At 64.1% G+C, this 110,464-nt stretch carries 106 protein-coding genes, 1 tRNA gene, 1 other RNA gene and 2 pseudogenes (1 of these 110 running past the window's edge); 62 read left to right on the forward strand and 48 right to left on the reverse strand.

Translation table 11 applies throughout. The features are described from left to right. Both AC0L2U_RS00755 and AC0L2U_RS00760 read left to right on the forward strand, forming a co-directional pair. Positions 1 to 127 carry the final stretch of a transferase hexapeptide repeat family protein gene (locus AC0L2U_RS00755; RefSeq protein ID WP_127810003.1) on the forward strand. The gene continues 515 nt to the left of window position 1, outside the view, so 127 of the gene's 642 nt are visible here — the last part of the coding sequence; the start codon falls outside the window, past its left edge; its stop codon occupies positions 125 to 127. 302 nt (positions 128 to 429) lie between these two features. Further along, entirely contained in the window at positions 430 to 855 is a 426-nt protein-coding gene (locus tag AC0L2U_RS00760) for a low affinity iron permease family protein (protein WP_127269256.1), read from the forward strand. A 3-nt stretch (positions 856 to 858) separates the two neighbouring features. Here AC0L2U_RS00760 and AC0L2U_RS00765 read toward each other — a convergent pair whose 3' ends face one another. After that, on the reverse strand, positions 859 to 1,725 hold the full coding sequence (locus AC0L2U_RS00765; RefSeq protein ID WP_473601281.1) for an SDR family NAD(P)-dependent oxidoreductase: 867 nt from the start codon (positions 1,723 to 1,725) through the stop codon (positions 859 to 861). 188 nt (positions 1,726 to 1,913) lie between these two features. Here AC0L2U_RS00765 and AC0L2U_RS00770 point away from each other — a divergent pair, with 188 nt between their 5' ends. Further along, complete coding sequence (locus AC0L2U_RS00770; RefSeq protein WP_127320440.1) at positions 1,914 to 2,198, forward strand: hypothetical protein; 285 nt, start codon at positions 1,914 to 1,916, stop codon at positions 2,196 to 2,198. Between the two features lie 264 nt (positions 2,199 to 2,462). Next, positions 2,463 to 2,861, forward strand: coding sequence for an SH3 domain-containing protein (locus AC0L2U_RS00775; protein WP_473601282.1), 399 nt, complete (start codon positions 2,463 to 2,465; stop codon positions 2,859 to 2,861). Positions 2,862 to 2,946: 85 nt separating this feature from the next. On the opposite strand, the gene AC0L2U_RS00780 is transcribed toward AC0L2U_RS00775, so the two are convergent. Beyond that, positions 2,947 to 4,419 carry an MATE family efflux transporter gene (locus tag AC0L2U_RS00780; protein ID WP_128362645.1) on the reverse strand — a complete coding sequence of 491 codons (1,473 nt, stop codon included), beginning with the start codon at positions 4,417 to 4,419 and terminating at the stop codon, positions 2,947 to 2,949. 173 nt (positions 4,420 to 4,592) lie between these two features. Here AC0L2U_RS00780 and AC0L2U_RS00785 point away from each other — a divergent pair, with 173 nt between their 5' ends. Continuing rightward, positions 4,593 to 5,378 (forward strand): L,D-transpeptidase, encoded by a 786-nt coding sequence (locus tag AC0L2U_RS00785; protein ID WP_292696584.1) that lies wholly within the window; start codon positions 4,593 to 4,595, stop codon positions 5,376 to 5,378. An 84-nt stretch (positions 5,379 to 5,462) separates the two neighbouring features. Here the strand turns inward: AC0L2U_RS00785 and AC0L2U_RS00790 are convergent, their stop codons facing one another. Further along, positions 5,463 to 6,947, reverse strand: coding sequence for an esterase-like activity of phytase family protein (locus AC0L2U_RS00790; RefSeq protein ID WP_473601283.1), 1,485 nt, complete (start codon positions 6,945 to 6,947; stop codon positions 5,463 to 5,465). Between the two features lie 244 nt (positions 6,948 to 7,191). Between AC0L2U_RS00790 and AC0L2U_RS00795 the strand changes: the two genes are divergently transcribed. Both AC0L2U_RS00795 and AC0L2U_RS00800 read left to right on the forward strand, forming a co-directional pair. Continuing rightward, positions 7,192 to 9,600 (forward strand): GcvT family protein, encoded by a 2,409-nt coding sequence (locus AC0L2U_RS00795; protein ID WP_473601284.1) that lies wholly within the window; start codon positions 7,192 to 7,194, stop codon positions 9,598 to 9,600. A gap of 12 nt (positions 9,601 to 9,612) precedes the next feature. Continuing rightward, entirely contained in the window at positions 9,613 to 11,166 is a 1,554-nt protein-coding gene (locus AC0L2U_RS00800; RefSeq protein WP_473601285.1) for a trimethylamine methyltransferase family protein, read from the forward strand. Positions 11,167 to 11,308: 142 nt separating this feature from the next. On the opposite strand, the gene AC0L2U_RS00805 is transcribed toward AC0L2U_RS00800, so the two are convergent. After that, complete coding sequence (locus tag AC0L2U_RS00805; RefSeq protein ID WP_352582963.1) at positions 11,309 to 12,334, reverse strand: LacI family DNA-binding transcriptional regulator; 1,026 nt, start codon at positions 12,332 to 12,334, stop codon at positions 11,309 to 11,311. 197 nt (positions 12,335 to 12,531) lie between these two features. Between AC0L2U_RS00805 and AC0L2U_RS00810 the strand changes: the two genes are divergently transcribed. The 5 genes from AC0L2U_RS00810 (at position 12,532) to AC0L2U_RS00830 (ending at position 17,516) form a co-directional block, all read left to right on the forward strand. Next, positions 12,532 to 13,563, forward strand: a complete 1,032-nt coding sequence (locus AC0L2U_RS00810) for a Gfo/Idh/MocA family protein (RefSeq protein WP_473601286.1) — start codon at positions 12,532 to 12,534, stop codon at positions 13,561 to 13,563. Then, the gene (locus tag AC0L2U_RS00815; RefSeq protein WP_292656286.1) at positions 13,560 to 14,468 is read left to right on the forward strand and encodes a sugar phosphate isomerase/epimerase family protein; all 909 of its coding nucleotides are present in this window, start codon (positions 13,560 to 13,562) and stop codon (positions 14,466 to 14,468) included. Before AC0L2U_RS00810 ends, AC0L2U_RS00815 begins: the two co-directional genes overlap by 4 nt. Positions 14,469 to 14,570: 102 nt before the next feature. Further along, on the forward strand, positions 14,571 to 15,584 hold the full coding sequence (locus tag AC0L2U_RS00820; RefSeq protein ID WP_127328895.1) for a substrate-binding domain-containing protein: 1,014 nt from the start codon (positions 14,571 to 14,573) through the stop codon (positions 15,582 to 15,584). Between the two features lie 88 nt (positions 15,585 to 15,672). After that, entirely contained in the window at positions 15,673 to 16,470 is a 798-nt protein-coding gene (locus AC0L2U_RS00825) for an ATP-binding cassette domain-containing protein (protein ID WP_473601287.1), read from the forward strand. Further along, on the forward strand, positions 16,467 to 17,516 hold the full coding sequence (locus AC0L2U_RS00830) for an ABC transporter permease (RefSeq protein WP_473601288.1): 1,050 nt from the start codon (positions 16,467 to 16,469) through the stop codon (positions 17,514 to 17,516). The genes AC0L2U_RS00825 and AC0L2U_RS00830 overlap by 4 nt, the downstream gene beginning before the upstream one ends. Before the next feature lie 273 nt (positions 17,517 to 17,789). Here the strand turns inward: AC0L2U_RS00830 and AC0L2U_RS00835 are convergent, their stop codons facing one another. Then, on the reverse strand, positions 17,790 to 20,489 hold the full coding sequence (locus AC0L2U_RS00835; protein WP_128288503.1) for an ATP-dependent helicase: 2,700 nt from the start codon (positions 20,487 to 20,489) through the stop codon (positions 17,790 to 17,792). A gap of 251 nt (positions 20,490 to 20,740) precedes the next feature. Here AC0L2U_RS00835 and AC0L2U_RS00840 point away from each other — a divergent pair, with 251 nt between their 5' ends. After that, positions 20,741 to 23,056, forward strand: coding sequence for a glucose/quinate/shikimate family membrane-bound PQQ-dependent dehydrogenase (locus tag AC0L2U_RS00840; protein ID WP_127810016.1), 2,316 nt, complete (start codon positions 20,741 to 20,743; stop codon positions 23,054 to 23,056). Positions 23,057 to 23,194: 138 nt separating this feature from the next. On the opposite strand, the gene AC0L2U_RS00845 is transcribed toward AC0L2U_RS00840, so the two are convergent. Both AC0L2U_RS00845 and AC0L2U_RS00850 read right to left on the reverse strand, forming a co-directional pair. Further along, the gene (locus AC0L2U_RS00845) at positions 23,195 to 23,629 is read right to left on the reverse strand and encodes a hypothetical protein (protein WP_473601289.1); all 435 of its coding nucleotides are present in this window, start codon (positions 23,627 to 23,629) and stop codon (positions 23,195 to 23,197) included. Between the two features lie 8 nt (positions 23,630 to 23,637). Beyond that, a complete protein-coding gene (locus AC0L2U_RS00850) occupies positions 23,638 to 23,793 on the reverse strand; it encodes a hypothetical protein (RefSeq protein ID WP_164873690.1) in 156 nt (51 codons plus the stop codon). Between the two features lie 269 nt (positions 23,794 to 24,062). On the opposite strand from AC0L2U_RS00850, the gene AC0L2U_RS00855 reads away from it, so the two are divergent. Beyond that, the gene (locus tag AC0L2U_RS00855) at positions 24,063 to 24,950 is read left to right on the forward strand and encodes a dienelactone hydrolase family protein (protein ID WP_127810018.1); all 888 of its coding nucleotides are present in this window, start codon (positions 24,063 to 24,065) and stop codon (positions 24,948 to 24,950) included. Positions 24,951 to 24,959: 9 nt separating this feature from the next. Here the strand turns inward: AC0L2U_RS00855 and AC0L2U_RS00860 are convergent, their stop codons facing one another. After that, positions 24,960 to 25,868, reverse strand: coding sequence for an EamA family transporter (locus tag AC0L2U_RS00860; protein ID WP_127397813.1), 909 nt, complete (start codon positions 25,866 to 25,868; stop codon positions 24,960 to 24,962). Positions 25,869 to 25,957: 89 nt separating this feature from the next. Between AC0L2U_RS00860 and AC0L2U_RS00865 the strand changes: the two genes are divergently transcribed. Next, positions 25,958 to 26,437 carry an Lrp/AsnC family transcriptional regulator gene (locus AC0L2U_RS00865; protein WP_127810019.1) on the forward strand — a complete coding sequence of 160 codons (480 nt, stop codon included), beginning with the start codon at positions 25,958 to 25,960 and terminating at the stop codon, positions 26,435 to 26,437. A 16-nt stretch (positions 26,438 to 26,453) separates the two neighbouring features. On the opposite strand, the gene AC0L2U_RS00870 is transcribed toward AC0L2U_RS00865, so the two are convergent. Continuing rightward, positions 26,454 to 26,651, reverse strand: a complete 198-nt coding sequence (locus AC0L2U_RS00870; protein WP_013531006.1) for a hypothetical protein — start codon at positions 26,649 to 26,651, stop codon at positions 26,454 to 26,456. A gap of 236 nt (positions 26,652 to 26,887) precedes the next feature. Next, positions 26,888 to 27,367: a thioesterase family protein gene (locus tag AC0L2U_RS00875; RefSeq protein WP_127810020.1), complete on the reverse strand. Its 480-nt coding sequence runs from the start codon at positions 27,365 to 27,367 to the stop codon at positions 26,888 to 26,890. A 102-nt stretch (positions 27,368 to 27,469) separates the two neighbouring features. Between AC0L2U_RS00875 and AC0L2U_RS00880 the strand changes: the two genes are divergently transcribed. The 3 genes and pseudogenes from AC0L2U_RS00880 (at position 27,470) to AC0L2U_RS00890 (ending at position 30,073) form a co-directional block, all read left to right on the forward strand. Continuing rightward, a complete protein-coding gene (locus tag AC0L2U_RS00880) occupies positions 27,470 to 28,888 on the forward strand; it encodes an FAD-binding oxidoreductase (RefSeq protein WP_473601290.1) in 1,419 nt (472 codons plus the stop codon). A 4-nt stretch (positions 28,889 to 28,892) separates the two neighbouring features. After that, on the forward strand, positions 28,893 to 29,450 hold the full coding sequence (locus tag AC0L2U_RS00885; protein WP_127810022.1) for a hypothetical protein: 558 nt from the start codon (positions 28,893 to 28,895) through the stop codon (positions 29,448 to 29,450). Positions 29,451 to 29,552: 102 nt separating this feature from the next. Beyond that, positions 29,553 to 30,073, forward strand: a pseudogene (locus AC0L2U_RS00890) (hypothetical protein). 65 nt (positions 30,074 to 30,138) lie between these two features. On the opposite strand, the gene AC0L2U_RS00895 reads toward AC0L2U_RS00890, so the two are convergent. Next, on the reverse strand, positions 30,139 to 31,101 hold the full coding sequence (locus AC0L2U_RS00895) for a Dyp-type peroxidase (protein WP_127810024.1): 963 nt from the start codon (positions 31,099 to 31,101) through the stop codon (positions 30,139 to 30,141). 131 nt (positions 31,102 to 31,232) lie between these two features. Here AC0L2U_RS00895 and AC0L2U_RS00900 point away from each other — a divergent pair, with 131 nt between their 5' ends. Further along, entirely contained in the window at positions 31,233 to 35,201 is a 3,969-nt protein-coding gene (locus tag AC0L2U_RS00900; protein WP_127810025.1) for an AsmA family protein, read from the forward strand. 33 nt (positions 35,202 to 35,234) lie between these two features. On the opposite strand, the gene AC0L2U_RS00905 is transcribed toward AC0L2U_RS00900, so the two are convergent. The 3 genes from AC0L2U_RS00905 to AC0L2U_RS00915 form a co-directional block, all read right to left on the reverse strand. Then, complete coding sequence (locus tag AC0L2U_RS00905) at positions 35,235 to 36,116, reverse strand: sigma-70 family RNA polymerase sigma factor (protein ID WP_473601291.1); 882 nt, start codon at positions 36,114 to 36,116, stop codon at positions 35,235 to 35,237. Between the two features lie 16 nt (positions 36,117 to 36,132). Further along, positions 36,133 to 36,438: a hypothetical protein gene (locus AC0L2U_RS00910; RefSeq protein WP_128288505.1), complete on the reverse strand. Its 306-nt coding sequence runs from the start codon at positions 36,436 to 36,438 to the stop codon at positions 36,133 to 36,135. A 121-nt stretch (positions 36,439 to 36,559) separates the two neighbouring features. Next, entirely contained in the window at positions 36,560 to 36,991 is a 432-nt protein-coding gene (locus AC0L2U_RS00915) for a MarR family winged helix-turn-helix transcriptional regulator (RefSeq protein ID WP_128288506.1), read from the reverse strand. 157 nt (positions 36,992 to 37,148) lie between these two features. On the opposite strand from AC0L2U_RS00915, the gene AC0L2U_RS00920 reads away from it, so the two are divergent. Continuing rightward, the gene (locus tag AC0L2U_RS00920) at positions 37,149 to 38,951 is read left to right on the forward strand and encodes a chloride channel protein (RefSeq protein ID WP_127810027.1); all 1,803 of its coding nucleotides are present in this window, start codon (positions 37,149 to 37,151) and stop codon (positions 38,949 to 38,951) included. Here the strand turns inward: AC0L2U_RS00920 and AC0L2U_RS00925 are convergent. The 4 genes from AC0L2U_RS00925 to AC0L2U_RS00940 all read right to left on the reverse strand — a co-directional run bounded on the left by AC0L2U_RS00925 (position 38,948) and on the right by AC0L2U_RS00940 (position 40,720). After that, complete coding sequence (locus tag AC0L2U_RS00925) at positions 38,948 to 39,172, reverse strand: ribbon-helix-helix domain-containing protein (RefSeq protein ID WP_127328907.1); 225 nt, start codon at positions 39,170 to 39,172, stop codon at positions 38,948 to 38,950. The genes AC0L2U_RS00920 and AC0L2U_RS00925 overlap by 4 nt on opposite strands. Continuing rightward, entirely contained in the window at positions 39,169 to 39,366 is a 198-nt protein-coding gene (locus tag AC0L2U_RS00930) for a DUF4169 family protein (protein ID WP_127396239.1), read from the reverse strand. The genes AC0L2U_RS00925 and AC0L2U_RS00930 overlap by 4 nt, the downstream gene beginning before the upstream one ends. Before the next feature lie 9 nt (positions 39,367 to 39,375). Further along, entirely contained in the window at positions 39,376 to 39,912 is a 537-nt protein-coding gene (locus tag AC0L2U_RS00935) for an SspB family protein (RefSeq protein WP_027160604.1), read from the reverse strand. 118 nt (positions 39,913 to 40,030) lie between these two features. Beyond that, positions 40,031 to 40,720 carry a TetR/AcrR family transcriptional regulator gene (locus tag AC0L2U_RS00940; RefSeq protein ID WP_127396238.1) on the reverse strand — a complete coding sequence of 230 codons (690 nt, stop codon included), beginning with the start codon at positions 40,718 to 40,720 and terminating at the stop codon, positions 40,031 to 40,033. 187 nt (positions 40,721 to 40,907) lie between these two features. Between AC0L2U_RS00940 and AC0L2U_RS00945 the strand changes: the two genes are divergently transcribed. Continuing rightward, positions 40,908 to 42,113: a multidrug effflux MFS transporter gene (locus tag AC0L2U_RS00945; RefSeq protein ID WP_127396237.1), complete on the forward strand. Its 1,206-nt coding sequence runs from the start codon at positions 40,908 to 40,910 to the stop codon at positions 42,111 to 42,113. A gap of 61 nt (positions 42,114 to 42,174) precedes the next feature. Here the strand turns inward: AC0L2U_RS00945 and AC0L2U_RS00950 are convergent. Both AC0L2U_RS00950 and ssrA read right to left on the reverse strand, forming a co-directional pair. After that, positions 42,175 to 42,731 (reverse strand): annotated as a pseudogene (locus AC0L2U_RS00950) (AAA family ATPase). 114 nt (positions 42,732 to 42,845) lie between these two features. After that, positions 42,846 to 43,205: a transfer-messenger RNA gene (gene ssrA, locus AC0L2U_RS00955) on the reverse strand. A gap of 170 nt (positions 43,206 to 43,375) precedes the next feature. Here ssrA and AC0L2U_RS00960 point away from each other — a divergent pair. Next, on the forward strand, positions 43,376 to 43,687 hold the full coding sequence (locus tag AC0L2U_RS00960) for a DUF2853 family protein (protein WP_023813086.1): 312 nt from the start codon (positions 43,376 to 43,378) through the stop codon (positions 43,685 to 43,687). Positions 43,688 to 43,844: 157 nt separating this feature from the next. Then, positions 43,845 to 44,639, forward strand: coding sequence for a thymidylate synthase (locus AC0L2U_RS00965; RefSeq protein WP_027160597.1), 795 nt, complete (start codon positions 43,845 to 43,847; stop codon positions 44,637 to 44,639). Positions 44,640 to 44,650: 11 nt separating this feature from the next. Here AC0L2U_RS00965 and AC0L2U_RS00970 read toward each other — a convergent pair whose 3' ends face one another. After that, positions 44,651 to 44,860, reverse strand: a complete 210-nt coding sequence (locus AC0L2U_RS00970; RefSeq protein ID WP_473601292.1) for a TOBE domain-containing protein — start codon at positions 44,858 to 44,860, stop codon at positions 44,651 to 44,653. Positions 44,861 to 45,020: 160 nt separating this feature from the next. On the opposite strand from AC0L2U_RS00970, the gene modA reads away from it, so the two are divergent. The 4 genes from modA (at position 45,021) to AC0L2U_RS00990 (ending at position 48,066) form a co-directional block, all read left to right on the forward strand. Continuing rightward, positions 45,021 to 45,815 carry a molybdate ABC transporter substrate-binding protein gene (gene modA, locus AC0L2U_RS00975; RefSeq protein ID WP_292141368.1) on the forward strand — a complete coding sequence of 265 codons (795 nt, stop codon included), beginning with the start codon at positions 45,021 to 45,023 and terminating at the stop codon, positions 45,813 to 45,815. A 15-nt stretch (positions 45,816 to 45,830) separates the two neighbouring features. Then, the gene (gene modB, locus AC0L2U_RS00980) at positions 45,831 to 46,535 is read left to right on the forward strand and encodes a molybdate ABC transporter permease subunit (protein ID WP_127328916.1); all 705 of its coding nucleotides are present in this window, start codon (positions 45,831 to 45,833) and stop codon (positions 46,533 to 46,535) included. Beyond that, entirely contained in the window at positions 46,532 to 47,644 is a 1,113-nt protein-coding gene (gene modC, locus AC0L2U_RS00985) for a molybdenum ABC transporter ATP-binding protein (RefSeq protein WP_473601293.1), read from the forward strand. The genes modB and modC overlap by 4 nt, the downstream gene beginning before the upstream one ends. Before the next feature lie 80 nt (positions 47,645 to 47,724). Then, the gene (locus AC0L2U_RS00990) at positions 47,725 to 48,066 is read left to right on the forward strand and encodes a winged helix-turn-helix domain-containing protein (RefSeq protein WP_127271788.1); all 342 of its coding nucleotides are present in this window, start codon (positions 47,725 to 47,727) and stop codon (positions 48,064 to 48,066) included. Positions 48,067 to 48,149: 83 nt separating this feature from the next. On the opposite strand, the gene cobF is transcribed toward AC0L2U_RS00990, so the two are convergent. Beyond that, positions 48,150 to 48,935 carry a precorrin-6A synthase (deacetylating) gene (gene cobF, locus AC0L2U_RS00995; protein ID WP_473601294.1) on the reverse strand — a complete coding sequence of 262 codons (786 nt, stop codon included), beginning with the start codon at positions 48,933 to 48,935 and terminating at the stop codon, positions 48,150 to 48,152. Between the two features lie 129 nt (positions 48,936 to 49,064). On the opposite strand from cobF, the gene AC0L2U_RS01000 reads away from it, so the two are divergent. The 6 genes from AC0L2U_RS01000 to AC0L2U_RS01025 all read left to right on the forward strand — a co-directional run bounded on the left by AC0L2U_RS01000 (position 49,065) and on the right by AC0L2U_RS01025 (position 54,950). After that, a complete protein-coding gene (locus AC0L2U_RS01000) occupies positions 49,065 to 50,066 on the forward strand; it encodes a DUF4424 domain-containing protein (protein ID WP_473601295.1) in 1,002 nt (333 codons plus the stop codon). A gap of 141 nt (positions 50,067 to 50,207) precedes the next feature. Further along, the gene (locus tag AC0L2U_RS01005; protein WP_473601296.1) at positions 50,208 to 50,873 is read left to right on the forward strand and encodes a dihydrofolate reductase; all 666 of its coding nucleotides are present in this window, start codon (positions 50,208 to 50,210) and stop codon (positions 50,871 to 50,873) included. A 144-nt stretch (positions 50,874 to 51,017) separates the two neighbouring features. Continuing rightward, positions 51,018 to 52,142, forward strand: a complete 1,125-nt coding sequence (gene hflK, locus AC0L2U_RS01010) for an FtsH protease activity modulator HflK (protein ID WP_473601297.1) — start codon at positions 51,018 to 51,020, stop codon at positions 52,140 to 52,142. Continuing rightward, on the forward strand, positions 52,142 to 53,110 hold the full coding sequence (gene hflC, locus AC0L2U_RS01015) for a protease modulator HflC (protein ID WP_127322842.1): 969 nt from the start codon (positions 52,142 to 52,144) through the stop codon (positions 53,108 to 53,110). Before hflK ends, hflC begins: the two co-directional genes overlap by 1 nt. 6 nt (positions 53,111 to 53,116) lie before the next feature. Continuing rightward, entirely contained in the window at positions 53,117 to 53,305 is a 189-nt protein-coding gene (locus AC0L2U_RS01020) for a DUF2065 domain-containing protein (RefSeq protein ID WP_023813072.1), read from the forward strand. Positions 53,306 to 53,432: 127 nt separating this feature from the next. After that, positions 53,433 to 54,950: a DegQ family serine endoprotease gene (locus AC0L2U_RS01025; RefSeq protein ID WP_127271780.1), complete on the forward strand. Its 1,518-nt coding sequence runs from the start codon at positions 53,433 to 53,435 to the stop codon at positions 54,948 to 54,950. Positions 54,951 to 54,999: 49 nt separating this feature from the next. Here the strand turns inward: AC0L2U_RS01025 and AC0L2U_RS01030 are convergent, their stop codons facing one another. Continuing rightward, positions 55,000 to 55,572 (reverse strand): GNAT family N-acetyltransferase, encoded by a 573-nt coding sequence (locus AC0L2U_RS01030; RefSeq protein ID WP_128289207.1) that lies wholly within the window; start codon positions 55,570 to 55,572, stop codon positions 55,000 to 55,002. Further along, entirely contained in the window at positions 55,569 to 56,456 is an 888-nt protein-coding gene (gene serB, locus AC0L2U_RS01035; protein ID WP_127810037.1) for a phosphoserine phosphatase SerB, read from the reverse strand. The genes AC0L2U_RS01030 and serB overlap by 4 nt, the downstream gene beginning before the upstream one ends. Between serB and miaA the strand changes: the two genes are divergently transcribed. Then, positions 56,446 to 57,414 (forward strand): tRNA (adenosine(37)-N6)-dimethylallyltransferase MiaA, encoded by a 969-nt coding sequence (gene miaA, locus AC0L2U_RS01040; RefSeq protein ID WP_473564021.1) that lies wholly within the window; start codon positions 56,446 to 56,448, stop codon positions 57,412 to 57,414. The two genes, serB and miaA, sit on opposite strands and share 11 nt — an antisense overlap. Positions 57,415 to 57,519: 105 nt before the next feature. Beyond that, positions 57,520 to 58,311 carry a GGDEF domain-containing protein gene (locus AC0L2U_RS01045; RefSeq protein WP_473601298.1) on the forward strand — a complete coding sequence of 264 codons (792 nt, stop codon included), beginning with the start codon at positions 57,520 to 57,522 and terminating at the stop codon, positions 58,309 to 58,311. A gap of 219 nt (positions 58,312 to 58,530) precedes the next feature. On the opposite strand, the gene AC0L2U_RS01050 is transcribed toward AC0L2U_RS01045, so the two are convergent. Beyond that, on the reverse strand, positions 58,531 to 60,360 hold the full coding sequence (locus tag AC0L2U_RS01050; RefSeq protein ID WP_127328926.1) for an ATP-binding protein: 1,830 nt from the start codon (positions 60,358 to 60,360) through the stop codon (positions 58,531 to 58,533). Positions 60,361 to 60,514: 154 nt separating this feature from the next. Here AC0L2U_RS01050 and AC0L2U_RS01055 point away from each other — a divergent pair, with 154 nt between their 5' ends. From AC0L2U_RS01055 to AC0L2U_RS01065, 3 genes are read left to right on the forward strand one after another with little or no spacing between them, the layout of a single operon-like run. Beyond that, positions 60,515 to 61,078, forward strand: a complete 564-nt coding sequence (locus AC0L2U_RS01055) for a helix-turn-helix domain-containing protein (RefSeq protein ID WP_473601299.1) — start codon at positions 60,515 to 60,517, stop codon at positions 61,076 to 61,078. Between the two features lie 4 nt (positions 61,079 to 61,082). Further along, positions 61,083 to 61,391 carry a hypothetical protein gene (locus AC0L2U_RS01060; RefSeq protein WP_127268618.1) on the forward strand — a complete coding sequence of 103 codons (309 nt, stop codon included), beginning with the start codon at positions 61,083 to 61,085 and terminating at the stop codon, positions 61,389 to 61,391. 44 nt (positions 61,392 to 61,435) lie between these two features. After that, positions 61,436 to 61,963 carry a GNAT family N-acetyltransferase gene (locus AC0L2U_RS01065; RefSeq protein ID WP_127810040.1) on the forward strand — a complete coding sequence of 176 codons (528 nt, stop codon included), beginning with the start codon at positions 61,436 to 61,438 and terminating at the stop codon, positions 61,961 to 61,963. Positions 61,964 to 61,967: 4 nt separating this feature from the next. Here AC0L2U_RS01065 and AC0L2U_RS01070 read toward each other — a convergent pair whose 3' ends face one another. Continuing rightward, complete coding sequence (locus tag AC0L2U_RS01070; protein ID WP_127810041.1) at positions 61,968 to 62,846, reverse strand: LysR family transcriptional regulator; 879 nt, start codon at positions 62,844 to 62,846, stop codon at positions 61,968 to 61,970. 122 nt (positions 62,847 to 62,968) lie between these two features. Here AC0L2U_RS01070 and tmpA point away from each other — a divergent pair, with 122 nt between their 5' ends. Both tmpA and tmpB read left to right on the forward strand, forming a co-directional pair. Continuing rightward, positions 62,969 to 64,120, forward strand: a complete 1,152-nt coding sequence (tmpA, locus tag AC0L2U_RS01075) for a 2-trimethylaminoethylphosphonate dioxygenase (protein WP_128289203.1) — start codon at positions 62,969 to 62,971, stop codon at positions 64,118 to 64,120. Further along, positions 64,117 to 64,707 carry a (R)-1-hydroxy-2-trimethylaminoethylphosphonate oxygenase gene (gene tmpB, locus AC0L2U_RS01080; RefSeq protein WP_127395420.1) on the forward strand — a complete coding sequence of 197 codons (591 nt, stop codon included), beginning with the start codon at positions 64,117 to 64,119 and terminating at the stop codon, positions 64,705 to 64,707. Before tmpA ends, tmpB begins: the two co-directional genes overlap by 4 nt. Positions 64,708 to 64,779: 72 nt before the next feature. On the opposite strand, the gene AC0L2U_RS01085 is transcribed toward tmpB, so the two are convergent. Beyond that, a complete protein-coding gene (locus tag AC0L2U_RS01085) occupies positions 64,780 to 66,600 on the reverse strand; it encodes an NAD(P)/FAD-dependent oxidoreductase (RefSeq protein ID WP_127395421.1) in 1,821 nt (606 codons plus the stop codon). A 420-nt stretch (positions 66,601 to 67,020) separates the two neighbouring features. On the opposite strand from AC0L2U_RS01085, the gene AC0L2U_RS01090 reads away from it, so the two are divergent. The 10 genes from AC0L2U_RS01090 to AC0L2U_RS01135 all read left to right on the forward strand — a co-directional run bounded on the left by AC0L2U_RS01090 (position 67,021) and on the right by AC0L2U_RS01135 (position 79,194). Next, entirely contained in the window at positions 67,021 to 68,181 is a 1,161-nt protein-coding gene (locus AC0L2U_RS01090) for a DUF6600 domain-containing protein (protein WP_128289202.1), read from the forward strand. A gap of 256 nt (positions 68,182 to 68,437) precedes the next feature. Then, positions 68,438 to 70,219 carry an acetolactate synthase 3 large subunit gene (locus AC0L2U_RS01095; RefSeq protein ID WP_127272402.1) on the forward strand — a complete coding sequence of 594 codons (1,782 nt, stop codon included), beginning with the start codon at positions 68,438 to 68,440 and terminating at the stop codon, positions 70,217 to 70,219. Positions 70,220 to 70,304: 85 nt separating this feature from the next. After that, positions 70,305 to 70,877, forward strand: a complete 573-nt coding sequence (gene ilvN / locus AC0L2U_RS01100; protein WP_023757090.1) for an acetolactate synthase small subunit — start codon at positions 70,305 to 70,307, stop codon at positions 70,875 to 70,877. Between the two features lie 82 nt (positions 70,878 to 70,959). Continuing rightward, the gene (locus tag AC0L2U_RS01105) at positions 70,960 to 71,556 is read left to right on the forward strand and encodes a LysE family translocator (RefSeq protein WP_128309593.1); all 597 of its coding nucleotides are present in this window, start codon (positions 70,960 to 70,962) and stop codon (positions 71,554 to 71,556) included. Between the two features lie 245 nt (positions 71,557 to 71,801). Then, complete coding sequence (locus AC0L2U_RS01110; RefSeq protein ID WP_473601300.1) at positions 71,802 to 73,058, forward strand: efflux RND transporter periplasmic adaptor subunit; 1,257 nt, start codon at positions 71,802 to 71,804, stop codon at positions 73,056 to 73,058. Further along, complete coding sequence (locus AC0L2U_RS01115; protein ID WP_473601301.1) at positions 73,055 to 76,216, forward strand: efflux RND transporter permease subunit; 3,162 nt, start codon at positions 73,055 to 73,057, stop codon at positions 76,214 to 76,216. Before AC0L2U_RS01110 ends, AC0L2U_RS01115 begins: the two co-directional genes overlap by 4 nt. 80 nt (positions 76,217 to 76,296) lie before the next feature. Then, positions 76,297 to 76,920 carry a nitrile hydratase subunit alpha gene (gene nthA, locus AC0L2U_RS01120; protein WP_128289200.1) on the forward strand — a complete coding sequence of 208 codons (624 nt, stop codon included), beginning with the start codon at positions 76,297 to 76,299 and terminating at the stop codon, positions 76,918 to 76,920. Then, positions 76,917 to 77,576 carry a nitrile hydratase subunit beta gene (gene nthB / locus AC0L2U_RS01125; protein ID WP_473601302.1) on the forward strand — a complete coding sequence of 220 codons (660 nt, stop codon included), beginning with the start codon at positions 76,917 to 76,919 and terminating at the stop codon, positions 77,574 to 77,576. The genes nthA and nthB overlap by 4 nt, the downstream gene beginning before the upstream one ends. Then, positions 77,563 to 77,922 carry a nitrile hydratase accessory protein gene (locus AC0L2U_RS01130; RefSeq protein WP_128308251.1) on the forward strand — a complete coding sequence of 120 codons (360 nt, stop codon included), beginning with the start codon at positions 77,563 to 77,565 and terminating at the stop codon, positions 77,920 to 77,922. The genes nthB and AC0L2U_RS01130 overlap by 14 nt, the downstream gene beginning before the upstream one ends. 144 nt (positions 77,923 to 78,066) lie before the next feature. Continuing rightward, a complete protein-coding gene (locus AC0L2U_RS01135; RefSeq protein WP_027034850.1) occupies positions 78,067 to 79,194 on the forward strand; it encodes an ATP-dependent DNA helicase in 1,128 nt (375 codons plus the stop codon). Here AC0L2U_RS01135 and AC0L2U_RS01140 read toward each other — a convergent pair. After that, positions 79,187 to 79,609: a SpoIIAA family protein gene (locus AC0L2U_RS01140; protein ID WP_127271116.1), complete on the reverse strand. Its 423-nt coding sequence runs from the start codon at positions 79,607 to 79,609 to the stop codon at positions 79,187 to 79,189. The two genes, AC0L2U_RS01135 and AC0L2U_RS01140, sit on opposite strands and share 8 nt — an antisense overlap. Before the next feature lie 135 nt (positions 79,610 to 79,744). Here AC0L2U_RS01140 and AC0L2U_RS01145 point away from each other — a divergent pair, with 135 nt between their 5' ends. Together AC0L2U_RS01145 and AC0L2U_RS01150 are read left to right on the forward strand one after the other, a co-directional pair. Continuing rightward, entirely contained in the window at positions 79,745 to 80,485 is a 741-nt protein-coding gene (locus tag AC0L2U_RS01145; protein WP_473601365.1) for a pyridoxine 5'-phosphate synthase, read from the forward strand. Positions 80,486 to 80,589: 104 nt separating this feature from the next. Next, complete coding sequence (locus tag AC0L2U_RS01150; RefSeq protein WP_127272417.1) at positions 80,590 to 82,509, forward strand: potassium transporter Kup; 1,920 nt, start codon at positions 80,590 to 80,592, stop codon at positions 82,507 to 82,509. A gap of 58 nt (positions 82,510 to 82,567) precedes the next feature. Here the strand turns inward: AC0L2U_RS01150 and AC0L2U_RS01155 are convergent, their stop codons facing one another. After that, positions 82,568 to 83,461 (reverse strand): SDR family oxidoreductase, encoded by an 894-nt coding sequence (locus AC0L2U_RS01155; RefSeq protein WP_473601303.1) that lies wholly within the window; start codon positions 83,459 to 83,461, stop codon positions 82,568 to 82,570. 135 nt (positions 83,462 to 83,596) lie between these two features. Between AC0L2U_RS01155 and AC0L2U_RS01160 the strand changes: the two genes are divergently transcribed. Together AC0L2U_RS01160 and AC0L2U_RS01165 are read left to right on the forward strand one after the other, a co-directional pair. After that, positions 83,597 to 84,007: a winged helix-turn-helix transcriptional regulator gene (locus AC0L2U_RS01160; protein WP_127269397.1), complete on the forward strand. Its 411-nt coding sequence runs from the start codon at positions 83,597 to 83,599 to the stop codon at positions 84,005 to 84,007. Positions 84,008 to 84,142: 135 nt separating this feature from the next. Then, entirely contained in the window at positions 84,143 to 85,324 is a 1,182-nt protein-coding gene (locus AC0L2U_RS01165; RefSeq protein WP_292696535.1) for an FAD-dependent oxidoreductase, read from the forward strand. On the opposite strand, the gene AC0L2U_RS01170 is transcribed toward AC0L2U_RS01165, so the two are convergent. Next, positions 85,272 to 85,997 carry a glutathione S-transferase family protein gene (locus tag AC0L2U_RS01170; RefSeq protein WP_127810050.1) on the reverse strand — a complete coding sequence of 242 codons (726 nt, stop codon included), beginning with the start codon at positions 85,995 to 85,997 and terminating at the stop codon, positions 85,272 to 85,274. The genes AC0L2U_RS01165 and AC0L2U_RS01170 overlap by 53 nt on opposite strands. Positions 85,998 to 86,091: 94 nt before the next feature. On the opposite strand from AC0L2U_RS01170, the gene AC0L2U_RS01175 reads away from it, so the two are divergent. The 3 genes from AC0L2U_RS01175 (at position 86,092) to ilvC (ending at position 88,396) form a co-directional block, all read left to right on the forward strand. After that, positions 86,092 to 86,550 (forward strand): MarR family winged helix-turn-helix transcriptional regulator, encoded by a 459-nt coding sequence (locus AC0L2U_RS01175; protein WP_127398663.1) that lies wholly within the window; start codon positions 86,092 to 86,094, stop codon positions 86,548 to 86,550. Between the two features lie 147 nt (positions 86,551 to 86,697). Further along, a complete protein-coding gene (locus AC0L2U_RS01180; protein ID WP_127398661.1) occupies positions 86,698 to 87,351 on the forward strand; it encodes a TetR/AcrR family transcriptional regulator in 654 nt (217 codons plus the stop codon). A 25-nt stretch (positions 87,352 to 87,376) separates the two neighbouring features. Continuing rightward, the gene (gene ilvC / locus AC0L2U_RS01185) at positions 87,377 to 88,396 is read left to right on the forward strand and encodes a ketol-acid reductoisomerase (RefSeq protein ID WP_013531065.1); all 1,020 of its coding nucleotides are present in this window, start codon (positions 87,377 to 87,379) and stop codon (positions 88,394 to 88,396) included. 101 nt (positions 88,397 to 88,497) lie between these two features. Here the strand turns inward: ilvC and AC0L2U_RS01190 are convergent, their stop codons facing one another. Further along, on the reverse strand, positions 88,498 to 89,061 hold the full coding sequence (locus AC0L2U_RS01190) for a BA14K family protein (RefSeq protein ID WP_127810052.1): 564 nt from the start codon (positions 89,059 to 89,061) through the stop codon (positions 88,498 to 88,500). A 189-nt stretch (positions 89,062 to 89,250) separates the two neighbouring features. Between AC0L2U_RS01190 and AC0L2U_RS01195 the strand changes: the two genes are divergently transcribed. Continuing rightward, positions 89,251 to 90,363: an endonuclease/exonuclease/phosphatase family protein gene (locus AC0L2U_RS01195; RefSeq protein WP_127810053.1), complete on the forward strand. Its 1,113-nt coding sequence runs from the start codon at positions 89,251 to 89,253 to the stop codon at positions 90,361 to 90,363. A gap of 3 nt (positions 90,364 to 90,366) precedes the next feature. Continuing rightward, a complete protein-coding gene (locus AC0L2U_RS01200; RefSeq protein ID WP_128362810.1) occupies positions 90,367 to 91,083 on the forward strand; it encodes a hypothetical protein in 717 nt (238 codons plus the stop codon). On the opposite strand, the gene AC0L2U_RS01205 is transcribed toward AC0L2U_RS01200, so the two are convergent. From AC0L2U_RS01205 to AC0L2U_RS01220, 4 genes are all read right to left on the reverse strand, one after another. After that, the gene (locus tag AC0L2U_RS01205; RefSeq protein ID WP_127328948.1) at positions 91,080 to 91,322 is read right to left on the reverse strand and encodes a hypothetical protein; all 243 of its coding nucleotides are present in this window, start codon (positions 91,320 to 91,322) and stop codon (positions 91,080 to 91,082) included. The genes AC0L2U_RS01200 and AC0L2U_RS01205 overlap by 4 nt on opposite strands. A 128-nt stretch (positions 91,323 to 91,450) precedes the next feature. Beyond that, entirely contained in the window at positions 91,451 to 92,668 is a 1,218-nt protein-coding gene (locus tag AC0L2U_RS01210) for an ABC transporter permease (RefSeq protein ID WP_127322724.1), read from the reverse strand. Beyond that, positions 92,665 to 93,378: an ABC transporter ATP-binding protein gene (locus tag AC0L2U_RS01215; protein ID WP_292696532.1), complete on the reverse strand. Its 714-nt coding sequence runs from the start codon at positions 93,376 to 93,378 to the stop codon at positions 92,665 to 92,667. Before AC0L2U_RS01215 ends, AC0L2U_RS01210 begins: the two co-directional genes overlap by 4 nt. Before the next feature lie 4 nt (positions 93,379 to 93,382). Further along, positions 93,383 to 94,675, reverse strand: a complete 1,293-nt coding sequence (locus AC0L2U_RS01220; RefSeq protein WP_473601304.1) for an efflux RND transporter periplasmic adaptor subunit — start codon at positions 94,673 to 94,675, stop codon at positions 93,383 to 93,385. A 101-nt stretch (positions 94,676 to 94,776) separates the two neighbouring features. Between AC0L2U_RS01220 and AC0L2U_RS01225 the strand changes: the two genes are divergently transcribed. Together AC0L2U_RS01225 and AC0L2U_RS01230 are read left to right on the forward strand one after the other, a co-directional pair. Then, positions 94,777 to 95,685: a PhzF family phenazine biosynthesis protein gene (locus AC0L2U_RS01225; RefSeq protein WP_128289850.1), complete on the forward strand. Its 909-nt coding sequence runs from the start codon at positions 94,777 to 94,779 to the stop codon at positions 95,683 to 95,685. Positions 95,686 to 96,029: 344 nt separating this feature from the next. Continuing rightward, positions 96,030 to 96,105: transfer RNA gene (locus AC0L2U_RS01230), tRNA-Lys, on the forward strand. 112 nt (positions 96,106 to 96,217) lie between these two features. On the opposite strand, the gene AC0L2U_RS01235 is transcribed toward AC0L2U_RS01230, so the two are convergent. The 8 genes from AC0L2U_RS01235 to cbiE all read right to left on the reverse strand — a co-directional run bounded on the left by AC0L2U_RS01235 (position 96,218) and on the right by cbiE (position 102,921). Next, positions 96,218 to 96,475, reverse strand: coding sequence for a hypothetical protein (locus AC0L2U_RS01235; RefSeq protein WP_127328952.1), 258 nt, complete (start codon positions 96,473 to 96,475; stop codon positions 96,218 to 96,220). A 93-nt stretch (positions 96,476 to 96,568) separates the two neighbouring features. Next, the gene (gene cobT, locus AC0L2U_RS01240) at positions 96,569 to 97,579 is read right to left on the reverse strand and encodes a nicotinate-nucleotide--dimethylbenzimidazole phosphoribosyltransferase (RefSeq protein WP_128289851.1); all 1,011 of its coding nucleotides are present in this window, start codon (positions 97,577 to 97,579) and stop codon (positions 96,569 to 96,571) included. Between the two features lie 51 nt (positions 97,580 to 97,630). Further along, positions 97,631 to 98,407 (reverse strand): adenosylcobinamide-GDP ribazoletransferase, encoded by a 777-nt coding sequence (gene cobS / locus AC0L2U_RS01245; RefSeq protein ID WP_127399295.1) that lies wholly within the window; start codon positions 98,405 to 98,407, stop codon positions 97,631 to 97,633. Positions 98,408 to 98,410: 3 nt separating this feature from the next. Further along, positions 98,411 to 99,724 (reverse strand): cobyrinate a,c-diamide synthase, encoded by a 1,314-nt coding sequence (locus AC0L2U_RS01250; protein WP_128289852.1) that lies wholly within the window; start codon positions 99,722 to 99,724, stop codon positions 98,411 to 98,413. Further along, the gene (gene cobA, locus AC0L2U_RS01255; RefSeq protein WP_292338180.1) at positions 99,721 to 100,539 is read right to left on the reverse strand and encodes a uroporphyrinogen-III C-methyltransferase; all 819 of its coding nucleotides are present in this window, start codon (positions 100,537 to 100,539) and stop codon (positions 99,721 to 99,723) included. Before cobA ends, AC0L2U_RS01250 begins: the two co-directional genes overlap by 4 nt. Next, complete coding sequence (gene cobM, locus AC0L2U_RS01260; protein ID WP_128364180.1) at positions 100,536 to 101,300, reverse strand: precorrin-4 C(11)-methyltransferase; 765 nt, start codon at positions 101,298 to 101,300, stop codon at positions 100,536 to 100,538. Before cobM ends, cobA begins: the two co-directional genes overlap by 4 nt. Next, entirely contained in the window at positions 101,297 to 101,683 is a 387-nt protein-coding gene (locus AC0L2U_RS01265; protein WP_127399385.1) for a cobalamin biosynthesis protein, read from the reverse strand. Before AC0L2U_RS01265 ends, cobM begins: the two co-directional genes overlap by 4 nt. Beyond that, positions 101,680 to 102,921 carry a precorrin-6y C5,15-methyltransferase (decarboxylating) subunit CbiE gene (gene cbiE, locus AC0L2U_RS01270; RefSeq protein WP_292696530.1) on the reverse strand — a complete coding sequence of 414 codons (1,242 nt, stop codon included), beginning with the start codon at positions 102,919 to 102,921 and terminating at the stop codon, positions 101,680 to 101,682. The genes AC0L2U_RS01265 and cbiE overlap by 4 nt, the downstream gene beginning before the upstream one ends. Position 102,922: 1 nt before the next feature. Here cbiE and AC0L2U_RS01275 point away from each other — a divergent pair, with 1 nt between their 5' ends. Continuing rightward, positions 102,923 to 103,684: a cobalt-precorrin-6A reductase gene (locus AC0L2U_RS01275; RefSeq protein ID WP_128289857.1), complete on the forward strand. Its 762-nt coding sequence runs from the start codon at positions 102,923 to 102,925 to the stop codon at positions 103,682 to 103,684. On the opposite strand, the gene AC0L2U_RS01280 is transcribed toward AC0L2U_RS01275, so the two are convergent. From AC0L2U_RS01280 to AC0L2U_RS01300, 5 genes are read right to left on the reverse strand one after another with little or no spacing between them, the layout of a single operon-like run. Further along, entirely contained in the window at positions 103,648 to 104,412 is a 765-nt protein-coding gene (locus AC0L2U_RS01280) for a precorrin-3B C(17)-methyltransferase (RefSeq protein WP_127271898.1), read from the reverse strand. The genes AC0L2U_RS01275 and AC0L2U_RS01280 overlap by 37 nt on opposite strands. Beyond that, on the reverse strand, positions 104,409 to 105,167 hold the full coding sequence (locus AC0L2U_RS01285; protein ID WP_127810066.1) for a precorrin-2 C(20)-methyltransferase: 759 nt from the start codon (positions 105,165 to 105,167) through the stop codon (positions 104,409 to 104,411). Before AC0L2U_RS01285 ends, AC0L2U_RS01280 begins: the two co-directional genes overlap by 4 nt. Further along, a complete protein-coding gene (locus tag AC0L2U_RS01290) occupies positions 105,164 to 105,796 on the reverse strand; it encodes a precorrin-8X methylmutase (protein WP_128289855.1) in 633 nt (210 codons plus the stop codon). The genes AC0L2U_RS01285 and AC0L2U_RS01290 overlap by 4 nt, the downstream gene beginning before the upstream one ends. A gap of 2 nt (positions 105,797 to 105,798) precedes the next feature. After that, positions 105,799 to 107,322 carry a precorrin-3B synthase gene (gene cobG, locus AC0L2U_RS01295; protein WP_473601305.1) on the reverse strand — a complete coding sequence of 508 codons (1,524 nt, stop codon included), beginning with the start codon at positions 107,320 to 107,322 and terminating at the stop codon, positions 105,799 to 105,801. After that, on the reverse strand, positions 107,319 to 110,240 hold the full coding sequence (locus AC0L2U_RS01300; protein ID WP_365963225.1) for a cobaltochelatase subunit CobN: 2,922 nt from the start codon (positions 110,238 to 110,240) through the stop codon (positions 107,319 to 107,321). The genes cobG and AC0L2U_RS01300 overlap by 4 nt, the downstream gene beginning before the upstream one ends. Positions 110,241 to 110,464 lie beyond the last annotated feature (224 nt).

The raw sequence follows: 110,464 nt of genomic DNA on the forward strand, positions 1-110,464 counted from the left end.
CACGGCGCGGATCGAAGCTCTCGCCTGGTGGGACTGGCCGGTCGAAAAGCTGGCCAGAGCGGTTCCCGACATGCAGGCCATGCCGATCGAAACGTTCCTCGATCGCTGGGAAAACGACGCCGTCTGACCAGTTCAAGTGCGTAGCGTTGAGACGGAGTCGGGCGACGCGCTTCAAGGCCCGCCGGACTGAAACCCCTTCCGCCATGCGGGGGTGGCGCAGCGGAAGGGGTGGAGTTAAACCGCTGTGAAGCGGAAGGAACAGGCACTCTCGCCTGCAGGGTCATTGTGACATTGGACCCATAAGGTGTGTTTTCCAGGCTATTCTCCCTATGCGTGTAGGCAATTGCAGCTGGGTATTTGTCTGCCTCGGGAACCTGAAACGGTCGCTGGTTGTTTCTCATCGCGCCGCAGCGTCGAGGATTTCGATAGATGGAAAAACATTTCACCAAGGTCGCCAACTGGGTCGCCCGCATAGCCGGCCTGCCGCCGACATTCGCCGTCTGTTGCCTGATCGTCATCGTCTGGGGGGTGAGCGGCCCGTTCTTCGGCTTTTCGGACACCTGGCAGCTCGTCATCAACACGGGCACGACCATCATCACTTTCCTGATGGTCTTCCTGATCCAGAACACTCAGAACCGCGATGGCGCGGCAATCCAGGCCAAGCTCGACGAACTGATCCGGGTCGGCAAGGGCCACAACCACTTCATCGGCATCGAACATCTGACCGAATCCGAAGTCGAGGAAATCCGTGCCAAATGCGAGCGTGCGGCAAAGCGGCATGACGAACAGATCGCCGACACGGCGGCGAAGAAGGCTGTGGCGAGGAAGCGCGGGTCGAAAAAGCAGGCGGCCTGAAAATCAGCCTTTCATGAACGCCGCGAAACTGTCCTTGTGGTCCGGGTGCCAGCGCGACAGGGCTGGGCGGTTCTCGATGATGTCGCCGATCGCCCAGGCCATGCGCTTTTCATCCAGCGGGCGGGCCGCCTCATTGTCCGGGCACAGGATGTAGAAATCGCCTCTGGTCAGGGATTCCAGCATGAAATCTACAACCTGTTCGCCGGTCCAGGCGGCGGCCGGTTTTTCCGTCGCGCCCTCGGTCAGGCCGGTAAAGGTGAAGCCGGGGATCAGAAGATGGGCAGCGACATGGGCGCCGGGTTCGTTGCGCAACGCATGCGACAGGCCCTCGGTGAAGGTTTTCACCCCAGCCTTGGAGACATTGTAGGCAAGATTGCCGGGCGGCGTGGTGATGCCTTGCTTGGAGCCGGTGTTGACGATCAAACCCGGGCTGGCCGAGGCCAGCATGCGCGGCGCGAAGGCCTCCACGCCATGCACGACGCCCCAGAAATTGATGTCCAGCAGCCGTTTCCAGGCATCGCCGTTTTCCCATGGCTTTCCGGGATTGTCGCCGATACCGGCATTGTTCATCAGCAGCGACACCCCGTCGAAGGCGCCGAACGCCCTCTCGGCGAGGCGGTCCACCTCATCCGCTTTCGAAACGTCGGCGGCGACGGCAAGCACGGCGTCGTCGCCGGCAATCGCGGAAACGGCGCGGGAGGCGTCGTCTAGCCGCGCGCCGCCAATGTCGGCCAGCACGATCTTCATGCCCATCAGTGCAAGCCGCTTGGCGGCCGCCAGACCGATGCCGCTGGCGGCGCCGGTGATCACGGCGGCATTGCCTGGGGCAAGCGCGGGCAGGGCGGTCTGGATCTCGGCGTCGGTGATCATGGGCGATGGGTTCCTTGTTCGATGGCGCCGAACTTAGCGCCGGAACCGGCCGGCGCAAGCCTCTGCCCGCCTTGTCGGGTTGACCAGTTCGGTCGAGGCTGCGCATGTTGCCCTTTGCCTCCGCAAAAGAGATTTTGCCCTGGGGACAAAACAAACTTTAGCCTCGGGGACAAACGGAGATTTCCTGATTGACGGACTGGGTTGCAATCCTGAAAGAACAGACCGCCATTGGCGACCAGATGGGCCGCGAGGTGCCGCAGATGCTGGCCAACCCCGACATCAGCGAAACGCAGGTGAAGACGCTCTTTTCCGCCCTGGAGAAACAAGCCGAGTTCGTCGAGAAGCTGCGTATGGCGCTGGAAAAGTTCGGCCATGATTTCTCGATCATCAAGGCCGCGGAACGGCTGGAGGAGCGCTATGCCGACCTTGCTGCATCGGTGGCGGAAAAACTGAAAGCGATGCGCCGTCGGTGAATGCCTCGACCCTGCCTTTGCCCATGGATCCACCTTTGCCCGCGGTGAATTGTCGAAAGACAGTAAACGTCAGCGGTGTTGAAGAGCCAATAAGCGGCAACCGGGAAATTCCTCAACCATGTCCAAGAAAAATCCGGCATCAGTCCCGCTGGTCAGGACGGTTACGGCCGCTCACCTGTTGACTTTTCTTGGCTTGGCCGCTCCTCTTGCAGGGCAGTCTTGGCCGAAGCAGATGAACGGCCGGGATTCGAATGGAGGGGACTGATGAGATTTCGTTTTCTGCTTGTGTTCGCAACCATAATGGCTGCGGTCTTCGGGACATCCGCCGCAGCCTTCGCTTACAGCGCCCACACCACGACCAATCTCAATGTCCGTGGCGGGCCGGGAGCGGGATATGCCAGGGTCGGAACGCTGCCCGGCGGCTTCAGGGTCAATGTCACCGGCTGCCAGCCGGGCTGGTGCAGAATCCATGGTGGCGGCGTGAGCGGCTGGGCCAGCTCCGGTTATCTCGAACGCTCCCAAATCGTTCGCCCGCCAATCATCATCGTGCGTCCGCCGCATCGGCCGCCACACTGGCACAAGCCGCACCGTCCTCCGCACCATCGGCCGCACAGGCCACGTCCCGGCAAGTGCAAGATCGCGCCCGGCTTCTCCTGCAAATAGGTTCATTTGCGCCGGGTCTGGCGTGACGGGCAGGGCGGCAAATCAATTGCGGCCCTGCCGCCATGTCCATGGCCTGACGGGTACTTCAGCCGTTCGGTGTTTCAGGCGAAAGATGCGCGCGTCCGCGTGGCACGCCAAGACCGGTATCCGGCGGCTCGCCGGCTGCCGGTCTGTTCTCGATCATGTGCGCGGTGCGCCAGCGGCCGAAACGGTAGTAGGCCGCCGCCAGTACAAGCGAGCTGATCGAACCCACCGGGAAACTCCACCACAGCGCTTCCTCGCCGATCACGCCACGCATGAAATAGGCGAAGCCGGTGCGCACGACCAGCACCGAAATGACCAGGATGATCAGCGGCGGCATCACGGCACCCGTGGCTCGTACGGTGGCAAACAGCACGATGGTTATGCCGAACAGAATGAACGACCACGAGGCGACATTGTTGATGTGGACGGCGATGTCGATCGCCGCGCTGTCGCTGCTCAGGAACAGGCTCAGCACCGAACGGTCGAAAACCGACAGCACGGCAACCAGTGCGCCGGTCAGGACCAGGTTGAAGCCGACACCGGAGGCGGCGATGCGGCCGATCCGGTCCCAGCGCCCGGCGCCGACATTTTGCGCCGCCATCGAGGACACCGCGGCGCCGATGGCGAGCGCCGGCATCTGGATATAGGTCCACAGCTGGGCAGCGATGCCGTAGGCGGCGGCAACCTGTGAGCCGTAGGAATTGACGATGCCCATCACCGTCAGTGCCGCCGCCGAAATGACGATCATCTGCAGACCCATCGGCACGCCCTTGACGACGACGATGCGAAGCAAGGTGGGATCGGGCCGCAGCAGGGCGAGGTTGGCGCCGGCCAGCCGCAGCGGATGCTTGCGCACATAGAGCACGATCAGGATGGCGATCACGCTTACCGTCTGGCCGATCAGCGTGGACGTCGCGGAGCCCGCGATGCCGAGTTCGGGAAACGGTCCGATGCCGCGGATGAGCAATGGGTTGAGCACGATGTCGAGGACGACGGCCAGAGCCATGAAGAAGAAGGGCGTGCGTGAATCGCCGGCACCGCGCAGCACGGTCATGACGAAGGACAGAAGGTTCATCACCGGCACGGCGACGAAGATGATGCGCAGATAGGAGCGCGCGAGCGGCAAGGCATCGGCCGGTGTGCCGAGCGTGTTGAGAATGGCGTCGACCCAGATCCAGCCGCAGACCGCGAGGATAACGGAAACAAGGAAGAAGAACGTCGCGCTGGTGCCGACGATGCGGCGCGCCTCGGGCAGGTCGCGGGCACCGACCGACTGGGCCACCAGGATGGTGGCCGCCATGCCGATGCCGAACACGGTGCCGAGGATCAGGAACAGGACGAGGTTGGCGTTGGAGGTGGCGGTCAGCGCCGATTCGCCGAGGAAACGGCCGACCCAGACGGCGTTGATCGAACCGTTGAGCGACTGCAGCACGTTGGAGCCGAGCACCGGCAGGGCGAACAGCAAGAGCGTGCGCGGGATCGGGCCGCTGGTCAGGTCGCCGGTGCGCCGGCGCGGGGGATTTTTTTCGTCCATGGCGGGCAGCTCGGCGAAGGTTTGTTTCAAGTCGCGTCCGCGATGATTGCCGATACAACGGAACGCAGGTTGTGCCTTGATCTAATCATGTTCTCAAAGCTTCCGGAATGGGATATTGATCCTCGATGCGTGGGGCCGCATTCCTATCAGATCTTGGATAAGCCGGGGGGGTCATGTCCGATATTCCGCTGTTTTCTGTGCGCCTGAACCGGCGCGCGTTTCTCGGTGCATCCGCTTTGGGCGCCCTGGCTGTTTCGGCGTGTACAACAACAGACGTGGCGCCGCCGCCGCCGGATGCAGCACCGCCGAGCGATCCGGCTTTCGGCGATGCCGCAAGCATGTATGCGGCGCGTGTCGACGAGGGCTATCAACTGCCGGCAATCCCGGTTGCCAAGGTCGATCCGAAATTCGTGCGCCAGATCGTGGCTGATCCGACCGGGGAGAAACCCGGCACGATCGTCGTCGATACGTCTGAGCACTTCCTTTATCTGGTGCGCGACGGCGGCACAGCTATCCGCTATGGCGTCAGCCTTGGCAAAGCCGGTTTCGGATGGACCGGCAGCGCCGTGGTCCAGGCGAGGAAGAAGTGGCCGGTCTGGACGCCGCCGCCGGAGATGATCCAGCGCCGGCCGGAACTGGCGAAATACAAGGACGGCATGCCGCCCGGCCCGCAGAGCCCGCTGGGCGCCCGCGCGCTGTATCTGTTCCGCGACGGCAAGGACACGATGTACCGGCTGCACGGCACGCCGGAGTGGGATTCCATCGGCAAGAACGCTTCGTCGGGCTGCGTGCGCTTCATGAACCAGGACATCATCGACCTCTACAGCCGCGTCAACGGCCCCGCTCAGGTCTTCGTGCGTCCCAACCTGTCGGCCGCCGGCAAGATCATGGCCGTGTCGAGCAGAACCGCCGAGCCGATCGATGCGGGCGTCCCGAAGGACGCGGAGTTCTTGAAGTAAGCCTTCTCAATCAATCTGCCTGAAAAACACCAGCAATAGTGCTCCGGGCGGACGCGCCAAGCGCGCCCGCCCGTGCAGTGGTCGTTACTTCTTGGCCAGTCCCGGCAGCGTGACCTGATAGACCAGGAACATGGTGTCGACATTGGCGCCGTCTTCGGCCTTGTAGGGCGCGCCGACCTGAAAACCGTCCTGGGCGAGGAAGTCGTTGTCGTTGGCGACGAACAGGAAGTAGTCGTCGGGCAGCTTCTCATCGAGCACGCTGACCACCGACATCGCCTCCCACTTCTCGGAAAGGTTGTCCTGGTCGTTGGGCGCGCCATTGTGCAGGCCGAAGCGGCCGAGCTCGGCACTGTCGTTGATGTCGATGAATGGCGTCAGCTTGGCCGGTGTCACCGATGGGTCGACGACGCCCTTGGGGGCGACCGGCTTGTCAGCGGCGTCGAAGGCGCCGCCGGCGATGTCGGTCGCGGTGGATAGGTCGACGACGTTGACCTGGCGATATAGCGAGGCGTCGCCCTTCAGGCCCTGGCCGTTGCCGCTGTCGCGCGCCAGCATCAGGAAGCTCTTGTCGGAGAGCGCCACGATCTCGCTCTGCGCGGCGACCTTGGTCTTGCCCTTGGCATCCTTGAACACCGGCAGCGGCACGACATATTCGTGCGCCAATTTGAGATGGGCGAGGTCGGACGTGTCATAGACCAGCGCCCTGGTGTTTTGGCGGGTCGAGCCGGAATCGCCGCCGTCCTGCCTGGCCGCCGACTGCAGCACGGCGATCAGGAACTTGCCGTCGGGCGTCATCGCCATGCCTTCGAGGCCTTGATTGTTCTGGCGGCCGGTGTCGGGATCCTTCGGATCGGGCTCGGCGGCACCGGGTCCCGGATTGTCCGAGGCGAAGTTCGGCGTGCCGTGGCGCATCGGCACCAGCGCAGCCGGTGGCTGGGTTGCCGACAGCAGATGCCCGTCGGCGGAAAACCGATAGATGTTCGGGCCGTATTCGTCGGAGATGAACATCGAACCATCGGGCAGCCGCACGATCGCCTCGTTGTCGAGCGCCAGCTTGCCATTGTCGGCTTGCGGCAGGATCGGCATGTCGCCGCTTGCCGCGCGCACGCCGTTGAGCGGATCGAGGCCTGTGGCATCAGCCCCCTTGTCGTCGGTGAGAAGCATGGTGTCGGCGAGCGTTGCCTTGACGCCGGTCTGCTGCTGGCCGGCAGCAGGTGCCGCACCTGGTGCCACCGGGGTAAACTCGATGGCGACGGTGTTGAGGCGCGGCCGGTAGTCGGTGGTACCGACGACATTGTAGCCGCGATCCGGCAGCAGCCAGAGCGAACCTTTGTAGCCGGCGGCCTCATGCGTCCAGCCTGATGTGTCGATCGACATGCCGGAGCCCGAACCAAACGTCTCGCCGAACTTGTCGCGCTGAGCGGCCGGGATGCGGCCGACGCCGACCAGCCCTTTGTTGACAAAGCTCGTGCCGCCGACGGTCGCGGTGCTGTCGGCGAGCGCCGGCGTCAAGGCGGTGAACAAGGCCAGCGCGACGCCAAGCGACGCGGTTCGATACAGGTGCTTCATGGATAATCCTCTTTGTGACGGATGTGCCGGAGCGGCCGCGGGATGAAAAACTGAAAGAGGTGCGACATCGATGATGCCGCGCAAGCCTCCCCGAAACGCGGTCTACGGCGCGAACATGATGCTTGCGTGACAGCGCGCAGTGCATGCCGGCGGTCGATGAAAAACGATGCGCGCGCGCGGCACTAGACACTTATGTCCAGTGCATATATGCTCCATCCTTCGGACTAACCGTGGAGGGGAAGCCTTGAAGTCGCACTACCGCGCAGTCGTCATCGGGGGTGGCGTGGTCGGGGCCTCCGTCCTTTATCATCTGACGCGATTTGGCTGGAGCGATGTGGCGCTGATCGAGCGCGCCGAACTGACAGCCGGTTCGACCTGGCACGCGGCGGCAGGCTTCCATGCGCTCAACGCGGACCCCAACGTGGCCGCGCTGCAGGACTACACCATCAATCTCTACCGGGAGATCGAGGCCGAATCCGGCTGGGATATCGGCCTGCACATGACGGGCGGCGTCAACATCGCCAGCGATCCCGCGCGCTGGGAGTGGCTGAAATCGGCCTGGGCGGTGTTCCAGTCGGTCGGCATCGAGACCGCTAGGTTGGTAACGCCCGATGAGATCAAGGCGATCTGCCCGATCGTCGACGTCACCGGCGTGCTTGGCGGCCTGCATGATTCCAACGAAGGCCATCTCGACCCGTACGGCACGACGCACGCCTATGCCGGCGCTGCAAAAAAGCGCGGCGCCGACATCATCCTGCGCAACCGGGTCGTCGAGCTGAAGGCGCGCGCCGACGGTCGCTGGGATGTCGTCACGGAGCAGGGCACCATCATCGCCGAGCATGTCGTCAATGCCGGCGGGCTGTGGGCAAAGCAGCTCGGCCGCATGGCCGGCGTCGACCTGCCGGTGACGCCGATGGAGCACCATTATTTCATCACTGAGGACATTCCCGAGATCGCGGCGCTGGACAGGGAAATCGGCATCGCCGTCGATCTCGACGGCTTTTCGTATCTCAGGCAGGAGCGCAAGGGCGTGCTGCTCGGCGTCTATGAGCAGAACCCGAAGCACTGGAACATGGATGGCGCGCCGTGGGACTACGGCATCGAGCTGATCCCGGAAGACATCGACCGCATCAGCCCCGAACTCGCCAAGGCGCATGAGCGCTTTCCTTGCCTGGCGACGGCCGGCATCCGCAAATGGGTCAACGGCGCCTTCACCTTCACGCCGGATGGCAATCCGATCGTCGGGCCGGTGCGCGGATTGAAGAACTACTGGGTCGCCTGCGGCGTCATGGCCGGTTTCAGCCAGGGCGGGGGCGTCGGCAAGTCGCTGGCCGAATGGATGATTTATGGCGAGCCGCAGGCCGACATTTTCGGCATGGACGTCGCCCGCTATGGTGCCTTCGCCGCCAACCGGGAATATCTCAAGCAGACGACGCGCCAGTTCTATTCGCGCCGCTTCGTCATGACCTTTCCCAATGAACGGCTGCCCGCCGGCCGGCCGCTGAAACGCCCCGGCGCCTATGACGGCATGACGGCCGCGGGATGCGAATGGACGGCTTCCTGGGGGCTGGAAATCCCGGCCTATTTCGCGCCGATGGGATTTGCCGAGAACACGACGCTGCGGCGCTCCAACGCCTTCGACATCGTCGGCGAGGAGGCGCTGCAGGTGCGGCGCGCCGCCGGTCTCGTCGATATCTCGGCCTATTCGCGCTATGCGGTGGCGGGGCCAGGTGCGGAAGCCTGGCTCGACCGGCTGCTCGCCTGCAGGCTGCCGAAGCCGGGGCGGGCCGGCCTGGCGCCGATGCTCGGCCATGACGGACGGCTGAAGGGCGACCTCACCGTCTTCAACTGGGGCGGCGACTATTGGCTGATGGGCTCCTACTATCTCCGGGAATTCCACATGCGCTGGTTCGAGAGCCATGCGGCTGAAGGCGTCACCGTCACCGATCTCTCCGACACGATGAGCGGCTTCCTGCTGACGGGGCCGAACGCGCGCAAGATACTGGAGCGAACGACGCATCAGGATGTGTCCGGCGCAGCGCTGCCGTTCATGGCCTGCGGCACATTCGACATCGGCATGGTGCAGGCCCGTGTAGCGCGGCTGTCTATATCAGGCGAGCTCGGCTTCGAAATCGGTTGCCCCGTGACCATGCATGCCACTCTGCGCGAAACGCTGCTGGCGGCGGGCGAGGATCTCGGCCTTGCCGAAATCGGCTATTACGCGCTCAATGCACTGCGGCTGGAGAAGAGCTTCGGCATCTGGTCGCGCGAATTCACGCAAGGCTACACGCCGGGCCAGACCGGTCTCGACCGGTTCATCGCTTTCGGCAAGAGCGACTTCATCGGCCGCGAAGCTGCCTTGAAACAGCGGAAGGCGGGCGGCGGTCAAAGCCTGGTGACGCTGGAAATCGATGCGCTCGACGCCGATGCCAGCGGCTTCGAGCCGGTCTGGCATCAGGGCCGGCGCGTCGGCTTCATCACGTCGGGCGGCTATGGTTATACGGTCGGCAAGAGCCTGGCGCTGGCGCTGGTCGACCGCGATTTCGCGGGCGAGGGCACCGCGCTCTCCGTGCATGTCGTGGGTGAGGAACGGCCAGCGCGTGTCGTCGCGGCCTCGCCCTACGATCCCGAGGGCAAGGCAATGCGGCAATGAGGAGGATTTCCGATGGTCGATGACGCGGCACGGGACGGCAGGCGCGAACGCCGGCGTGGACGCACGGGCGAGGCCGGCAGCGAAAGCAGCCGCCGTCCCAATTACCATTCGCTGAAGAACTCGTTCCTGCCACAGCCGATCTTTTCTGATGATCAGGTGGCCGCGATTCACGACACGGCGCTGCGGGTGCTGGAAGAGCTCGGCATCAAGGTCCTGCTGCCGCAGGCGCGTGAGCTTTTCGCCAGCGCCGGCGCGCTGGTCGATCCGGACACCGACATGGTGCGCATCGGTCGCGACATGGTGGCGGCGGCACTCGCCTCGGCGCCGAGATCGATCCACGCTCACGCCGGTTCGCGCGCCCGCGATCTGACGCTGGAGCTCGGCTCGATGACCTTCCTGGCCGGATGCGGGGCGCCGAACGTCACCGATCTCGATCGCGGCCGGCGGCCGGGAACACTGGCGGATTTCGAGGATCTGATGCGGCTGGTGCAGCATTTCGACGTGCTGCATATGCTCGGACCCTGCATCGAGCCGCAGGATGTCGACAACCGCTTTCGCCACTATGCCGTCAACCGCGCGCAGCTGACGCTGTCCGACAAGCTCCCGTTCGTCTTCGCGCGCGGCACGCCGCAGGTCGAGGACGGGTTCGAGATGCTGCGGCTGGCGCGCGGCCTGTCGCAGGACGAGTTTCTGGCAAATGCATATTGCTACACCGTCATCAACACCAACTCGCCGCGCCAGCTCGACATCCCGATGGCGCAAGGCATCATCGATTTCGCGCGTGCGGGTCAAATCTCCGTCATCACGCCGTTCTGCCTGGCTGGCGCGATGGCGCCGATCACGGTGGCTGGCGCGCTGACACTGCAGCATGCCGAGGCGCTCGCCGGGCTGACGCTGGCGCAGATCGTGCGGCCCGGGGCACCGGTCGTCTACGGCTCGTTCTCCTCCAATGTCGACATGAAATCCGGCGCGCCGGCCTTCGGTACGCCCGAGCACGTCAAGGCGACGCTGGGCGCCGGTCAGCTGGCGCGCTACACCGGACTGCCGTGGCGATCGGGCGGCGGCAGTGCGGCCAACATCTCAGACGCGCAGGCCGCGCACGAGACGCAGTTCGCGCTGTGGGGCTCGGTGCTGGCCGGGGCGACGATGTGCATCCATGCCGCCGGCTGGCTGGAGGGCGGCCTCAGTGTCTCCTTCGAGAAGCTGATCACCGACATCGAGGCGCTGCAGACGGTGGCTGAACTTTGTGCCGCGACGCCCGGCGACACCGATACGATCGGGTTCGAGGCGATCGCCGAGGTGCAGCCGGGCGGCCACTTCTTCTCGGCCGGTCACACCATGGCGCGCTACCGCACCGCCTTCTACGAACCGCTGGTGGCCGACTGGTCGAATTTCGGCAACTGGACGCAGAGCGGCTCGAAGACAGCGAGCGAGCGCGCCACCGGCGTCTGGAGGCGGGTGCTTTCCGATTTCGCGCCGCCGGCAACGGCTGCCGCCACATCAGGCGTGCTGGATGAGTTTATCGCGCGGCGCACGGCAGAGGGCGGAGCGGCGCCGGTGTCTTAAGGCCGGCTTTCGCTGATCGCCCTGGTTGTGGCGCGATCCGGAACCTGCAGCGCCTCCCGCGCATTCAAGGTTGCGGCCGGTTCACTGCGGCACCGGTGTGCTGTTTGAGGGGAGGACGACATCGGCGGCCCTGCTGCCACCATCAATCGCTGTCGCGTGCGACCAGCTCCAGCGGCCAGACCTCGCGGATGATCCGTGGACCCTCCGGGCCGGCGAAGGCGGGAAGCGACGCCAGCAGCATTTCGGCAAGCCGTTGTCCCATTGGCTCCAGCGCCGGGCGGAAGGCGGTCAACGCCGGGGAAAAATAGCGGCAGAGCGGCGTGTCGACGATGACGGTTACCGCCATGTCCTGGCCCGGCCTGATGCCCATCTCGGCCAGCGCCTTGCAGCCGCCCAGCGCCATTGCATCATTGTTGAAGATGATGGCGGTCGGCGGGGCCTTGGAGCGCATGACCTGGGGCGTCACCTTGTAGCCGCCGGCCTCGTTGATGAAGCCGGACGCGATCAGCTCCGGGTCGACCTCGATGCCGTGCCGCTTCAGGGCCTTGCGGTAGCCGGCGAGGAACAGATAGCCGAAATTGAGGTCGAGTGAGGGACGGATAGCGGCGATACGGCGGTGACCGCGCGCCACCAGGCGGTCGACGGCATCGGCTCCGGCCTTCTCGAAATCGAGGTCGAGGGAAGGATAGGACTTGGCTCCGGAGCGACTGCGGCCGAGCGTGGCGAAGGGAAAGCCGGCTTGCGTTAGATAGTCGATGCGCTCGTCCTCGCGCCGCGTCCAGGCCAGCAGCACCGCATCGGCGCGGCGCGTCTCGACGACACGGCGCAGGCGCTCCTGCTGGTAGTCGCCCGGCGCGCCCATGACCACGGTCAGGTCGAGCCCGCTTTCGGCAAGCCTGGCCTGCAGCCCGATCAGAAACGGAATGAAGAACGGCTCGCCATATTGCTGGTCGCCGGGATGCGGCTGCAGCATGAAGGCGATCGAACGGGTGGCGCCTTGCCTCAGGCTGCGGCCGGACTGGTTCGGCGAATAGTTCAGCGTCCTGGCCGCCTCGAGCACACGCTGGCGCGTGTCGGCATTGACGTCGGCGCGGCCGTTCAGCGCCCGCGACACCGTGCCGATCGATATGTTCAAGTGACGGGCAAGGTCGTGAATGCTGGACGCCAAGAGACTGTTCTCCCCCTTGCTTGGCTAGCACCGGTAGCCGCTCAGGCCAAGGCGGTAAGACGAATTTCGCCAAGGGCCGATTGACATTCTACGCCTTCGGGTGTGTTCTCGTAAACGTTTACGGAAAAACGTTTACGGTCCTGCCGTGGATGCCGTGACGATCGGTCTGGAGGGACCGAGCGGAGGAGGAGCGCTGGATGATCGATGTCGTCCTGGTCGGCTGCGGAGCGATGAGCAAGGCCTGGCTCGATGCCATCAGGCAGATCCACGGGCTCACCCTTATCGGCCTCGTGGATCTCGATGCCGACAGGGCACGGGCGAGGGCGCGCGAATACGACCTCACCAATGCCGTCATCGGCAGCAATCTCGACGCCGTGCTCGACCAGACCAAACCGCAAGCGGTGTTCGACGTGGTGGTTCCAGCCACCCGGCGCGAAGTCGCTTTTTCCGCTTTTGCCCACAATTGCCATCTGCTGACGGAAAAGCCGCTCGCCGACAGTCCGGAAAATGCGCGCGCCATCGTCGAGGCCGCTCGCCGCGCCGGGCGCATTCACGCCGTCGTGCAGAACCGCCGCTATGTCGCCAATGTCAGGCGCATCCGCAGGTTCCTGGACTCCGGCGCCATTGGCACGCCTACCAGCATCCACGCCGACTTTTTCGTCGCACCGCATTTCGGCGGCTTTCGCGAGGAGATGGCGCATGTGCTGTTGCTCGACATGGCGATCCACACATTCGACGCCGCCCGCTATATGGTCGCCGGCGAGCCGGCCGGCGTCTATTGCCAGGAATGGGAGCCGGCCAATTCCTGGTACCGGCAGGGATCGTCGGCCAGCGCCGTCTTCGATCTCGGCCGCGGCAAGGTCTTCACCTATGCCGGGAGCTGGTGCGCCGCCGGCTTCCGCACCAGTTGGGAAAGTACGTGGCGCATCGTCGCCGAGCGCGGCAGCCTGCTCTGGGACGGCAATGACGAGCTGAGGGCAGAAGCAGTGATGCCGGGCCGCGACGGAATGTTCGACAAAACCCAGCCGATCGCGGTGCCGCCGCTCGATGCGTCCGATCGCGTAGGCGGCCATCTCGGCATTCTCCAGGATTTCGTGCACGCCATCCAGACCGGCACCGAGCCGGAAACGCGCGGCGCCGACAACATCAAGAGCCTGGCCATGGTTTTCGGCGCCATCGAAAGCGCCGAGACCGGCCGCCGCGTGACAATCGCAGAGGACGCACAATGACGCCGAACCCGCTTCTCGACATCCGGATCGGCACCATGGTGCGGGCCAATCTCGACGACCCGGCGGCTTACGTCAAACAGATCCTGCCGCACGGCTTCGAGAGCATCCAGCCCTTCTTCTGGCAAACGCTTGGCGGCAAGGACCTGCCGCTTCTCGCCGGCCAGATCGGCGAGGCGATCGGCGATGCCGACGTCACCGTGTCCTCGCTCGGCGTCTTCGGCAACCCGCTGGAAGACGGCGAGGTCGATCGCGGCGTGCTCAAGGCCTGGGAGACGGTGATCGACAACGCGCATCTGTTCGGCACCTCGATGATCAGCGGCTTCACCGGCCGCCTGCGCGGCAAGAAGCTGACGGACAGCCTGCCGCGCTTCAAGGAGGTCTGGGGGCCGCTGGCCAGGCGCGCCGCCGACAAGGGGGTGCGCATCGCGTTCGAGAACTGTGCCATGGACGGCAACTGGGCCGCCGGCGACTGGAACATCGCCCACAATCCGGACGCTTGGGAGCTGATGTTCAACGAAGTGCCCGATGACAATCTCGGGCTGGAATGGGAGCCCTGCCATCAACTCGTCTACCTGATCGATCCGATACCCCAGATCCGCAAATGGGCGCCGCGCATCTTCCATGTCCACGGCAAGGACGCGACGGTGCGCTGGGACGTGATCCGCGAGCATGGCGTGTTCGGCCGGTTGCCCTTCGTGCAGATGCGCACGCCCGGTTTCGGCGACAGCGACTGGACGCGGGTGATCAGCGAATTGCGGCTGGCCGGCTACAAGGGGGCCATCGATATCGAAGGCTGGCACGACCCGGTCTATCGCGGCGATCTCGAGATCACCGGCCAGGTGCGGGCGCTTGAATATCTCAAGCAATGCCGGGGAGGGACCAGCTACCTGCCGAACCCGATGTGAGGATCGGCCGGCGGGAGGAGCCGGCCGGGATGTCTGCAACGCACATTGCCGAAGCGAATGTCGAACCCCTCGCTTGCGAGGACAAAAAGGGAGGATAAGTGCATGAGCATGACGATGAGAAGGACAGTTCTGCGCTCGACCGTCGTGGCCGCCGCCACGATGCTTGCCGCTGCGATCTCCACCTTGCCCGCGCGGGCGCTCGACGCCAAATGGTGCAAGGACGTCCACATCCGCTTCTTCGTCGGCGGCGCCGAGGGCGACGCTTTCGGCACCATCGTCTACAATGGCGCCAAGCAGGCAGAGGCCGATCTCGGGCCGAAGGTCGACTACATCTTCTCCCAGTGGGACATCGAAAAGATGGTGCAGCAACTGCGCGAGGCCGTCGCGGTCAAGCCCAACGGCATCGCCATGATGGGCCATCCGGGCGACGCGTCCATCATGCCGCTCGCCGAACAGGCGCACAAGGACGGCATCAAGATGATGTACCAGAACGTGCCGGTGCCGAAGGTGGTGGAGGCGTTCGGCGGCGGCTATGTCGGCGCCCAGCAGGAACAGCAGGGCCGCGCGCTCGGCGCCGAGGCGTTCAAGCTTGGCAAGCTGAAGGCCGGCGACAAGGCGATCATGATCGGTCCGTTCGAAAACGAAAGCCGCGGCGCGCGTGAGCGCGGCACGGTGGCGGCGCTCAAGGAGGCCGGCGTCGAGGTCATCCAGTTGTCCTCACCGCCGAGCGGCGAATGGGCCTCCGATCCCAATCTGGCCATTCCGGTGATCACCGCGGCGCTGCTCAACAATCCCGACGTCAAGGCGGTCGGCTATCCCGGCGGGCAGATGCTCGGCAATGTCTCGACCTACATGCAGGCAGCCGGACGCAAGGCGGGCGAGATCTTCAACTTCGGCTTCGACACCAGCCCGCAGATCGTCGAGGGTTTCAAGGGCGGCTGGGTGCAATTGACCGCCGACCAGCAGCCGTTCCTGCAGGGCTATCTGCCGATCCTCAGCCTCTGCCAGCAGGTGGTGCTGGGGCTGGCGCCGATGAATGTCGACACCGGCGCCGGTTTCGTTACGCCCGAAAATTACGAGATCGTCGCTGAGCTCGCCAAGCAGGCGCTGCGCTGACCTCCCAAGCCGCCGGCCGGGATCTCAGGCCCCGGCCGGCGGGACCGCTGGCGACGAAGCCGGCAACAGACAATCAAGCGAGGATACGATGGTCGAACGCCTCATCGAACTGCGCGACATCAGCAAATCCTACGGCCAGGTCTATGCACTGGGCGGGGTCAATCTCAGCGTCGACCGCGGCGAGGTCGTCGGCCTGCTCGGCGACAATGGCGCCGGCAAGTCGACGCTGATCAAGATCCTCTCGGGCGTGGTCAAGCCGACCAGCGGCGAGATCCTCGTGCGCGGCAAGCCGGTGACCGGGTGGAGCGCGGCGCGTTCGCGCGAGGCCGGCATCGAGACGGTGTTCCAGGACCGGGCGCTGGCCGTGCAGCAGACCATCGTTCGCAACATCTTCATGGGCCGCGAGCTGACCGGCTTCATGGGCTTTCTCAGGGTCAACAAGGAGATCGAGGAAGCGAGCCGGCTGATGCGCGAGATCGGCTTCACCTCGAAAGTGTTCACGCCGCAGTCGATCGTCGGCCAGCTTTCGGGCGGCGAACGCCAGGGCGTGGCGATCGCCCGCGCCATCTACAAGCAGGCCGAGCTGATCGTCCTCGACGAGCCGACGACGGCGCTGTCGCTGACCGAAACCGCCAAGGTGTTCCATTTCGTGCGCCAGGTGCGGGCGAGCGGCCGCTCGATCCTGTTCATCGGCCATAACATCCATCATGTCTTCGGCATCGCCGATCGCTTCGTCGTGCTCGACCGCGGCAAGGTCGCACTGACGACCGACCGCAGCGAGGTCAAGTCGGCCGAAGATCTCATCAACTTCATGGAAGAGGTCGCGCATCCCGGCGGATTGGCCGGGCTGCACGATGCCGGCGACGCGGAGCAGAGAGCACGATGAGCAAGACCATGGAGCCCGACCTGCACGAGCCGTCCGCCGGCATTCCCCGCTCCACTGCCCAGAAAGAGTGGAAACACCCATCCGACCACTGGATGCGCGGCTTCATCCTCGACAACCGTGCCGCGCTCGGCACGCTCGCCGTGTTCATCGTCATGATGACGGTGTTCATGATCGCCAACCCGACCGTCTTCACTACCTGGTATCTCTACCGCTCGGTGCTGACGACGCTCCCCGTTGCGCTGTTCGTGGTGGTGCCGCTGGTGTTTGTCGTCACCTGCGGCGAGATCGACCTGTCGTTTCCGGCAACGATGGGCTTCGCCTCATGGGTCTTCGCGCTGGTCGTGCAGGCCGGCTACGATCCGTTCCTCGGCATCGCCGCGGCACTCGTCACCGGCATGTTGCTCGGCTTCCTGGTAGGCTCGCTGGTCGTCTATGGGGGGCTGTCGTCGCTGATCGCCACGCTCGGCATGAATTTCCTGCTGCGCGGCCTGATCCAGATCATCAACGAAGGCAAGTCGATGGCGCTGACCAGCCTCAGCGACAGCTGGGCCTATACGATCTTCTCCAGCCAGCTCCTGGGCATTCCGGTGCAGATCTTCTGGGCCATCGGCTTCGTCGTGCTGTCGGCGATGCTCTACAACCGCCACCGCTTCGGCGCGCAGGTGAGGGTGGTCGGTGACAATCCCGACAGCGCCCAGCAGATGGGCATCGACGTCAAGCGCGTGCGGGTGAAAGTGTTTGTCTTCGTCGGCATCGGGGCCGCGATCGCCGGCACCTTCTCGGTGATGATCAACTTCACCTGGTGGCCGACCGCCGGTGACGGCTATCTGCTGCCGGTGCTGGCCTCGGTGTTCGTCGGCGGCACGCCGACCTGGGGCGGCATCGGCACGGTTGTCGGCGGCGCCATCGGCGCGGTCACCGTGTCCTTCATCCAGACCGGCGTCGTGGCGGCGGGATTGAGCGGCTTCTACGTCCAGTTCTTCAACGGCCTAATCATCATCCTGTCGCTGCTGGGGCATAAGTGGAACCAGGCAAGGTATCGGTGAGGGCTGTTTCGTTGGCGGATCGCATGCCTTGACGATTGGCGCCGGCGCTCATCGTTTTCGTCATCCACGGGCGAAGCAAGGAGCGTAGCGACGCAGCGCAGACCCGAGGATCCATGCCGCGACTTCAACGCGTCGCTACGGTGCAGAATTCTGCTCCGCTGCACTCCACGGCCAAGGTCACGGCATGGATCCCCGGGTCTCCGCGACGTCGCTTCGCTCCTGCTCCGCCCGTGGATGACGAAGGTGGGAGCTGTCCGCGGGAAAACGCCATCTTCACACCGCCGCCACAAACCCGTCCAGCACGCGTTTCTGGCCGGCCTTGTCGAAGTCGATGGTCAGCTTATTGCCTTCTATTGCCGATATGTTGCCGTTGCCGAATTTCTGGTGGAAGACGCGGTCGCCGACGCTGAAGGGGGACGGCTTGTCGGCGACGGATTTGGCGACCAGTTCGCCGTCGATGGTGCGGCCCTTGACCGAAGTGCGGCCGGCGCCGTAGCCGCTGTCCGTCTCGCCATAGCCGATGCGCTCGACCTGATGGCCGGAGCGCGAGCCCCAATTGCGGTCGGTGGCCTCGGTGCGGTTGGCCTGCGCGCGCTGCCAGCCCGGTGTGGCATAGGTGTTGGAGAAGGCGCCGGATTTTTCGGCGTCGGCGCCGACAGTGTCGAAGCGCGAGGCGCCATAGGGGTTCTGCCGTCCGGCGCCCTGGCCGCCGCGGCCGGAGGCAAAGGAACCGCCGCCATAGGAATTGCCGTAGCCGCCGTAGCTGTTGCCGCTTTCAGCGACCTCGACATGGGCGTTCGGCAATTCTTCGAGGAAGCGCGACGGGATGGTCGACTGCCACAGGCCGTGGATGCGGCGGTTGGAGACGAACCAAAGATGCAGGTTCTTCTTGGCGCGGGTCAGGCCGACATAGGCAAGGCGGCGCTCTTCCTCCAGCCCGGAGCGGCCGCCTTCATCCAGCGCACGCTGGTGCGGGAACAGGCCTTCCTCCCAGCCGGGCAGGAAGACGGTCTCGAATTCGAGGCCCTTGGCCGAATGCAGCGTCATGATCGAGACGGCGTCGAGCCCGGCATTCTGCTCGGCGTCCATGACCAGTGCGACATGCTCGAGGAAGGAGCGCAGCGATTCGTACTCCTCCATAGAGCGGATCAGCTCTTTCAGGTTTTCCAGCCGGCCGGGCGCTTCGACCGAGCGGTCGTTCTTCCACATGTCGGTGTAGCCGCTCTCTTCGAGAATGGTCTCGGCGAGTTCGGTGTGCGGTGTGGTTTCCAGGGCCTTTTGCCAGCGCTCGAAATTGGCGGCCACTTCGCGCAAGGCCGCGCGCGGCTTCGGCTTCAGCTCGTCGCTTTCGGCGAGCTTGGCGGCGGCCTCCAGCATCGGGATGCGCAGCGCACGCGCGGTGTCGTGGATCTGGCGGATGGTGGCTTCGCCCAGGCCGCGCTTCGGCACATTAACGATGCGCTCGAAGGCGAGGTCGTCGGCGCCTTGCGCGACGACGCGGAAGAAGGCCAGCGCATCGCGGATCTCCATGCGCTCGTAGAAGCGCGGGCCGCCGATGACGCGGTAGTTGAGGCCGAGCGTGACGAAGCGGTCCTCGAACTCCCGCATCTGGAAGGAGGCGCGGACCAGGATCGCCATGTCGTTGAGATTGTGCTTTTGCCGCTGGTAGGTCTCGATGGTCTCGCCGACGGCGCGCGCTTCTTCCTCGGAATCCCAGGCGGCGTGGACATGCACCTTGCCGTCTTCGGGATCGTTGCGGTCCGTGAACAGCGTCTTGCCGAAGCGGCCCTCATTGTGGGCGATGAGGTGGGAGGCAGCGCCAAGGATGTGCGCGGTCGAGCGGTAGTTGCGCTCCAGCCGGATGATGGTGGCGCCGGGAAAATCCTTGTCGAAGCGCAGGATGTTGTCGATCTCGGCACCGCGCCAGCCATAGATCGACTGATCGTCGTCGCCGACGCAGCAGATGTTTACGGTGGCGCGGGTTTCGGCCGAAGAGCGCCCAATCTCCCCCCTAGAGGGGGAGATGTCGCCGGAGGCGACAGAGGGGGGCGCTGTCCCTCCAGCCTGTCGGCGCGAGGCGCCCCCCTCTGTCCTGCCGGACATCTCCCCCTCAAGGGGGGAGATCGGCTTGCCTTGAGGCCGCTGCGCCAGGAGGCGCAGCCACATGTACTGCGCGGTATTGGTGTCCTGATACTCGTCGACGAGGATGTATTTGAAGCGCCTGTGGTATTCCTTCAGCACGTCCGGATTGGCGCGGAAGATGCGGATCGGGTGGCACAGCAGGTCGCCGAAATCGCAGGCGTTCAGCGTCTTCAGCCGCTCCTGATAGGCCTTGTAGAGTTCGCGGCCCTTGCCGTTGGCGAAGGCGCGGGCGTCGCCCTCGGCGATGTCGGCCGGGCCTTGCCCCTTGTTCTTCCAGCCGTCGATCATCTGGGCGAACTGCTTGGCCGGCCAGCGCTTGTCGTCCAGACCTTCGGCTTGGATCAACTGCTTGATCAGCCGCACGACGTCGTCGGTGTCGAGGATGGTGAAGTCGGAGCGCAAACCGGCGAGTTCGGCATGTCTGCGAAGCAGCTTCACGCCGATCGAGTGGAAGGTGCCGAGCCATGGCATGCCCTCGACATTGCCTTCGCCGATCAGCACGCCAATGCGGATCTTCATCTCGCGCGCGGCCTTGTTGGTGAAGGTCACCGCGAGGATCTGCGACGGGAACGCCTTGCCGGTGGCGAGGATGTGGGCGATGCGGGTGGTGAGCACGCGGGTCTTGCCGGTGCCCGCTCCGGCCAGCACCAGAACCGGACCTTCGGTGGTTTCAACAGCTAGCCGCTGCTCCGGGTTGAGGCCCTTCAGGTAGTCGGGTGCGTTGTTTTGACCGCTGCGGGCAGCCATGGCGCGCGCGGCGATGCCCGACGGGGCCGTGGGCCGCGCATTGGGTTCGTCGAAAAAGGGCATGTCTTCGGAAAAGCCGGACATTGCCCCGAATGTAGTGATTCGGTGGGGAAAGACCAGAACTGTCTACGTTTTGTTCCGCTAAAGTGCCCGATTGCTGCCCACGCTCCCAGTGCGGTCGATGTTATCCCAATGGCGATGGACCATTACCGCCTGCGCTTGAGGCCCATGCTTGACAGGCGGGACCGTCGGGAGAAAGTTGTGCTTCGGGCAGCGACGCAATGCCGGGTTGCCATGGCAGCGCCGCAAAGCGCAACAGTCGAAGGAGTATCATCTTGGCTGTCACCATCACCTCCCTCATTCTTTTCCTCATCGGCCTGGCACTCGGCGGCGGCGGTATCCGCCTGGCGATGCTGGGCGGCAGCTGGTACTATGTCGTTGCTGGCCTTGCCTTCCTGATCGCCGCCTGGCTGCTTTACCGGCGCAGGTCGACTGCTTTGTGGCTCTACGCGGTGATCGTGCTCGGCACGTTGGCCTGGGCGGTCTGGGAAACCGGCTTCGACTGGTGGGAACTCGGGCCTCGCGGCGGCATCATCGTGCTTCTCGCTTTGTGGCTGCTGATGCCGTGGGCGAGGCGGGGTCTTGTCGGTCCTGACGCACGCGCGCCGCTGATCCTTGCCGTGCTGGCATCATTAGCCGTCGCCGGTTATTCGATGACTTCGGATCCGAAGGATATTGCCGGCGAACTCGGCACCGACAAGGTGGTCGCCAACGCCAATCTCGGCAATGATGTGCCGGCCGGCGAATGGCACTATTACGGCCGCACGCAGTTCGGCCAGCGCTATTCGCCGCTCGACCAGATCACACCGGACAATGTCGCCAAGCTGCAGCCCGCCTGGACCTACCAGACCGGCGACGTGAAGGGTCCCGACGATGTCGGCGAGACCACCTATCAGGTGACGCCGCTGAAGATCGGCGACACGCTCTACATCTGCACGCCGCATAATTTCGCCATCGCAATCGATGCCGCGAGCGGCAAGGAGAAATGGCGCTTCGATCCCAAGGTCAAGCTCGACAAGGACCGCCAGCACCAGACCTGCCGCGGCGTGGCCTATTACGCCGATGCCGCCGGCGCCGCCGGGCAGCCCTGTGCGACCCGCGTCTACCTGCCGACCTCGGACGCGCGGCTGATCGCGCTCGATGCCGCCAACGGGCAGATCTGCCCGGCTTTTGCCGAGGGCGGCACGCTGAACCTTCTGACCAACATGCCCTATCCGAAGTCGGGCTATTATTACTCGACCTCGGCCCCGCTGATCTCAGGCGGCAAGATCATCGTCGGCGGCGCGGTCAACGACAATTATTCGACGCAGGAGCCGTCCGGCGTCATCCGCGCCTACGACGCCGCCACCGGCGCGCTAGTTTGGAACTGGGATTCCGGCAATCCGGACCAGACGACGCCGCTGCCGGCCGGCCAGACCTATACCGCCAACTCGCCCAACATGTGGTCGACGCCGAGCGCCGACGAGAAGCTCGGCCTGCTCTACGTGCCGCTCGGCAACCAGACGCCGGACCAGCTCGGCGCCGGGCGCAGTGCCAATGTCGAGAAGTTCTCGTCGTCGATCACCGCGCTCGACCTTAACACCGGGCAGGTGCGCTGGGTGCGGCAGACCGTGCACCACGATCTCTGGGACATGGACGTGCCGGCGCAGCCGAGCCTGATCGACATCACCAAACCCGACGGCACGGTGGTGCCGGCGCTGGTCGGGCCGACCAAGCAGGGCGACCTCTATGTGCTCGACCGCCGCACCGGCGAGCCGGTCATTGCGGTCAACGAAGTGCCGGCGCCCGGCGGCGCGATCGAAGGTGACCACACATCGCCAACGCAGCCGGTCTCCGACCTTACCTTCATGCCGAAGCCGCTCACCGGCGCCGACATGTGGGGCCTAACCATGTTCGACCAGTTGGCCTGCCGGATCGAATTCCAGGGCCTGCGCTATGAGGGGCGCTATACGCCGCCTTCCGTCCAGGGCTCGCTGATCTATCCCGGCAATTTCGGCACCTTCAACTGGGGCGGCATTGCCGTCGACCCGGTCCGGCAGGTGCTGTTCGGCATGCCGACCTATCTGGCGTTCAAGTCGGAGCTCATTCCGCGCGATCAGGTGCCGCCGCCGGACGAAGGGCGCGGCAGCGAGCAGGGGCTGAACCGCAACGAGGGTGCGCCCTATGCGGTGGTGATGGGGCCGTTCCTGTCGCCGCTCGGCATTCCTTGCCAGGCGCCGCCCTGGGGCTATGTCGCCGGCGCCGATCTCAGGACCGGCAAGATCGCCTACAAGCACCGCAACGGCACCGTCTACGACATGACGCCGCTGCCGCTGCCGCTGAAGGTCGGCGTGCCCGGCATCGGCGGGCCGATGATCACCGCCGGTGGCGTCGCCTTCCTCGGGGCCGCGGTCGACGACTATCTGCGCGCCTACGACCTGACGTCGGGCAAGCAGCTGTGGCAGGCGCGGCTGCCGGCCGGCGGGCAATCGACGCCGATGACCTATACGGTCGCCGACGGCCGCCAGTTCGTGGTCATCGTCGCCGGTGGCCACGGTTCGGTCGGCACCAAGCCTGGGGACTATGTGATGGCCTACGCGCTGCCGAAGTAGGGGCGCAGGGGGGCGCGATCTCTCAGAGGTCGCGCCGACCATCATCTGTGCCGGTATCTTTCCCCCGCATAGTGACGGGGAAACGTGCCCGACTGGGCGATGAGGGGCGGCAAACCTTCCGATCGGCCCGATTGTCGATCAGCCAATCCCCAGATGGCCCTTCAGGCTGGGCACCGAGCCGAGCACCTTGTTGGTCAGGTCGGGGCCGGCGGCGGCTTCGGCCTGCTGGATCAGCGTCGCGCCGGCCTTCTGGATCTGCGCCATGTCGAGCCCGGATGCCTTGAGTGCGGCGACGCCGTTGATCAGCGCGCCGGCCTTCTCGCCGAGAACGCCGCCAAGCGCGCCCTGCAGCGACGACAGAAAACCGCCACCGCCGGCCGGAGCGGCGGCCATGACGTCATATTGATGGGCGAGGTCGTCGGCGCCGGGGATCTTGGCGAAGAACGCCGAGGCGCTTGTGCCCTCCGCCTCGTGTTCGAGCACCGAGAAAATGGTGCCGACGACTTTCTGCGTCGTCATCTGGTCGAGGCCCGCCTTCTGCGAGACGGTGTTGACGATATCCTGGACGTTCATGGCGTCACTCAGCCCTGGGTTTTCGTGTTGCGGTTCCGCTCAGTGCGGACCCTGATCAACGATCGTCTGCCTGCGTTCAGAACCATCGAGCACAGGGCCAAAGCGGCGGTCGCCGCAAGGACGAGCGCGCTGGCGAGGATCGGGGAAGGCATGGTCATGGTCATCGCTTCCTTCTGGGTCTGACGTGTGGGCACACGGCCAGATACTGGTCGATAGCCACCTTCCCTCACGATTGTGGCAGCGCCAGCAGGATTTATCGCCAATGACCAAAAAGTGATGACATGGCCGCGCATGGCGCCGGCTTTACTGCTCGGGCGCGGCCGGCGCCCTGCGCCCTGAGGCAATCGGCGGCCGCGATGAGTGCTCGACTGGATCATGCCGGCTTGGTCCCTATGTAGCTGGGAACTAAAGCCCGAAGCAGAGGACCCCATCCATGACGAAACCCGACGCCAAGCCCGCCATCACCCAGGCGATGATCGACGCCTATGACGAATATACGCATCTGACGCTCGATCGCCGCCGGTTCATGGAGCAGTTGACCCGGCTTGCCGGATCGGGTGCGGCGGCCGCCGCGATCGCGCCGCTTCTGGCGGCAAATTCGGCGCAAGCGGCTGTTGTCGCCGACAACGATCCGCGGGTGAAGGGCGAGGACATCAGCTATCCCGGCAGCAGCGGCGAGATGAAGGGCTACCTGGTCAAGCCGGCGGACAAGGCGGGCAAGCTTGGGACGGTGATCGTCGTGCATGAGAACAGGGGGCTCAACCCGCATATCCGCGATGTGACGCGACGCGTGGCGCTGGAGGGGTTCGTGGCGCTGGCGCCGGATTTCCTGTCGCCGCTCGGCGGAACGCCAACCGATGAAGACAAGGCGCGCGACATGTTCGCCAAGCTCGATCCGGCGCAGACCATCGCCAACGGTGTCGCGACCGTCGCTTTCCTCAAGAGCGACAAGGACGGCAACGGCAAGGTCGGCGCCATCGGCTTCTGCTGGGGTGGCGGCACGGTCAACATGCTGGCGATCAACGCGCCCGATCTCAGTGCCGGCGTTGCCTATTACGGCATGCAGCCGAAGGCCGCCGATGTATCCAAGATCAAGGCGGCCTTGCTGTTGCACTATGGCGGACTGGACGAGCGCATCAATGCCGGCATCGACGCCTTCAAGAAGGAACTCGACGCGGCGCATGTCGAATACACGGTCTATGTCTATGAAGGCGCCAACCATGCCTTCAACAACGACACGTCGGCAGCGCGCTACGACAAGAAGGCAGCGGACCTCGCCTGGGGCAGAACGATCGCCTTCCTCAAGCAGAAACTGGCATAGGGCGTTCGTCTAATCCGTGTTCGCCGGCTTGTGGAAGGCGACGCCGGCGACCACCAGCGCAATGCCGAGGCAATCGGTAAAACTCGGAATCTGGCGCAGCACGACGACGCCGATCAGCGTCGCGGTGACGGGCAGCAGCGACAGCATCAGCGCGAAGCTGGCGCGTGGCAGCCGCGACATGGCGAGCTGGTCGCAGATGTAGGGAATGACAGAGGAACAGATGCCGACGCCGATGGCGGCGAACAGCAGCGGCAGTGAGAAAAAGGCCGGCAGCGCATCGGTGAGGCCGATCGGCAGCACGACGATGAAGGCGATCGCCATGGCAGCACCCAGGCCGGCGATGCCGGCGCCTACGCCAGACGCGGCAACGCGGTGGCCGAGCACGATGTAGCCGACAAACAGCGCGCCGTTGAGGAAGGCCCAGCACAGCCCGATGGGATTGTCGGACCATCTGACGTCGATGAGCAGCAAGGTGCCAGCGACGGCGACGACAAGGGCGGCAAGATTGCGCGGGCTCCTGAGGCCGATCGCCGCGACGCCGATGGTGCCGACGAATTCGATCGCCGCCACCAGCGAGATCGGCAGGCGGTCGAGCGCCAGGTAGAACGAACAGTTCATCACCGCCAGACAGGTGCCGAAGGCCAGCAACAGCAGTCTTGTCGAGCGATCGGCGCGGGCGAAGCTTCGCCATGGACGGGTCAGCGGCGCGAAGATGAGTGCTGCCGTGGCGATGCGCAGCCACGCCATGCCGAGCACGCCGACATGCGGGAAAAGCAGCACGGCGAAGGCCGGCCCGAGATAGTGGAAGACGGCGCTGACGGCGAACCAGACATGCGGCGGCAATTTTGCCGTCGGCCTGGCCAGGGTGGGGTTGCCCGGGGCAGGATCTGCCGTAAGAGCTTGCGTTTGATCATCCACCGGATCAGTATCGCAGGCATATTTGCCGGTTTATATGAGTGATGATGGGCTCGTCTGGCGAGATTCCTCTCAGAAGCAAGGAATTTCCCATGAAGCGCCTTCGAACTGAAAGTGCCGACCTCGATGTCTCTGACATGAAGATCCTGCGTCTGCTGGAGAAGGACGCGCGCACCAGCACGGCGGAGCTGGCACGCTCAGTCGGTCTGTCGGCGCCGAGCGTGGCCGAGCGCATCAAGCGGCTGCAGGAAAGCGGCGTCATCGAGGCCTATTCGGTCAGGATCAACCCGGCGGCACTCGGCCTGCCGCTGTCGGCATGGCTGCGCATCCGGCCGGTGCCGGGGCAACTGGCCGTCGTGGCCGAGATCATCCGCGAACTGCCGGAGATCGTGCAATGCGACCGGGTGACCGGAGAGGATTGTTTCATCGCGCTGGCGCATGTCGGCTCGGTGGCCGAACTCGAGCGGGTGATCGACCGCATCATTCCTTATGCGATGACCAATACGGCGATCATCCAGTCGTCGCCGGTGGTGGCGCGCTCGGCGCTGGGAGCGTTGAGGCGCCAGGCTTGACCTACGGGAGAGGAACCTATGCGTGGCCGCGCTTCATGCGCGCCTGCTTCAGGATGGCGCGCCAGCGGATCATGTCGAACGGGATCGGCTCATTGTTGTTGGCGATGTGGAAGATCTCGTTGTTGACGTTCTTGAGCGAGCGCCAGAAATCATAGTCGGTGATGCGCGGATCGGCGGCCAGCCTGTCCACTTCGACCTTGATGTCGGTTTTCATGCACTTTCCTCGAACCGGCGCCGCGCCGCCCGTGTCGCTACCTCGATGCGGATCGTTTTCGACCGACCCGCTGAGTCGCGCAACGGCTCAGATGGCTTGTTCCCGTTAAAACCTTGGTAAGGTTAACGAGGGCGCCGCGCCGCTTCAAGCATTGCTGCCGGCCGACGGCAGGGTTCTGCGATTTTAGATTGCGGGTGTGGCTTTGAAGCCGGGAACGAGAAGGTGTCGGCTTCGCCCTATTTGCGTTTGATGCTGATCGAACGGCCGGCCCGTTCCGGCATCGGCAGTGCCGAATGGGCGGCGCGCATGGCTTCGACCCTGGCCAGCACATCGGCGGGGAAGGGCGCCACCTTCGGCCCGGACATGTCGACATGCAGCGACAGCGATTCGGAAGTCGCGGCCAGCCAGCCGTCGACATGGCGGATTTCCTGGTAGGCCCGCAGCCGCTTGTCGTCGTGGTCGATGAGCTGGAAGGAGACCGTGACCTTGTGCTCGAGATGCAGCTCCTGCACGTAGCAGACATGGACTTCGGCCGTGTAGATGGTCAGGCGACGATCCTTGGCATAGTTCGGTCCCATGCCCATTGCCTCGAAGGCACCGTCCGAGCAGCGGTCGAACAGCACGTTGTAATAGGCCATGTTGAGATGGCCGTTGTAGTCGATCCAGTCCTTCTCGATGTCCATGGGTTTCGAGACGAAGGGAGTGGGGATGGGCATCGAAACTTCCTTGTTCTGGCGCTGGACAGAGCGTGGCGGGTAAGACTACGCATCCATAATCGCATAACAAGCGTGGACACTGGTCCATTCGCGGAGGAATTCATGGCTCTGAGCGACCTCAACCCGGTCGAACGCAACGAGGAAGGCATCGCTGCGGTGCTCGGCATTCTCAAGCAACAGCTTGGCGAGCGATTCCAGACCGGTCAGGCGATCCGCTCGCAGCACGCGCATACCACCACCTATATTCCGACGCAGGCGCCTGACGGCGTCGCGTTTCCGGAGACGACCGCCGAGGTGCAGGAGATCGTGCGCGCCTGCGCTGCGCACCGCGTGCCGGTGATCGCCTTCGGCGTCGGCTCCTCGCTGGAAGGCCATACCAACGCACCGGGCGGCGGCATATCGGTCGACACATCGCGCATGAACCGTATCCTGGCGGTCAATCCACAGGATCTCGACTGCACGGTCGAACCCGGCGTCACCCGCGAGGATTTGAACCGGCATCTGCGCGACACCGGACTGTTCTTTCCGATCGACCCCGGCGCCAATGCCTCGCTCGGCGGCATGGCCGCAACGCGGGCCTCCGGCACCAACGCGGTGCGCTACGGCACGATGCGCGAGAACGTGCTGTCGTTGACCGCCGTCATGGCCGACGGCGAGACGGTGACGACCGGCAAGCGGGCGAAAAAGAGCTCGGCCGGCTATGATCTGACGCGGCTGCTGGTCGGCTCGGAAGGCACGCTCGGCATCATCACCTCGCTGACCTTGAAGCTGCAAGGCATCCCGCAGGCGATCTCCGGCGGCGTCTGCCCGTTTCCGAGCGTCGAGGCGGCCTGCAACGCTGTCATCGCGACGATCCAGATGGGCATCCCGGTGGCGCGCATCGAACTGGTCAACGCGCTGCAGATGCGGGCGATGAAGAATTATTCCAAGCTCGACTATCCCGAGAGCCCGTGCCTGTTCGTCGAGTTTCATGGTAGCGATGCCGGTGTTGCCGAACAGGCCGAGACCTTTGGCATGATCGCGGAAGAGAATGGCGGCGGGCCGTTCCTGTGGACCAGCGTCGCCGAGGAGCGCACCAAACTGTGGAAGGCCAGGCATGACGCCTACTGGTCGTCGCTGACACTGCGGCCGGGCGCCAAGGGGCTGTCGACCGATGTCTGCGTGCCGATCTCGCGCTTTGCCGAATGTGTGCTGGAAACCGAGGCCGACATAGAAGAGATGGGTCTGATCGCGCCGATCGTCGGCCACGCCGGCGACGGCAATTTTCACGTGCTGGTGCTGATGGATGTCAACGATCCCAGGGAGATCGCGTTGTCGGAAAAGTTCGTCGCGCGGCTCAACATGCGGGCGATCGCCATGGACGGCACCTGCACCGGCGAGCACGGCATCGGCCAAGGCAAGATCGGCTTCCTGCGCCATGAGCTAGGCCACGGCGTCGACATCATGCGCACCATCAAGCAGGCGCTGGATCCGCTTGATATCATGAACCCTGGCAAGATCTTGCGGATGGCGTGGAAATAGAGGAGTGGCCTCAAGCGAGACACTGCTGCCGATCGACGTGCCGCCATCGTCCGCCGGCGCGCCTTTGCCTCATGTCTTCGCCGATGAGCGCAGGCTGCTCGTTGCTTACGTCGCCCACAGACCGGATCCAAAATTCGACGGCACGAATCCACGCTCGATCTCGTCTGTGACCGGCGATCAATCGATCGTAATCCTAACGGCAGAACCCTATCTGGCGTTGCAATTCGGCCCGTCGAACGACGAAGCCATCAGCGGGCACCGTCTCTATGGACTTGGGCTGCAACCTTATTCCGCGTTCGAAGTTCTCAATTCTACCTGGATCTCCTCCTTCGAAAAGGCAAATCGGGTTCATACATCCCATACACCGGAGCTGTTTTCCGGTTATCAGCACTTTGTACTCACGTTCCACGATTCGACGCTGGAATTCATCACCGAGAACTTTTCGGCCAGCCTTCATCAGGGGGCGGTACTGCCGGCGCTGATGGAAAGTGTCGGTCATGCTGTTCCCACGCGCCGTGTCAAGCCAACGGGATTTTTCTCACGGCTTTTGGGGCGTGGTTGATCACCGGGATTTCCTTGTACCTTGATCGGACCGTCGTTTGGACGCAGACTTCGGCCTGGGACGAGCGGAAGAGGCAAGCTCCACCAACGGAGGAACGACTTCATGGCGATTTCACGCAAGGAAGCGGCGCGTGCGCTGAGCGCGGACGAACAGGAACTGGTGGAGAAATCGCACCACCCGGCGGTGCAGGAGCTTTCCGACGCCGATCTTGCCGGCCTGGTCAAGCTGTGCGGGAGCGGCGCGACAAGGCGCAGACCCAAGCACACCGCCGCCGGCGTGAGATACGCGGCAAGGGAGCGCCGAAAGGCGCCGCGCCCTCAAAGTCCGATGGCGGTTCGCAGACAAAGCTTGCGGTGCTGGCCATGACCATGCGGCGGCTGAATGGCGAGGCCGAGCGGCGCCGGCAGCTGGCGGCCAGCGTTTCGCTGATCGAAAACGCGCGCAAGGCATTTGTCATGAAGCAAGGGGCGACGCCGGAAGGCCCTGCTTTCAATTCGCGCACCGCGCGCAAGGGGATGCGGTCGGTGGCAAACCAGAGGGCGCAAGACCTCGTCCGACCGATGGAGCTTGGCCGGCAGCGCAAGGCGGCCAAGGTGGCGCAAGCAAAGCGCGACGCACGCTGAGGGTTCTGACAATCGCCGGGTGAAATCGTTGGGACGCCGGCCTGCCGTGCGGTCGCAGGCGTCTTCTATGCGCCCTCAACAAGGGTTTGCAGCATGGGGCGGGTTGGCGCGAAGAACGTCGTGCCGGTGTGCGGCGTCGAGAAATCGAGCAGCCGGTCGTAAGCGCCCGGCGGCTCACCGATGTACATTCGCTGCAGCATCCTCTCGATCACCCAGAGATACCTGCTGTAGCCGATAAAGTAGGTGCCGAACTCCTTTTGCCCCGGCCTGCCGAACGGCATGTTGTCGCGCAATATGTCGTACTCATTGCCATCGGCATCCTCGATGGTGGCCAGCGACTTGTGTGATTTGCGAGGTGCGTCGTCATCATCGATTTCGATGTTGTCGATCTTGGTGCGGCCGATGATTTCTTCCTGGAGAGGCGTTGGCGTCCGCCCCCATGCCTGGAGATCGTGCAGGTACTTCTGGACGACGACATAGCTGCCGCCGGCGAAGTCGGCGTCCTCATCACCGACGAGTGCCGAGGCGGGCAAATCGAGGCCTGTCGGGTTGGCGGTGCCGTCGACGAAGCCGAGCAGGTCACGGGCATCGAAATAGCGAAAACCGGAAACCTCGTCGACGACGCTCACGGCATCACCGAGATTGTCGAGCAGAATGCGCTCGAACTCGAAGCACATATCGGGCCGCTCGGAGCGGATGTGGAAGAGAAGATCGCCGGCGGTCGAAGGCGCCGAATGAACGGCACCCTTGATCGGCGCAAACGGTTTCAGTTCCAGCGGCCGCCGATCTGGAGAAAGACGATCCCAGAGATCGCGGCCGATGCCGGAAATGCACGAAAGCCGCCCGGAAAGATCGCGAAATCCAACGGTTTTGACGAGATCGTCGATCCCGCCAAGCACGGAGGCAACCTTGGCGAGCGCGGTCTGGCCGCTGGCGACGGTGACGACAAGAAAGACCGCCGAAAGCGACAGCGGGGCGTCGACACTTTGCGCATCGATCGGCACGCGATCCCAGTTCTTTCCAGACATCCGAATTCTCCGCTTCGCCGGGATTTGTTTCAGATCATCCGGGATCGCGCAACACTGGATGAATTGCCTCTTTATCGACACGCGGATGCGGGTAGAGTGCGGCAGAATTTCAATCAACCCGTTCGGAGCTGATGCTCGCACGCCTGTTCGTGATCTTTGGTGGCCTTTTTGTGCTGGTGCTGTGTGCGGCGCTGGTGGTGCCGTATTTTGTCGACTGGACAGGCTATCGCGCCCAATTCGAGCGCGAGGCGAGCGCCATTCTCGGCCGCAAGGTGACCGTGCAGGGCGACGCCACGGCAAGGCTGTTGCCGTTCCCCTCGGTGACCTTCTCCAACGTCGCCGTCGCCGGCGGCCCCAATGGCCAGCCGGCCATGACCGTCGAGACGTTTTCGATGGATGCGGAACTGGCGCCCTTCCTGCGCGGCGAAGTGCTGATCTTCGATATGCGGCTGGTGCGGCCGAAAGCGACCATCGATATCGCCAATGACGGCACTGTCGACTGGGCGATGCGGCCGTCCTCTCCCTTCGACCTCAATCAGATCTCGATCGAGAAGCTGACGGTGACGGAAGGGCAGATCGAACTGCGCCATGCCGCCGGCGGGCGCAGCCACCTGTTTTCCGAGATCAATTCGACCATCTCGGCCAAGTCTCTGGCCGGGCCATGGCGCATGGACGGCACGCTGCGGCTCGACGGTCTTCGCACCACGGTCACTGCCTCCACCGGCAAGGCCGAAGGCAACGGGCAGATGCGGCTTCGGCTGAAGGCCGATCCCGACGCCTATCCGCTGGTCATCGAAGCCGACGGCAATGCTGGCATCGTCAACGGTGCCGCCGTCTATTCCGGCCAGTTCAAGATCTCCGGCGCCGACAAGAACAGCGCCGAACTCCGCGGCACCGACGGCGAGACGGTGAAGGTCTCGGCCGGTAAGCCCGATCCGGGCTTTCGGCTGAACGGCAAGTTTTCGCTCGACCACGAGAAGCTCGGTGTCGACGAGTTCCGCTTCGAGACCGGGCCGCTCGACAACCCCTACATCGCCGATGGCAAGGCTTCTGTCGATCTCGGGCTGAAACCGAGTTTCGCCATCGAGGCCAATGGCGCGCAGGTGCAGTTCGACGAGGCGGTGGGCGCCGAGGCCGGCGCCGGCCTGACGCTGGACCAGCGCATTGCGGCGTTTGAGCAGGCGCTGCTCGACATGCCGAAGCCGACCATTCCCGGCACCGTCGAGGTCAAGCTGCCGGCGGTGGTGGTCGGCGACACCACGGTGCGCGACGTGCATCTTTCCGCCGAGCCGGTCGATGGCGGCTGGTCGGTGAAATCGCTTGCCGCGACCTTGCCCGGCCGCACCAAGCTGGAAGCCGATGGCATGCTCGTGCTCAATTTGGAGGGTCATTTCGGCTTCAACGGTTCGCTGCTGCTGGCCGTGGCGCAACCCTCCGGCTTTGCCGCCTGGCTGTCGAAGGATGTCGACGAGGCGATCCGCCGTCTCCCTGCCGCCGGCTTCAAGGCCAAGGTCGACCTCTCGCAGAAGCGCCAGGCCTTCAGCGATCTCGAATTGATCCTGGGCAAGGCGAAGTTTTCCGGCCGCATCGATTCCAGCCAGCCCGACGATGCCAAGCCCTCAGTGCTGATGCGTCTCGAAGGGGGCGACCTCGATGTCGACGGGCTGGCGGCCTTCGCCTCGATCTTCGTCAGCGACAAGGGCGCCAATCGCTTTGCCGACCGCGACCTCGATTTCCAGATCAAGGCAGGGCCGGTCAACGCTGGCGGGTTGACCGCGGATACCGTCGACACGGCGCTCAGGCTGCGCGACGGACTGCTCGAAATCGACCGGCTGTCGGTGGGCGGGCTGGCCGGCGCCTCGATCAGCGCCACCGGCAGGATCAAGGATTTCCCGGCGAGCCCGACCGGCAAGCTCGATGCATCGGTGGTTGCCGTCGATCTGAAGCCGCTGATCGACGTCGCCGCCCGGCATTATCCCGACAGCGCCGTGCTCAAGGGACTGGCGAGCCGTGCCGCAGCCTATCCCGAGCTGTTCCAGGATGCGCGTGTCGACCTCGTGGCGAGTGCGGCCGACAATGGCGACGGCACCACGGGCCTGGCGGTGAGCGGACAAGGCAAGGCCGGCGGCTCGGCCTTTTCCGCATCGCTGTCGGGAAAGGGGGCAGTGGACAAGCTTCTCGAAGCGCCGGTGGCGCTTACCTTCAATGCCAAAAACCCTGATGCCACCACGCTGCTGGCCCTCTACGGCCTGCCGGCACTGCCGCTCGGCATGCTGGGCGAGGCAAGCACCGACATTCAGGCCAAGGGAACGCTTGGTGGCGGCCTGACGACGAATTTCAGCCTTGCCGGCAACGACTTCAAGGCGGGTTTCGAGGGGACGATCGCCGATACGCCGCAAGGCTTCGCCGCCAAGGGCAAGCTCAGCCTCGATGCCGCCGACATCGAGCCATGGCTGATGACGACAGGTATCGGCCTGCCGGGCATGGGGGCGGGCATGTCGACGTCGTTTTCGGCACAGGGCGACTATGGCAACGGCCTGCTGGTGCTGGACGAACTCAACGGCGCCATCAACGAAGCGGCGGTGTCCGGCGACGTCAATATCGATGTAAAGGAGGGGGTCGACGGCAAGGCCGGCGTGCCGCATCTGGCCGGGGCGCTGATGCTCGACGAACTCGACCTCGATCCGATGGCGGTGGCGCTGTTCGGCGATTCCGCCTTTCTTGCCGACAAGGAAGAAACCAATAAGGGTGGCGTGTGGCCGGCGACACCGTTCAGCCAGAAATCCAACCTGCCGTTCACCGCCGACCTAGACCTGACGACGGCAGCGCTCGCCGCCGGTCGGTTCGCCACCGCCTATGATGCCGCCTTTTCGCTCAGGCTCGACCAGGAAGGCATCCGCGTTTCGGATTTGAAGGCGAAATTGCTGGGCGGGGCGCTCACCGGCCTGTTCGAACTGAAGAACAATGACGGCACCGGCCTGTTCTCTGGCCAGATGAAACTGGCGGGCGCCGATCTGGCGACCGTGCTGCCGGATGCCGGCATCAGCGGCATCGGCGATTTCTCGACGGCGCTGTCAAGCAGCGGCAAATCGGTCGAAGGGATGGTGGCCGCCTTGTCGGGCTCCGGCACGGCGGCGTTGAAGGGCGTGAAAGTTGCTGGTGTCAATCCAGATGCGTTCAGCGCGTTCCTCGCCAAGGCGGATGCGATCGGGCGCGACATCGACGCGGCCAAGACCGCCGGCTTTGCGCCTGACATCGCCGCTAATGGCAGCTTCGCCGCTGGCGATACCGACGTCGCCTTCACGGTCGCCGGCGGCACGCTGCGGGCGCCGCCTGTCAGCCTGGAAAATCCAGCGGCGACCTTGTCCGCCGACGTCACGGCGGATCTCAACGCGGCCACGGTGTCGGCCAAGGGTGCGATCACCTATCGGCCTGGCGACGAGGCACTGGTCGGCTCCGAGCCGGTCGTGAATTTCACCGCCGAGGGGCCGTTCGGCGCTGTCAAACGAGCATTCGACAGTGAGCCGCTGGCGCAGTTCCTGACCCAGCGCGCGCTGGAGAAAGAGCAGCAGCGCGTCGAGGCGATGCAGGCCGCGTTGCTGGAAAAGCAGCGGCTTCGGCGCGAGGTGCGCTACTACGCGGCGTTGAAGACCGAACGGGATAAGGCCGCCGAGGAATTGCGCAAGCAGGAGGAAGCAGCACGGCTGAAAGCCGAGGCTGACGCCAAGGCCAAGGCCGAAGCGGATGCCCAGGCGAAAGCCGATGCCGATGCCAAGGCTCAGGCCGACGCGGAGGCGAAAGCAAAGGCGGACGCCGATGCCAAAGCCAAGGCGGACGCCGACGCCAAGGCCGCTGCCGAACAGCAAGCCGCCGACGAGGCGGCCAAGGCGCAGGTCGACAAGCAGGAGCGGCAGAAGGCGGAAGAGGCTGTGCGCATCGCGGCGCAGGAAAAGGCAAGGCTCGAGGCCGAACGCAAGGCCGCGCAGCAGGCTCCGAAGGTGGAGCGGGCGCCGCTGCCGGAAGCCAACGACAATCCGCCGCCGGCCAAGCCGAAGTCCAATCCGTTCACGATCGACAATCTGCTGAAGTCGCTGCAGTAGGCCAAACGCCTTCCTGATCGGCGATCCGCAGATTCAGAGGACGAGCAGTTGCGCGCTCTCTGCCGCATAGCGGGCATGGCGGAAATCCCGGATGGTCAAGAGTTTGCCATCCTGCCACGCCAGCAGGATGAAATAGGCAGGGGGCGCCTTCGGATCATTGGGATCGCGAACGAGGATTGCCGGCCTGTCTTCGACGAAGCCGGGCACGAGACGCCAGTCCTGCACCCGGGAATAGTTGCCGAAATAGGTACCTACTTCCTTGCGGCCGTTCAGCCGTGTCCGGGCAACCAGTTCCAGTCGTACTTCTTCGGCCAGCATGTCGCGCACCGCATCGAAATCGCGTGCGTTGAAGCGGTCGATATAAGCGTTGAGCAGCAGGCGCTCCGCGGCACTCAGTTTCGGAACAGGACGGTCGTCCGGTTCGTCAGCAAGATGGCGGAGCCGGCCGCGACCGCGATGCAGCGCCGCCTTGATGGCAGGGATGCTGGTGTCGAGCATGTCGCTGATCTCCTGCAGCGAATAGCCTAGAACGTCCATCATGATCACGCTGCTTCGCTGCGCGACGGGAAGGCGCATGAAGGTGTGCCGGCTGGCCGCCGCGGCCTGACGATCGGCGGTGGGATTGGCTGGGTCGACGATCATGTCCGGGTCCTCATCGGAAAAAGCCCTTTCGCGGGCTCGCCGGCGCAGAAAATCGAGCGCCGCATTGTGGGCTATGCGGAACAGCCAGCCCTCCGGATTGGCGATCGGGCCGGCATCCGGCAGCGCCTCGAACCCCTTGGCCAGGGCTTCCTGCAGCACGTCCTCGCCGTCGATGGCCGAGCCGGTCATGCGGGCGCAATAGCGATGCAGTTTTGGACGCATTTCGCCGAACAGGCGGGCAAAAGGTTCGCGGATCTCGCCGGGGATAGTCATGCGCCTCTGTTCGCCGTTATTGGTCCAGCATCCGGTAGTGGCCCACCACGGTCATTTCCTCGCGCTGCGGACGCTCGATCAAGCGATCCCTGATGCCGCTCTGAAAGGCCTCGAATGCCGCCAGCCCGGTGATAATGTCGGCATGGGCCTCGGTTTTCGTCTCTACCATATGGATAAAGGTCCCGTCGTCGGACCGCCATGTCATGTAGCGAACGCCGTCCGGCGATTTTTCCCGCAGCTCCTGGAACACGGCCTTGACCAGCCGCTCATTCTCATCGGCCCGTTCCGGTTTCGTCTTGTAGCGTATCAGGTGGCGTTTCATCGCAGTTGTTCCTCTTGGTTGCCCTGCGCCTTTGGGAGTGCTCATCCTTGAGACGTTGTCGTTGGGCGAAAGGATTCGGCGCCGAAAAATAATTCGTGTCGCCCGCAAGACGCCGGAGCGCTCACTCGCGATCGAGCAGCCGCCGCAGCATCGGTTCGATGCGTGACAGTTCGTCGAGATGCGCCGCCGACAGTTCGGCCAGGCAATCGTCGGCGCGCTCGGTCAGATGTAGCAGCACGCGGCGGTGGTCGTCCTTGTCCTGATCCCTTGTGACCAGCCCAGCTTCGCCGAGGCGGTTGACCAGTTCGACGGCGCTGTGGTGGCGGATGCGCAGGCGTTCCGCGAGGTCGCCAACCGTCACCGGGCCGCCGCCGGGGAATCCCTTGATCGCCAGCAGCGCCTGATGCTGGCGCGGGGTCAGGCCGGCGTCTTCCGCCTGGACCTGGCTGAATTCGAGGAAGCGGCGGATCAGGTAGCGAAACTCCGACAGCCGCTGGTAATCGGCCTGGCTGATGGCGGGGCGTGGTTTTTGTGGCTGCGACATATCAGACATGTGTTCGTTTTCCGGCGAAAGCTCAAACGGATTTCGGGCGAAACCGGCTTGAATATTTATATCGTGTTACGATACATAGCAACCGATAAACCCGGCTGGCCGCTTCGACCGTGCCGCATCTCAGACACACGGCCCGCCGCCAGGAAGCAATTTTGCCATGAAGACCCCTCATTCGAATCCGGAGCACCTGCGCGATTTCACCACGGATGCCAGGGTGCTGCTCGTCGCCGCTATTGCCGTGGTGGTGGCGACAGCCGGGTTGTTTGCCGGCATCGCGCTTTTGAAGCTGATCCGGCTGGCCACCAACATCGCCTATTTCGGCCAGTTCTCGCTTGCCGACCTGAAGCTTGAGGACACACCGCTTGGGCTTGCCGCCGTCATCGTCCCGGTGATTGGTGCGCTGATCATCGGCCTGATGGCGCGCTTCGGCAGCGAGAAGATCCGCGGCCATGGCATTCCCGAGGCCATCGAGGCGATCCTGCTCGGGCGCTCAAAACTCGACGCCAAGGTGGCGATCCTGAAGCCGCTGTCGTCGGCGATCTCGATCGGCTCCGGTGGACCGTTCGGCGCCGAAGGGCCGATCATCATGACAGGCGGCGCGATCGGCTCGCTGATCGCGCAGATGCTGCCGGTCAGCGACAACGAGCGCAAGACGCTGTTGGTGGCTGGTGCGGCAGCAGGCATGACCACGGTGTTCGGAACCCCGATCGCCGCCATCATGCTGGCCGTCGAACTGCTGCTATTCGAATGGACCCCGCGCAGCTTCATTCCGGTGGCGGTCGCGGCTGTTATCGCCGAGGTCGAGCGCACCATGCTGCATCTGCCCGGGCCGATCTTCCCGTTTCAGGGCGGCATGGCGGTTTCGTTCACCGGGCTTGGCGGCTGGGTTCTGGTTGGCATCTGCGCCGGCCTGCTATCGGGGCTTTTGACGCAGATGGTCTATGCCTGCGAGGACGGTTTTCAGAAGCTGCCGATCCACTGGATGTGGTGGCCTATGATCGGCGGTCTGGTGGTCGGCATAGGCGGGCTGATCGAACCGCAGGCGCTCGGCGTCGGCTATGACAACATCACCGACATGCTGGATGGCCGCACCGTCGCGACGGCGGCCCTCCTGCTGCTGGTGGTGAAGGCGATCATCTGGTCGGTAGCGCTCGGCTCGGGAACGTCGGGAGGTGTGCTGGCGCCGCTGTTGATCATGGGCGGGGCTATGGGCGCTGTGCTCGCCGGCGTTCTGCCTGCCGCGGATCCCGGTTTCTGGGCGCTGCTGGCGATGGCCGCCACGATGGGCGGCACGATGCGTGCGCCGCTGACCGCCACGTTTTTCGCCGTCGAACTGACCGGCAACACACATATGCTGGTGCCGCTGATTGCTGCCTGCGCTGCGGCGCACGCCGTCACCGTGCTTCTGATGAAGCGGTCGATCCTGACCGAAAAGATCGCCAGAAGGGGACATCATCTGGTTCGCGAATACCGCGTCGACCCTTTCGCCCTGACCAGGGTGCGCGAGGTGATGACCTCACAGGTTGAAAGCGTGCCGGCGACGATGACGCTGCATGGCGCTGCGGCATTCCTGACAGCGCCGGAAACACGGCATCCGAGTTTCCCGGTGGTCGATGAGCACGGCCATGTGCTGGGCCTCATCGATCCGCCGGCTATATTGCGCTGGAGACGCGCCGGCACGCACCGCACCACCACGCTTGGCGAACTGCTGGCCGGCAGCAAGGTGACGCTGGCCTATCCGGACGAATATCTCGAAGGCCTCTCCGACAAGCTGCTGACGGCCAACGTCTCTCATCTGCCCGTCGTCACTCGCGAAGGCTCCTTGCTGGTCGGCTATGTCGGCTGGAAGGATTTGATGCGCGTGCGGTCCAGGAAACAGGCCGAGGAGCGCGAGCGTTCGACCTTGCTTGGCTTCGGCACCAGACGCAGGAAGAAGGAAGCGGCGGTCGAAGGCCTCTAGAAATCCGTTCCGCGCTTCGCCCACTCCAGGACATGGAGCCTCAACGCAGAGGACAGGTTGGTGTCGCGGGGCCTTGTCTCGTCGACTTCGGCAACAAGCGCGGCAAGCGTCAGTTTTCTGGTCGCCGCGATCGCGACGAGGTCGTCATAGAAGGGTTTTTCGAGCGAGTAGCTGGTGCGGTGACCGCGAATGGTCACAGAACGCTTTTCGACCGGGCTCATTGACGGTCGGGGTCGCCGGGCTTTTCACGACGATGCCCGGCAACGAATTTTTCGCTCTTGTCGGCGGCGATGCGGTCGCGTTCTTTTTCGGCCTTGGAGCGGCCGTGCAGCGCGCGATTCTGTTCGGCGGCGCGCAGCTTTTCGTCCCGCGCCTTCTGCTTGCGGGCCTGGCGGAGATTGACGATCTCGGCCATGCCGTCGGCCTATTTCTTGCGGAAGGCGTCGAGCGAAACCACTTCGGCGCCCTTGGTGGCGGCGTCCGCGGCAGCGGGCTTCTTCTCCGCCTCGGCGGCGGCCTTCTTCTCGGCCTTCGGCTTTTTCTCGGAGACGATGGTCAACGGCTCCGGAGTTGGCGCAGCCGGTTCCTCGGCTGCCGCGCCATCCGTCTTGACGTCGAATTCGAGCTCGAAATTGACCGAGGGATCATAGAAGCCGCGCACGGCCGAGAACGGGATTTCGAGTTTTTCCGGCACATCGGAAAAGGACAGGCCGACCTCGAAGCCGGTGTCGGTCACCTTCAGGTCCCAATACTGGAACTGGATGACGATGGTCATCTGCTCGGGATAGCGCTCGCGCAGCCGCGAAGACACGCGTACGCCCGGCGCGCCGGTCAGGAAGGTGATGAAGAAGTGGTGGTTGCCGGGGAGGCCGGTGCGCGCGACCTCGGCCAGGACCTTGCGCATGACGCCGCGCAACGCCTCCTGGGCCAGAATGTCGTAGCGGATGTGGTCGTCGGCCATGTGGCGGTCGGGTTCCGTTGAATCGTCCGCATAGCTGTAATCAAGCTTGAGGGCGGCGTAAACCGCATATAGATCACCCGCGCGCGGAAGCGAAGACTATTGCCAGCGATTTGATCGCTCAGGCGCTGGCGAGCGCGCTTTGCTTTTCGGACGATGCCGCGGACCGGCGCTTGCCGAAGGCGCGCAGGAAGGTGCGCACGCCATTGGTCGCGGATTGCAGCACCTCGTCCTCGCGCGGCGAGCCGCCAAGCATGAAGGTGGTCTGCAGTTCGGCATTGACGAGACCGAGGAACTGACGTGCCGCCACGTCGGGATCCTCGATCGTGAGATAGCCGCCATAGGCGAGGCGGGCGAAGCGGGCCGCGATTGCCGGCCATGTCCTGCCCGGACCCTGTTCGCGCCATTCGGCAAACAGTTCGGGATAGCGCTCGCCTTCGGTCTGGATCAGCTTGCGCAGGAATTTTCCGTCGCGGTTGCAGATGCAGTTCTGGTTCAGGCGCACGGCAAAGCCGATCAGGTCGGCTTCGAGATCCCCCGGCTGGTCGGGGAAGGTGGCAATGGTGGCGAAGATGCCGGCATTGCAGCGTTCGGTGAGGTCGCGGACCACAGCGACGAACAGTCTCTCCTTGTCGCCATGATGGTTGTAGATCGTCTGACGCGAAACGCCGGCTTCGGCCGCGATCAGATCGATGTTGGCGCCGGCGAAACCTTCGCGGCAAAACACGGTGGCGGCGGAGTCGACGATCGAGAGGCGCTTGGCCTCATGGCCGCGTGGCGGGAAAATGTCAGGAGAAACGTGCAGCTTCATAAAAAACTATATAGGGGTGATTGACGATTTAGACAAGAGTGTCTAAATTTGTGGACACAGGATAAAGAGATTTCGCGCGAGAGAGACGAATGGAATTCGCTCTTGAGGTGTCGGAATCTCACGGGATGGAACGTCCTAGGTTAGACGTCGCCTGCGGCGGCAACCAGATTTGAAAGAAGCCTTTATCATGAGTCCCAAATTCCTCCGCATCGCGGTCGTGCTCGGCTTGTTGTCCGCCATCGGCCCGTTCGCCATCGACATGTATCTGCCCGCGCTGCCGTCGATCGGCGCGGATCTGCATGCCAGCACCGCTGCCGTGCAAATGAGCCTGTTGATCTTCTTCCTGTCGATGGGTTTTGGCCAGATCGTCGTCGGGCCGATCTCCGACATGGTCGGCCGCAAGCTGCCGCTTTATGGCGGCCTTGCGCTGTTCATGGTTGGCGGCATCGGTTCGGCAATGGCGCCGACCATCGAATGGCTGATCGCTTTCCGTTTCCTGCAAGGGCTTGGCGCCAGCGCCGGCATGGCCGTTCCGCGTGCCATCGTGCGCGACCTGCATACCGGCAATGAGGCCGCCAAGCTGATGTCCTTGCTGATGCTGGTGTTCTCGGTGTCGCCGATCCTGGCGCCGCTGACCGGCAGCGTGATCATTGAGAGTTTCGGCTGGCGCGCCGTGTTCTGGACGGTGACCGGTGCGGCCGCCCTTGCCACGGTGCTGCTCGCAACCTCGCTCAAGGAGACGCGGCCGGCTGAAGAACGCGTCGGTTCCTCCTTCGGAACCGCGCTTGCCGGCTATCGCTTCCTGATGGGCGACCGCAATTTCCTTGGCCTGGTGGCGATCGCCGGCTTCGGCATTGCGAGCTTCTTCGTCTATCTGTCGAGCTCGTCCTTCATTCTGATCGACCATTACGGGCTGTCGCCTTCGGTCTACAGCGTGTTCTTCTCGATCAATGCGGTGGCTTTCATCGGCATGTCGCAGCTGACCGGGCTGCTGGCCGAGCGTTTTGGGCTGCGCCGCGTGGTGCGTGTCGCGGTGACCGGCTATGCCTCGACGATGGTGGTGCTGTTGGCGATCATGGCGACGGGCGTCGACCGGCTCGACGTGATGGCGGCCCTGCTGTTCGTCGGCTACGGCTTCCTCGGCCTGGTCATCCCGACCACCTCGGTGCTGGCCATGGAAGAGCATGGCGAGATCGCCGGCACGGCGTCGGCGCTGATGGGCACGCTGCACTTCGCCATCGGTGCGCTCGCCATGGGCGTTGCCGGCGTGTTCTTCGACGGCACGCCGCTGCCGATGGTGGCCGGCATCACGCTCTGTGCGGTGATTTCCTTCACGCTGGCCAAGGTCACGCTCGGCCGCTCGCGCGAGGTTGCCGAGGCACCGGCGGAATAAGCAACCAAAACAAATGAAAAAAGGCCGGGGTTCATCCCGGCCTTTTTCACGCCAATCCTGTTCACGCCAATCCTGTCTCGGCCAGCACGAAGCGCAGCCGCGCCTCGACGGATGCCAGCGGCAACGGAATCATCTCATAGCCCAGTTCCGTGTAGACGCCGACCAGCGCATGGTGGGTGCGCTCGGCCTCGTCGAGCGTCTGCTTGCGCTCTTCATCCTGCGCGAAGATCTCCGGCCATAGCGGGGCGACGAAGACGCGCTGATGGTAGCGGAAGCGCCCGGCGGCAGCGTTGGCGTGTTCGGGTACCGGCAGGCCGCTCAGCCTGAGATAGCCGAGCGTGTCCGGAACGCCACGATCAAAGAAAACAGGACGCCCGGTCTGTTCTTGCGCGATTTGATACGAGCGCATCTCCCATGACAGCATCAACTCCGCAAACAGCGCGCGATCGCGCCAGGGCAAAGCGGGTCCGCCTATATCTGAGACTGGTGGCGGATGATGCCGCGCCCGGCTTCCACCGAGGTGGAAAAGCCTGCGTGGCGCAGCGCTTCGATCAAGGTGGTCTTGCCGGAGCCGGGGCCGCCGGTCAGCACGAAGAATCGATCGGAATCGTTTTGCATGTTTTGTCCGTGGAGAGGTGGCACGCGGCAGGGCGGCTTCGCGGCCCGAGGGCGTGCGAAGTTGGCCGGCGGGAGCTGCCGTTGTGCGTAACGCATGTTGAGGAGGAGGGGAGAAGTGGAGGTTTCTGTTGCCAGGTACCTCCGAACCCCGCCTAGAAGTGCGAACCTCTAGGGCTTGATTTGAAGCTATCGCACCGCTTACGCGGCGAGACGTGCTTCCGCATAGTTGTCATTTGCAACTACAGGTTTAGCCCGATGACGGTGGTACCATGCCGGGCAAAAGTACGATCTTTACACCTTCGTCGATCCTATTTCGCCCCCAGCAAAAACCGCTCTGTCATCAGCAGCAGCTTTTGGTGGAGGCGCCGGGTACCGCCCCCGGGTCCGAACGGCTTATTTCATCGCCCATTTATCGCCATAGTCGGTCAAGCCGACAGACTGAATATAGGGGGCCATCGCAAGAAATGGAAGGCCGCAATGGCACTTTGTCCCCCTGACAAAACCGCAAGTCCAAAGGGTTGACTTGGGCGCGGTCTCAACCGAAGCTTTGCCCCGGTGAGGAGTTACCGACCTAGCGCACATGTTGCAGCAGCGCGCCACAGCCCTCATCGATCGGATCCGTGGCGCCGACGAGGGGAATTTTGATGGCCGACTATCTTGCAGACGTGAAGAAATACGATGCCGGCGCCAGTGCTGATGCGGTTGAAAAGATCGTCAAGCACCTGGGCATCGCGCTCAGGAACCGCGATTCCTCGCTGGTATCCTGCACCGACCCGAAGGAACTCGGGCGTGTCAGGGACAATTGGGTCGCCAAGAAACTCGGCATCAGCGACGCAGCGAAGGCCGATGCGTCAATCGAGAAGACTTGCAAGGCAATGGCTGCCGACAACACCAAGAGCCGAGTGACTTTTTACTACCTGGTTGCGAAGGACCTGGGTAAGCTCGGTTCCCTCTGACGATTGCGCGTCATTTGCAGGGCTGGCGCGGTCTAGGCGCCAGCCGGTGATGTTGTTGGGGACTGGCTGGCTTAGGGCTGGGCTTGCGCTGCTTTGTGGTGTTCGACCGCCCGTCTGTAAGTTATGATGGCTGGACAACCGAATCGAGCCGGAACCGATGCGCCAGTATCTCGACCTCCTGCAGCACGTGCTGGACAATGGCGCCGATCGCGGCGACCGCACCGGCACCGGAACGCGCTCCGTCTTCGGCTACCAGATGCGTTTCGACCTGGCGCGCGGCTTTCCCGTCACCACGACCAAGAAGCTGCATCTCAAGTCGATCATCCATGAGCTTCTGTGGTTCCTGGCTGGCGACACCAACATCAAATACCTCACCGATAACGGCGTTTCGATCTGGGACGAATGGGCCGACGAGAATGGCGATCTCGGCCCGGTCTACGGCAAGCAATGGCGCTCCTGGCCGGATGGCCATGGCGGCTCGATCGACCAGATCGCTAATCTTCTCAAGGAGATACGCAAAAATCCTCAATCGCGGCGGCTGATCGTTTCGGCATGGAACCCAGCCGAGGTGGAAGCGATGGCGCTGCCGCCCTGCCACTGCCTTTTCCAGTTCTATGTTTCGGAAGGGCGGCTTTCCTGCCAACTCTACCAGCGTTCCGCCGATATCTTTCTTGGCGTGCCGTTCAACATCGCGTCCTATGCCCTGCTGACCTTGATGGTGGCGCAGGTCACCGGGCTGAAACCCGGCGATTTCGTCCACACGCTCGGTGATGCGCATCTCTACTCGAACCATTTCGAGCAAGCACGCGAACAACTGCGGCGCACGCCGAAGGTGCTGCCGACGATGTGGATCAATCCGGAGGTGAAGGATCTGTTCGCCTTCCGCTTCGAGGATTTCCGGCTGGAAAACTACGTCGCCGATGCGTCGATCAAGGCGCCGATCGCGGTCTAAGGCCGCAAATTTCAGTCGATGCCGACCATCACGTCCCAGGCCTTGACCACGGAATAGGCCTGCTTGCCCTTTTCGAGCTTGAGATCGGCGACGGACTCGTTGGTGATCGAGGCGGTGACGATGGCGCCGCCACCGATGTCGATCCTGACATGCGAGGTGGTGGCTCCCTTGGCGATCTTGGCGATCGTTCCCTTGAGGATATTGCGGGCGCTGATCTTCATCGGAGTTTCCTTTCCAGGGTTTCTTTGCCGGTCTCATCAGAACAATCGGTGTCGTACAGACGCTTTCATGGGGCGCCGGGCCTTCCCTTGTTATATTCATACGGATATATCGGTTAGCAGGCTTCGAGCCGGCCGGATTTCAAACCAGGGAGAGTTTTCCATGACGCGCAAAGGTTTTGGATCGAGGGCGATCGCCATTGGCGGTTTGGCTGCGGCGCTGATGGCAGTCGTGCCGGCAGCGCATGCGGAAGACAAGGTGGTCGTGTTTGCCGCGGCCAGCCTCAAGGATGCGCTCGACGCGGTGAACAAGGCCTGCCAGGCCGATGTCGGCGAAGCCGCGACCGTCTCCTATGCCGCAAGCTCGGCGCTGGCCAAGCAGATCGAGGGCGGGGCGCCTGCCGACGTCTTCATCTCGGCCGACCTCGACTGGATGAAATATCTCTCCGACAAGAAGCTGACCAAGCCGGACACCGAAGTGAAGCTGCTCGGCAATGAGATCGTGCTGGTGGCGCCGAAGGACTCGGCGGTCGAAACCAGGATCGAGAAGGGCTTCGACCTCGCCAAGCTGATCGGCGACGGCAAGCTCGCCATGGGCGATTTCAAGGCGGTGCCGGCCGGCAAATACGGCAAGGCTGCACTTGAATCTCTCGGCGTGTGGTCCTCGGTCGAGGGCAAGGTGGCGCAGGCCGAAAACGTGCGCGCGGCGCTGAAGCTGGTTTCGACGGGCGAAGCCGCCCTTGGCATTGTCTATGCCACTGACGCGCATGCCGAAAAGGGCGTCAAGGTGGTCGGCACCTTCCCGGAGGATTCGCATCCGCCGATCATCTATCCGGTTGCCCAGACCGCCGATTCGAAGGACAAGGATACGCGGGCTTTCCTGAAATGCCTGCAGTCGGCCAAGGCGGCCGCGCTGTTCAAGGATCAGGGATTTACCGTACTCGCGCCGAGCAACTGAGTTCCAAGGGGCACAATGAACTGGCTGCTGGACCTCACTCCCGACGAATGGAATGCGGTTCGGCTGTCCATCAAGGTGGCAATGGTGGCGATGCTCGCCAGCCTGCCGCCGGGCATCTTGATCGCGCTGCTGCTTGCCCGGGGACAGTTCTGGGGCAAGACCGTTCTCAACGGGCTGGTGCATCTGCCGCTGATCCTGCCGCCCGTGGTGACCGGCTACCTGCTGCTGCTGACCTTCGGCCGGCGCGGCCCGGCCGGCGCCTTCCTGGCCGAGCATTTCGGCATTGTCTTCTCCTTCCGCTGGACAGGTGCGGCGCTGGCCTGCGGCGTCATGGGCTTTCCCCTGATGGTGCGGGCGATCCGGCTGTCGATCGAGGCGGTGGACCGCAAGATGGAAGCGGCGGCGGGAACGCTCGGCGCCAATCCGCTCTGGGTGTTCGCCACCATCACGCTGCCCCTGATCCTGCCCGGGCTGATCGCCGGCGCCATCCTGGCCTTCGCCAAGGCGATGGGCGAGTTCGGCGCCACCATCACCTTCGTCTCCAACATTCCCAATGAGACGCAGACATTGCCGTCGGCGATCTACACCTTCACGCAGGTGCCGGGTGGCGATGAAGGGGCGCTCCGCCTGACGCTGATCTCCATCGTCATCTCCATGGCAGCACTTGTGGCTTCGGAGGTGCTGGCGCGGCGTGTCGGCCGGCGACTGGACATCGAATGAGCGTTCTCGTCGACATCAGTCATCGGCTGGGTGGTTTCGCCATCGACGCCCGCTTCGAAAGCGCCGGGCGGCTGACGGCGCTGTTCGGCGCGTCTGGGTCGGGCAAGACGACACTGATCAACATGATTGCCGGGCTGATCCGGCCCGACAGGGGACGCATCGAGGTCGACGGCCGTGTGCTGGTCGATACCGGTGCCGGCATTTTCGTGCCGAAGCACAAGCGCCGCATCGGCATGGTGTTCCAGGACGCACGGCTGTTTCCGCATTTGAGCGTTGCCGGCAATCTTCGCTACGGCCGCTGGTTCACGCCGCCGGCGGAGCGCTACGCCGATATCGATGCCGTCGTCGACCTGCTCGGCATCGGGCCGCTCATGAACAGGCGGCCGGCAAAGCTCTCGGGCGGCGAGAAACAGCGCGTGGCGATCGGCCGGGCATTGCTTGCCAGCCCCAGACTGCTGCTCATGGACGAACCGCTGGCCTCGCTCGACGAAGCGCGCAAGGCCGAAATCCTGCCCTATGTCGAACGGCTGCGCGACGAGACGAAAATCCCGATCGTCTATGTCAGTCATTCGGTCGCCGAAGTGGCGAGGCTGGCCAGCGATGTGGTGATGCTGGCACAGGGCAATGTCGTTGCCAGCGGGCCGACCGAGGCGGTGATGCAAAGGCTCGACCTGTTGCCGGCGGAGGAGCGCGGCGAGGGCGGCGCCGTGCTGGACACCAGGGTGCTGCATCACGACGAAACTTTCGGCATGACCGTGCTCGGCTCGGCCGCGGGCGAGCTCCGGGTGCCACAGCTGGCGATGAAGGCAGGTACGCCGGTGCGCATCCGTATTCGCGCCCGCGATGTGATGATCGCCACCGAAAAGCCGACGGGCCTCAGCGCGCTCAACATCCTGCCGGGGACCATTACCGCGATGAGCCCGGGCGAAGGGCTCGCGGTCGAGGTCGGTATCGACTGCAATGGCGCAATCGTGCTTGCCCGCATCACCGAACAGTCGCGGCAGGCGCTGAAGCTTCATCTTGGCGGCAAGGTTTTCGCGGTGATCAAGACGGTGAGCTTCGATCGGGCGAACACCGGCGCCGGCCTGCCCGCCGAGGCGGATGGATAATCCCGCTATGTCTTTTTGGAATAGCGGTTTCGCCAGGGAGCTTCTAGTATGGGGTTGGGTAGTGACCGCGGAGAGCAAAGATGCCGTCGCTGAGCTTGCGGATAAATCTCGATCCCGACGGGCGCGTCGGGCCGGGCAAGATCGAACTCCTGGAACAGATCGCCGCCTTCGGCTCCATCTCGGCCGCCGCTCGCGGCATGGAGATGTCCTATAAGCACGCCTGGGACCTGGTCGAGGACATGAACCGGGTATTCGGCAAGCCGCTGGTGGCGGCACAGACCGGCGGCCGCAAGGGCGGCGGCGCACAGTTGACGGCGGTCGGCCTGGCAGTGGTCAGCCGCTTTCGCGCCATCGAGCGCGCAGCTTCTGCCGCGGCGGCGGCGCATATGGAGGCATTGCAGGCGGAGATTGATGCGGGATGAGGCAGTAGGGCAGTAGGGCAGTAGGGCAGTAGGGCAGTAGGGCAGTAGGGCAGTAGGGCAGTAGGGCAGTAGGGCAGTAGGGCCTAATCCTCTGTGCTTGGCTTGCGAAGCAGGTAAGTGTCCATGATCCAGCCCTTTTTCCGGCGCGCTTCTTCACGGGTTCTCTCGATCTCGGCGCCGACATCACTGAGACGGCCAGAGATGAGAATCTCGTCTTCCGTTCCGAGATAGGCGCCCCAATGGATGACGACATCCTTGTCGGCCAGCGTGTTGAAGGCGCATTTGCCGTCCAGCAGCACGACCGCGCTGCCGGCATTGTCCGGCATGCCTTCCTCGGTCAGGCGGCGGCCTGTGGTGATGAGGACGGAATCGCCGATGCGGTTCAGCGCCATCTTGTGGCTGGCGGCAAGCGCCTGGACGGCGGTAATGCCGGGGATCACCTCAAGTTCGAACGCCACATTGCCTCGCTGGCTCACGCGCTCGAGGATGCGCAACGCGCTGTCGTAGAGCGAAGGATCGCCCCAGATCAGGAAGGCGCCGCAGCCGTCGCCGGCAATCTCGTCGCGGATCAGGCCTTCGTAAATGGCGGCGATGGCTTCGTGCCAGTCATCGACGGTCGCGCGGTAGGAGGGCTCCGGCCCATCTTCTACCGGTACGTCGCGCACCGGCACGTCGAATTCGACGCGGCGCGACTTCGGATTGGTGACGAAGCGGTCGCATATCCGGCGGCGCAGTTCGGCCAGTTCATTTTTTTTCGCACCCTTGTCGGGAATGAACAGCACATCCGCCTGGTTCAGGCCTGATATGGCCTGGACGGTCATGTGGTCGGGATTGCCGGCGCCGATGCCGATGACGAGAAGCTTGCGCATGGGCGAACTCCTGCCCGATCGGAACCTGTTAGTCCAGACCGCGCTGGCGTGTCCGCGGATACGGAAGGGCTTTGAACGCCACGTTGAAACCGCTAGGGTCCTGCAAGCATTCCAGCCGAGGTGGTTTCCATGTTGCGATATATTCTGACCGCCGTGCTGGCCCTGTCGCCCGCGCCCGCCTTCGCCAATGATTCGGTTGCCGAACTCGGCACTGGCGGCCTGATCCTGTCGCGCAGCGATGCCGTGGCGATGCAAAGCGAGGACCTTTTCATCTCGCCGGAAAAGGTGACGGTCGACTATGTCTTCCATAACAACACCGACAGGGATGTCGAGGCCATTGTCGCCTTCCCGATGCCCGAAATATCGGGCAATCCCGAAGAAATCCCGGCGATCCCTGAAAACCAGAGCGACAATTTCCTCGGCTTCGAGGTGACGATCGACGGCGTTGCCGTCAAGCCGCAGCTGGAGCAGAAGGTGTTTGCGCTCGGCATCGACATCAGCGCCGAGTTGAAGGCGCAAAACGTGCCATTCTATCCATTCGGCGATGCGGCGAAGGCGGCGCTGGCCAAGCTGCCGCAAGCGGTTGTCGATGACTGGGTCAACCGCGGCATCATCATCGAGGACACCGGCAGCGACGGCACCGAGACGACCAAGGTCTACACGCCGTTCTGGCAACTGCGTTCGACCTACTGGTGGCGCTCGACCTTTCCGGCCAACAAGGACGTCCATGTTTCCCACCACTATAAGCCGAGCGTCGGCGGCACGTCTTCAGTCAGCTTCTTCTACGACGGCAAATTCCAGGGACAGTATGCGGCCTACAAGGCCCGCTATTGCATGGATGGCACATTCGAAAATGCGGTGCGCAAGGCTGCCAAGGACGACCCTGACGGCTACCCCAAATATGTCGAGAACCGCATCGCCTATATCCTGACCACCGGCGGCAACTGGGCCACCGGCACGATCGGCAAGTTCAAGCTGACGATCGACAAGGGCAATCCGAAAGCCCTGGTCTCGTTCTGCGGCGACAATGTCAAAAAGACCGGACCGACGACATTCGAGATGACGGCGGATGATTTCTACCCCGAGCGCGACATCGACATCCTGATCCTCGAGCCAACGGACGGCAATTGATGGCCATTCGATCGGCTAAAAGGTTGCAAGACCCGCCAAATTTTGCGACTGAGCCGACCCGTTCCTTCGTTTAGGCGCGGGCTGATGATTTTGCTCTGGAAAGCCTTGGGGATCTGATTGTCTAGTAAGCCTAGGACAAGAATGCCATCCGCCACTTCGTTGGTGGCCCGGAGCTATCCGGACAAAATTATTGGCGTAGAAAATACCCTACCATGGCATTTGGGGACGGATTTAAAGCACTTTAAGCAGCGCACTCAAGGGCACGCTGTTATCATGGGGCGGAAGACTTTCGAATCTATAGGTCGACCGCTACCCAATAGGTTAAACATTATTCTCTCGCGGCATCCGGTTGAGGATACAGCCGGGGTAAAATGGGCTCCGAATCCTGAAACAGCTCTCCTGCTTGCAGATCAGTATTCTATTATAAATTTGAAAAAAGAATTCTTTGTCATAGGCGGAGAAGAGATTTATGGGCTATTTCATAAGTATATAAATATAGTTTTTCTGACAGATGTTTTTAGCGGCGAAATGAATGGAGATGCAAAATTTGAGAAAGATTTTGACACGAGGGAATGGTGGTTCCGATTTGAACGAGAATTCCCAAAGTCAGATGTTGACGATTTTGCGTTCAGAATATCTTGTATTGTGAGGCGTAAGCCGTTTCACAGGTTCGCCTCGAAGAATGAATTCTCCGCCGACGACAGGGCGTTGTGGGATGCGTGGGCAAAGTATGAGGCCATGATGGATCGTTCTAACCCGGAAACTGTCTTGGAACCTTCGCAACTCGATCTGCTATCGACGCTGTAGTGCTGCCGTGCGGCTTAGTGCCTAATCGACCCCCTATGTGGCAGATCGCGTTGAAAGCGCCTCGCTGCGTCCCTATAGAAGAAGAATACTGGATTTTGCGCCGTAATACCGGCGCTTGAGGGAATTCCAAGCGAAAGGACATTCATGCCCTGGAACGACAAAAGCGGCGGTGGCGGCGGCCCATGGGGCGGCGGCGGCGGCAATCAGGGACCCTGGGGGCAGGGTCCAAAGGGACCGAGCGGGCCACAGGGCTCGCCTCCGGATCTCGAAGACATCATCCGCCGCGGCCAGGACCGGCTGCGGCGCGCTCTTCCGGGCGGCGGCGGCGCGAGCCCGGCTATCTTCGCGCTGATCGCGGCTGCACTTGTGGTGCTGTGGGCGTTCAAGGCGGTTTATACCGTGCAGCCCGACGAGGTCGCGGTCGAATTGCGCTTCGGCAAGCCGAAGACCGAACTGTCGCAGCCTGGCCTGCATTTCCATTGGTGGCCGCTCGAAACCGTCGAGACGGCCAAGATTTCTGAGCAGCTCGTCGATATCGGCGGCGGCGGCGCGACAAGTGGCAACACGTCCGGGCTGATGCTTACCGGCGACCAGAACATCGTCAACGTCCAGTTCTCGGTCGCCTATCAGGTCTCTGACCCGAGCGCGTATCTGTTCGATGTGTCCGATCCCGACGGTATGCTGCGGCAGGTTGCCGAAAGCGCCATGCGTGAAGCCGTCGGCCGCCGGCCGGCGCAGGACATCTTCCGCGACGACCGCCAGGGCATTGCCGCCTCGGTGCGTGAAATCATCCAGACGACGCTGGACGGCTACAAGGCCGGTCTCAACGTCAACGCCGTCTCGATCGAGGATGCGGCACCGCCACGCGAAGTGGCCGATGCGTTCGACGAGGTGCAGCGCGCCGAGCAGGACGAGGACAAGTTCGTCGAGCAGGCCAACCAGTACTCCAACCAGAAGCTCGGCCAGGCGCGCGGCGAGGCCGCACAGATTCGCGAAGACGCGGCCGCCTACAAGAACCGGGTCGTGCAGGAAGCCGAGGGTGAGGCCCAGCGCTTCATCTCGGTCTATGACGAATATGCCAAGGCGCCCGATGTAACGCGCAAGCGCCTCTACCTGGAAACCATGGAGAAGGTTCTGAAGGATTCGAGCAAGGTCATCGTCGAGCAGGGCAACGGTCAAGGGGTCGTTCCCTATCTGCCGCTGCCGGCACTGCAACCGAAAGCGCCGGCGCCCGCTGCGCCCAGTGGCGTTACGGGAGGTAACCAGTGATGGCCAACCGTCTTCCCATCATCGTCGTCGCAGCAGCGGTTATCCTGTTCCTGCTCTATTCGTCGGTCTTCGTGGTCAATGCGCGCCAGCAGGCGCTGGTGCTCAGGTTCGGCGAGATCGTCGACGTCAAGAGCGAACCCGGCATCTACTTCAAGGCGCCGTTCTCGTTCTTCGACGCCGACACCGTGCAACTGATCGAGAACCGGGTGCTGCGCTTCGACCTCGACAACATCCGCGTCCAGGTGTCAGGCGGCAAGTTCTATGAGGTCGACGCCTTCATCGCCTACCGCATCTCGGATCCGCGGGTCTTCCGCTCCACCGTGTCGGGTCAGATCGAACTGGCAGAAGCCCGGCTCAGGACGCGTCTCGACGCTGCCTTGCGCCGTGTCTACGGTCTGCGTGATTTCGAGGCCGCACTTTCCGAACAGCGCACCGTGATGATGCGCGAAGTCCGCGACCAGCTCAGGCCCGACGCCACATCGCTCGGCCTGCAGATCGAGGATGTCCGTATCCGCCGCACGGATCTCACGGCCGAAGTCTCGCAGCAGACCTTCGACCGCATGAAGGCGGAACGCCTGGCGGAAGCTGCGCGGCTGAGGGCGCGCGGCAATGAAGCGGCACAGCGCATCACCGCCCGCGCCGATCGCGAAGTGGTCGAGATCGTCGCCGAAGCGCAGAAAGAGTCGGAAATCCTGCGCGGCGAGGGCGAAGCCCAGCGCAGCGCCACCTTCGCGGGAGCCTATCAGCGCGATCCGGCCTTCTTCGACTTCTACCGGTCGATGAATGCCTATGGCACGGCGCTGGACAACACCGGAACGACGATGGTGCTGTCGCCGAACTCGGAGTTCTTCCGCTTCTTCCGCAATCCTGACGGCGGCGAGGGGCCGGCAAAGCCGGCTTCGCCTGCGCCAAACGCTCCGGCGACGGCACCCGCCGCGCCGGCGGCACAGCCCAGCACCGGCCAGTAGCGGCCGGTGCAGGATTTTCTTGCCGCCATGGGCCTGGTCCTTGTCATAGAGGGTCTGGTCTATGGCGGTTTTCCCGGCCTGGCCAGGAAACTTGCCACCGAAGTGCTGTCTCTGCCCGAGAACGCGCTGCGGATCGCCGGACTGGCGGCGATCGTGATCGGCGTGGGCATCGTCTGGCTGGTACGGGGCGCATGACGGCGGCGATGATTTATCCTCTGCCGATAGTCATAGCCGCAAACGTGCCGTATTTTTTGCCAACATGGCGTGACGCGGCGTTTTCGTCGAAGCGCTTTTCTTTTCAAGGATACCGGGAGGCTTCTCGATGACATCCAATACAATTCTGTGCGCGGCTCGGCGGACATTCATCGCCGGCGCGGCGGCACTTCTTGTCAGCGCAGTCGCTGTCCCGTCCTTCGTGACGCCGACATTTGCCGCCGATGGACCCGCTTCGGTCGCCGATCTGGCGCAAGGCCTGCTCGGCGCAGTGGTCAACATATCGACCTCGCAGACGGTCAAGGGCACCGAAGGCCCGGGCGCGGTGCCGATGCCGCAATTGCCCGAGGGGTCGCCCTTCCAGGATTTCTTCGACGATTTCTTCAAGAACCGCGGCGGTGACAAGGACAACGGCTCGCAGAAGGTGCAGTCGCTGGGCTCCGGCTTCGTCATCGATGCCGAGCAAGGCATCGTCGTCACCAACAACCATGTCATTGCCGATGCCGACGACATCGAGGTCAATTTCTCCGATGGTGTCACCTTGAAGGCGACGCTGGTCGGCACCGACACCAAGACCGATGTCGCCGTGCTCAAGGTCGATCCGAAAGGCCACAAGCTGACGGCGGTGAAGTTCGGCGATTCCACCAAGATGCGCGTCGGCGACTGGGTGATGGCGATCGGCAATCCGTTCGGCCTCGGCGGCACGGTCACGGTCGGCATCGTCTCTGCCCGCAACCGCGACATCAATTCCGGCCCCTATGATGACTTCATCCAGACCGATGCCGCGATCAACCGTGGCAATTCCGGCGGACCGCTGTTCAACAGCGCCGGCGAAGTCATCGGCATCAACACGGCGATCATTTCGCCTTCCGGCGGTTCGATCGGCATCGGCTTTTCCATCCCCGCCCAGCTCGCGTCCGGCGTCGTCGACCAGTTGCGCCAGTTCGGCGAGACGCGGCGCGGCTGGCTGGGCGTGCGCATCCAGCCGGTGACCGACGACATCGCCGAAAGCCTCGGCATGGCGACCGCCAGGGGCGCGCTGGTCGCCGGCGTGATCAAGGGCGGCCCGGTCGACAATGGCACCATCCAGGCGGGCGATGTCGTCATCAAGTTCGACGGCAAGGACATCCATGAGATGCGCGATCTGCCGCGCGTTGTCGCCGAAAGCCCGGTTGGCAAGGCGGTCGATGTGCTCATCGTGCGCAAGGGTGTCGAGCAGACCGTGAAAGTGACGCTCGGCCGGCTCGAGGATGGCGAGAAGCTCGCCAGCAGCGAGGAGGGCAGCAACACCGATCAGGACAAGGGCGACAAGGCTCCGGCCGTTTCCACTGCTTCGGTGCTCGGCATGACGGTCGGCGAACTGAACGACGAGACACGCAAGAAGTTCAGCATTGCGGCCGATGTTTCGGGCGTCGTCATCACCGACGTCACCAAGGACTCGGCAGCCGCCGAACGCGGCATCCAGCCCGGCGAGGTGATCACCGAGATCGCACAGGAATCGGTTGCCACGCCCAAGGATGTCATGGACCGCATCGGCGCCTTGAAGGAACAGGGGCGCAAGAATGCGCTGCTGATGCTGGCCTCGAAGACCGGCGAGCTCAGGTTCGTGACGATCCGGATGGACTGATATCCGGAAGATCCGGCGAAAAAATCCTCATCTTGAATGGAAAGGGCGGCTAGCGGGCCGCCCTTTTTCTTGCCTGCCAGTCTTGGCGCGACAGTCTGTACAGGACATGGCGCTTGAGCGCGGGATGGCTGTCGGGAATGCTGGGGTGGTCGAAATCGCCGGACGGATCCGCGCTCATGCCGAGGCGTTGCATGACGGCGGTGGAGCGGCGGTTGGCCGCGACGGCGAATGATACGATTTCATCGAGGCCAAGCGTCTCGAAGCCGTAGGCCAGCCACGCTTCGGCTGCCTCGGTGACATAGCCCTTGCCCCAGAACTCAGGTGCCAGCCGCCAGCCGATCTCGATGGTGCCGGCTGGCAGGGATGGCACATGATCGGTGTCGAGGAGACCGATGAAGCCGATGCATTCACCGGTGGCGGTGATCTCGGCGGCCGCAAAACCGTATCCGTCCTTCGTGGTCCAGGCCCTGAGCTCGTCCATCTTGGCATCCGCCTCGGCGCGGTCGCGGCGGAATGGAAAGAACTCCATGACCCGGTCGTCGGAGTTGATGCGGTGGAACAGGTCGCGGTCGCGATCTTCCCAGTTGCGCAGGATCAGGCGCTCGGTACGCATTGGTTTCATTGCATAAACTCCTCCTGCCTGTAGCCCTGCACATAGAGCAGCGCGGTCAGGTCGCCATGATCGATGCGGACCTTGGCCTGTGCCGCCACCGTCGGCTTGGCGTGGAGCGCGACACCGGTACCGGCAAGGCGGATCATGTCGAGATCATTGGCGCCGTCACCGACGGCGATGGCGTCGGCGGGCGTCAGACCAAGGCGCGCTGAAATTTCGATCAGCGCGTCGGCCTTGGCGGCGCGGCCGAGGATCGGTTCGCCGACCAGCCCGGTGAAGCGGCCGTCCTGCTCGAGCAGGCGATTGGCGCGGTTCTCCTGGAAACCGAGCATGGCGGCGATGCGCGTCGTGAAGACCTCGAAGCCGCCAGACACGAGTGCCGTCCAGGCGCCGTTGGCGCGCATGGTCCGGACCAGAACACGGCCGCCCGCTGCCAGCGTCAGGCGATTGGCGACGATGCGATCGACCACGGCGGCGTCGAGGCCCTTGAGCAACGCCACCCGTTCACGCAAAGCCGGTTCGAAGGCGATCTCACCATTCATGGATCGCGCGGTGATGGCCGCAACATGATCCTTGACGCCGATCTCGTCGGCCAGCTCGTCGATGCATTCCTGGTCGATCATGGTTGAATCCATGTCGGCGATCAGGATTTTCTTGCGGCGGGTTTCCGCCTGCTGGACGATCACGTCGACGGCCTCGCTGGCAAGTGCCGTGCGCAAGACGGCACTCGTGACGGCGTCGTCGGCTGCCTCAGGCAGGACGAGATCGCAGGCAATACCTTCGGCCAGCCAGACAACAGCGCTTGCGCCGACCGACCGTGAGGCCATATTCGCAAGCGACAGCGACAAAGCGCGCTCAGTGGGACGGGAAACAAGCGTGGCGATGAGCGGCATGAAACATTCCGGCGGGGAGGCGGGCGAGGGCCGCGTGAAGAACGCGATCCTGATAGCCGGGCCGACCGCCAGCGGCAAGTCGGCGCTTGCGCTCGATCTAGCCGAGCGCAGGGGTGGCGTGGTCGTCAACACCGATTCCATGCAGGGCTATTCGGTGCTCGACGTGCTGACCGCCCGGCCGGAGGCGGCCGACCTCGCCCGCGCACCGCATTATCTTTATGGCCATGTCCACCCGGCCACCGCCTATTCCACCGGCGCCTGGCTGCGCGACGTGATGAAGCTGATCGAGGACGGCACATTCTCCGAACGGCCAGTGATTTTTGTCGGCGGCACCGGGCTCTACTTTCGCGCGCTGGCCGAGGGCATTTCGGAAATGCCCGACATTCCGCAGCGGGTCCGCGACCGCTGGCGCTATGAGTTGAAGGAGCAGGGCGCCGTCAAGCTGCACAGCCTGCTGCTGCGCGAGGATTCGGCGGCGGCCATGATGCTCAAGCCAACCGACAGCCAGCGCGTCGTGCGGGCATTGGAGGTTCTCGATGCGTCTGGCCGTTCGATCCTGGAATGGCAGGCAGAACGCGGCCAGCCGCTCATCGACAGGGAAAGCGCACGTTTCTTCGTGATCGAGCCGGATCGGGCGGCGTTGGTCGCTCGGATCGACAAACGCTTCGACCAGATGCTGGACAAGGGCGCGCTGGACGAGGTCAAGCGGCTTGCAGCACTTGGCCTCGATCCCGAATTGCCGGCGATGAAAGCGATCGGCGTTCGCGAACTGCAGGCAGCGATGGCCGGAGAGATTGGCTTTCCCGAGGCAATCGAACGCGCCAAGATCGCGACCAGGCAATATTCCAAGCGGCAAACCACCTGGTTCAGGCATCAATTGGGGCCGGAATGGCTGAGATTGCGCCCCGGTGATGATCTGGAAACCACGATCTCAGCGCTTGCTTCCGATACAACCTGAAAAGGTTACATGCAAGGAAAGGTTCCCGTGGTGGTTGTCCAAATTAACCCTCCGTAAGCCCGCCCATGCCATAAGATCAGTGGGCACTTTTCCAACGGGGAGCAGATGCGTTTCCACAAGGCGGAATCAGCATTTTTCGTCTTTATATTCGTGATCCTGGCCGCCGGCCTGGTGACGCTGCATGCTTACGGACCTCTGCAATCCTTCGCCGACGAGTTGCATACGGCTTCGGGTCTGGACAAGGTCATCTATCTCAACAAGCTCTTGTTCGCGACCGGCGTGCTCCTGGCCACCGCGCTGTTCTTCGGCATCTTCTTCATCTATCCGCTGATCCGCAAACAGGCGATGGAGGAAGGCAAGCTACGCGCCATGACGGTCTCGCTCAGCGCGCGCTCGGAAACATTCGAGCATGCGGCGCTGACCGATGGCCTGACCGGCATGCAGAACCGGCGCTATTTCGATGATGCGCTGAAGGAGTATCTCGAGGAATTCCGGCGCATCGAAAAGCCCGTCGGGCTGATGATCCTCGATCTCGACCATTTCAAGCAGGTCAACGACACCCACGGCCATGACGTCGGCGACGAAGTGCTCAAGGCCGTCGCGAACTGTCTCAAGGACATGACGCGCTACCACGATGTGGTGGCGCGATTGGGCGGCGAGGAGTTCGCCGTGGTCACGCCCAACATGGACGCCGAGCTTCTGGGCAAGTTTGCCGAGCGCATCCGCAAGGCGATTGCCAACATGTCGGTGCTGTCGGGCAATGTCCGCCTCAAGATCACCACCAGCGTCGGGCTCGCCGTCTGGGACCGCAAGGAAACAGCGGAAGAGTTCTATCGCCGCGCCGACCGCCAGCTTTACGAGGCGAAGAGGCAGGGCCGTAACCGCGTCTGCGCCTGAAATCGCATCACTGAATTCGTGAGGCTGGCCGTCTGGCGCCGTTTTCTGCGCTTCCGGTGCTCACGGACTCAAACGTCCGCTCCGCTTCGGTTCTCGAAAACAGCACCACCCGACTCAGCCTGACGAATTCCCTGACGGGATTTATCCGAGCGGGCTGGGCAAGGGCGCAAGCTTGGCGCGGCTTCTCGGTCAGAAGGCAGAGGATTTGGCGCTGCTGACCTAATCGTTTTGCGGGCGCAGGCCGAAGGTTGCGGGCTTTAGGCCGTAGCGCATGTCGAAATCGTCGTCCGATGGCGCGCGTGCGGCGGGTGGCTTGCGGTAGTCGGGGTCGCCGGCCTGGCGGCCCGAATCGACGACCTCGGCGAAGGCCATCGCCTGCTGCGTTGATTTAGGCACATTGCGCAGTCGTTCCACGATCGCCACCAGATCGACATCGTCGCCTGGCTTCGACGTGGCCTCTTCGCGTTTTGCGGTGCCGGGGAGCAGGTCACTCGGCAGTTTTTCGAACTTCAGCCGCATGGTCGTCGCCACGCCTTCGCCGAAGGCGATGGCTTCGCGCTGGCCCATGGAGGACAGGAAGGCAAGCGTCGAGGCGGAAGAGTCGGCAATCGCGGAGCGGATGATCGCCTGGTCCTGCTCATTGGCAAGCCGCATGGCGAAGAAGGTCGAGCATTGCGAAAGGATGGTGGGGTCGAGCTCGCCCGGGCGCTGGGTGACGACGCCGAGATAGCAGCCATATTTGCGGCCTTCCTTGGCAATGCGCGACAGCGCGTGCCTTGTCGGCGCGAAGCCGAGGCGCGGATCGGCCGGCATATAGCGGTGCGCTTCTTCGCATAAAAACAGGAGCTGCAGCTTGCCCTCGCTCCACAGAGCGAGGTCGAAGGCCAGGCGCGCCAGCACCGAGCAGACCGAATTGACCACTTCCGACGGCATGCCGGCCATCTCGAAGCAGGTTACCGGGCGGCCATGATGCGGCACGCGGAAGATGTTGCCGATCGTCTCGTGGATGGTGTCCTCGATCAGGCGCGAGTTGAACATGAAGCGGTAGCGTGGATCGGCGGCCGCCGATTCGATGCGCGTCTTCAGCGATTTGAGTGTCGGGCGATCGGTCTTGCTTTCGAGCATGCCCATGCGCTCATCGATCTGCTTGAGCAGGTCGGCGATGCGGTAAGGCACCGGCGTATCGGCGGTCAACGCATCGCTGCCGCGCCTGATATAGGAGCCCGAATTCGGGTTGCGGTAGAGATTCTTGGCGGCCGGGATAAGGTCGCGCAAGGCGTCGATTTCTTCCGGCTCGGTCTCGCGGCCCCGGAACAGCACCTCGGCGAATTCCTCGAGCTTGAACATCCAGAACGGCAGATCCAAGGTTTTGGAATCGACCCTGACGCAGTATTCGGGCAGCGATGCAGCGAACTCGTTGTGCGGATCGAGGATCAGGATGCGCAGATCCGGCCGTGCCGCTATCGACTTGCGCAGCAGCAGCGAGACGGCGGTGGATTTGCCGACGCCGGTCGTGCCGACAATGGCGAAGTGACGCGCCAGCGTATCGTCGATGGCGATGTTGGCGGCGATCGTCTCGTCCTGCGCGAGCGTGCCGATCGTGATCGAATGACGCCCGGCGAGGTCATATACCGCCTGCAGGTCGCGGGTGCGGATCCGATGCGCAACGGCGCCGATATGCGGATAGGTGGTGATGCCCCGGTCGAAGACCGGTTTGGCGCCGGGCTCTGCTCCGTCACGGACTTCGCCGATCAGCTCGATGCTGACCTCGATGGCGTTCTGACCCTCATTGCTCCAGGCGCGGTCCGACTTGCCGATTGCGTAGACCAGGCCGACGGTTCGCGTCGATCCGAGATTGATGGAAATCATCTTGCCGACCGTCCACAGGCCGGTCACCGCGCCGTCGGCGTCGTTCGCGTAGGCGCTGATGGTGGCGCGTGCGCCATCGCATTGCACGACATTGCCGAGGATGCGCTTGTCGTTCTGCTCTGCGTCGCGGCGCTCCTGCGATGTCGGTTCTCCAACGGAGGCTTCGCGTTCGACATACATGGACAGGCCAATCCCCATTTCCCAGGAGCATCGATCCTACCCGAATGGGGTTAAGGCCCGATGATGTCGGATGGTGTAGAGAGCATTAAAGGGCTCGTGAAAATTGTCGCCAGGCGGCTCTTCTCCGGCGTCTATTTTTCGCTATAATAGACATATGGATGATATAGCGAACGACATTTCCTCGACGATCGGCCGCAGGATACACGCCGAAAGGACCGTGCGCGACTGGTCCCTGGCCGAACTCGCGGAGCGTTCCGGCGTCTCGAAGGCGATGCTCAGCACGATCGAGCGTGGCAAGACCAGCCCGACGGCGGCGCTTCTGGTGCGCATCGCGTCGGCCTTCGGCATGACGCTGTCGACCTTGATCGCACGCGCGGAGCTGCAGGGCGGCGGGATATTGCGCGAGGCCGACCAGCCGGTGTGGCGCGATCCCGACACCGGCTATGTCAGGCGGCATCTTTCGCCGGCTGGCGATATGCCGCTGGAACTGATCAAGGTGCATCTGCCGGCGGGCGCCAAGGTCAGTTTTCCGGCCGCTTCATACGCCTTCATCAAGCAGCAGATATGGCTGATTTCCGGGCGGCTCGAATTCGTCGAAGGTGAGACAGTGCACAGGCTTGTATCAGGCGACTGCCTGGCGCTCGGGGCGCCGTCGGACTGCACCTTCCATGCCCTGGAGCCTGGCGCCGACTATCTCGTCGCGCTGGTCAGGGGCTGACACAATGGCAAGAAGACCAAAGCGCTCCCACAATGGGGGGCCGCCTCTCGATGAGTACAAGGGTCCGCCATGGGGCAAGGGCGATCCCTACATCTTCCTTGCCTGGCAGGCCGCCCATGCCAAGGCGTGGAAGGCGCCCAGCCACGAGGTGATGCTGCTGCGCATGGACAGAGCCGAGCGGCTTGGCCTGACCTATGAGGAGTACACGCTCGAGATCCTCGAGCGCGGGCGGCATCTCGGGCACGAAGACGCCGACCGCATCAGCGCCATCAAGGCGGCGCGAAAGCGACGCCGCGCGCACCGTCTGGACTGACAGCAATGCGCCCGCTTCTATTGCAATCACAGGATATCCTGCACATGAACTCGATCGAGATCGCACCCCTGAACCCGACTGCCGAGACGCAGGACATGTTGGCCGAATTGCTGGTCGCAACGGTGGCGACCGGCGGTTCGGTCAGCTTCATGCATCCGTTGGCGCCGCAGGCGGCAAGGACGTTCTGGGAGAAATCGCTGGCCGCGGCGGCAAGGGGCGAAAGAGCGGTGCTTGGCGCCTGGGACGGCAAAAACCTGGTCGGCACAGTGACCTTGCTGCTCGATTGTCCGCCCAACCAGCCGCACCGGGCCGAGATCGCCAAGCTGATGACATCAGTCGATTGCCGGGGCAGGGGTGTGGGAACGCGCCTGATGCGAGCCGCCGAGAGCCTCGCCGTTGAGAAGGGCCGCACGCTGCTGGTTCTGGACACGGCGACCGAGGAGGGCGCCTCAGGCCTCTATGAGCGGTTGGGCTTCACGCTGGCCGGAGAGATACCGGACTATGCCCTGAAGCCGCATGGCGGGCTGACCGGCACGTTGATCTACTGGAAGCGGATCGGGCCAATCTCATAACCAGTCATGCCGGCGCGGAGAGGCGCAGGAGCAGCCATTGGCGGAAATCCTGTTCGGCTCCGGTCAGGCGTGCTGTCGACGCCTTGGTCAGGAAATGCCCCGATGTGCTGGAAAGTTCATAGTCGGAAAGCCTGACCAGCGTCTTGCTGTCGAGCGCCGCATCGACCAGCGGCCGCGAGCCCAAGAGCACGCCGGCGCCGGCGCTCGCCGCCTCCATGGCGGTGACGAAACTATCGAAGCGGTGTGATCGTCTGGGATGGCCAGCCAGTCCAGCGGCGGCGAACCATTCCGCCCACATCTCGCGCGCGCCGGCGACCAGAAGCAGCGGCAGGGAAGGCCAGTCGTCGTCGCCGGCGAGCGCAGGTGCGGCCACCGGCACGAGCCGCTCGGCGGTCAGCCTGTCGGCTTCGCGTCCGGGGAAGGATCCGCTGCCGAAGCGGATGTCGAGCACCGAGCCCGGCAGATCGTAGTCGGCAGGGCGATGGATCGTCACCAGATCGAGTTGGATGCGCGGCAGTGCCTTGGCGAGATCTGGCAGCGCCGGAACCAGCATGAGCAAGGCAAAGGAGATCGGCGCCCGGATGGTCACGGTCTGGACGGCACGCGGCTCGAACAGTTCCGCGGTGCTGTTGCCGATGGTGGCGAAGGCCGACTGGATGTGAGGCAGGTAGGCTGCCCCCTCCGGCGACAGTGCAACGCCCCGCGCCAGCCGCGAAAACAAACGTGTCTTGAGCCGCTCCTCGAGAAACCGGATGTGCTGGCTGACGGCTGCCTGGGTGAGACCGAGCTCGGCTGCCGCCGCGGTGAAATTCGAGAGCCGCGCCGCCGCCTCGAAACTGCGCAGCCAGTCCAGAGGCGGCACGGGTGTATTTGTACGAGCCATAAGTATTCTGCGGTCATTGGCTAAAAAATGATAATTTGAGTTATGCCTGTCGCGCGATCAACATGCAATCGAAACCCTGCGGATCAGGCTGCGGGGGACGCAACGAACAGGAACGGATCTCCATGCTCACCCACGCGCTGATCGGCGACGAAGGCAGAACAATCGACCTTGGCTGGCAGGACGGGTCGCGCAGCCGTTTTCATGCCATGTGGCTGCGCGACAATGCGCTGGACGACAAGACGCGCAGCGCCGGCAATGGTCAACGGCTCATCACCATTCTCGACATTCCCGCCAACACCAGGATCGGCGCCGCGTCGATCAAAGGCGGCGCCCTGGAAGTCAGCTTCGTGCCCGAGCAGAAGACGGTCAGCTTTCCCGCGGCATGGCTGAGCGCCAATGCCTATGATCGTGACGCAGGCCGCCAGCCGGGCTGGACAGGCGAGGCCACCGTGCGATGGACCAAGGCCTCGATGCAGAATTCGGTACCGCGCGCCGGCTATGTTGCGGCCAGCCGCGATCGTGCTGTGCTGGGGCAATGGCTGTCGGCGGTGAAAACCTATGGCTTCGCGGTGATGGACGATCTGCCGTCCGAATCCGGGGCGCTGTGCAAAGTGTCCGATCTGTTCGGCTACATCAGGGAGACCAATTACGGGCGCTGGTTCGAAGTGCGCGCCGAGGTCAATCCGAACAATCTCGCCTACACGAATCTCGGCCTCCAGGCGCACACCGACAACCCCTATCGCGACCCTGTGCCGACGCTGCAGATTCTGTCCTGCATCGAAAATACGGTTGAGGGCGGCGAGTCCAGTGTCGTCGATGGGTTTGCCGTCGCGGCTGCGCTGCAGGCTGAGAACCCGGAAGGCTTCCGGTTGCTGAGCTCATGCCCGGCGCGCTTCGAATATGCCGGCTCTTCCGGCGTGCGGCTGCAGGCGAAGCGGCCGATGATCGAGCTCGGGCCCGATGGCGAGCTGATTTGCATCCGCTTCAACAACCGCTCCCTGGCGCCGACGGTCGACGTGCCGTTCAGCCATATGGAAGCGTACTACGCCGCCTATCGCCGGTTTGCGGAACTGATCGAGAATCCATCCTTCGAGGTGACGTTCAAGCTCGAAGCGGGGCAGGCGTTCATCGTCGACAACACGCGCGTCATGCATGCCCGCAAAGCGTTTTCCGGTACCGGCAAGCGCTGGCTGCAGGGCTGTTACGCAGACAAGGACGGTCTGCTGTCGACGCTGGCCGCAATCGAGCATGGGTTCAAGGAGGCGGCGGAATGAGCGGCCAGGATTTGAACGCGGACACCATCGTCGAGTTCATCGCCGACATCTTCGAGCGCCGGGGTGCCGAATCCTATCTCGGCGAACCAGTCACCATGTCTGAGCACATGCTGCAGGGCGCCTGGTTCGCCGAAAAGGACGGTGCGCCCGACGAACTTGTGGCGGCGGCGCTGCTGCACGACATCGGCCATTACACCAGCGAGTTCGGCACCTATTCGCCCGAGGATGTCGAGGACAAGCATCATGACGAAGCCGGCGGCGAGGTGCTGGCGCCGTTCTTTCCGCCGGTCATCGTCGAATGCGTGAGGCTGCATGTCGCGGCCAAGCGCTATCTCTGCGCCACCGACCCGACCTATTTCGGCAGGCTTTCGCAGGCCTCAGTGCATACGCTGTCGCTGCAGGGCGGGCCGATGAGCGCCGATGAAGTGGCCGAGTTCCGCAAGAACCCGTTCCACGAGGAAGCGGTCCGGGTCCGCATCTGGGACGAGAGCGGCAAGATCGCCAACATGAAGACACGGGCGTTTCGCGATTACGTGCCGCTGCTGCAGCGGGTGGTGACGCAGTTCGCCGCGGGTAAGCCGGCGTAATTCCCTCGAAGGAAGGAGGCAGGGTGCAAGCCATGCCTCCTTCCGTTTTTTCTCCGCAGGAATGGCGCTCGCCTATCCCTTGTGGTGCACCTGCTGCAGCCCGTAGACCGGCGTCGCCAAGCCGGCCTGCCTGGCTTTCAACTGCAGCGCCAGGAACTGCGAATAGTGTCGTGACTGGTGCAGATTGCCGCCGTGGAACCACAGCGCCTCCTGTTGCGTCGGCTTCCACATGTTGCGCAACTCGCCTTCCCAGGGGCCGGGATCCTTGGTGGTGTTCGAGCCGAGGCCCCAGCATTTGCCGACCTTGTCGGCGGTTTCGCGGGATATCAGATCGGCGGCCCAGCCGTTCATCGAGCCGTAGCCCGTGGCATAGACGATGAGGTCCGCAGGCAGTTCCGACCCGTCGCCGAGCAGAACAGAGTGCTGCTTGATCTCTTCGACGTCGACGCCGCTCTTCAGCTTGATCGAACCATCGATAACCAGCTGCGAGGCGCCAACATCGATGTAATAGCCAGAGCCGCGCCTGAGGTACTTCATGAACAGGCCGGACTCGTCGTCGCCCCAGTCGAGCATGAAACCCGCCTTTTCCAATCCCTTGTAGAACGCCGCATCGCGTTTCTTCATCTCGGCATAGGCCGGGATCTGGAACTCGTGCAGGATCTTGTAAGGCAGCGAAGCGAAGATGAGATCGGCCTTGGCGGTGGTGATGCCATTCTGCAGCGCCTGCTCCGAATAGAGCGAACCCAGTCCGATTTCCATCAACGTGTCGGACCTGGAGATATGGGTACTCGAGCGCTGCACCATGGTCACGTCGGCACCAGCTTCCCAAAGTGCGGCAGCGATGTCATGGGCGGAATTGTTGGATCCGATGACAACGGCCTTTTTGCCGGCATAGGCGTCGGGACCCGGATGCTTCGACGAGTGGTGCTGGTCACCCTTGAAGGTTTCCATGCCCTTGAATTTCGGCAGATTGGCCTTGCCGGACTGTCCGGTCGCCAGCACCAGCTGCTTGGGCTTCAGCGTAATGTCCCTGCCGTCGCGGTGGACGACAACCGTCCATTCCTTGGTCTTGTCGTCATAGGAGGCGCTTTTGGCCTCGGTCGAGGACCAGTAATTCAGCTCCATCACCTTGGTGTACATTTCCAGCCAGTCGCCGATCTTGTCCTTGGGCGAGAAGACCGGCCAGTTCTTGGGGAAATCGATGTAGGGCAGATGGTCGTACCAGACCGGGTCATGCAGGCAGAGCGACTTGTAGCGCTTGCGCCAGCTGTCGCCGGCCCGCTCGTTTTTCTCGATGATGATCGTCGGCACGCCAAGCTGCCGCAGCCGCGCGCCGAGCGCGATGCCGCCCTGGCCGCCGCCGATGATGACCGTATAGGGCTGGGTCTTGAAGCCGAGCTCGGCGGCTTCCCTCTCGCGTTCTTCCTTCCATGTCGGACGGTTCTTGCCCGAGCCGTGCCTGGCGCCCATCGGCCGCGCAAAGCCTGCCGGCTCCTCGTGGCCTTTCAGTTCGGCCATGGTGGTCAGCAGCGTCCAGATCTTGCCGTTCTTCAGCCTGACATGGCCGAAGCCGCGTGCCACCTCCGTCTCGAAGCTGATCCAGCCCTCGATCAGTTCGCCGCTCTCGGTCGCGTCCTCGCCCTTGGCGATGGCGAAGTGCGACGGCCTGGTGTTCGACAATTGGCTTTTCAGCATGTCGCGGACCTGGTCGCGGCCTTCCATGGTCTTGATGTTCCAGGTGAAGGTAACGAGGTCGCGCCAGTAGCAATCCTCTTGAAAGCAATCGACCGCCTTCTCGATGTCATTGGCAGCCAGCGCGGCGCCGAATTGATCGAGCAGGTCAGACAGTTTCTTGCTAGGGGCCGTGTTCTTGCTAGAGGGCTTGTCGAGCATCAGGTTTCCTCCCGTGAAATCCAGATCGTCATGGTGGTGGCTCCGCCGGGCTTGCCGCCGGACGATCAAGTATCGTCAGAGATGGCGGCCCTCGTCACGCCCCACCATAGTTTCCAGCGATTTCAATGGTCTATCCTAGAAATGAGATCGCCAGGCGGTTTCGGAATCGCTCCGGCGCCGGAAACGAACGTTCCATTTGTGAATGCCGCGCCGGTCGCGCAAAATTGATGGTCAAATGCCGCAATGCGGTCACCGGGGCCGATGACAACCGATCGGTGAGAAGCCGGGAAGCGGTGGCGGGCAACAGGGCGGTTCCCGGGATTTTCTGGATGCGGAACTCTGGAGCCCGTTATGATCATCATACCTTTTATCCAAGCGTCTTCATGTCGCTCCCTTGGCCGGCGTGGACGCGCAGCAGCAATGGCCGCGGTCATGGCCTTGAGCGCGACCCTGACCGGCCCGCTGGTGCTGCCCGGAACGCAGGCGCATGCGGCGGAAATTGCCGTCACCGTCCGCGAAAGGCTTTCGAATTATGGCGGATGGCGAACCTCGGCCCGATTCGGCGATGTCTGGGTTCCCTCGGTCCGTACCGAATGGCGGCCGTACACCGAAGGCAGGTGGGTCTGGACCGACGATGGCTGGTACTGGCAGTCCACCGAGCCATTCGGCGATGTCGTCTATCACTATGGCCGCTGGGCGTATGATCCCGATTTCGGCTGGGTGTGGATCGCCGGCGATCAATGGGCGCCAGCCTGGGTGGTGTGGCGTCAGGGCGGCAATGATGTCGGCTGGGCTCCAGCGCCGCCCGACGTCGGTGTCGCCTTCGACGACGCCTGGTGGTGTTTCGTGCCTGTGGCGGCGATCGGCGCGGTCGATCTGGTCAGGGTGGTGCGGCCGGTGCAGGAGAACGTCGTCATCATGCGCAACACGACGATCATCAACCAGACGGTCGTGGTCAACAATGCACCGCGCGTGCGACTTGGCAATCAGGTCGTTGCAATCAATGCCGGACCCCGGCTGCAGCAACTCCCGAAGCCCGTCATCGAATCGATCAAGGCGGCAAAACTGGTTCCGCCTCGCAAAGGCGTGTTTGCCAGTGCACGGCTCGATGTTTCCAGGGGCGCCGAGATCAAGAGGCTTGCCGGCAATACAAAGGGGAACGGGCAAATCCTGGCGGGTCCCAAGACTGCGACCGGCGACAAGGCCAATTCCCTTGGCGCGGTGACTGCCAGCAATCCGGTGGTCGTGAAGCCGGTGAGCAAGCGGATGGTCGCCGGCAACGGCGCGAAGGCCGATGCGCTCAAGCTGCATGCCGACAGGACCACAGGCGACGGACGCATCGTTGTCAAATCGTCGCTCAACCGGGGGTCGCCCAAGCCGGTTTCGTCCAGGCCGGTTTCGGGGCAGCGTCTTGCACGCGGAGCCGGGCAACAAAAGCCGCATCAGCAAGCGTTGGCAATGCGCATGCCCCAGCACCATGCCCCGGCAAGGGTGGCACCCCACCATCCGCCAGCGAAGATGCAGGCCAGGAAGGCGTCCAAATGCGATCCACGCGTTTCCCGCTGCAAGGCGCCGGGCTGACACCGCAGTCGCGTCGGCACGCTGCGCGCGCCGGCGCGATTTTTCCCGTTGACAGGCCGCCTTTCCCGCCCTTAGTGTCCGCCACCATGAAAACGGCACTCATTCTCGTAGGAAAGCGCGTGGGCAAGGCGGTGTAACCGCCGGGCGAAAACCCCCCATGCGCAAGACACAGGCTCCCTCGGGGGCCTTTTTTATTGCCTGAAACACGACTAAACGACCAGCAAACGCCAAATGGCGACAGTACGGGACCAGACCGATGAGCAACGGACAGAACGAGCGGCGCGAGATGACAGGTGCCGAAATGGTGGTGCAGGCGCTGAAGGACAATGGCGTCAAGCATGTCTTCGGCTATCCCGGCGGCGCTGTCCTTCCGATCTATGACGAGATCTTCCAGCAGGACGATGTCGAGCACATACTGGTGCGCCACGAGCAGGGCGCCGGCCATGCGGCCGAAGGCTATGCGCGTTCGACCGGCAAGGCCGGCGTCATGCTGGTGACCTCCGGCCCCGGCGCCACCAATGCGGTGACGCCGCTGCAGGACGCGCTGATGGATTCGATCCCGCTGGTCTGCCTGACGGGGCAGGTGCCGACCTCGCTGATCGGCTCCGACGCTTTTCAGGAATGCGATACGGTCGGCATCACCCGCCCCTGCACCAAGCACAATTGGCTGGTGAAGGACGTCAACGAACTCGCCGCCACCATCCACGAGGCTTTCCATGTCGCGACCACCGGCCGTCCGGGTCCGGTCGTCGTCGATATTCCGAAGGACGTGCAGTTCGCCAGGGGATTCTACGTCCCGCCGCAGATAGCGCCGCGCACCAGCTACCAGCCTAAGGTCCAGGGCGACCTGGAAAAGGTCAAGGCGGCGGTCGAGCTGATGGCCAGCGCCAAGAAGCCGATCATCTATAGCGGCGGCGGCGTCATCAATTCCGGCCCGGAAGCGAGCCATCTGCTGCGCGAACTGGTCGATCTTACCGGTTTCCCGATTACCTCGACGCTGATGGGCCTCGGTGCCTATCCGGCATCGGGCAAGAACTGGATGGGCATGCTCGGCATGCACGGCACCTATGAAGCCAACATGGCCATGCATGATTGCGACGTGATGATCTGCATCGGCGCCCGTTTCGACGACCGCATCACCGGCCGGTTGACCGCGTTCTCGCCGAATTCGAAGAAGATCCACATCGACATCGATCCATCGTCGATCAATAAGAATGTCCACACCGAGGTGCCGATCATCGGCGATGTCGGCCGGGTGCTGGAGGATATGGTGCGGCTGTGGCGCGCGAGCGCCAAGGCCGACAAGAAGGCGCTCTACCCCTGGTGGGAGCAGATCGCCAAATGGCGTGCGCGCGACTCGCTCGCCTACAAGATGAACAACGACGTGATCATGCCGCAATACGCCATCGAGCGGCTCTACGAACTGACCAAGGGTATGGACACCTACATCACCACCGAGGTCGGCCAGCACCAGATGTGGGCGGCGCAGCACTATCATTTCGAGAAGCCGAACCGCTGGATGACGTCAGGCGGGCTGGGCACGATGGGCTACGGCCTGCCGGCGGCGCTCGGCGTGCAGATCGCGCATCCCGACGCGCTGGTCATCGACATTGCCGGCGACGCCTCCGTGCAGATGACGATGCAGGAGATGAGCGCTGCCGTGCAGCACGACGCGCCGATCAAGATCTTCATCCTGAACAACCAGTATATGGGCATGGTGCGGCAGTGGCAGCAGTTGCTGCACGGCAACCGGCTGTCGCATTCCTACACCGAGGCGATGCCCGACTTCGTCAAGCTGGCCGAGGCCTATGGCGGACACGGCATTCGCTGCGAGAAGCCGGACGAACTGGACGACGCGATCAAGGAGATGATCTCGGTCAGGAAGCCGGTGCTGTTCGACTGCCGCGTGGCGACGCTCGCCAACTGCTTCCCGATGATCCCATCGGGCAAGGCGCACAATGAGATGCTCTTGCCCGACGAGGCGACCGACGAGGCGGTGGCCAACGCCATCGACGCCAAGGGCAGGGAACTGGTGTAGCCAGCAGAACCAAGGCAGGGCTGTCGCGAGAAAGCCCTGCGCAAACAGAGAATTAGCTCAAGAGCTTGAAATCGAGATTCATGTCATGAACGCACAGCTACAACCGACCGGCTCCGCCTATTTCATCGCCAAGGAGACGGAGAAGCCGGAAAACCACACGCTTTCCGTGCTGGTCGACAATGAGCCGGGCGTGCTTGCCAGGGTCATCGGCCTGTTTTCCGGGCGTGGCTACAACATCGAGAGCCTGACCGTCTCCGAGACCGAGCATGAGAAGCATTTGTCGCGCATCACCATCGTGACGCGCGGCACGCCGCATGTGCTGGAGCAGATCAAGCACCAGCTCGAGCGCATAGTGCCGGTGCACCGCGTCGTTGACCTGACCGTGCGTTCGCATGAATCCGGCCAGGAGCGGCCGCTGGAGCGCGAACTGGCGCTGGTCAAAGTCGCCGGCACCGGCGAGGCCCGGGTCGAGGCGTTGCGGCTGGCCGATGCGTTCCGCGCCAGCGTCATCGACGCCAACACCGAGCATTTCATCTTCGAGATCACCGGCAAGGGCTCCAAGATCGACCAGTTCATCGCCATCATGAAACCGCTCGGCCTGGTTGAAATCTGCCGCACCGGCGTGGCGGCGTTGAACCGCGGCCCGCAGGCGATGTAGGACTTCGGCGGGGCTGGCGCCGAACGCGCCAGCCAGCTTCCATAGAGAGGCTTCCGGTGCTGACTTGTCAGGGAGGATATCCATGTCGCTCGACGCATTCCTTGCCCTGCTTGTCTACGCCTTCGTGACCTCGATCACGCCGGGGCCGAACAATCTCATGCTTCTGGCATCGGGCGTGAATTTCGGCCTCGTCAGAACCGTTCCGCACATGCTGGGCATCAGCATGGGTTTCCTCGTGCTGCTGCTTGCCGTCGGTCTTGGCCTCGGCGCTGTATTGACGGCGTTTCCGGCGCTGCACACCGGATTGAAGATCGCAGGCGGTGCCTACCTGCTCTATCTTGCGTGGAAGATCGCCATGTCGCGCACGCTGACCGGCAAGGGTGAGACGAATGCGCGGCCCATGCGCTTCATCGAGGCGGCCGCATTCCAGTGGGTCAATCCCAAGGCGTGGGTGATGGCGATCACCGCCATGGCCGTCTATGCCAATGCCGAGCACCCGTTCCTGTCGGTGGTGTTGATCGCCGTGGCCTTCACCATCGTCAATTTGCCGAGCGTCTCGGTGTGGGCTGGGTTCGGCACCGCACTGCGCGGTTTCCTGTCGGACCCGGTACGGCTGAAATGGTTCAACATCGCCATGGGCGTGCTGCTGGCGGCGACGCTTTGGCCGATGCTAAGGTAGGCCGTGGGCGGCACCATCTCATCGTAGGGGACGGGATCCGGACTCTCGGCGGACCGCCCCCGGATCGGGAGCCAGGCCCCGTGTTGCACATCCATTGTGCAGTGCACATTAAATCTTCGTAATGCCGCCTTTTGGCCCTTTTCCGACAAAGGCGTGTCCTATCTATTCGGCGAAATCGCGGCAACGGGCCGCGTTGGAATAGAACCATCGGACCACGACGTGTCGGGTGGAGAGGGCCTTTGACCATGCGTGGAAAAGTCGTTCTTTCGTTGCTGGCCGTCGCCTGCCTGGGTGCGGCCGGGTGGCTCTATCTTTCGCCTGACGCGCTTGGCAGGGTCCAGCAGATCATCGGCGCAAAGCAGGTTGCCGCGCCGGACAAACAGGCCGCGGCTTCGGACAAGAAGGCCGACAATGCGGGGCGCTCGGCCTCCATCCTCTCGGCCGTCGCCTCGACAGCCGATTTCCCGATCCGGCGTTATGCGATCGGCTTCGTCTCCTCTCCCGCCGTCGTCAACATCAACGCGCGGGTGTCCAGCCAGATCGTGTCCATCGACGTCAAGGACGGGCAGATGGTCAAGACCGGCGATCTGCTGTTTTCGCTCGATGACCGGGCGCTGAAGGCGCAGCTTGCCAAGGACCAGGCGGCGCTGGCCAAGGATCAGGCGATGCTCGCCAGCTCGCAGTCCGATCTCCAGCGCGCCAAGGATCTGGTCGCCAAGCAGGCCGGAACGCAGCAGACCTACGACCAGGCCGTCGCCGCGCAGAAGGCTGCCGCGGCGACTGTCGATGCCGACAAGGCGACAATCGACGCCGACAATGTCCAGCTTGGCTTCGCCACGATCACGGCGCCGATTTCCGGCAGGCTGGGTGCTGTCAGCGTCGCCGTCGGCGATCTCGTCACCGTCAGCAATGGCAACAGCAGCACGGCGACCCCGCTGGTGACCATCACCCAGATGGACCCGCTGCAGGTCAACTTCAATCTTCCCGAGAGTAACCTGGCCCTGCTGCACAAGGCGCTCGCCAACCCGCAGCAGGGCGCGGTGACACTGACCAAGGACGGCGATCCGACGCCGATCGGCAAGGGCACGCTCGATTTCGTCGACTCCAGCGTCGACACCGCGTCGGGCACGATTGCCACGCGGGCAAGCATTCCCAATGCCGACCTTTCGCTATGGCCAGGCCAGTATGTGAATGTCGTGCTCGACGCCGGCATCATGCCGCAGATGACATCGGTTCCCACGGTCGCGGTGCAGCCAAGCCAGAAGGGGCCGTTCGTCTATGTCGTCAAGCCGGACAACACGGTCGAGATGCGGCCGGTGCAGGTGGCGCTGACCGAAGGCGACAACAGCGCCGTCAGCCAGGGGCTGAAAAGCGGCGAGAAAGTTGTCACTGAGGGCCAGACGAGGCTGAAGGACGGCGCCGCGGTGCATGAGGGCAAGGCCACGGCCGATGCCGCGCCGAAGGTGGCCGAGGCGAGCAAAGCCGGCGAGGCGGCCCAATGATCTCCGAATTCTGCATACGCAGGCCTGTCGCCACCCTTCTGATGTCGTTCGCCCTCGTGCTGGGCGGACTGTTCGCCTACAAGTTCCTGCCGGTGGCGGCACTGCCCAGCGCCGAATTCCCGGTGGTCAACGTCTCGGCTTCGCTGCCCGGCGCCTCGCCGGAAACCATGGCCACTTCGGTGGCGACCCCGCTGATCAAGCAGTTCGCCACCATCGCCGGCATCGATTCCATTTCGACGACGAACTCGCTTGGCCAGACCTCGATCGCCATCCAGTTCGTGCTCAACCGCGACATCGACGCGGCAGCAGCCGACGTACAGGCGGCGATCGCGCGCACGCAGAAATCATTGCCGCCGCAGATGACGGCGCCGCCGAGCTATCGCAAGGTCAATCCGGCCGACGCGCCGATCCTTTTGATGTCGCTGGTCAGCGACACGGTTCCGCTGACCGATCTCGATGCTTTCGCGGAAAATGTCATCTCGCCGTCGCTGTCGACCATAGACGGCGTGGCGCAGGTCTCGATCTTCGGCCAACAGAAATACGCGGTGCGCATCCAGATCGACCCGACCGCGCTTGCCGCGCGCGGCATCTCGATCGATCAGCTGCAGGCGGCGGTCGCCTCGGCCAACAGCAACACGCCGCTCGGCGTGCTGCAGAACGACAAGCAGCAGCTTACCATCACCGCCAACACGCAGCTGACCGACGCCGCCGGCTTCTCCAACATCATCATCGCCACCAAAAACGGTCACCCCGTGCGGTTGGGCGAGGTGACCCGTGTGGTCGATTCGGTGCAGACGACGACCACGGCGAGCTGGTATGACGGTACGCGCGCGATCATCATGGCGGTGCAGCGCCAGCCCGACGCCAACACCGTCGACGTCGTCGACAAGGTCAAGGCCATGCTGCCGTCCTTCAAGGACCAGATGCCGGCCGCCGCCGACATCAAGCTGCTTAACGACCGCTCCAGTTCGATCCGTCAGGCCGTCGATGACGTCCAGTTCACGCTGCTGTTGACCATCGCGCTGGTGGTCATGGTGATCTTCGTGTTCCTGCGCCGGGTGACGGCGACCATCATCCCGGCCGTGGCGGTGCCGATCTCGCTGATCGCCACGCTCGGCGCGATGTTCCTGTTCGGCTTTTCCATCGACAACATATCGCTGATGGGCCTGACGCTGGCGGTCGGCCTCGTCGTCGACGATGCCATCGTGATGCTCGAAAACATCTTCCGCCATATGGAGGAGGACGGGCTGTCGGCCTTCGACGCATCGCTGAAGGGCGCGCGCGAAATCGGCTTCACCATCATTTCGATCTCGATCTCTCTGGTGGCGGTGTTCATCCCCGTGCTGCTGATGGGTGGCGTCATCGGGCGCATCTTCAACGAGTTCGCCGTCGTGGTGACGGTCGCCATCCTGGCGTCGATGTTCGTGTCGCTGACGCTGACGCCGATGCTGTGCTCGCGGCTGCTGTCGGTGACCAAAGCCGACCGCGACAAGCATGGCCCCGGGCACAAGCCGGACCTCGTCACCCGCGGCTACGACCGGGTCTTGAGTTTCTGCCTGCGGCACACCTTCCTGGTGTTTCTCGTCTTCGTCGGCACCGCGGCAGCGTCGGTGTGGCTGATCCAGACTTCGCCGAAGGGTTTCTTCCCGCAGGAGGACATCGGCCAGATATCGGTGACCACCATCGCACGTCAGGACATCTCTTTCGACGCCATGTCCAGGCTGCAAGGACAGGTCGCCAGTGTCTTCTCGCATTCGCCCTATGTCGACCATGTGGCGTGGTCGGCGGGCAGCGGCAACAATGCGCTCAACCAGGGGCAGCTTTTCGTCCAGCTCAAGGGCAAGGACCAGCGCCCCGATATCGAGAAGGTGCTTTCGGATCTGCGCAAGCAACTGGCCGGCGTGGCGGGCATCGAGACCTATATGCAGCCGGTGCAGAATTTGAGGCTGGGCTCGCGGTCGTCGGCCAGCGCCTACCAGCTCGTGGTTCAGGGCCTTGATACCGGCCTGACCGATATCTGGGCGCAGAAACTGAACGACGCGATGGCCGCAGATCATGCGAACTTCACCGACGTCACCAGCGACCTGCAGAACAATGCGCTGCAGGCTACGCTGGTGGTGGATCGCGACAAGGCCGCCCAGCTCGGTATCGACACCGACACATTGCGCTCCGCCCTCTATGGCGGGTTCGGCACCGACCAGGTTTCGACAATCTTCGGTTCGGCCGACAGCTACGAAGTCATCACCGAGCTCGACCCCAAAATCGAGTGGTCGCCCGAGCGGATGCTGGCCATCCAGATGAGGACGGCGAGCGGCAGTCTTGTTCCGCTCGGCGCCTTCGCCCGGGTCGATCGCACTGCCGGCGCCCTGACGGTCAACCAACTCGGCCAGCTTCCAGCCGTGACCATCTCCTACAATCTGCCGCAGGGCGTGGCGCTGGGCGACAGCGTGACGCGCATCAATGCGCTCAAGGAGCAGATCGGCATGCCGACGGTGATCTCGACGACCTTTGCCGGCACGGCCAAGACCTTCCAGGATTCTCTTGCCAACCAGGGTTTTCTGGTCGGCGGCGCAATCCTGACCATCTATATCGTGCTCGGCATCCTCTACGAGAGCTTCATCCACCCGCTGACCATCCTTACCGGCCTGCCATCGGCCGTGCTGGGAGCGGTCGTTGCGCTGCGCTTCGCCGGCATGGATCTGTCTGTTATCGCGGTGATCGGCATCCTGATGCTGATCGGCATCGTCAAGAAGAACGGCATCATGATGGTCGACGTCGCGCTTGAACTGGGACGAGAAGGCATGTCCGCGACCGAGTCCATCCACAAGGCCTGCCTGATGCGGTTCAGGCCGATCATGATGACGACGCTGGCGGCGCTGATGGGCACGTTCCCGATTGCGCTCGGCACCGGGGCCAGCGCCGAACTGCGCCAGCCGCTGGGCGTTGCCGTTGTCGGCGGCCTGCTTGCCTCGCAGGCACTGACCCTGTTCGTGACGCCGGTGATCTATGTCTACATGGAGAATTTCTCGGGCTGGCTGGTCGGGCTCTGGTCGAAGCGCAAGGGCGAGACGGGCCCGGTCGAAGCGGGGGATCAGCCCTCGCTGTTCAAGCCTAGGGAAGACATGCTGCCAGAACCGCAGCAGGCGGCGGCCGAATGATGTGACAGGGCCAGCGCCATGTGCCGTTGGCCCAAGCCGTTGCGCTTGCGGCGGCATCACTGGAAACGTAGTTTGCGGCCATGTCACACGATCATGACCACGACAACGAACTCGATCCGTTTGCCGCCCGCGTGCGCGCGCTGGAAACCATCCTCACTCAGAAGGGGCTGATCGATCCGGCCGCGATCGACGTCATCGTCGACACCTACGAGACGAAGATCGGCCCGCGCAATGGCGCCAGGGTGGTGGCGAAAGCCTGGAGCGATCCTGGCTTTGCCGACTGGCTGAAGCTCGACGCGACGGCGGCGATCGAATCGCGGGGCTATACCGGCCGCCAAGGCGAGCACATGCAGGCGGTGTTCAACACCGAGGAGACGCACAATCTCGTCGTCTGCACGCTGTGCTCCTGCTATCCGTGGTCGGTGCTCGGCCTGCCGCCGGTCTGGTACAAGGCGCCGCCCTATCGTTCGCGCGCGGTGATCGATCCGCGCGGCGTGCTGGAAGAATTTGGACTGACGCTGCCGGCCGGGACAAAAATACGCGTCTGGGATTCGACCGCGGAGCTGCGCTATCTCGTCGTGCCGATGCGGCCTGAGGGCACCGAGGGCTGGAGCGAGGAGCGGCTGGCGGAGCTGGTCAGCCGTGACGCGATGATCGGGACCGGCCTGGCCCAAAGACCTGAAATAGAGGGGCAGCCGGCATGAACGGGCCGCACGATCTCGGCGGGCAGATGGGGTTCGGCCCCGTCGCGCCCGAAAAGGACGAGCCGTATTTCCATGCCGCATGGGAAAGGCGGGCGCTCGGCGTGACGCTGACTGCCGGCGCCATGGGCGCGTGGAACATCGACGAGAGCCGGCACGCGCGGGAATCGCTGCATCCGGCTGTCTACTATTCATCGAGCTACTACCAGATATGGATCAAGGCGCTGGAGGTGCTGTTGAAGCGCCATGGCTTCGTCAGCGAGCGCGATCTTGAAGCGGGCAAGGCAGTCGATCCGGCAGCGACGCCCAAGAGGGTGCTGAAGGCAGAAAATGCGCCTGGGGTGCTGGCCAAGGGTGGTCCTTGCGACCGGCCGGTGGCGCGGCCGGCGCGGTTCAAGGCCGGCGATCCCGTGCGGACCAAGAATTTCAACCCGACCGGCCACACGCGGCTGCCGCGCTATGCGCGCGCCAAGCAAGGGGTGATTGAGACGGTGCACGACGGTTTCGTGTTCCCCGACAGCAACGCGCATGGACACGGCGAAAATCCGCAATGGGTCTACACCGTGGTTTTCGAAGGGCCGGAAATCTGGGGCGAGGGCGCCGACCCGACGCTAAGCGTGTCGATAGACGCCTGGGAGAGCTATCTTGAGCCGGCGTGATACGGATCTGCCCGAGCTGCCGCCGGGCGTCGATGCGCCGGTGTTTGCCGAGCCGTGGCAGGCTGAGGCGTTCGCCATGACGGTGGCGTTGCACGACAAGGGCCTGTTTTCGTGGAGCGAGTGGGCGCAGGCGCTGTCGATCGAAGTGAGGAAGCCAGGCGCCGCGGCTGACGGCCATGACTATTACGAACATTGGCTGGCCGCGCTTGAAAGCCTGCTTGCCACCAAAGGGCTGGCCGCCAAGTCGGATGTCGACGCTATGGCTGAAGCCTGGGAGCGCGCCGCGCATGCCACGCCGCACGGCAAGCCGATCCTGCTGGAAAACGATCCCCAGCCGATTCGATAAGGTATGGGGTGAGCTTGTATGTTCCCTTTACGTTCTTGTCTGCGCCTGATAGCCTGACCCGTCGGCGGCATTGAAGCGTCCCGGCGCATCGATGATGGTGGCGGCTGTCTTGTCTTTCCCTTGCGAATCCGGTCTCTCGCGCTGATGGAATTCTCTCCCCAACAGGACGACGCGCTGAAGGCGGTCGCCCAATGGCTGAAGACCGGCCAGCCGCAGCTGTTCCGGCTGTTCGGCTATGCCGGCACCGGCAAGACGACGCTGGCGCGGTATTTCGCCGAACATGTCGACGGCCAGGTGCAGTTCGCCGCCTTCACCGGCAAGGCGGCGCAGGTGCTGCGCTCCAAGGGCGCGGTCAATGCGCGCACCATTCATTCGCTGATCTATCGGCCGAAGGGCGAGGAATCGGTATCGGACGAGGTCACCGGCAAGACCTCGATGTCGCCGACCTTCTCGCTTAACCGCCAGAGCCCGATTACGCGGGCGAAACTGGTCGTCATCGACGAATGCTCGATGGTCGACGAGCAGCTCGGCCGCGACCTGATGAGTTTCGGCACGCCGATCCTGGTGCTGGGCGACCCCGGTCAGCTGCCGCCGATCTCGGGTGGCGGCTTCTTCACCGACCACGAGCCGGATTTTTTGCTGACCGAAATCCACCGGCAGGCGCGCGACAACCCGATCCTGCGGCTGGCGCTCGATGTGCGCGAGGGCCGTGAATTCATGCGTGGCGACTATGGCACGGCGCAGGTGATCGGCAAGGAAGACGTTACCCAGGAGCTGGTGCTGAAGGCGGACCAGGTGCTGGTCGGCACCAACCGCACGCGTCGCCGCTACAATCAGCGGCTGCGCGAGCTCAAGGGCTTCAACGCCGATTATCCGCAGGCCGGCGACAAGCTCGTCTGCCTGCGCAACGATCCGGCCAAGGGCCTGCTCAACGGCTCGCTGTGGAAGGTGATGACCTCGTCGCGCGAGACGGTGAAGCCCGGCATCAACCTTCTGGTGTCGCCGGAAGAGGACGATCCGGATCGCGGCGTCGCCAAGATCAAGCTGCTCAAGGCGGCGTTCGAGGATCCCGATGCCGACATCCCGTGGCAGCAGAAGAAGCGCTTCGACGATTTCGACTATGGCTACGCGCTGACCGTGCACAAGGCGCAGGGCTCGCAGTGGAACGAGATCGTGCTGTTCGATGAAAGCTGGGCCTTCAAGGAAACCCGCCAGCGATGGCTCTACACCGCCATCACGCGGGCGGCCGAGCGGCTGACGATCGTCAGGTAGGGGCGCCGGATGCTGTTGCTCCGATAGGCTGCGCGGCAAGCCATTGCCAGGCGGCGGCCTCGTCCTCCGCCTTGAAGTGCCTGATTTCAACGGGCGGGGAGGACGGCAGAAAGCGTTGTGCGTCCGCTATCCAGTCCGGTTCGCCGATGGTTGCGCAACGGCCGACATGTTTCAATGCATGGATCGCGCCCTGCTTCAGGGTCTCGTCCGCGATGTCGGCCCAGTCGACGCCATCGTGGTCGACGAGGCGCACCAGCACATCGATGCGCGGATGCAGGGCATAGGCTGCCTCCAGCAGCCCGAAAAGATTTTCACCGTCGGCCGCGGAAACGTGCCCGACGACATCGATGGCGAAAAGGTCGTCGCGGCTGGTCTCGATACGGCGAATTGCCGGAACCTCATCGAGAAAATTCATCGGCGCTTTCCTTTCCCGGCTCGTTCATCAGGCTTGGAACACCCGAAACCCCCAGTCTGTTCCCACCAAAGGCATTACTGTTCCCGTCAAAGGCATTATAGGTGGGCGCGTTGAATGATTTCCGAGGCCGCCCGCATGCCTGCAAAGCTCTCCGTCAACCTCAATGCCATCGCCATGCTGCGCAACCGCCGCGACCTGCCGTGGCCAAGCGTGACCGGCCTCGGCCGCATTGCGCTGGCGGCCGGGGCGCATGGGCTGACGGTGCATCCGCGTCCCGACGAGCGGCACACAAGACGCTCCGATCTGCCTGAGATTCGGTTGCTGATCGACGACGAGTTTCCGCGCGCGGAATTCAACATCGAAGGCTATCCAACCGAGGATTTCCTGTTGCTTGTGGAAAAGCATCAGCCTGAGCAGGTGACTTTGGTGCCGGACGATCCGGCCCAGGCGACATCGGACCATGGCTGGAACTTCGCCACCCAGGCCGCGTTCCTTACACCGATCGTCAAACGCTTGAAAAAAGGGGGCTTTCGCGTGTCGCTGTTTTCCGACCCTGATCCCGATTGGGTGGCGGCCGCACGCGACACCGGTGCCGATCGCATCGAGCTCTATACTGGTCCATATGGCAGCTATCACACAGATTCCGCCAAAGCGGCCAAGGAGCTGGAAAGATTGGGAAAAACCGCTGACGCTGCGCTTGCCGCCGGGCTGCAGGTCAATGCCGGGCACGATCTGGTGGTCGGCAATCTGCCGGCGCTGGTCAAGCGCATTCCGGCATTGGCCGAAGTGTCGATCGGACATGGGTTGACAGCCGACGCGTTGGAGTATGGCATGGCCGGCACGGTGGGTCGGTTCCTCAAGGCCTGCGGATGGTAGCGATGGGCAGCCTGGCGCGGCAGGCATGGCAGCCATTACGCGACGGCACTTGATATTGCATCGCAGCAAGCGTAGAGCACCGCGCGCTTATCGGAGTGTCGTCCATGGCCCTTACCAACACTGGTAGTGAGGCAGAACCCGTCGAACAATCGAGCCATTCGGAAGTCGAACAGCACAGCACCAAGGTTCTGATGCTGGGCGCGCTCGGTGTCGTCTATGGGGATATCGGCACCAGCCCGATCTACGCCTTTCGCGAGGCGCTGGTGGCGTCGTCGGGCGGCAATGTCGCCCAGCGCGGCGATATTCTCGGCGTGCTGTCGCTGATCATCTGGTCGCTGACGATCATCGTCACCATCAAATACATCATGTTCGTGCTGCGCGCCGACAACCGCGGCGAGGGCGGCGTGCTGTCGCTGATGGCGCTGGCGCGCGGCAGTTTCCCCAAGCGTTCAGCATTGATGCTCGCTATCGGCATCGTCGGGGCATCGCTTTTCTTCGGTGACGCCGTCATCACACCGGCGATTTCGGTGCTGTCGGCGGTTGAGGGCATGAATGTCGTCACGCCGACCTTCCAGCCCTATGTCGTGCCGCTGACATTGGTCATCCTTGCCATGGTGTTCGCGGTGCAGCGCTTTGGCACGGGCGGGGTGGGATTGGTGTTCGGCCCGGTGACCGCGGTATGGTTCCTGGCCATCGGCCTTTCCGGCCTCAACCACATCATCGCCGATCCGGAAATCCTGTGGGCGGTGAGCCCGCACTACATCGTCGCCTTCCTGATCAATTCGCCCGATGTCGCCTTCGTGACCATCGGCGCCATCTTTCTCGCCGTGACCGGCGCCGAAGCGCTCTATGCCGATCTCGGCCATTTCGGCCGCAAGCCGATCGTGCTGGCCTGGCTGGCGATCGTGTTTCCCTGCCTGCTGCTCAATTATGCCGGGCAGGGTGCCTTCGTGCTGGCCAAGAATGGCGTCGTCGGCCATCCGTTCTTCGAGATGAACGAAGGCTGGACGCTGATCCCGATGGTCGTGCTGGCGACCGCCGCTACCGTCATCGCCAGCCAGGCGGTGATATCAGGCGCGTTCTCGCTGACCAGGCAGGCGGTGCAGCTCAACATGCTGCCGCGGCTCGAAATCCTGCACACGTCGGAGAAACAGTCCGGCCAGATCTACATGCCGCGCGTCAATCTTCTGCTGGCGCTGGTGGTGATGATGCTGGTGGTCGGCTTCGGCGAGTCCAGCAGGCTGGCGTCGGCCTACGGTATTTCGGTGACCGGCAACATGCTGGTGACGACGGTGCTGCTCTATGTCGTCATGACGCGCATCTGGAAATGGCGGCTGTGGGTGGCAATCTCGCTTACGGCGCTGTTCGGCTTCATCGATGTCGGCTTCTTTGCTTCCAACATCGTCAAGGTGTTCGAGGGCGGCTGGGCCTCGCTGGCCGTGGCCTTCACCGTCGTGCTGGCCATGTGGACCTGGGTGCGCGGCAGCCGCTATCTGTTCGACAAGACCCGACGCAACGAGATCCCGCTGGATTTCCTCGCCGGCAATCTGTTGAAGAAGAAGCCTCAGCTGGTGTCAGGCACCGCCGTGTTCCTGACCAGCGATCCGCTCAGTGCGCCAACCGCACTGATGCACAGCCTGAAGCACTACAAGGTGCTGCATGAGCAGAACGTCATCCTTTCGGTGGTGACCGCGCCGCAGCCGGTGGTGCCCGACAGCGACCGGGTCAAGATGGAGACCGTCAACGAGCTGTTCATGCGCGTGACGCTGACCTTCGGCTACATGGAGCAGCCCAACATCCCGCGCGCACTGGCGATCTGCCGCAAGCAGGGCTGGAAGTTCGACATCATGACGACCTCGTTCTTCCTGTCGCGGCGTTCGCTCAAGGCCTCGCCCAATTCCGGCATGCCGGTGTGGCAGGACCGGCTGTTCATCGGCCTGGCCCGCACGGCGGCCGACGCGACGGAGTACTTTCAGATCCCGACCGGGCGCGTGGTCGAGATCGGCACGCAGGTGGCGATCTAGGCACATGCCGGATCGGCGAATGGACTGTGCCTCACGGCACAGTCCATGTCACTCCGCTTCAACCGGCCAGGGCGACCTTGTTCGCCTCGAGGAATTGCTTCAACGTCTTTGGCGTCCTGCCCGAAAGCGACTCGATTGCGTCGGTCACCATGGCGATACGGCCGGCGCGCGTGTTGGCGTCGAACGACACAATGATGCGGGCAAAGTCCTCCGGAACGCCAGCGGCCTTCACACCTTCGGTCAAAGCTTCATCCGGAACCTGCACGACATCGAGCGGCTTGCCGGTGACCTCGCTTACCAGGGCGGCGATCTCGGCCGTCGTGTAGGCCTGCGGGCCGGTCAAGGTGTAGGTTTCGCTTTCGCTTGATGCGGCAACGAGGCCGGCGGCGATCGCTGCCGCCATGTCGTCGCGCGCACCGTGCGCCATGCGGCCGTCGCCGGCGGACGTGTACCATTTTCCCGAAGCGATCGCGTGCGGCAGGGCCATGAACAGGTTCTCCTGGTACCAGCCGTTGCGGAAGATCGTATAGGGGATGCCGCTCGCTTTGATCGCCTGCTCGGTGCCGTAGTGATCATTGGCAAACAGCACCGGCGAAACCGGTTCCGGGTTGGGCATCGAGGTGTAGAGAAGGTGGGAAACACCGGCCTTTTTAGCGGCGGCAACCGCGTTCTGGTGCTGCCTCAGGCGCTTGCCGTGTAGCAGGTCGATCTCGCCGGTCGAGATGATCAGCACCCTGTCGGCGCCCTTGAAAGCAGCCTCCAACGATAGTGTGTCGTCGAAGTCAGCCGCCCTTGTGATGACGCCTCGCGCCGCCAACTCGGCAAGGTTTTCCGGATTGCGGGTGGTGGCGATGATCCGGCCCGCGGGGACCTTGAACGTGTCCAGCAGGTGGTTGATGACGCCGCGGCCGAGCTGGCCGGAAGCGCCGGTGACGAGAAGGGTTTGGGTCATGGAAGATCCTGACGTTGCGCCGCTAAGGCGGTTCGAGTGGCGGTCTCAAAAAGAGACCAGCACTAAAATAGGAATTGACCCAGAGCCGTAAAGAAGGCAGTTTTTCGGGAGGTAGGCACGCGCAGGGAACCAGCGGTGGACAGCAAGATCGTCAATCTGAGATCGAAGTTGGAGGTCTACAAGGCGGTCTCCGGCGGCGGCAACTTCGCCAATTGTCCGGTCCGCGAGGTCATCCAGGGCGTGAGCGGCAAATGGAGCTCGCTGCTGATGATGGCTTTGGCCGAGCAGCCCTATCGCTTCGGCGAGTTGCGGCGGCTGGTGCCGGACATTTCACAGCGCATGCTGACGCAGACGCTCTACGATTTGCAGCGCGACGGCTATGTGCATCGCGAGGTGTTCCCGACCAAGCCGCCGAGCGTCGAGTACAGCCTGACCGATCTCGGGCATTCGATGTTCGGCGCCTTGCATCAGCTGATCCTGTGGGCCGAGCTCAATCATGATGCGGTGCGCGGCGCACGCGCCGATTTTGATGCCGCCCAGGGCTGACCTGCGGCGCAAAGCCGTTGGTGACGGCTTGATTTCGTCCCGCCGCTGAAGGATTGTCCCGGCCAATCCGGCTTTGGGGGCACTGGCATTTCCTATGATATCGCAATTGCAGGCGCCGGGCCGGCGGGACTGGCCGTGGCGCTCTATCTCAAGCGTGCCGGGCATCGGGTCACGGTCTTCGAGCGCTTCGATGAACCGAAGCCGGTCGGCTCCGGGCTGATCCTGCAGCCGACAGGGCTGACGGTGCTGGCCGATCTTGGCCTGCTTCCCGACATACTGGCGCTGGGCAGCCGCATCGACCGCCTGCATGGCGCGGATGCTTCCACTGGCCGTACCGTGCTCGATGTCCGCTACGATGCGCAACGCGGTGGCCGCTTCGGGCTGGCGGTGCACCGGGCGGCTTTGTTCGGCGTGCTTTTCCGCGCCGCGCAGAGCGAGGCGATCGCCATCGAGATCGGCGTCGAGATCGAGGCCCTGGAGACCGGCGAACGGGCGACGCTGATCTGTGGCAACGGGCGGAGGGCAGGGCCGTTCGATCTGGTCGTCGACGCCAGCGGTTCGCGCTCGAAACTGCGCCGCGAAAGCGCTCCAGGCGAGCCGCGGCCACTCACCTATGGCGCGTTCTGGGCCTCGCTCGGCTGGCGCGGCGATGGTTTCGACGAGCACGCGCTGCTGCAACGCTACGACAAAGCGAGCGTGATGATCGGCGTGCTGCCGATCGGCCGGCCGCAGCCGGGCGCTGAAAAGATGGCGGCCTTCTTCTGGAGCCTGAAGCCGTCGGATGCCGATGAGGTGCGCGTTCGCGGCCTGAACGCCTGGAAGGAGAGGGTGGTCCGGCTGTGGCCGCAGAGCGAGGCATACACCAGCCAGATCGACAGTTTCGACCAGCTCTCGCTGGCCCGCTACGGCCACCACACGATGAAGCTTCCGGCCGGTAGGCGAGTGGCCGTCATCGGCGACGCGGCGCATTCCACCAGTCCGCAACTCGGGCAAGGGGGCAACATGGCGCTGCTCGACGCGGCGGCGCTCAGCCATGCGCTGGTGCGGGCGTCAAACGTCGAGGCAGCACTGGAGGCCTATGCGAAGGCGCGGCGCTGGCATGTCCGCATCTTCCAGGCGCTGTCGCTGGCATTCACGCCGTTCTACCAGTCGGATTCGGTGGCGCTGCCCTTCATCCGCGACAGGCTGGTGGCGACGGTGGCAAAAATCCCGCCGGCGCCGCAGTTTCTCGCCTCAATGGTGGCGGGAACAGTGATCGACCCGTTCAAGCGAATTGGGCTGACGGAGGCGAAGTGGCTGGATCGTTTTGGCCAATGAGGCCTGAAAGGTGCGATCCCTTCGCTTGCAGGAAAGCATGCAGGCGCTGCGGATAGTCCGGCGCCACGGCTTGCCTGATCGACGGGCGCTCACTCAACGTTTTGCGCCAGGCTCGGACGAGCGGTTTGCCGTCCAGAATGCCGAAATCACCGATGCGGTCGAAGACATCGAGGTAGCGGAAGACCGGACCGTAAACGGCGTCGACCAGCGAAAAGTGCTTGCTGGCGAACCAGGGTCCGCCGGGCTCGTCCGCCAGCTCGGCTTCGAGGCGATCGAACATGGCGGACAGCGCGCTGGATTCGGCCAGGAAGCCAGCTTCGGTCGAGGCTGAATAGAACCGGCGGATGGCGTTGAGGGTTGCCGAACCGAACTCGATCCAGGCGCGATGACGGGCGCGGGCATAGGGGTCGGCAGGGTGGAGGGGATTGGCTTGCGTCTCTTCAAGGAATTCGAGGATGACGGCCGATTCGAAGATGACCGTTTCCTCGCCATTTCGCTGTACGCGCAGCAGCGGCACCTTGCCGAGCGGCGAGATCGCTTTGAACCAATCCGGTTTGTTGGCCAGGTCGATATCGATGCGCTCGAACGGCACGCCCTTTTCGGCCAGCGAAATCGCGGCGCGCTGCACATAGGGGCAGAGGTGATGGCTGACGAGGATGAGCTTGTGTGCCATGAGGTTTCCAAGGTTAATGCATTTGCATCTATATAGATGCACATGCATCGATCGTCAAGCTTGATGCAAATGCATCTACTGCCTATGCTTGGCCATGACCGAGAAAGCCACGCCTTCGCCAGAAGCCATCAAGGCCTGGGCTCGCCTGATGCGCGTTTCGCGCCAGCTGATGGAAAGCGCTGAAGAAGCGTTGAAGGCCGCCGGCCTGCCGCCGCTTGCCTGGTACGACGTGCTGCATGAGCTCGCTGAGGCGGGCGAGGGCGGGCTGCGGCCGTTCCAGCTCATCGAGCGCACTCTGTTCGCGCAATACAACATTTCGCGCCTGCTGGCCCGGCTCGAGGCCGATGGGCTCGTCGAGAAACTGACGGTGGCCGATGATGGTCGTGGCCAGACCATCCGCATCACCGCCAAGGGCCGCGAGACACGCCGCCAGATGTGGGCTGTCTACGGACGGTCGATCACCGAACTGGTTGGCGCCAAACTGTCGGCGGATGAATTGACCAGGGTCTCCGCACTGCTTGGACGATTGCGCCATCCGCCAGCCTCCGATTAGCGAGGCTTGTCGCGCGGCAACGCATCACTTGCAGATATTTTGCGCCCGCCCTCTTGCGCGCGGCCTCGGATTGCGCAATATGCCGAACCGTAACGTACGGTACGGCATATCGGAATGACCGGTGGCCCGACCTTTCGAGAGAAGAGCGTGTTGCACAGCGTGCCCGAGATCGACACCAGCGAAGCGCTGACAGAGCGACAGAAGGCCGTGCTCGACGCAGCGTTGCGGCTGCTGGTCGAAGAGGGCGATCAACTGACCATGACCGCCGTGGCGCGCCGCGCCAGCTGCTCCAAGGAAACGCTCTACAAATGGTTCGGCGACCGTGACGGGCTGCTGACGGCGACGGTGCAGTGGCAGGCCTCGAAAGTGCGGGTGGCGCCGGTTGACGGCAAGGGGCTCGATCTTGCCTCGCTGACCGCAAGCCTCGAACGCTTTGCCTCGGACTGGCTTAAGGTGATCTCCAGTGACACCTCGATTGCGCTCAACCGGGTGGCGGTCAGCCATGCCGGTTCGGGTAAGGACAATCTCGGCGCCGTGGTGCTTGAGAACGGCCGCTTCGCATTGGCCAAACGGTTGAAGCCGGTGCTTGAGGCCGGCCGACGGACCGGGCTTTTGGATTTTGCGGATGCCGAGACGGCGTTCCGCACCTTTTTCGGGCTGGTCGCCCGCGACGTGCAGATCCGTCTGCTGCTTGGCGACCGGCTGGAATTGACTGAGGCGGCGATCGGCGGCGATGCCGCGCGCGCGACGCAGCAGTTTCTCGCTCTTTTCGGAGCAAAAACCGGGCCGCAGGGCCTCTGATTCATAAAACGGGAAGGAAGACAAAATGCGCGTCTATTACGATCGTGATGCCGATCTCAATCTGATCAAGGGCAAGAAGGTCGCCATCATTGGCTATGGCAGCCAAGGCAGGGCGCACGCGCTCAACCTCAAGGATTCCGGCGCCAAGGAAATCGCCATCGGTCTCAAGGCCGGTTCGGCGACCGCCAAGAAGGTCGAAGCCGATGGGCTCAAGGTGATGAGCGTGGCCGACGCCGCCAAATGGGCCGACCTGATGATGATGGCAACGCCCGACGAGCTGCAGGCCGACATCTACAAGAACGAGATCGCGCCGAATATCCGCGATGGTGCCGCTATCGCCTTCGCGCACGGCCTCAACGTGCATTTCGGCCTGATCGAGCCGAAGTCGACGGTCGACGTCGTCATGATCGCGCCGAAGGGTCCCGGCCACACGGTGCGCGGCGAATACCAGAAGGGCGGCGGCGTGCCGTGCCTGGTCGCCGTCAACCAGGACGCCTCGGGCAATGCGCTCGACCTGGCCCTGTCCTACGCCTGCGGCGTCGGCGGCGGCCGTTCGGGCATCATCGAGACCAATTTCCGCGAGGAATGCGAGACCGACCTGTTCGGCGAGCAGGTCGTGCTGTGCGGCGGTCTGGTCGAGCTGATCCGGGCCGGTTTCGAGACGCTGGTGGAAGCCGGCTACGCGCCTGAGATGGCCTATTTCGAGTGCCTGCACGAGGTCAAGCTGATCGTCGACTTGATCTATGAAGGCGGCATCGCCAACATGAACTACTCGATCTCGAACACCGCCGAATGGGGCGAATATGTCTCGGGCCCGCGCATCATCACCGCCGAGACCAAGGCCGAGATGAAGCGCGTGCTGAAGGACATCCAGACGGGAAAATTCACCTCGGAGTGGATGCAGGAATACCGCGCCGGCATGTCCCGCTTCAAGGGCATCCGCCGCAACAATGACAGCCACCAGATCGAGGAAGTCGGCGCCAAGCTGCGCGCGATGATGCCCTGGATTTCCAAGAACAAGCTGGTCGACAAGGCCAAGAACTGAGCGAAATCCACAAGCGCTCGAAACAGCGGCTTCCAGAACAAAAAACGGCGCCAAGTGGCGCCGTTTTTTCATTCTGCCGGTCGGCTCAGCTACAGGTCAGCTCAATAGGGTGAGTAGCACTGCTGGCGCGGGCCGTTGTAGGGCTGGAAGGTGTTGTCGTAGGCCCGGTACGACCGGTAGCGGTTGTAGCACCATTGGACATGGGCGCTCGAAAGCCGTCCCGCGCGGTAGTAGCGGCGCGGCGCCGGCCGGTCATAGTAGTCGTAATTGTTGTACATGCTGCCGAGGCCAAGCCCCAGGCCAAGACCCAGGATCGCGGCACTCGCGCCATCATCGTAATAACGGCCGCCGCGATAGTGATGGCGACCATGGCGCCAACGCCAGTTGTCTCCACCATTCCAATTACCGCCGCCGCCGTGCCAGTGTCGACGGCCGCCGTCCCAATTGCCCGACCGGCGCCATCTCCAATCGTCGTTGTTGAACTGACGGTTGTTGCCGCCGGCCCAACTGTCGCGAACCGGCGTGACATTCGGCGCCGCCGTGCTGGTGGGTATCGACAGATCCGGCTGCATGATCGGTCCGGCGGCGGACGGTGCCGTGACGCCGGACAGGATACCGAGGGCTATCAGCCCCGATTTGACCGTGGAAGAAAAGAGCGAACTCATTGCACTCTCCAAGAGTTACAGGCCCCACGCCCACCCGAGGAATGAGGCAACAATGGATGTTTGCATCTGAACGGCGGATGAACGGAAAGGTTCCGTCAACCATGACGCGAACGCGCCCAGGACCAATCGATCTCAGATGGTGGTTTTGCGCGCTTGTTTTCCGAAGCACTTGCGGGCAAAGGTCGTGGCATGTCGCTGCGCCTTGCCACCTTCAATGTCGAGAACCTGATGAACAGGTTCGATTTTTCCGGCTATCGCAACCAGCTCAACGAGGATCGAACGCTGGCGCTGTTCGATATCCAGAGCGAGGCGGAATACAGGATCCTGGAGCAGGCCCGCGCCATCGCCCAGTCCGACGACACGCGCCAACTGACGGCGCTGGCAATCGCTGCCACCCGGGCCGACATCATCTGCATGCAGGAGGTCGACAACATCGAAGCGCTGAAGGCCTTCGAATACGGCTATCTGTTCAAGATGGTGGGGCAGGGCTACCGGCAGAAATACACCACATCGGGCAATGATTCGCGCGGCATCGACGTTGCCGTGATGATGCGCAACGAGACCGCGCAGGGCCAGCCGATCGAATTCGTGCGCATGACCAGCCATGCCTATGTCACCTACGAGCAGTTCGGGCTGCACACGCCGGAACTCGAGGCACTGGGCAATCAGGCCAATGAGCGCATTTTCCGGCGCGACTGCCTGGAGATCGACGTCACCGTGGGCGGTGTGCCGCTGACGCTCTATCTCGTGCATTTCAAGTCGATGGGCTCGCCGCGCAACGGGCTCGACGGGCGCGAGGCGACGATGCCGGTGCGCATCGCGGAAGCGCAGGCCGTGCGCCGCATCATCGAGGAGCGCTTCGGTGGGGAGCACGCCGCCAACAAACGCTGGGCGATATGCGGCGACATGAATGATTATCGCCAGCGCGTGAAGGTGGCCGGCGATGCGATCGACGGCTATCGCTTCGAGGTGGTCGACGAAGCCCTGTCCTGCATCAACGTGCTGACGGCAGGCGGCTTTTGCGAAAACGTCGTCGAGCGGCGGCCGGAGATGAACCGCTGGAGTTTTTACCACACGCGCGGACCGGAAGAGCGGCATCTGTGCCAGCTCGACTACATCCTGTTGTCGAAGGGGCTCGCCGCCAGCAACGCAACGGCCGTTCCCGACATCATCCGCAACGGCCAGCCCTGGCGCACCATCTTTCCGCCGGGGCAGGAGGTCGAGCGGTTTCCGCGCGCCGGCTGGGACCGACCGAAGGCATCGGACCATTGCCCAGTGGCGATCACGCTGGACATGACCTGACGCATGAGTTTCGACCTTCCGCGCAACGTCATCCTGCCGGTCGACGACATCGACGTCCGGCTCGATCCCGGTCCGCACCCTTTCGCAAGGGACAATGCAGAGGCGATCGCCGAGAACTGGCAGCACGAAATCGCGGCCAATCCGGCGCTGTTCGACGGCATGGTGGTGCTGCTGTCGCAACTTGCCTACCGCGACAGCCGTCTCATCGGCCGCTGCCATGCGGTCAATTACTCGACGTTCATGCTGTGGCGGAAGCGGCGCGAGAATTCGGGCGTTGAGCATGCCTATGCCCATGCCATGCTGGTGGCCGGCGACAATGCGCTGGTGGCGATCCGCATGGGTCCTCACACAGTCAACGCCGGCCGCGTCTATTTCGCCGCCGGCTCGTTCGAGCCGATCGATTTTCGCGATGGGCTGGTCGACGTCGATTTCAACATGATCCGTGAGGTGCGCGAGGAAACCGGGCTCGACCTGTCAGGTGCGGAACGCGGCAAGCGCTACCATGCCATGTCGACCAGCAGCGGCACGGTGATCTTTCGCCGCTACCACGCGGCGGCGCCTGCCGACGAGATCGCCAGGCGCATCTCAGCCTTCGTCGCCACCGAGACCGAGCCGGAGATCGAGGGACCGGTGATCATCCGCCATGCCGCCGACCTGCCGGATGGGCTCTCGCCGCACATGAAGCCGCTGATCGAGTGGCATTTCGCAAACGGGAATTAAGGGCGCGTCTTGTTCTGCGCCGCGTTGCGATCGTTGCGGGCGGCGACGAGGAACAGGATGAAGCCGATGCCGAGCAAGCCGCCCATCGCCATACCCATGGTCTGGCCGACGACTGCCTGGAAGTCAGCGGTGACGCGATCGGGATTGGCCATGCCGAAGCGGGCGAGATACCACCAGATGCCTGCAAGACCTGCCTCGATGACCACCATCGCCAGGACCAGTCGCGCCTTCTTGCTCATCCCGCATTCCTCCACCCAGGTGAATTGCCCTAGCATCGCGAACGGCGCGGCGACAGCGGCGGGCAGGGTGGAAACACCGAAGACTGTGCAAAACCGGTTGGAGCGCTGGCGCGCTTCCGACCGGGTGCCTATTCGTGCCGCAGCGCGTCGATCGGGTCGAGCCTGGCGCCGCGCAGCGCAGGGAAGAAGCCGAACACCATGCCGATCAGGGCGGAAAAGCCGACGGCGAGCAGGATCACCGCCGGGCTCGGCGCGAACGGGATGGTCAGCGTCACCGCGGCGAGGCCGGCCAGCGCCAGCCCGATCAGGATGCCGATAATGCCGCCGAGCAGCGACAGCACCGTCGCCTCGACCAGGAACTGGATGAGGATGTGCTTTTCATGCGCCCCGATGGCCAGCCTGATGCCGATCTCGCGCGTGCGTTCGGTGACCGACACCAGCATGATGTTCATAATGCCGATGCCGCCGACCAGCAGGCTGACGCCTGCGACGGCGCCCAGCATGCCGGTCATGGTGGTTGTGGCGCTGGCCATGGCGTCGGCGATCTGGGTCATGTCGCGGATGGCGAAATCGCTCTCGCGATCGGGTGTGATGCGGCGCGCGTCTCGCAAGATGTCCTCGACGCGCGGCTGCAACTCGCTGGTCGGCGTGCGGTCGTCGGCGGCGATGTAGATGTTGTCGATGTCGCGGTTGCCGGCGATGCGGCGCTGGTAGGCGTGCAGCGGCATCAGCACGACATTGTCCTGGTCCTGGCCGAAGCCGGTATAGCCCTTGGGCTCGAGCAGGCCGATGATCTTGCAGGAGGTGCGGTTGACGCGGATGATCTCGCCCTCGGGATCGCCGGCGCCGAAGAACTGCTGGCGCACGGTCTCGCCGATCAGGCACACGCCTGTGCCCGAGCGGGTTTCGGAATCGCTGAACGGGCGGCCCGACACCAGCTTCCAGTCGCGCGCATCGAGATAGGCGCTGTCGGTGCCGGTGACGCCCGAGGTCAGGCTCTCGGTGCCGAAGATGACGCGCACCTGTTTTTGCGAGGCCGGCGAAATCGCGCGGGCACCGCTGAGATGCGCCACAAGTGCGGCTAGTTCCTTTTCGGCCAGCGGACGCACCACCTGGTCGAGCCCGCCCGGTCCGCCGGGGCCGGCCGGACGGCCGGAGCGGACCACCAGCAGATTGCTGCCGAGCTTGGAGATGTCGGCCTTGACCTTTGCTGTGGTGCCCGAGCCGATGGTGAGCATGGCGATGACGGCGGCAACGCCGATGACGATGCCGAGCAGCGTCAGGAACGACCGCAGTACATTGCGGCGGATCGAGCGCAGCGAGAGGCGGACGGTTTCCCAGATCATGGCTGTGCGATCTCCAGCTTCCTGGAATCCGAAGCGACATGGCCGTCGAGGAAGCGGATTGTGCGTTCGGCATATTCGGCGACGTCGGCCTCATGCGTGACCATGGCGATGGTCAGGCCAAGCTCGGTGTTGAGCCGGGTGAGCAGGTCCATGATCTCGTGCGTGCGGGCGGTGTCGAGATTGCCGGTCGGCTCGTCGGCGACGAGGAGCGTCGGGCGCGTGACGATGGCGCGCGCGATCGCCACGCGCTGCTGCTGGCCGCCGGACAGCTCGGCCGGCGTGTGGTGCTCACGGCCGACAAGGCCGACCTCCGCCAGCGCCTGCATGGCAAGGTCGCGGCGCTCGCGCGCGGCAACACCGCGATAGATCAGCGGCAGTTCGACATTTTCGGCTGCCGTGGTGCGGGCCAGCAGATTGTAGCCCTGGAAGACGAAGCCGACATAAAGGTTGCGCAGCATGGCGCGGCGGTTGCGGTCGAGCCGGCCGGCGTCGATGCCCATGAAGCAATAGGTTCCGGCCGTCGGCGTGTCGAGGCAGCCGATGATGTTCATCGCCGTCGACTTGCCGGAGCCGGACGGACCCATGATGGCAACGAATTCGCCACGCCGGATCGCTAGATCGACGCCTGCCAGCGCATGCACCTTGGCCTCGCCCTGGCCGTAGCTCTTCCAGACCTTGTCGAAGGTGATGAGGGTCGCGCCCGTAGCCACGGCATCAGCTCCGCTGCTGCGACGCGGTGATGATCTGAGCGCCTTCGTCCAGGCCCGAAAGGATCTCGGTCAGTTCGCCGTCGGTGGAGCCGATCTTGACGTTGACCGGGTGCGGTCGCCCATTCTCCAGCACATAGAGCGTGCGCGAGCCATCGGCGGGCACTGTGGCGGCCTGGCGCTGGCGATTGCCGCCGGGGCGGCCCATGCGGCCGGTAAACAGGTCGCTCAGGCTCCAGCCGCGGGCGGCCTGCTGGACCGGGCGATAGCGGAAGGCGGTGGCCGGTACGGTGAGCACACCCTTGGCCTGCTTGGTGACGACCGACACCGTGGCGGTCATGCCGGGCCGCAGCAGCAGCTCGTTGTTGTCGACCTCGAGCCGCGCATTGTAGGTGACGACGCCGTCGGTGGTGACCGAGGCGTAGGAGATGTCGCGAATCTCGGCATCGAACGGCCGCTCGGGGAAGGCATCGACGGTGAAGCGGGCATGCTGGCCGGACTTGACCGCGCCGATGTCGGCCTCGTCGACCGCCGCCACCAATTCCATGTTTCTGAGATCGGCTGCGATGATGAACAGCACTGGCGCCTGCAGGGAGGAGGCGACCGTCTGGCCTGGATCGACCGAACGCGTCAGCACGATGCCGTCGATCGGCGCATAGATGGTACTCTTGGCAAGGTCGGTCTGCTGCGCCTTGAGGTCGGCCTGGGCAATGGCGAGGTTGGCCTGCGCACTGTCGAGCGCTGCCTTGGAACGGTCGCGCGTGGCGGTTGCTGCTTCAAGCGATTGGTCGGTCGCCATGCCACGCCTGGTCAGTTCGGCGGCGCGCACCAGCGCCTTCTCGTTTTCGGCCAGCGTAACCGTGGCGTCCTCGACATTGGCGGCGGCGGCCTTGGCCGAAGCTTCGGCGCGTTCGATCTGGACCTCGAGTTTCACCGTGTCGAGTGTCGCCAGCACGTCACCCTTCTTGACCTGCTGATTCTCCTCGGCTGAGACCGAGCGGATGATGCCGGACAGTTCGCTTGAAATGTCGACCTGGGTAAGGGGCTGCAGCGTGCCGGTCGCCGACACCGCGACGGTGAGGTCGGCCTTGGCGGCAGGCACGGTGGTGTAATCGATCCTGGCCGGCGAGCCGGCATACCACTGATAGACGCCGAGCGCGGCAGCGAGCACGATCAACGCCAGCAGCGCATAGAGCCAGCCGCGCCGGCGCGACTTTCGCCGACCCGTTCTGTCGAGCCCGAGCGCCGTCTCGATGGCGGAATCCGATTCCGTCTTTGGCAGATTGACAATCTGGTCCACGCTGGACCCCTATAATGCGCAATGTCCCTATCTGTGCACAGATCAGGCTTACTGGTTCAAATATCAAATTAAATTTCGCCCATGTTGGGATTGAGGCAGGAATGAAAACCCGGAATTACTTGCTCTACGATGTGTTTACGACCGAGCGATTGGCCGGCAATCCCTTGGCCGTCGTGCTGGACAGCAAGGGATTGGACACGGCGGCGATGCAGGCCATCGCGCGTGAGTTCAATCTGTCGGAATCGGTTTTCGTGCTGCCGCCGGACAATCCCAAGCACAAAAACCGCATTCGAATCTTCACCCCCGACTATGAAATGCCGTTCGCCGGCCATCCGACGGTCGGCGCCGCGATCGCGCTGGCCGAACTGGCGCAAGAGGGCGGCGCCGGCATCTTCGTGCTGGAGGAAAACATCGGCCCGGTGCGGTGTGCCGTCAGCAAGCATGACGGCAACACTTTTGCCGAGTTCGACCTGGCGAAGCTGCCGGAGCCGCTGAAGCTCGATGCCGATCCGGAGGCGATCGGTGCCGCGCTTGGGCTGACGCCGCATGAGATCGGCTTCGAGAATCACCGCGTCGCGTTCTGGTCGGCGGGCGTGCCCTACGTCACCATCCCGGTTGCCAATCTTGAGGCGGCGGGCCGCATCCGGCTGGACAACCAGGCCTGGTCGGAACTGGCGCCGCGCAAGAGCGAGTGGGCCTTCGCCAGTCCCTATGTCTACTGCCGCGAAACGGTGAACCACGAAAGCGCCTTCCATGTGCGCATGATCGTGCCCGGCACGCCTTCCTATGAGGATCCGGCAACCGGCTCGGCGGCAGCGGCCTTTGCCGGCGCCATCATGCATTTCGACGCGCCGACCGACGGCATTTCGCAGTTGTGGATCGAGCAGGGGCTGGAGATGGGCCGGCCTTCGCGCATCCGCCTCGAACTGACCGTGCAAGGCGGAAAACTGGCCTCGGCGCGCATTGGCGGCAACGCGATCAAGGTGGCGGAGGGCAAGCTTTTCGTGTGATCGCGCTACGGTCGTCATCCTAGGGCGGAGCAAGGAGCGAAGCGACGCGGCGCAGACCCTGGGATCCATGCCGCGACCGTCGGGCTGAATACCGACGGTGCAGATTGAGCGCACCTCGTCTACTGTTTTCAGCTCGCTAGCAGGCACATGTTTTCTGCACCGTTGCGTTCTTCGGTTGGCGTCCCGGCATGGATCCCAGGGTCTTCGCGACGGAGCTTTGCTCCTGCTTCGCCCAGGGATGACGAACCCCAGGAGCGATTTGTCGGGAAATGATTCCGGCAGGGCTGGACAGGACCGATGGTGGCGGCTATATGCCCGCCAACGCCGGTTTTTGCCGGCCGAGTGGGTGCGTAGCTCAGTTGGTAGAGCAGCTGACTCTTAATCAGCGGGTCCACAGTTCAATCCTGTGCGCACCCACCAAATTCCTAGAAGAGTTGGTGGAAAGACCCTGAAAGCGAGACGCGTTTGGCGCGTCTCGGGCAGGCTGTCTGACTGTGATTCTTTAACCGCGCTATCCGGATCTCGTGGCGATTCAGCCGCGTTGGAAAATGCGGCTCAGAAACCGGCCGAATCGAAAAGCATGGCTCTTTTCCCCGGCTGCAGCATCGCTGGCGCCAATTCCGTCTTTTCCCCCGGAGAAATCGCTGATGAGCCACCAGAAGAAGACCAGGAAGACAACGAAAATGCCGGTGTCGATCGGGCCATGACTTGAATAGCTGCTGTGACGGAACACAACAGCGACCGCCCCGGCGATAAACACCGCAGCCGCGGCAGGATGAAATTTCTTCATCTGCAAAATCTATTTGAGAATCGCCGTTACGGGAAGATGCGTCCTTTGTCGTGACAACGGCATCTTTGTCGGCCCGATACGGGGAATGAATAACTACTTCTCCGAAACGCCAGCCTCGGCAAAGCTCGCCATCCTTGCATGGCACTCCAGCGCCGAGCGGACGATGTTGACGGCCAGGCAGGCGCCGGAGCCTTCGCCGAGCCGCATGCCGAGATCGAGCAGCGGCGGCAGGCCGAGGGCTTCGAGCAGGCCACGGTGGCCCGATTCCGCCGAGACATGGGCTGCTATGGTGTGCGCGAGGGCGGTCGGGTGCAGCTTTGCCAGCGGGGCCGCGGCGGCGGTGCAGACGAAGCCGTCGAGCAGTACGGGTATGCCGAGATGCCGGGCGGCCAGCGTCGCCCCGAAGATGGCGGCGAGTTCGCGGCCTCCGAGTGCCGCGGCAATACCCAGCGGATCGGTGAGCGCTGCGGCGTGGCGCTTCAGCCCGGCTTCGATGGCGACCACCTTGCGCTTGAGGCCGGCATCGTCGACACCGGTGCCGCGCCCGGTCCATTTTTCCGCGCCGCCGCCGAACAGGGCTGCTGAGATGGCAGCCGCCGGCGTCGTGTTGCCGATGCCCATTTCGCCGAAGCAGATCAGGTCGAGATCCTTCGTCACGGCATCATAGCCGGCCGAGACCGCCTCCAGAAAGGCCTTCTCGTCCATTGCCGGCCCTTGTGTGAAATCGCCTGTCGGATGGTCGAGATCGAGCGGAATGACGTCGAGTTCGGCGCCGGCCATGCGGGCAAGCTGGTTGATGGCGGCACCGCCGCCGGCGAAATTCGCCACCATCTGCACGGTGACCTCGGAAGGATAGGCCGACACGCCTTGCGCGGTGACGCCATGGTTGCCGGCGAAGACGAAGACTTTTACGCGGTCGAGTTTTGGCATGTCGCGGCCCTGCCAGCGCGCCAGCCAGGCGGCGATCGTCTCCAGCCGGCCAAGGCTGCCTTGCGGCTTGGTCAGCGTGTCCTGGCGGCGGGCGACCGCATTGGCCGCGGCATCGCTGCCGGCCGGCAGGTCGAGGCAGGCGGCGCGCAATTCACTAAGGGATTTGAAGGGCATGGGGGCAAAGTCTCCGAAAAGGAATCAGGCCAAGAGAATCAGGCCAAAGGATCAGGAAAGCGCTACGGAAGCGACGAGCAGCACCGCGATCTCGCTTGCCTGCTGCAAGGCTCCGATCGTGTCGCCGGTCTGGCCATCGATCTGGTTGAGGCAAAGGGCGCGGAAAGCGGCAAACAGCAGGCCAAGCAGGATCAGCGCGAAGATGGCTCCGCCCAGTCCAAGCAGGAGCAGCGGGATCGCGCCGAGCACGGCGCCGGCGATGGCGGTTTCCTGCGAGACGGTGCCGGCATCGGCCGAGAGGCCATCGACCCGCGCTGAAGGCAAGAGATGCATGAAGGCGCCAAGCAGGCCGCGCGAGGCCGCGTGTGCGGCTATGAGGGCGAAGAGGGCCTGAGTGGGATCGACGAACTCCGACAGCGCGCTCCAGCGGATCAGCAGCGACAGGCCCAGCGCCGCGGCACCATATGTACCGATGCGGCTGTCGCGCATGATCTCGAGTTTGCGGCCGCGCGATTTGCCGCCGCCAAAGCCGTCGGAGACGTCGGATAGCCCGTCCTCATGCAGGCAGCCGGTGGTGAGCACGGTTGCCACGAGAGCAAGGGCCGCCGCTGGCCCCATGGCCAGGCCAAACCGTTCGGCCGTGGCAAAGACGATGGCGCCGATCAGGCCGACGACAAGTCCGGCAATGGGGGCTGCCCAGATCGCGGCGGCAAGGCTGCGGCCGCGAAAATCGAAGACGGGCAGCGGCAGACGGGTGAAGAAGACCAGGCATAGCGCGATGTCGTCGACAACCTGCCGCGGTGAAAGGGCCAGATTCCTGAACTTCATGCTCTAGCCTCTCGCAATCGCATGGAAAAAGGTGCCGCTGACATGGCCGCGCCGGTAGCCCGAGGCGCCGATCGGATTGCCCTGGCCATCGGCGAGGTCGGCCAGCGGCTCGTCATTGCCGGTAGAGGTCATCTGCGCATAGTGGAATTCGTGGCCACGGATCAGCGCACCTTGTGAGCCCAGCGGGCAGTCGGCGCGCAACCGCGCCTCGCGGTAGCCGAGGTTCATCTTGCGCCTGGCGAAGCTGGTGGAATGGCCGAGCAGGCCGAGCATCGCATGCGTGTCGCCCGATGCGTCCTCCAGCGCTTCGCCCAGCACCATGAAGCCACCGCACTCGCCATGGATGGGCTTTGCCGCGGCGAAGAGGGTCATCCCAGCGCGGAAATTCGCGGCGGCGGCGAGCTTGCCGGCGTGAAGCTCGGGATAGCCGCCCGGCAGCCAGCAGACATCGCAGGTCTCGTCGGGCGCTTCGTCGGCGAGCGGCGAGAACGGGACGATTTCCGCACCCGCCTTGCGCCAGTAGGCGGCGACATGCGGATAGAGGAAGGTGAAGGCGGCATCCTCGGCCAGTGCGATCCGCTGGCCGGGCGGCACCAGTGCGTCGGTGAAGCCGCCAGACGCCGGGGTGAAGGGTGTCGCCAGGGCCATGATCGCATCGAGGTCGAGCGATTTCTCCGCCATGTCGGCCAGCCGGTCGAGATGCGCCATCAGGTCGTCATATTCGCCGGCCTGGACGAGGCCGAGATGGCGTTCGGGCAGGTTCAGAGTGGGATCGCGCAGGATGGCGCCGACGACCGGCAGGCCGATCGCCTCGATGGCGTCGCCCGACAGCCGGCGGTGCCGCTCGCTGCCCAACCGGTTGAGCACTACACCGGCCATGCGTACATCCGGATCGTAGGTGGCAAAACCCTTGGCGACGGCGGCCGCGGTGGTCGACTGGCCGGAAACGTCGAGCACCAGCAGCACCGGCAGGCCGTAGAGCCGCGCCAGGTCGGCCGCCGAACCGGTGCGGCCGGGCGAGGCCGGAATGCCGTCGAACAGGCCCATGGCGCTTTCGAGGATGACGAAATCGGTGTCGTCGGCGGCTTGCGCGGCGAGTGCGTTGAGCAGCGATGGCGGCATCGCCCAGCTGTCGAGATTGACGCCGGACAATCCCGTGGCGGCGGTGTGGAAGCCGGGGTCGATATAGTCGGGGCCGGATTTGGCGCCTCGCACCTTCAGCCCACGCCGGGTGAGCGCGCGTAAAATGCCGATGGTGACGCTGGTCTTGCCGGAGCCGGAGCGCGGCGCGCCGACGATGATGGCGCGGGCCGTCATGCTTGTCCCGCCAGTGCCGCGCGCATGGCAACGATGCCGCCGACGATGATCAGCGCCGGCGAGGCAAGACCGGCGGCCGCGGCTTCCTCGGCAATGGTGGCGAGCGTGGCGACGACGGTTCGTTCCTGCGGCGTGGTCGCCGCGACGATCACTGCCGCCGGTGTCGACGGCGCCAGCCCGCCATCGAGCAGTGCCGCCGCGATCAAAGGCAGGTTGGCCATGCCCATATAGACGACGACAGGCTGGCCGGTGCGGGCGATTGCCGCCCAATCGAGATCGTCATCGGTGCCGGCGGCGTGGCCGGTCGCCAGGATCACTGCCTTGTTGATGCCGCGCATGGTGGCCGGAATGCCGGTCGCGGCCAGAGCGCTGAGGCCCGAGGTCAGGCCTGGCAGCACGCGGAACGGGATGTTTTCATGCGCCAGCGCCAGGGCTTCTTCGCCGCCGCGGCCGAAAATATAGGGATCGCCGCCCTTCAGCCTGACGACGCGGCGGCCGTCGCGTGCCAGCCGCACCAAAAGGGCGGTGATGTCATCCTGTTTCATCGACGGTTTGCCGCCGCGCTTGCCAGCAAAGAAAAGCTCGGCATTTTCGGCAACGGCGACGACATCGGATGAGACTAGCGCGTCGTAGACCAGCGCATCCGCCTCGGCCAAAGCCGCCAGCACTTCAAGCGTCAGGCAACCGGGGTCGCCGGGGCCGGCGCCGGCCAGCCAGACATGGCCAGGCTCCAGCCGGCGCGGCTTGAAGTTCAGCCGGGACAAGGCTTTTTCGAGCGTAGCGTTTTCGCCGGTGTTTTTGTTGCTGCCGCTCACAATCCGTCCCGTCCGCGAAAACGCCGCTGGTAGTGGGCGTCGTACAATGAACTCTCGCCAAAACCTTCGGCTGCCAGCGAGCGGCCGACGAAGATGATCGCCGTGCGCTCCATCGGATCGGCGGCGAGCAGCGCCTCGATGGTCGCCAGCGTACCGGTCAGCACACGCTCGTCCGGCCAGGAGGCGCGGAAGACGACCGCCACCGGGCAATCGCCGCCATAGTGCGGCGTGAGCTCGGCAACGACGCGGTCGATGGCGTGGATGGCTAGATGAATCGCCAGCGTGGCGCCGGTGCGGCCGAAGCCGGCCAGCGTTTCGCCGGGCGGCATTTTTGATGCGCGTCCGGAGATGCGGGTCAGCACCAGGCTTTGCGCGACTTCAGGAATGGTCAGCTCGCGGCGCAATGCGGCGGCGGCAGCGGCGAAGGAGGGGACGCCCGGCGTCAGCGTGTAGGGAATGCCATGCTTTTCCAGCCGGCGGATCTGCTCGGCGACGGCGCTCCACACCGACAGGTCGCCGGAATGCAGGCGGGCGACATCATGGCCCGATTTGTGGGCCGCGACATACTCGGCCTCGATCTCGTCGAGCGACATCGGCGCGGTGTCGACCAGTTTTGTTCCGGGCGCGCAATGCTGCAAAAGCTCGGGCGCGACGATCGAACCGGCATGCAGGCAGACCGGGCAGCTTGCAAGGAGCTTGGCGCCGCGCAGTGTGATGAGGTCGGCGGCACCTGGACCAGCGCCGATGAAATGGACGGTCATGGCGCATCTCCGCTGATGGCGATGGCGCAGGTGACCGGGCCGAGCACCGTGCGCGGGCCAAGCAGTTTGGCGCCTTTGCCGACGACGGCAAGGGCGGATGCCTCGGAAACCGATGGGGTTCCGGCAACATCCTGCGAGAGGTCGGAATGGCTGAGCGTGTCCGACGAGGCGGCCTGAAGCGTGGCGTCATCGACGACGATGACCGGAAGACTCAGCACGCGGCCAGCGGCGGCGATCGCTTCTTCATCCTTCTTGAACTCGGCAGTCGCCAGTGCCGAAAGTGCCGTCATCGTCAGGCCATGAGTCTCCAGCGCGGTTTCGATCGCGGCAAGCACGTCTTCGACGCTCACGCCTTTTCGGCTGCCGATGCCCGCGACCATCATGGCTTGACCCAGCTCCATTGGGTCACTGGCATGGCCGGCCGCCAGGCCTGCATCGCGCCGACCGGCGATGCGCGAGAGATGGCGATGCGGGTGAGATCGCCGCCGAGCTTGGTATGCTGGGCGAGGAGCAAGGCTTCCATCTCCAGCGTCACCGCATTGGCCACGAGACGGCCGCCCGGGCGCAGCGCCTTGATGGCAGCATTCAGCACGCCGGCATCGCTGCCGCCGCCGCCGATGAAGATCGCGTCCGGCGTGTCCAGCCTGGCAAGTGCCCTGGGCGCGCTGCCTTCCACCACGACAAGGCCGGGAACGCCGCAGACGGCCGCGTTGCGGCCAATGCGGGCGGCGCGGATCGGATCGGCCTCGATGGCAATGGTGCGCATGGAAGGGTGGGCCAGCATCCATTCGATGCCGATGGAACCGGAACCGGCGCCGATGTCCCACAGCAATTCGCCGCGTTTCGGCGCCAGCGCCGACAGTGTGATGGCGCGGACTTCGCGCTTGGTGATCTGGCCGTCATGGTCGAACAGATGATCGGCAAGGCCTGATGTGAGCGGCAGGACGCGCGCGTCCGGACCGGATTCAACTTCGACCGCCAGAACGTTGAGTGGATTGATGTTTTCGAGATCGAAGGCATCGGCGCGGATCGTGCGGTGGTCCTCGCTTGGCCCACCCAACGCCTCCAGGATCGTCAGCCGCGATGCGCCGAAGTCGAGTTCGGTGAGCAGGCGCGCTATTGCAGCGGGGGCTTCGGCATCCGAGGTCAGTGCCAAAATGCGCGCGCGTGGCTGCAGCAGCGGCCGGATCAGGTCGAGCGGCCGGCCGTGCAGCGAGACGGTCTCGATGTCCTGCAGCGCCCAGCCAAGGCGCGCGGCCGCCAGCGAAACGGCCGACGGTGCGGGGATGACATGCATCTCCTGTTGCTTGACCTTGCGCGCGAGGGTGGCGCCGACGCCGTGGAAGAACGGATCGCCTGAAGCGAGCACGCAGACGCGCCTGTCGGCAAGCGCCAGCACGTCAGCCATCTCGGCATCGAAAGGAACCGGCCAGGCGCGCGCCTCGCCCTTGGCGAAGGAAGCGACCAGCGCCAGGTGCCGCTTGCCGCCGAAGATGATCTCCGCCTCGGCAATCCGCTGCTTGGCCTCGTCGCCGAGACCCGCTAAACCGTCCTCGCCGATGCCGACGATTGTGAGCCATTTTGGGGTGAGCTTGGCACCGCGCGGACCTTCAGCAGGCATGATGACCCACCGTATTCTGATCCTCGGCGGCACCACCGAAGCCCGGCAACTGGCCGGAAAACTGGCGGCGCGCGCCTCGGTCACGCTGTCGCTGGCTGGCCGCACTGAAAGCCCGGTCGCGCAAGGCGTGCCGGTGCGAACGGGGGGCTTTGGCGGTGCCGATGGATTGGCCGATTATTTGCGGAAAGAGCCTATCGATCTGCTGATCGACGCGACGCACCCCTATGCGGCGCAGATCTCCGCCAATGCGGCGCAAGCCGCCCGCGTGGCCGGTGTGCCGATCCTTGCGCTGCGACGCCCCGGCTGGGAGCCTGTCGAAGGCGACCGCTGGACTGAGGTCATTACATCCGGCGATGCCGCGCGAGCGCTTGGACTGGCGCCGCGCCGTGTTTTCCTGGCGCTGGGCCGGCAAGAGGTCGCTGCTTTCGAAGCTGCGCCCCAGCATCATTATCTCGTCCGCAGCGTCGACGCGATCGAGCCCAAGCTTGCCGTGCCGGATGCGAGCTATCTTCTGGCCCGTGGCCCGTTTCGTGAGGCGGAGGAACGCGCGCTGCTCGAAAAGCAACGCATCGATGTCGTCGTGTCCAAGAACAGCGGCGGCGAAGCGACTTATGGCAAGATCGCCGCGGCGCGGGCGCTTGGCCTCGAGGTGGTCATGATCCAACGGCCAGTCTTGCCGGATGTTCCAGCGGCTGAAAGCGTTGAAGCGCTGACCATGATGGTCGATCATTTTGTCCGCCCCGTGGACGAGCGCGGCGTGTAGACCAGCGCCGGCTTCTCCGCGCGCTTGATGATGCGGGTCTCCGGCGAGCCGATGATGATGCAGGTCGCCATGTCGGCCTTCTCTGCCTCGACATCGGCCAGCAGGTAGACCTCGATGCGCTCATCCGGGCGGCCGGCGGCGCGGCCGAAAATCACCGGTGTGGTGCCGGGCAGGATCGCGGTGAGGCACTCGAAGGCGCGGCCGAGCTGCCAGGGGCGCGCCTTGCTGATCGGGTTATAGAGCGCGATGACGAAGCCGGCGCCGGCTGCCGCCAGCAGGCGCAGTTCGATCAGCTCCCATGGCTTCAGATTGTCGGACAGCGAGATGGCGCAGAAATCATGGCCGAGCGGCGCGCCGATGCGGGCGGCGACCGCCAGCATGGCGGTGATGCCGGGCACCACAGCGACATCGACCGCGCGCCATTCGGCCGGGCCGGCCTCGATCGCCTCGCAGACGGCCGCCGCCATGGCGAACACGCCGGGATCGCCACCGGAAACCACCGCGACGTCGTGGCCCTCGGCGGCTTTGATCAGTGCGTCCTTGGAGCGGGCGAGTTCCTCGCGATTGTCGGAAGCGACGCGGGTCTGTTCCGGGCGCAATTCCAGCCGGTCGAGATACGGTTTGTAGCCGTAAAAGAATTTCGCCTCGGCGACGGCGCGGCTGGCTTCCGGAGTGACCTGATCGGCATTGCCGGGCCCAAGGCCGATGACAGTGAGGCGGCCGCTCATGCCTGCGCTCCCACGGCGCCGGGGCGGCCGGACCAGCCGGCGACCAGCACGATGGCGAAATAGGGCGCCTTGTCGTCCGTCTTGTCGGCCAGCTTCATCGACACGCTGCCGGCCATGGTACCGCGCTCGACATAGACGGCGCGCGACAGCTTGGCCGTAGCCTCCAGCGCCCGCCTGATCTTTGGCAGGTTGCGGCCGACCTTCATGATGACGGCGGCATCGGTGTCAGCCAGCCGGCGCGTCAGCTCGAACTCGCTCATCGTGCCGGGCAGCACCGTCAGCACATCGTCGCCCTGGACGATCGGGACACCAGTCTGCGACCAGCAGCCGGACATGGCGGTGACGCCGGGAATAACTTCGGTCGGGAAGCGATGGGCGAGGCGCACATGCAGATGCATGTAGGAGCCGTAGAAAAGCGGGTCGCCCTCGGACAGCACCGCAACCATCCTGCCTGCCTGGAGGTGCTCGGCGACCTTCTCGGCGGACTCCTCGTAGAAAGCCGTGATCTGCGAGCGGTAGTCGTCGTGATCCCTAGCGATTTCGGTGGTGACGGGATAGAGCAGCGGCAATTCCGTCATTTCAGGCCGGAACTGCGCTTCGACGATGGCGCGCGCATTGCTGTTGTTGCCGCGCTTGGCGAAATAGGCCACGACATCGGCTTCCGCCAAGGCCCGCGCGGCTTTCAGGGTCAGCAGTTCGGGGTCGCCGGGACCGGTGCCGACGCCGACGAGACGACCTTTGGGAAGGGCGTTCACAGGCCGGGCCTCGCCAATGAATTGAGCGCGGCGGCGGTCATGGCGCTGCCACCGAGCCGGCCGCGCACGATGGCGTAGGGAACGCCGTAGGAATTCTCGGCCAGTGCGTCCTTCGATTCGGCAGCACCGACGAAGCCGACCGGCATGCCGATGATGGCCGCAGGCTTCGGCGCGCCGTCGCGCAGTTTTTCCAATAGATAGAACAGCGCGGTCGGTGCATTGCCGATGGCAACCACCGAGCCCGCCATGCGCTCGCCCCACAAATCGATCGCGGCGGCCGAGCGGGTGTTGCCGATTTGCCCAGCGATGTCGTGCGTGCGCGGGTCGCGCAAGGTGCAGATCACCTCGTTGCCGGCTGGCAGCCTGGCGCGGGTGACGCCATGCGAGACCATTTCCGCGTCGCAGAAAATCGGCGCGCCCGCCGCCAAAGCGGTGCGGGCAGCGGCAACCAAATCCGTGGAGAACACAAAATGACTTGAAGCCTCGACCTGGCCGCAGGCATGGATCATGCGGATGGCGACATCGGCCTCGGCCTCGGAGAAGCGCGAAAGATCAGCCTCGGCGCGGATAATGGCGAAGGAGCGCTCATAGATCGCCGTGCCGTCATGGATGTAGTCGTAGGCGGCCATGCTCATTTCCGTTTTTCAGTTTGGGCCTGTCGGTAAGCCTCGGCGATACCGGCCGGCCCGAGCCTTGTCAGGCAAGCAGCGGCAGTCTCGCCTTGATATCGTGCGCTGCGGATCATTGCCGCGACGCGGCCGATGCCGCGCGCGGCGTCATAGCCCGGCCTGTAGCCCGCAGGAAGGGCCTTTGCCGTCGCGTTCACGACAAGTCCGGCTCCGTTTTCGCCGCCGACAATCGTCAGCGTCGCCAGGGCGGGGTGGGCGCAGCCTTTGGCACAGCCGGAAATGTGCAGCGTGAAGTCGAGGATGTCGGCGTTTTCAGTGGCAATCGTCTCGGCGATGTCGCGCGTGGCGATGCGGCCGGAGGCACAGGCCGGCGTGCCGGGGCAAGCGGCAATGCGCGTGCGCGGGTCGGTGGGGGCGGTGACGAAGCCGAGGGCGGTGGCGGTGTGTTGGAGGGGTTGGTTGGCTGCCGGTGGCTGGCCAAGGAAGAGCAGGGCACGACTGGGGGCGAGGCGGATTTCGGTTGTGTTGAGGGAGAGGGCGCTTTGGGCGAGCGCGATGATCTTGTCTGCCGGCACGCTGCCGTAGGGGAGGGCAATGCCGAGGGCAATGGCGTCGCCGGCTAAGGGGAAAAGGCCGCTAGGTTTACGCGAGGCGCCCCCCTCTGTCCTGCCGGACATCTCCCCCTCAGGGGGGGAGATCGGCAGCTTAGGCGCCGGCTTTTCCTTACCAACACCGGAGATTGGCGAAACCATCGGTGGCAGCGTAATCTCCCCCCTTGAGGGGGAGATGTCTGGCAGGACAGAGGGGGGCGCCTCGCGCAAACTTGTCGAGCATAGCCAACCCGCCAGAGACACCAACTGCCTCTCAGTCAAATCCCTCGCATGAGCCTCGCGGCCTTTTTCGGCAACCATTCTTAGGGCCGCGACGGTGATGTCGCACGCCGAGCCTTCATCGGCAGTGACAAGTGGCCTCCCATTCCACCCATCACCCGCGACAGACACCCGCCACCGAACTCCTGCATCGACCCGCACTGCAGCAAGCCGCACATCGGCCGTCACCGAATCCATCGTCAACTGCCCGCAGCCGTCCACAACGACCGAAACCTTCGGCCCCAGCCTCGGCGCTAATCCAGCCTCGTCAATCGACGCCCTGATCCGCTCGGCCAGCGGCCGGGGATCGGCAATCTCCTGCGGGTCGATGCCGGCCAGCGGGCCGGTCTCGACCGGCACGCCGGTGCGTACTGCGATATCAAGCGCATCGACCTCCGCCGCCAGCCGCGCCGCGCTGTCCGTGGTCAGCCCACGTATCTGCAGACTGCCGCGCGCGGTGACTTCCATGATGCCATTGCCGTGCCGCAAGGCGGATTCGCAGAGTCCAATCAAAAGCTTCGGCGACAATCCTCCAGAAGATGGGCCTCCAGAAGACGGGCCTCCAGCAACCGGGTTGAGCCGCACCAAAAGCCCGTCGCCGGTCTGCATTGGCACCGACAAAGCCGGGCAGGCGCCGCGGCGCGAGAAGGCGTTCATGCCGCCACCCCAAGCGCCTCGGCCTCGGCAATCAGGGCCGTGAGATCGTCGTCGATGGAGTTGCGCAGGGGATGCCACAGGCCACGCCGGCGCGCCGACAGGAAGCGCTCGGCGATGACTTTGGCGGCGGCGGGGTTCTCGCGCAGGATGAAGGCGCGGACCATGGGATCGCCGAGATAGGCATCGTGCACTGCCTCGATCAGCGTGCCCGAAATGGCGTGCGTGGTTTCGGCGAAGCCGACCAGGCGGTCTACGGTTTCGGCAAATTCGGAGGCGCCACGCGGGCCGTGGCGCATCTGTCCCGATATGAAGCGTGGATTGACGGCGCGGGCGCGCACCACCCGCGATACGGCCTCACTGAGCGAACGCGGCTTGGGCTTTTGCGGGTCCGTGGTGTCGAGCACGATGACGTCGGCATTCCTGCCGAGCGCCGCAAGGGCGGCCGAAAAGCCGCCGATGAAAGCGACGTCGGCGGAGCCTTCGAGGATGTCGCGGCCGGGGTCGTCGCCGGTGTGGACGAGAAGATCGGCCTCGGCGATGCGGGTTTCGAAGACGCCGGGCACCGATACGCCTTCGCCCTTGGCACCGCCATAGGCATGCGAGGTGGCGTCGAGATAGGCGCGGCCGATTTCTTCGCGCGCCGCCCAGTTACCGGAGGACAAGATATCCTCGACGCCGGCGCCATAGGTGCCGGGTGAGGTGCCGAAGATGCGCGGGCTGAGCTTGCCATCGGCACGGGTTTTGGCCGCGAGCGGGTTTTCCGTATCGTCCTCGTCGCGGGCGGCCACCGCGTTGGCGGCGGCATCGATCAGCGCGATCTGGGTCGGGAACATATCGCGGAACAGGCCCGATATGCGCCAGGTGACATCGACGCGTGGCCTTCCAAGAGTGGCCGGCGGCAGCACCTCGATGCCGGTGATGCGGCCGGTCGCCGAATCCCATTGCGGCCGGCAGCCCATCAGCGCCAATCCTTGCGCGATCTCCTCGCCGCCGGTGCGCAGTGAGGCCGAGCCCCACAGGTCGATGACCAGCGAGCGCGGCCAGTCGCCATGCGATTGCATGTAGCCGCGCACCACCTCCTCCGCCGCTGCCTTGCCCAGATCATAGGCGGTCGGCGTCGGCATGGTGCGCGGGTCCGAGGTGAACAGGTTGCGGCCGGTGGGCAGAACGTCCGAGCGACCCCGCGCGGGCGCGCCGGCCGAGCCGGCCTTGACGTGGCGGCCATCGAGCGCGGCGAGAAGCGCCGCTTTCTCGGCGTCAGCGCTTTGTCGCCGCATGGCGTCGGGCTCATCCTCAGGGGCGCGGCCATAGATATGCAGCCCATCCTTGATGGCAAAATCCTTGAGGTCGCAGAGCCAGGCGTCGATGCGGCGCAGCGCTTCGTCCGGAGCGTCGGTCCCGGCGACGCCGGCTTCGGAGGCGAGACCGGTCTTTTGCGCGGTGTCGACGATCAGTTTCGCCAGACGGTCTCGGCGGCGGCGGTCGAGCCCGTCGGCCTGGGCATATTCATCGACCAGCCGCTCGAGCTTGTGTTGATTTTCGTCGAGCCCGGCGCCGGTCAGCGGCGGTGGCAGATGACCAAGGGTGACGGCGGCGATGCGGCGCTTGGCTTGCGCCGCTTCGCCGGGGTTGGAGACGATGAAGGGATAGATGACGGGTAATCCACCGGTGACGATCTCGGGAAAGCAGTCTTCCGACAGCGCAACGGTCTTGCCCGGCAGCCACTCCAGCGTGCCATGCGCGCCGACATGGACAAGCGCGTGGACGCCGAGCGACTTGCGCAGCCACAGGCCGAAGGCGAGCAATGCATGGCGCGGCGGCAGCGTCGGGTCGTGGTAGTCGGCGCGGCGGTCGGCGGAGCGGCCGCGATCCGGGGCGAGGGCGATGGTGATGTTGCCGAAGGTCGCGGCGCGGAAGGGGAAACTTCGGCGCGAGGCGCCCCCCTCTGTCCTGCCGGACATCTCCCCCTCAAGGGGGGAGATTGGCAGTTTTGACGCTCCGCCCTCTCCTGCAACATTGGAGATTGGCGAAACCGGTAATGACAGCGCAATCTCCCCCCTTGAGGGGGAGATGTCCGGCAGGACAGAGGGGGGCGCCTCGCGCAGACCCGTCTCATCTTCCACCTTCCCCCAAGCGGCTTCGATCGCAACAATTGCCGCAGTCGGCAATTCGTTCGAGAAGGCCATGTAATCCTGCAAGGCCAGCCCATGCTCGCCCGTTTCCAACATACCCAGCAGTTCCCGCGGCGTCTCCGGTATCCCCTCAACATCATAGCCCTGTCCCCTCAGGTCATGCAGCATCGCCAGCACGCTGGACGGCACGTCGAGGCCGACGGCATAGCCGGTGCGGCCGGGGGCGCTGGGATAATCCGGCATCAGGATCGCCAGCTTGCGCTCGGCGCGGGCTGTCTCCTGCAGGCGGATGAAGGCCGCGACGCGGTCAGCCACTTGCGCCACGCGATCCGGTTCCGGCCGGTTGGCGAAAGCGCGGTGGCCAAGTGCTGGATCGATCTCGCTCTCGCCCTTGAAGGAAATGGCGCCAGCCAGGATGCGGCCGTCGAGCTCGGGCAGCACGACATGCATGGCAAGGTCGGCGGGCGCCAGGCCGCGCTGGTTGGTCTCCCAGACGTCGCGGCGGGTGGTGGCGACGATGACCTGGAAGACCGGCACGCCGGCGCGGTCGAACAAGGTCTCATTGCCCGGTTCGGCACCGGACGCGAAAGCGGTCGCGGTGATGATGGCGGCGGGTTTCAGTGAGGCGAGTGCTGTTTCCACGAACGCCAGGGATGCCGGGTCCTTGAGGCTGGAGACGAAGATGGGGACTGGGTTGATGCCGCGCTGTCGCAGAGCTTCAAAAAGTGCGTCGATCGGCGCGACATCGGCGGCCAGCAGCATCGAGCGGTAGAACAGGATAGGCACGACCTTTCCCTCCCCCTCGAGGGGAGGGTGGCCCGCAGGGCCGGGTGGGGTCGGTACGACCGGACGCGGCGTCTCTTTAGGCCGGCGCGCTTCGGAGAGGACCCCACCCCCCGGCCGGGGGCCGGCCCCCCCCCCCGGGGGGGGGGGGGGGCCCCCCCCCCCCCGGGGGGGGCCCCCCCAATTAAGCACCCCCACCCGCGCACCCAAACCCCCCAACCCCCCCC

This window comes from Mesorhizobium sp. WSM4808 (genome assembly GCF_055811675.1).

Coding starts and splice junctions, on each gene's coding strand:
- AC0L2U_RS00760 (WP_127269256.1), top strand. CDS start 430: ATGGAAAAACATTTCACCAAGGTCGCCAACTGGGTCGCCCGCATAGCC.
- AC0L2U_RS00765 (WP_473601281.1), bottom strand. CDS start 1,725: ATGATCACCGACGCCGAGATCCAGACCGCCCTGCCCGCGCTTGCCCCA.
- AC0L2U_RS00775 (WP_473601282.1), top strand. CDS start 2,463: ATGAGATTTCGTTTTCTGCTTGTGTTCGCAACCATAATGGCTGCGGTC.
- AC0L2U_RS00780 (WP_128362645.1), bottom strand. CDS start 4,419: ATGGACGAAAAAAATCCCCCGCGCCGGCGCACCGGCGACCTGACCAGC.
- AC0L2U_RS00785 (WP_292696584.1), top strand. CDS start 4,593: ATGTCCGATATTCCGCTGTTTTCTGTGCGCCTGAACCGGCGCGCGTTT.
- AC0L2U_RS00790 (WP_473601283.1), bottom strand. CDS start 6,947: ATGAAGCACCTGTATCGAACCGCGTCGCTTGGCGTCGCGCTGGCCTTG.
- AC0L2U_RS00800 (WP_473601285.1), top strand. CDS start 9,613: ATGGTCGATGACGCGGCACGGGACGGCAGGCGCGAACGCCGGCGTGGA.
- AC0L2U_RS00810 (WP_473601286.1), top strand. CDS start 12,532: ATGATCGATGTCGTCCTGGTCGGCTGCGGAGCGATGAGCAAGGCCTGG.
- AC0L2U_RS00815 (WP_292656286.1), top strand. CDS start 13,560: ATGACGCCGAACCCGCTTCTCGACATCCGGATCGGCACCATGGTGCGG.
- AC0L2U_RS00820 (WP_127328895.1), top strand. CDS start 14,571: ATGAGCATGACGATGAGAAGGACAGTTCTGCGCTCGACCGTCGTGGCC.
- AC0L2U_RS00825 (WP_473601287.1), top strand. CDS start 15,673: ATGGTCGAACGCCTCATCGAACTGCGCGACATCAGCAAATCCTACGGC.
- AC0L2U_RS00830 (WP_473601288.1), top strand. CDS start 16,467: ATGAGCAAGACCATGGAGCCCGACCTGCACGAGCCGTCCGCCGGCATT.
- AC0L2U_RS00835 (WP_128288503.1), bottom strand. CDS start 20,489: ATGTCCGGCTTTTCCGAAGACATGCCCTTTTTCGACGAACCCAATGCG.
- AC0L2U_RS00845 (WP_473601289.1), bottom strand. CDS start 23,629: ATGAACGTCCAGGATATCGTCAACACCGTCTCGCAGAAGGCGGGCCTC.
- AC0L2U_RS00850 (WP_164873690.1), bottom strand. CDS start 23,793: ATGACCATGACCATGCCTTCCCCGATCCTCGCCAGCGCGCTCGTCCTT.
- AC0L2U_RS00855 (WP_127810018.1), top strand. CDS start 24,063: ATGACGAAACCCGACGCCAAGCCCGCCATCACCCAGGCGATGATCGAC.
- AC0L2U_RS00865 (WP_127810019.1), top strand. CDS start 25,958: ATGAAGCGCCTTCGAACTGAAAGTGCCGACCTCGATGTCTCTGACATG.
- AC0L2U_RS00870 (WP_013531006.1), bottom strand. CDS start 26,651: ATGAAAACCGACATCAAGGTCGAAGTGGACAGGCTGGCCGCCGATCCG.
- AC0L2U_RS00875 (WP_127810020.1), bottom strand. CDS start 27,367: ATGCCCATCCCCACTCCCTTCGTCTCGAAACCCATGGACATCGAGAAG.
- AC0L2U_RS00880 (WP_473601290.1), top strand. CDS start 27,470: ATGGCTCTGAGCGACCTCAACCCGGTCGAACGCAACGAGGAAGGCATC.
- AC0L2U_RS00895 (WP_127810024.1), bottom strand. CDS start 31,101: ATGTCTGGAAAGAACTGGGATCGCGTGCCGATCGATGCGCAAAGTGTC.
- AC0L2U_RS00900 (WP_127810025.1), top strand. CDS start 31,233: ATGCTCGCACGCCTGTTCGTGATCTTTGGTGGCCTTTTTGTGCTGGTG.
- AC0L2U_RS00905 (WP_473601291.1), bottom strand. CDS start 36,116: ATGACTATCCCCGGCGAGATCCGCGAACCTTTTGCCCGCCTGTTCGGC.
- AC0L2U_RS00910 (WP_128288505.1), bottom strand. CDS start 36,438: ATGAAACGCCACCTGATACGCTACAAGACGAAACCGGAACGGGCCGAT.
- AC0L2U_RS00915 (WP_128288506.1), bottom strand. CDS start 36,991: ATGTCTGATATGTCGCAGCCACAAAAACCACGCCCCGCCATCAGCCAG.
- AC0L2U_RS00920 (WP_127810027.1), top strand. CDS start 37,149: ATGAAGACCCCTCATTCGAATCCGGAGCACCTGCGCGATTTCACCACG.
- AC0L2U_RS00925 (WP_127328907.1), bottom strand. CDS start 39,172: ATGAGCCCGGTCGAAAAGCGTTCTGTGACCATTCGCGGTCACCGCACC.
- AC0L2U_RS00930 (WP_127396239.1), bottom strand. CDS start 39,366: ATGGCCGAGATCGTCAATCTCCGCCAGGCCCGCAAGCAGAAGGCGCGG.
- AC0L2U_RS00935 (WP_027160604.1), bottom strand. CDS start 39,912: ATGGCCGACGACCACATCCGCTACGACATTCTGGCCCAGGAGGCGTTG.
- AC0L2U_RS00940 (WP_127396238.1), bottom strand. CDS start 40,720: ATGAAGCTGCACGTTTCTCCTGACATTTTCCCGCCACGCGGCCATGAG.
- AC0L2U_RS00945 (WP_127396237.1), top strand. CDS start 40,908: ATGAGTCCCAAATTCCTCCGCATCGCGGTCGTGCTCGGCTTGTTGTCC.
- AC0L2U_RS00960 (WP_023813086.1), top strand. CDS start 43,376: ATGGCCGACTATCTTGCAGACGTGAAGAAATACGATGCCGGCGCCAGT.
- AC0L2U_RS00965 (WP_027160597.1), top strand. CDS start 43,845: ATGCGCCAGTATCTCGACCTCCTGCAGCACGTGCTGGACAATGGCGCC.
- AC0L2U_RS00970 (WP_473601292.1), bottom strand. CDS start 44,860: ATGAAGATCAGCGCCCGCAATATCCTCAAGGGAACGATCGCCAAGATC.
- modA (WP_292141368.1), top strand. CDS start 45,021: ATGACGCGCAAAGGTTTTGGATCGAGGGCGATCGCCATTGGCGGTTTG.
- modB (WP_127328916.1), top strand. CDS start 45,831: ATGAACTGGCTGCTGGACCTCACTCCCGACGAATGGAATGCGGTTCGG.
- modC (WP_473601293.1), top strand. CDS start 46,532: ATGAGCGTTCTCGTCGACATCAGTCATCGGCTGGGTGGTTTCGCCATC.
- AC0L2U_RS00990 (WP_127271788.1), top strand. CDS start 47,725: ATGCCGTCGCTGAGCTTGCGGATAAATCTCGATCCCGACGGGCGCGTC.
- cobF (WP_473601294.1), bottom strand. CDS start 48,935: ATGCGCAAGCTTCTCGTCATCGGCATCGGCGCCGGCAATCCCGACCAC.
- AC0L2U_RS01000 (WP_473601295.1), top strand. CDS start 49,065: ATGTTGCGATATATTCTGACCGCCGTGCTGGCCCTGTCGCCCGCGCCC.
- AC0L2U_RS01005 (WP_473601296.1), top strand. CDS start 50,208: ATGCCATCCGCCACTTCGTTGGTGGCCCGGAGCTATCCGGACAAAATT.
- hflK (WP_473601297.1), top strand. CDS start 51,018: ATGCCCTGGAACGACAAAAGCGGCGGTGGCGGCGGCCCATGGGGCGGC.
- hflC (WP_127322842.1), top strand. CDS start 52,142: ATGGCCAACCGTCTTCCCATCATCGTCGTCGCAGCAGCGGTTATCCTG.
- AC0L2U_RS01025 (WP_127271780.1), top strand. CDS start 53,433: ATGACATCCAATACAATTCTGTGCGCGGCTCGGCGGACATTCATCGCC.
- AC0L2U_RS01030 (WP_128289207.1), bottom strand. CDS start 55,572: ATGAAACCAATGCGTACCGAGCGCCTGATCCTGCGCAACTGGGAAGAT.
- miaA (WP_473564021.1), top strand. CDS start 56,446: ATGAGCGGCATGAAACATTCCGGCGGGGAGGCGGGCGAGGGCCGCGTG.
- serB (WP_127810037.1), bottom strand. CDS start 56,456: ATGCCGCTCATCGCCACGCTTGTTTCCCGTCCCACTGAGCGCGCTTTG.
- AC0L2U_RS01045 (WP_473601298.1), top strand. CDS start 57,520: ATGCGTTTCCACAAGGCGGAATCAGCATTTTTCGTCTTTATATTCGTG.
- AC0L2U_RS01050 (WP_127328926.1), bottom strand. CDS start 60,360: ATGTATGTCGAACGCGAAGCCTCCGTTGGAGAACCGACATCGCAGGAG.
- AC0L2U_RS01055 (WP_473601299.1), top strand. CDS start 60,515: ATGGATGATATAGCGAACGACATTTCCTCGACGATCGGCCGCAGGATA.
- AC0L2U_RS01060 (WP_127268618.1), top strand. CDS start 61,083: ATGGCAAGAAGACCAAAGCGCTCCCACAATGGGGGGCCGCCTCTCGAT.
- AC0L2U_RS01065 (WP_127810040.1), top strand. CDS start 61,436: ATGAACTCGATCGAGATCGCACCCCTGAACCCGACTGCCGAGACGCAG.
- AC0L2U_RS01070 (WP_127810041.1), bottom strand. CDS start 62,846: ATGGCTCGTACAAATACACCCGTGCCGCCTCTGGACTGGCTGCGCAGT.
- tmpA (WP_128289203.1), top strand. CDS start 62,969: ATGCTCACCCACGCGCTGATCGGCGACGAAGGCAGAACAATCGACCTT.
- tmpB (WP_127395420.1), top strand. CDS start 64,117: ATGAGCGGCCAGGATTTGAACGCGGACACCATCGTCGAGTTCATCGCC.
- AC0L2U_RS01085 (WP_127395421.1), bottom strand. CDS start 66,600: ATGCTCGACAAGCCCTCTAGCAAGAACACGGCCCCTAGCAAGAAACTG.
- AC0L2U_RS01090 (WP_128289202.1), top strand. CDS start 67,021: ATGGCCGCGGTCATGGCCTTGAGCGCGACCCTGACCGGCCCGCTGGTG.
- AC0L2U_RS01095 (WP_127272402.1), top strand. CDS start 68,438: ATGAGCAACGGACAGAACGAGCGGCGCGAGATGACAGGTGCCGAAATG.
- ilvN (WP_023757090.1), top strand. CDS start 70,305: ATGAACGCACAGCTACAACCGACCGGCTCCGCCTATTTCATCGCCAAG.
- AC0L2U_RS01105 (WP_128309593.1), top strand. CDS start 70,960: ATGTCGCTCGACGCATTCCTTGCCCTGCTTGTCTACGCCTTCGTGACC.
- AC0L2U_RS01110 (WP_473601300.1), top strand. CDS start 71,802: ATGCGTGGAAAAGTCGTTCTTTCGTTGCTGGCCGTCGCCTGCCTGGGT.
- AC0L2U_RS01115 (WP_473601301.1), top strand. CDS start 73,055: ATGATCTCCGAATTCTGCATACGCAGGCCTGTCGCCACCCTTCTGATG.
- nthA (WP_128289200.1), top strand. CDS start 76,297: ATGTCACACGATCATGACCACGACAACGAACTCGATCCGTTTGCCGCC.
- nthB (WP_473601302.1), top strand. CDS start 76,917: ATGAACGGGCCGCACGATCTCGGCGGGCAGATGGGGTTCGGCCCCGTC.
- AC0L2U_RS01135 (WP_027034850.1), top strand. CDS start 78,067: ATGGAATTCTCTCCCCAACAGGACGACGCGCTGAAGGCGGTCGCCCAA.
- AC0L2U_RS01140 (WP_127271116.1), bottom strand. CDS start 79,609: ATGAATTTTCTCGATGAGGTTCCGGCAATTCGCCGTATCGAGACCAGC.
- AC0L2U_RS01145 (WP_473601365.1), top strand. CDS start 79,745: ATGCCTGCAAAGCTCTCCGTCAACCTCAATGCCATCGCCATGCTGCGC.
- AC0L2U_RS01150 (WP_127272417.1), top strand. CDS start 80,590: ATGGCCCTTACCAACACTGGTAGTGAGGCAGAACCCGTCGAACAATCG.
- AC0L2U_RS01155 (WP_473601303.1), bottom strand. CDS start 83,461: ATGACCCAAACCCTTCTCGTCACCGGCGCTTCCGGCCAGCTCGGCCGC.
- AC0L2U_RS01170 (WP_127810050.1), bottom strand. CDS start 85,997: ATGGCACACAAGCTCATCCTCGTCAGCCATCACCTCTGCCCCTATGTG.
- AC0L2U_RS01175 (WP_127398663.1), top strand. CDS start 86,092: ATGACCGAGAAAGCCACGCCTTCGCCAGAAGCCATCAAGGCCTGGGCT.
- ilvC (WP_013531065.1), top strand. CDS start 87,377: ATGCGCGTCTATTACGATCGTGATGCCGATCTCAATCTGATCAAGGGC.
- AC0L2U_RS01190 (WP_127810052.1), bottom strand. CDS start 89,061: ATGAGTTCGCTCTTTTCTTCCACGGTCAAATCGGGGCTGATAGCCCTC.
- AC0L2U_RS01195 (WP_127810053.1), top strand. CDS start 89,251: ATGTCGCTGCGCCTTGCCACCTTCAATGTCGAGAACCTGATGAACAGG.
- AC0L2U_RS01200 (WP_128362810.1), top strand. CDS start 90,367: ATGAGTTTCGACCTTCCGCGCAACGTCATCCTGCCGGTCGACGACATC.
- AC0L2U_RS01205 (WP_127328948.1), bottom strand. CDS start 91,322: ATGAGCAAGAAGGCGCGACTGGTCCTGGCGATGGTGGTCATCGAGGCA.
- AC0L2U_RS01210 (WP_127322724.1), bottom strand. CDS start 92,668: ATGATCTGGGAAACCGTCCGCCTCTCGCTGCGCTCGATCCGCCGCAAT.
- AC0L2U_RS01225 (WP_128289850.1), top strand. CDS start 94,777: ATGAAAACCCGGAATTACTTGCTCTACGATGTGTTTACGACCGAGCGA.
- AC0L2U_RS01235 (WP_127328952.1), bottom strand. CDS start 96,475: ATGAAGAAATTTCATCCTGCCGCGGCTGCGGTGTTTATCGCCGGGGCG.
- cobT (WP_128289851.1), bottom strand. CDS start 97,579: ATGCCCTTCAAATCCCTTAGTGAATTGCGCGCCGCCTGCCTCGACCTG.
- cobS (WP_127399295.1), bottom strand. CDS start 98,407: ATGAAGTTCAGGAATCTGGCCCTTTCACCGCGGCAGGTTGTCGACGAC.
- AC0L2U_RS01250 (WP_128289852.1), bottom strand. CDS start 99,724: ATGACGGCCCGCGCCATCATCGTCGGCGCGCCGCGCTCCGGCTCCGGC.
- cobM (WP_128364180.1), bottom strand. CDS start 101,300: ATGACCGTCCATTTCATCGGCGCTGGTCCAGGTGCCGCCGACCTCATC.
- AC0L2U_RS01265 (WP_127399385.1), bottom strand. CDS start 101,683: ATGATGGTCGCGGGCATCGGCAGCCGAAAAGGCGTGAGCGTCGAAGAC.
- cbiE (WP_292696530.1), bottom strand. CDS start 102,921: ATGCCTGCTGAAGGTCCGCGCGGTGCCAAGCTCACCCCAAAATGGCTC.
- AC0L2U_RS01275 (WP_128289857.1), top strand. CDS start 102,923: ATGACCCACCGTATTCTGATCCTCGGCGGCACCACCGAAGCCCGGCAA.
- AC0L2U_RS01280 (WP_127271898.1), bottom strand. CDS start 104,412: ATGAGCGGCCGCCTCACTGTCATCGGCCTTGGGCCCGGCAATGCCGAT.
- AC0L2U_RS01290 (WP_128289855.1), bottom strand. CDS start 105,796: ATGGCCGCCTACGACTACATCCATGACGGCACGGCGATCTATGAGCGC.
- cobG (WP_473601305.1), bottom strand. CDS start 107,322: ATGAACGCCTTCTCGCGCCGCGGCGCCTGCCCGGCTTTGTCGGTGCCA.